Annotated in this window: 99 protein-coding genes and 1 riboswitch (1 of these 100 running past the window's edge); of the genes, 28 read left to right on the top strand and 71 right to left on the bottom strand. The window is 47.1% G+C overall.

Annotated elements, in window-relative coordinates; translation table 11 throughout:
* From AC1DLM_RS07060 to coxB, 19 genes are all read right to left on the bottom strand, one after another.
* A protein-coding gene (locus AC1DLM_RS07060) for a right-handed parallel beta-helix repeat-containing protein (protein ID WP_477569529.1) crosses the window boundary here: on the bottom strand, nucleotides 1-773 show its 5' portion. The gene continues 955 nt to the left of window position 1, outside the view; the window shows 773 of its 1,728 coding nt (coding positions 1-773); the start codon lies at nucleotides 771-773; its stop codon lies beyond the left edge, outside the window.
* Nucleotides 774-777: 4 nt separating this feature from the next.
* On the bottom strand, nucleotides 778-4,566 hold the full coding sequence (locus AC1DLM_RS07055) for a hypothetical protein (RefSeq protein ID WP_477569528.1): 3,789 nt from the start codon (nucleotides 4,564-4,566) through the stop codon (nucleotides 778-780).
* 15 nt (nucleotides 4,567-4,581) lie between these two features.
* Nucleotides 4,582-6,813 (bottom strand): right-handed parallel beta-helix repeat-containing protein, encoded by a 2,232-nt coding sequence (locus AC1DLM_RS07050; protein WP_477569527.1) that lies wholly within the window; start codon nucleotides 6,811-6,813, stop codon nucleotides 4,582-4,584.
* 119 nt (nucleotides 6,814-6,932) lie between these two features.
* A complete protein-coding gene (locus tag AC1DLM_RS07045) occupies nucleotides 6,933-7,814 on the bottom strand; it encodes a carbohydrate ABC transporter permease (protein WP_441988238.1) in 882 nt (293 codons plus the stop codon).
* Between the two features lie 13 nt (nucleotides 7,815-7,827).
* Nucleotides 7,828-8,799: an ABC transporter permease gene (locus tag AC1DLM_RS07040; protein ID WP_441988237.1), complete on the bottom strand. Its 972-nt coding sequence runs from the start codon at nucleotides 8,797-8,799 to the stop codon at nucleotides 7,828-7,830.
* A gap of 292 nt (nucleotides 8,800-9,091) precedes the next feature.
* A complete protein-coding gene (locus AC1DLM_RS07035; RefSeq protein WP_477569526.1) occupies nucleotides 9,092-9,220 on the bottom strand; it encodes a helix-turn-helix domain-containing protein in 129 nt (42 codons plus the stop codon).
* A 173-nt stretch (nucleotides 9,221-9,393) separates the two neighbouring features.
* Nucleotides 9,394-10,677 carry an ABC transporter permease gene (locus AC1DLM_RS07030; protein ID WP_477569525.1) on the bottom strand — a complete coding sequence of 428 codons (1,284 nt, stop codon included), beginning with the start codon at nucleotides 10,675-10,677 and terminating at the stop codon, nucleotides 9,394-9,396.
* The gene (locus AC1DLM_RS07025) at nucleotides 10,670-11,575 is read right to left on the bottom strand and encodes an ABC transporter ATP-binding protein (RefSeq protein WP_477569524.1); all 906 of its coding nucleotides are present in this window, start codon (nucleotides 11,573-11,575) and stop codon (nucleotides 10,670-10,672) included. The genes AC1DLM_RS07030 and AC1DLM_RS07025 overlap by 8 nt, the downstream gene beginning before the upstream one ends.
* Before the next feature lie 105 nt (nucleotides 11,576-11,680).
* Nucleotides 11,681-13,306, bottom strand: coding sequence for an extracellular solute-binding protein (locus AC1DLM_RS07020; RefSeq protein ID WP_477569523.1), 1,626 nt, complete (start codon nucleotides 13,304-13,306; stop codon nucleotides 11,681-11,683).
* A gap of 37 nt (nucleotides 13,307-13,343) precedes the next feature.
* On the bottom strand, nucleotides 13,344-15,704 hold the full coding sequence (locus AC1DLM_RS07015; protein ID WP_477569522.1) for a helix-turn-helix domain-containing protein: 2,361 nt from the start codon (nucleotides 15,702-15,704) through the stop codon (nucleotides 13,344-13,346).
* A 146-nt stretch (nucleotides 15,705-15,850) separates the two neighbouring features.
* A complete protein-coding gene (locus tag AC1DLM_RS07010; protein WP_477569521.1) occupies nucleotides 15,851-16,732 on the bottom strand; it encodes a carbohydrate ABC transporter permease in 882 nt (293 codons plus the stop codon).
* Between the two features lie 10 nt (nucleotides 16,733-16,742).
* Nucleotides 16,743-17,699 carry an ABC transporter permease gene (locus AC1DLM_RS07005; RefSeq protein ID WP_477569520.1) on the bottom strand — a complete coding sequence of 319 codons (957 nt, stop codon included), beginning with the start codon at nucleotides 17,697-17,699 and terminating at the stop codon, nucleotides 16,743-16,745.
* A gap of 80 nt (nucleotides 17,700-17,779) precedes the next feature.
* Entirely contained in the window at nucleotides 17,780-19,399 is a 1,620-nt protein-coding gene (locus AC1DLM_RS07000) for an extracellular solute-binding protein (protein ID WP_441988230.1), read from the bottom strand.
* Between the two features lie 229 nt (nucleotides 19,400-19,628).
* Nucleotides 19,629-20,084: a DUF420 domain-containing protein gene (locus AC1DLM_RS06995; protein ID WP_171632365.1), complete on the bottom strand. Its 456-nt coding sequence runs from the start codon at nucleotides 20,082-20,084 to the stop codon at nucleotides 19,629-19,631.
* A 16-nt stretch (nucleotides 20,085-20,100) separates the two neighbouring features.
* Nucleotides 20,101-20,958, bottom strand: a complete 858-nt coding sequence (locus AC1DLM_RS06990; protein ID WP_441988229.1) for a cytochrome c oxidase assembly protein — start codon at nucleotides 20,956-20,958, stop codon at nucleotides 20,101-20,103.
* 98 nt (nucleotides 20,959-21,056) lie between these two features.
* The gene (locus AC1DLM_RS06985) at nucleotides 21,057-21,374 is read right to left on the bottom strand and encodes a cytochrome C oxidase subunit IV family protein (protein ID WP_441988228.1); all 318 of its coding nucleotides are present in this window, start codon (nucleotides 21,372-21,374) and stop codon (nucleotides 21,057-21,059) included.
* Nucleotides 21,375-21,989, bottom strand: a complete 615-nt coding sequence (locus AC1DLM_RS06980) for a cytochrome (ubi)quinol oxidase subunit III (RefSeq protein WP_056608276.1) — start codon at nucleotides 21,987-21,989, stop codon at nucleotides 21,375-21,377.
* Entirely contained in the window at nucleotides 21,986-23,860 is a 1,875-nt protein-coding gene (ctaD, locus tag AC1DLM_RS06975) for a cytochrome c oxidase subunit I (RefSeq protein WP_477569519.1), read from the bottom strand. The genes AC1DLM_RS06980 and ctaD overlap by 4 nt, the downstream gene beginning before the upstream one ends.
* Nucleotides 23,861-23,887: 27 nt before the next feature.
* Nucleotides 23,888-24,904 carry a cytochrome c oxidase subunit II gene (gene coxB, locus AC1DLM_RS06970; RefSeq protein WP_477569518.1) on the bottom strand — a complete coding sequence of 339 codons (1,017 nt, stop codon included), beginning with the start codon at nucleotides 24,902-24,904 and terminating at the stop codon, nucleotides 23,888-23,890.
* Between the two features lie 279 nt (nucleotides 24,905-25,183).
* On the opposite strand from coxB, the gene AC1DLM_RS06965 reads away from it, so the two are divergent.
* From AC1DLM_RS06965 to AC1DLM_RS06950, 4 genes are all read left to right on the top strand, one after another.
* Nucleotides 25,184-25,879, top strand: coding sequence for a YhcN/YlaJ family sporulation lipoprotein (locus tag AC1DLM_RS06965; protein ID WP_477569517.1), 696 nt, complete (start codon nucleotides 25,184-25,186; stop codon nucleotides 25,877-25,879).
* Nucleotides 25,880-26,089: 210 nt separating this feature from the next.
* Nucleotides 26,090-28,126, top strand: a complete 2,037-nt coding sequence (locus AC1DLM_RS06960; RefSeq protein WP_477569516.1) for a DEAD/DEAH box helicase — start codon at nucleotides 26,090-26,092, stop codon at nucleotides 28,124-28,126.
* 153 nt (nucleotides 28,127-28,279) lie between these two features.
* On the top strand, nucleotides 28,280-28,867 hold the full coding sequence (locus tag AC1DLM_RS06955) for a guanylate kinase (RefSeq protein ID WP_477569515.1): 588 nt from the start codon (nucleotides 28,280-28,282) through the stop codon (nucleotides 28,865-28,867).
* Between the two features lie 290 nt (nucleotides 28,868-29,157).
* Complete coding sequence (locus AC1DLM_RS06950) at nucleotides 29,158-30,297, top strand: conserved virulence factor C family protein (RefSeq protein WP_441988222.1); 1,140 nt, start codon at nucleotides 29,158-29,160, stop codon at nucleotides 30,295-30,297.
* Nucleotides 30,298-30,387: 90 nt separating this feature from the next.
* Here AC1DLM_RS06950 and AC1DLM_RS06945 read toward each other — a convergent pair whose 3' ends face one another.
* Nucleotides 30,388-31,635 carry a M48 family metallopeptidase gene (locus tag AC1DLM_RS06945; RefSeq protein WP_441988221.1) on the bottom strand — a complete coding sequence of 416 codons (1,248 nt, stop codon included), beginning with the start codon at nucleotides 31,633-31,635 and terminating at the stop codon, nucleotides 30,388-30,390.
* Nucleotides 31,636-31,825: 190 nt separating this feature from the next.
* On the opposite strand from AC1DLM_RS06945, the gene AC1DLM_RS06940 reads away from it, so the two are divergent.
* On the top strand, nucleotides 31,826-32,668 hold the full coding sequence (locus tag AC1DLM_RS06940) for a C39 family peptidase (RefSeq protein ID WP_441988220.1): 843 nt from the start codon (nucleotides 31,826-31,828) through the stop codon (nucleotides 32,666-32,668).
* A 650-nt stretch (nucleotides 32,669-33,318) separates the two neighbouring features.
* On the opposite strand, the gene infC is transcribed toward AC1DLM_RS06940, so the two are convergent.
* On the bottom strand, nucleotides 33,319-33,804 hold the full coding sequence (gene infC, locus AC1DLM_RS06935) for a translation initiation factor IF-3 (protein ID WP_477569603.1): 486 nt from the start codon (nucleotides 33,802-33,804) through the stop codon (nucleotides 33,319-33,321).
* A gap of 117 nt (nucleotides 33,805-33,921) precedes the next feature.
* Here infC and AC1DLM_RS06930 point away from each other — a divergent pair, with 117 nt between their 5' ends.
* Nucleotides 33,922-34,230 carry a hypothetical protein gene (locus AC1DLM_RS06930; protein ID WP_056608254.1) on the top strand — a complete coding sequence of 103 codons (309 nt, stop codon included), beginning with the start codon at nucleotides 33,922-33,924 and terminating at the stop codon, nucleotides 34,228-34,230.
* Nucleotides 34,231-34,260: 30 nt separating this feature from the next.
* Here AC1DLM_RS06930 and AC1DLM_RS06925 read toward each other — a convergent pair whose 3' ends face one another.
* The 4 genes from AC1DLM_RS06925 to AC1DLM_RS06910 all read right to left on the bottom strand — a co-directional run bounded on the left by AC1DLM_RS06925 (nucleotide 34,261) and on the right by AC1DLM_RS06910 (nucleotide 37,534).
* Nucleotides 34,261-35,292: an LLM class flavin-dependent oxidoreductase gene (locus tag AC1DLM_RS06925; RefSeq protein WP_477569514.1), complete on the bottom strand. Its 1,032-nt coding sequence runs from the start codon at nucleotides 35,290-35,292 to the stop codon at nucleotides 34,261-34,263.
* 132 nt (nucleotides 35,293-35,424) lie between these two features.
* Nucleotides 35,425-36,084, bottom strand: a complete 660-nt coding sequence (locus AC1DLM_RS06920) for a class I SAM-dependent methyltransferase (protein WP_477569513.1) — start codon at nucleotides 36,082-36,084, stop codon at nucleotides 35,425-35,427.
* A gap of 40 nt (nucleotides 36,085-36,124) precedes the next feature.
* Complete coding sequence (locus AC1DLM_RS06915) at nucleotides 36,125-36,793, bottom strand: phosphatase PAP2 family protein (protein ID WP_477569512.1); 669 nt, start codon at nucleotides 36,791-36,793, stop codon at nucleotides 36,125-36,127.
* Between the two features lie 75 nt (nucleotides 36,794-36,868).
* Nucleotides 36,869-37,534 carry a TVP38/TMEM64 family protein gene (locus tag AC1DLM_RS06910; RefSeq protein ID WP_477569511.1) on the bottom strand — a complete coding sequence of 222 codons (666 nt, stop codon included), beginning with the start codon at nucleotides 37,532-37,534 and terminating at the stop codon, nucleotides 36,869-36,871.
* Nucleotides 37,535-38,216: 682 nt separating this feature from the next.
* Between AC1DLM_RS06910 and AC1DLM_RS06905 the strand changes: the two genes are divergently transcribed.
* Both AC1DLM_RS06905 and AC1DLM_RS06900 read left to right on the top strand, forming a co-directional pair.
* The gene (locus AC1DLM_RS06905; protein ID WP_477569510.1) at nucleotides 38,217-39,647 is read left to right on the top strand and encodes an FAD-binding protein; all 1,431 of its coding nucleotides are present in this window, start codon (nucleotides 38,217-38,219) and stop codon (nucleotides 39,645-39,647) included.
* A gap of 1 nt (nucleotide 39,648) precedes the next feature.
* On the top strand, nucleotides 39,649-40,212 hold the full coding sequence (locus AC1DLM_RS06900) for an MFS transporter (RefSeq protein WP_441988214.1): 564 nt from the start codon (nucleotides 39,649-39,651) through the stop codon (nucleotides 40,210-40,212).
* Between the two features lie 150 nt (nucleotides 40,213-40,362).
* Here AC1DLM_RS06900 and AC1DLM_RS06895 read toward each other — a convergent pair whose 3' ends face one another.
* Nucleotides 40,363-40,905: a hypothetical protein gene (locus AC1DLM_RS06895; protein WP_441988213.1), complete on the bottom strand. Its 543-nt coding sequence runs from the start codon at nucleotides 40,903-40,905 to the stop codon at nucleotides 40,363-40,365.
* 402 nt (nucleotides 40,906-41,307) lie between these two features.
* Here AC1DLM_RS06895 and AC1DLM_RS06890 point away from each other — a divergent pair, with 402 nt between their 5' ends.
* The 6 genes from AC1DLM_RS06890 (at nucleotide 41,308) to AC1DLM_RS06865 (ending at nucleotide 47,379) form a co-directional block, all read left to right on the top strand.
* Nucleotides 41,308-42,333 (top strand): BMP family lipoprotein, encoded by a 1,026-nt coding sequence (locus AC1DLM_RS06890; protein ID WP_441988212.1) that lies wholly within the window; start codon nucleotides 41,308-41,310, stop codon nucleotides 42,331-42,333.
* A 94-nt stretch (nucleotides 42,334-42,427) separates the two neighbouring features.
* Nucleotides 42,428-43,927 carry an ABC transporter ATP-binding protein gene (locus AC1DLM_RS06885; protein WP_441988211.1) on the top strand — a complete coding sequence of 500 codons (1,500 nt, stop codon included), beginning with the start codon at nucleotides 42,428-42,430 and terminating at the stop codon, nucleotides 43,925-43,927.
* The gene (locus AC1DLM_RS06880) at nucleotides 43,920-44,987 is read left to right on the top strand and encodes an ABC transporter permease (RefSeq protein WP_441988210.1); all 1,068 of its coding nucleotides are present in this window, start codon (nucleotides 43,920-43,922) and stop codon (nucleotides 44,985-44,987) included. The genes AC1DLM_RS06885 and AC1DLM_RS06880 overlap by 8 nt, the downstream gene beginning before the upstream one ends.
* The gene (locus tag AC1DLM_RS06875; RefSeq protein WP_441988209.1) at nucleotides 44,971-45,894 is read left to right on the top strand and encodes an ABC transporter permease; all 924 of its coding nucleotides are present in this window, start codon (nucleotides 44,971-44,973) and stop codon (nucleotides 45,892-45,894) included. Before AC1DLM_RS06880 ends, AC1DLM_RS06875 begins: the two co-directional genes overlap by 17 nt.
* Nucleotides 45,895-45,968: 74 nt before the next feature.
* Entirely contained in the window at nucleotides 45,969-46,646 is a 678-nt protein-coding gene (locus tag AC1DLM_RS06870; RefSeq protein WP_441988208.1) for a sulfite oxidase-like oxidoreductase, read from the top strand.
* 1 nt (nucleotide 46,647) lies between these two features.
* Nucleotides 46,648-47,379 (top strand): nucleoside phosphorylase, encoded by a 732-nt coding sequence (locus tag AC1DLM_RS06865; RefSeq protein WP_441988207.1) that lies wholly within the window; start codon nucleotides 46,648-46,650, stop codon nucleotides 47,377-47,379.
* 479 nt (nucleotides 47,380-47,858) lie between these two features.
* On the opposite strand, the gene AC1DLM_RS06860 is transcribed toward AC1DLM_RS06865, so the two are convergent.
* The gene (locus AC1DLM_RS06860; RefSeq protein ID WP_441988206.1) at nucleotides 47,859-48,710 is read right to left on the bottom strand and encodes a sugar phosphate isomerase/epimerase family protein; all 852 of its coding nucleotides are present in this window, start codon (nucleotides 48,708-48,710) and stop codon (nucleotides 47,859-47,861) included.
* Between the two features lie 182 nt (nucleotides 48,711-48,892).
* Between AC1DLM_RS06860 and AC1DLM_RS06855 the strand changes: the two genes are divergently transcribed.
* Both AC1DLM_RS06855 and AC1DLM_RS06850 read left to right on the top strand, forming a co-directional pair.
* Nucleotides 48,893-49,744, top strand: a complete 852-nt coding sequence (locus tag AC1DLM_RS06855) for a helix-turn-helix domain-containing protein (protein ID WP_441988205.1) — start codon at nucleotides 48,893-48,895, stop codon at nucleotides 49,742-49,744.
* 52 nt (nucleotides 49,745-49,796) lie between these two features.
* Nucleotides 49,797-50,186, top strand: a complete 390-nt coding sequence (locus AC1DLM_RS06850; RefSeq protein WP_477569509.1) for an MmcQ/YjbR family DNA-binding protein — start codon at nucleotides 49,797-49,799, stop codon at nucleotides 50,184-50,186.
* A gap of 72 nt (nucleotides 50,187-50,258) precedes the next feature.
* Here AC1DLM_RS06850 and AC1DLM_RS06845 read toward each other — a convergent pair whose 3' ends face one another.
* The 8 genes from AC1DLM_RS06845 to AC1DLM_RS06810 form a co-directional block, all read right to left on the bottom strand.
* On the bottom strand, nucleotides 50,259-51,374 hold the full coding sequence (locus AC1DLM_RS06845; protein ID WP_171632293.1) for an aminopeptidase: 1,116 nt from the start codon (nucleotides 51,372-51,374) through the stop codon (nucleotides 50,259-50,261).
* Nucleotides 51,375-51,377: 3 nt separating this feature from the next.
* Entirely contained in the window at nucleotides 51,378-51,989 is a 612-nt protein-coding gene (locus AC1DLM_RS06840) for an ArsR/SmtB family transcription factor (protein ID WP_056608195.1), read from the bottom strand.
* Nucleotides 51,990-53,170: 1,181 nt separating this feature from the next.
* Entirely contained in the window at nucleotides 53,171-53,830 is a 660-nt protein-coding gene (thiE, locus tag AC1DLM_RS06835; RefSeq protein WP_477569508.1) for a thiamine phosphate synthase, read from the bottom strand.
* On the bottom strand, nucleotides 53,827-54,669 hold the full coding sequence (gene thiD, locus AC1DLM_RS06830) for a bifunctional hydroxymethylpyrimidine kinase/phosphomethylpyrimidine kinase (RefSeq protein WP_441988202.1): 843 nt from the start codon (nucleotides 54,667-54,669) through the stop codon (nucleotides 53,827-53,829). Before thiD ends, thiE begins: the two co-directional genes overlap by 4 nt.
* A gap of 320 nt (nucleotides 54,670-54,989) precedes the next feature.
* Nucleotides 54,990-55,757, bottom strand: coding sequence for a thiazole synthase (locus AC1DLM_RS06825; protein WP_056608186.1), 768 nt, complete (start codon nucleotides 55,755-55,757; stop codon nucleotides 54,990-54,992).
* Nucleotides 55,758-55,761: 4 nt separating this feature from the next.
* Complete coding sequence (gene thiS / locus AC1DLM_RS06820) at nucleotides 55,762-55,965, bottom strand: sulfur carrier protein ThiS (protein ID WP_056608183.1); 204 nt, start codon at nucleotides 55,963-55,965, stop codon at nucleotides 55,762-55,764.
* Nucleotides 55,949-57,172 carry a glycine oxidase ThiO gene (gene thiO / locus AC1DLM_RS06815; RefSeq protein ID WP_477569507.1) on the bottom strand — a complete coding sequence of 408 codons (1,224 nt, stop codon included), beginning with the start codon at nucleotides 57,170-57,172 and terminating at the stop codon, nucleotides 55,949-55,951. The genes thiS and thiO overlap by 17 nt, the downstream gene beginning before the upstream one ends.
* A 15-nt stretch (nucleotides 57,173-57,187) precedes the next feature.
* Nucleotides 57,188-57,793: a thiamine phosphate synthase gene (locus tag AC1DLM_RS06810; RefSeq protein ID WP_441988200.1), complete on the bottom strand. Its 606-nt coding sequence runs from the start codon at nucleotides 57,791-57,793 to the stop codon at nucleotides 57,188-57,190.
* Between the two features lie 141 nt (nucleotides 57,794-57,934).
* Nucleotides 57,935-58,033, bottom strand: a riboswitch (TPP riboswitch).
* Between the two features lie 181 nt (nucleotides 58,034-58,214).
* On the opposite strand from AC1DLM_RS06810, the gene hflK reads away from it, so the two are divergent.
* Both hflK and hflC read left to right on the top strand, forming a co-directional pair.
* A complete protein-coding gene (gene hflK / locus AC1DLM_RS06805; RefSeq protein ID WP_441988199.1) occupies nucleotides 58,215-59,222 on the top strand; it encodes an FtsH protease activity modulator HflK in 1,008 nt (335 codons plus the stop codon).
* Nucleotides 59,219-60,091 carry a protease modulator HflC gene (gene hflC, locus AC1DLM_RS06800; RefSeq protein WP_477569506.1) on the top strand — a complete coding sequence of 291 codons (873 nt, stop codon included), beginning with the start codon at nucleotides 59,219-59,221 and terminating at the stop codon, nucleotides 60,089-60,091. Before hflK ends, hflC begins: the two co-directional genes overlap by 4 nt.
* 61 nt (nucleotides 60,092-60,152) lie before the next feature.
* On the opposite strand, the gene AC1DLM_RS06795 is transcribed toward hflC, so the two are convergent.
* Nucleotides 60,153-60,914 carry an MBL fold metallo-hydrolase gene (locus AC1DLM_RS06795; protein ID WP_477569505.1) on the bottom strand — a complete coding sequence of 254 codons (762 nt, stop codon included), beginning with the start codon at nucleotides 60,912-60,914 and terminating at the stop codon, nucleotides 60,153-60,155.
* Nucleotides 60,915-61,040: 126 nt separating this feature from the next.
* Between AC1DLM_RS06795 and AC1DLM_RS06790 the strand changes: the two genes are divergently transcribed.
* Complete coding sequence (locus tag AC1DLM_RS06790; protein WP_171632277.1) at nucleotides 61,041-61,472, top strand: Lrp/AsnC family transcriptional regulator; 432 nt, start codon at nucleotides 61,041-61,043, stop codon at nucleotides 61,470-61,472.
* A 42-nt stretch (nucleotides 61,473-61,514) separates the two neighbouring features.
* Nucleotides 61,515-62,498, top strand: coding sequence for a bile acid:sodium symporter family protein (locus AC1DLM_RS06785; protein WP_477569504.1), 984 nt, complete (start codon nucleotides 61,515-61,517; stop codon nucleotides 62,496-62,498).
* Between the two features lie 42 nt (nucleotides 62,499-62,540).
* Here the strand turns inward: AC1DLM_RS06785 and AC1DLM_RS06780 are convergent, their stop codons facing one another.
* The gene (locus AC1DLM_RS06780; RefSeq protein ID WP_441988195.1) at nucleotides 62,541-63,179 is read right to left on the bottom strand and encodes an SdpI family protein; all 639 of its coding nucleotides are present in this window, start codon (nucleotides 63,177-63,179) and stop codon (nucleotides 62,541-62,543) included.
* Nucleotides 63,176-63,454 carry an autorepressor SdpR family transcription factor gene (locus tag AC1DLM_RS06775; protein WP_441988194.1) on the bottom strand — a complete coding sequence of 93 codons (279 nt, stop codon included), beginning with the start codon at nucleotides 63,452-63,454 and terminating at the stop codon, nucleotides 63,176-63,178. Before AC1DLM_RS06775 ends, AC1DLM_RS06780 begins: the two co-directional genes overlap by 4 nt.
* Nucleotides 63,455-63,624: 170 nt before the next feature.
* On the opposite strand from AC1DLM_RS06775, the gene AC1DLM_RS06770 reads away from it, so the two are divergent.
* Both AC1DLM_RS06770 and AC1DLM_RS06765 read left to right on the top strand, forming a co-directional pair.
* Nucleotides 63,625-64,965, top strand: coding sequence for an MFS transporter (locus tag AC1DLM_RS06770; protein ID WP_477569503.1), 1,341 nt, complete (start codon nucleotides 63,625-63,627; stop codon nucleotides 64,963-64,965).
* Between the two features lie 502 nt (nucleotides 64,966-65,467).
* Nucleotides 65,468-67,468: a hypothetical protein gene (locus AC1DLM_RS06765; protein ID WP_477569502.1), complete on the top strand. Its 2,001-nt coding sequence runs from the start codon at nucleotides 65,468-65,470 to the stop codon at nucleotides 67,466-67,468.
* Nucleotides 67,469-67,515: 47 nt separating this feature from the next.
* On the opposite strand, the gene AC1DLM_RS06760 is transcribed toward AC1DLM_RS06765, so the two are convergent.
* From AC1DLM_RS06760 to AC1DLM_RS06740, 5 genes are all read right to left on the bottom strand, one after another.
* Nucleotides 67,516-68,058, bottom strand: coding sequence for a GNAT family N-acetyltransferase (locus AC1DLM_RS06760; RefSeq protein ID WP_477569501.1), 543 nt, complete (start codon nucleotides 68,056-68,058; stop codon nucleotides 67,516-67,518).
* A 25-nt stretch (nucleotides 68,059-68,083) separates the two neighbouring features.
* A complete protein-coding gene (locus AC1DLM_RS06755) occupies nucleotides 68,084-69,172 on the bottom strand; it encodes a low temperature requirement protein A (protein ID WP_477569602.1) in 1,089 nt (362 codons plus the stop codon).
* Between the two features lie 69 nt (nucleotides 69,173-69,241).
* Complete coding sequence (locus AC1DLM_RS06750) at nucleotides 69,242-69,769, bottom strand: P-loop nucleotide/nucleoside kinase family protein (protein ID WP_477569500.1); 528 nt, start codon at nucleotides 69,767-69,769, stop codon at nucleotides 69,242-69,244.
* A 461-nt stretch (nucleotides 69,770-70,230) separates the two neighbouring features.
* Complete coding sequence (locus AC1DLM_RS06745) at nucleotides 70,231-71,415, bottom strand: ATP-binding protein (RefSeq protein WP_477569499.1); 1,185 nt, start codon at nucleotides 71,413-71,415, stop codon at nucleotides 70,231-70,233.
* 142 nt (nucleotides 71,416-71,557) lie between these two features.
* On the bottom strand, nucleotides 71,558-71,983 hold the full coding sequence (locus AC1DLM_RS06740) for a GTP pyrophosphokinase (protein WP_441988187.1): 426 nt from the start codon (nucleotides 71,981-71,983) through the stop codon (nucleotides 71,558-71,560).
* Between the two features lie 126 nt (nucleotides 71,984-72,109).
* Between AC1DLM_RS06740 and AC1DLM_RS06735 the strand changes: the two genes are divergently transcribed.
* Together AC1DLM_RS06735 and AC1DLM_RS06730 are read left to right on the top strand one after the other, a co-directional pair.
* The gene (locus AC1DLM_RS06735) at nucleotides 72,110-72,988 is read left to right on the top strand and encodes a pentapeptide repeat-containing protein (RefSeq protein WP_477569498.1); all 879 of its coding nucleotides are present in this window, start codon (nucleotides 72,110-72,112) and stop codon (nucleotides 72,986-72,988) included.
* Nucleotides 72,989-73,400: 412 nt separating this feature from the next.
* Entirely contained in the window at nucleotides 73,401-74,138 is a 738-nt protein-coding gene (locus AC1DLM_RS06730; RefSeq protein ID WP_477569497.1) for a hypothetical protein, read from the top strand.
* A 74-nt stretch (nucleotides 74,139-74,212) separates the two neighbouring features.
* Here the strand turns inward: AC1DLM_RS06730 and AC1DLM_RS06725 are convergent, their stop codons facing one another.
* From AC1DLM_RS06725 to AC1DLM_RS06680, 10 genes are all read right to left on the bottom strand, one after another.
* Nucleotides 74,213-74,734: a YbjN domain-containing protein gene (locus AC1DLM_RS06725; protein WP_477569496.1), complete on the bottom strand. Its 522-nt coding sequence runs from the start codon at nucleotides 74,732-74,734 to the stop codon at nucleotides 74,213-74,215.
* Between the two features lie 14 nt (nucleotides 74,735-74,748).
* Nucleotides 74,749-76,782, bottom strand: a complete 2,034-nt coding sequence (locus tag AC1DLM_RS06720) for a hypothetical protein (protein ID WP_477569495.1) — start codon at nucleotides 76,780-76,782, stop codon at nucleotides 74,749-74,751.
* A 43-nt stretch (nucleotides 76,783-76,825) separates the two neighbouring features.
* Nucleotides 76,826-77,788: an eCIS core domain-containing protein gene (locus AC1DLM_RS06715; protein WP_477569494.1), complete on the bottom strand. Its 963-nt coding sequence runs from the start codon at nucleotides 77,786-77,788 to the stop codon at nucleotides 76,826-76,828.
* A gap of 130 nt (nucleotides 77,789-77,918) precedes the next feature.
* Nucleotides 77,919-79,331 carry a PP2C family protein-serine/threonine phosphatase gene (locus AC1DLM_RS06710; protein ID WP_477569493.1) on the bottom strand — a complete coding sequence of 471 codons (1,413 nt, stop codon included), beginning with the start codon at nucleotides 79,329-79,331 and terminating at the stop codon, nucleotides 77,919-77,921.
* A 39-nt stretch (nucleotides 79,332-79,370) separates the two neighbouring features.
* The gene (locus AC1DLM_RS06705; protein ID WP_441988180.1) at nucleotides 79,371-79,706 is read right to left on the bottom strand and encodes an STAS domain-containing protein; all 336 of its coding nucleotides are present in this window, start codon (nucleotides 79,704-79,706) and stop codon (nucleotides 79,371-79,373) included.
* Nucleotides 79,703-80,140: an ATP-binding protein gene (locus AC1DLM_RS06700; protein WP_441988179.1), complete on the bottom strand. Its 438-nt coding sequence runs from the start codon at nucleotides 80,138-80,140 to the stop codon at nucleotides 79,703-79,705. Before AC1DLM_RS06700 ends, AC1DLM_RS06705 begins: the two co-directional genes overlap by 4 nt.
* Nucleotides 80,141-80,152: 12 nt before the next feature.
* Nucleotides 80,153-83,215, bottom strand: coding sequence for an MFS transporter (locus AC1DLM_RS06695; RefSeq protein WP_441988178.1), 3,063 nt, complete (start codon nucleotides 83,213-83,215; stop codon nucleotides 80,153-80,155).
* A gap of 30 nt (nucleotides 83,216-83,245) precedes the next feature.
* Nucleotides 83,246-83,749: a GNAT family N-acetyltransferase gene (locus tag AC1DLM_RS06690; protein WP_441988177.1), complete on the bottom strand. Its 504-nt coding sequence runs from the start codon at nucleotides 83,747-83,749 to the stop codon at nucleotides 83,246-83,248.
* A 15-nt stretch (nucleotides 83,750-83,764) separates the two neighbouring features.
* A complete protein-coding gene (locus AC1DLM_RS06685; RefSeq protein WP_477569492.1) occupies nucleotides 83,765-86,533 on the bottom strand; it encodes an adenylate/guanylate cyclase domain-containing protein in 2,769 nt (922 codons plus the stop codon).
* 17 nt (nucleotides 86,534-86,550) lie between these two features.
* Nucleotides 86,551-89,991 (bottom strand): stalk domain-containing protein, encoded by a 3,441-nt coding sequence (locus tag AC1DLM_RS06680; protein WP_441988413.1) that lies wholly within the window; start codon nucleotides 89,989-89,991, stop codon nucleotides 86,551-86,553.
* 224 nt (nucleotides 89,992-90,215) lie between these two features.
* Between AC1DLM_RS06680 and AC1DLM_RS06675 the strand changes: the two genes are divergently transcribed.
* From AC1DLM_RS06675 to AC1DLM_RS06665, 3 genes are read left to right on the top strand one after another with little or no spacing between them, the layout of a single operon-like run.
* Nucleotides 90,216-90,602 (top strand): DUF4280 domain-containing protein, encoded by a 387-nt coding sequence (locus tag AC1DLM_RS06675; protein WP_441988175.1) that lies wholly within the window; start codon nucleotides 90,216-90,218, stop codon nucleotides 90,600-90,602.
* Nucleotides 90,603-90,641: 39 nt separating this feature from the next.
* Nucleotides 90,642-92,288 carry a hypothetical protein gene (locus AC1DLM_RS06670; protein ID WP_477569491.1) on the top strand — a complete coding sequence of 549 codons (1,647 nt, stop codon included), beginning with the start codon at nucleotides 90,642-90,644 and terminating at the stop codon, nucleotides 92,286-92,288.
* A gap of 35 nt (nucleotides 92,289-92,323) precedes the next feature.
* On the top strand, nucleotides 92,324-92,632 hold the full coding sequence (locus AC1DLM_RS06665; protein ID WP_477569490.1) for a hypothetical protein: 309 nt from the start codon (nucleotides 92,324-92,326) through the stop codon (nucleotides 92,630-92,632).
* A gap of 266 nt (nucleotides 92,633-92,898) precedes the next feature.
* Here the strand turns inward: AC1DLM_RS06665 and AC1DLM_RS06660 are convergent, their stop codons facing one another.
* Nucleotides 92,899-93,549, bottom strand: coding sequence for a response regulator transcription factor (locus AC1DLM_RS06660; protein ID WP_477569489.1), 651 nt, complete (start codon nucleotides 93,547-93,549; stop codon nucleotides 92,899-92,901).
* A 37-nt stretch (nucleotides 93,550-93,586) separates the two neighbouring features.
* Complete coding sequence (locus AC1DLM_RS06655) at nucleotides 93,587-95,746, bottom strand: sensor histidine kinase (protein WP_477569488.1); 2,160 nt, start codon at nucleotides 95,744-95,746, stop codon at nucleotides 93,587-93,589.
* Between the two features lie 231 nt (nucleotides 95,747-95,977).
* Between AC1DLM_RS06655 and AC1DLM_RS06650 the strand changes: the two genes are divergently transcribed.
* A complete protein-coding gene (locus tag AC1DLM_RS06650) occupies nucleotides 95,978-96,574 on the top strand; it encodes a hypothetical protein (protein WP_477569487.1) in 597 nt (198 codons plus the stop codon).
* Nucleotides 96,575-96,716: 142 nt separating this feature from the next.
* On the opposite strand, the gene AC1DLM_RS06645 is transcribed toward AC1DLM_RS06650, so the two are convergent.
* The 16 genes from AC1DLM_RS06645 to AC1DLM_RS06570 form a co-directional block, all read right to left on the bottom strand.
* Entirely contained in the window at nucleotides 96,717-98,486 is a 1,770-nt protein-coding gene (locus AC1DLM_RS06645; RefSeq protein ID WP_477569486.1) for a stalk domain-containing protein, read from the bottom strand.
* Between the two features lie 244 nt (nucleotides 98,487-98,730).
* Entirely contained in the window at nucleotides 98,731-99,555 is an 825-nt protein-coding gene (locus AC1DLM_RS06640; RefSeq protein ID WP_477569485.1) for a tetratricopeptide repeat protein, read from the bottom strand.
* Between the two features lie 134 nt (nucleotides 99,556-99,689).
* The gene (locus tag AC1DLM_RS06635) at nucleotides 99,690-100,877 is read right to left on the bottom strand and encodes an anhydro-N-acetylmuramic acid kinase (RefSeq protein WP_477569484.1); all 1,188 of its coding nucleotides are present in this window, start codon (nucleotides 100,875-100,877) and stop codon (nucleotides 99,690-99,692) included.
* Between the two features lie 288 nt (nucleotides 100,878-101,165).
* On the bottom strand, nucleotides 101,166-102,236 hold the full coding sequence (locus AC1DLM_RS06630) for a serine hydrolase domain-containing protein (protein WP_477569483.1): 1,071 nt from the start codon (nucleotides 102,234-102,236) through the stop codon (nucleotides 101,166-101,168).
* Nucleotides 102,237-102,648: 412 nt separating this feature from the next.
* On the bottom strand, nucleotides 102,649-104,271 hold the full coding sequence (gene nagZ / locus AC1DLM_RS06625) for a beta-N-acetylhexosaminidase (protein WP_477569482.1): 1,623 nt from the start codon (nucleotides 104,269-104,271) through the stop codon (nucleotides 102,649-102,651).
* A 25-nt stretch (nucleotides 104,272-104,296) separates the two neighbouring features.
* The gene (locus AC1DLM_RS06620) at nucleotides 104,297-105,211 is read right to left on the bottom strand and encodes an N-acetylglucosamine kinase (RefSeq protein ID WP_477569481.1); all 915 of its coding nucleotides are present in this window, start codon (nucleotides 105,209-105,211) and stop codon (nucleotides 104,297-104,299) included.
* 34 nt (nucleotides 105,212-105,245) lie between these two features.
* On the bottom strand, nucleotides 105,246-106,385 hold the full coding sequence (locus AC1DLM_RS06615) for an exo-beta-N-acetylmuramidase NamZ family protein (RefSeq protein ID WP_477569480.1): 1,140 nt from the start codon (nucleotides 106,383-106,385) through the stop codon (nucleotides 105,246-105,248).
* A gap of 103 nt (nucleotides 106,386-106,488) precedes the next feature.
* Complete coding sequence (locus AC1DLM_RS06610) at nucleotides 106,489-107,193, bottom strand: PIG-L deacetylase family protein (protein WP_477569479.1); 705 nt, start codon at nucleotides 107,191-107,193, stop codon at nucleotides 106,489-106,491.
* Nucleotides 107,193-108,161, bottom strand: a complete 969-nt coding sequence (locus AC1DLM_RS06605; RefSeq protein WP_477569478.1) for a GNAT family N-acetyltransferase — start codon at nucleotides 108,159-108,161, stop codon at nucleotides 107,193-107,195. The genes AC1DLM_RS06610 and AC1DLM_RS06605 overlap by 1 nt, the downstream gene beginning before the upstream one ends.
* A gap of 30 nt (nucleotides 108,162-108,191) precedes the next feature.
* The gene (locus AC1DLM_RS06600) at nucleotides 108,192-109,052 is read right to left on the bottom strand and encodes a carbohydrate ABC transporter permease (RefSeq protein WP_477569477.1); all 861 of its coding nucleotides are present in this window, start codon (nucleotides 109,050-109,052) and stop codon (nucleotides 108,192-108,194) included.
* Between the two features lie 17 nt (nucleotides 109,053-109,069).
* Nucleotides 109,070-109,972: a carbohydrate ABC transporter permease gene (locus AC1DLM_RS06595; RefSeq protein WP_441988160.1), complete on the bottom strand. Its 903-nt coding sequence runs from the start codon at nucleotides 109,970-109,972 to the stop codon at nucleotides 109,070-109,072.
* Nucleotides 109,973-110,062: 90 nt separating this feature from the next.
* Complete coding sequence (locus AC1DLM_RS06590) at nucleotides 110,063-111,499, bottom strand: ABC transporter substrate-binding protein (RefSeq protein ID WP_477569476.1); 1,437 nt, start codon at nucleotides 111,497-111,499, stop codon at nucleotides 110,063-110,065.
* Between the two features lie 70 nt (nucleotides 111,500-111,569).
* Complete coding sequence (gene murQ, locus AC1DLM_RS06585; protein ID WP_477569475.1) at nucleotides 111,570-112,484, bottom strand: N-acetylmuramic acid 6-phosphate etherase; 915 nt, start codon at nucleotides 112,482-112,484, stop codon at nucleotides 111,570-111,572.
* Between the two features lie 178 nt (nucleotides 112,485-112,662).
* Entirely contained in the window at nucleotides 112,663-113,529 is an 867-nt protein-coding gene (locus AC1DLM_RS06580; protein WP_171632211.1) for a MurR/RpiR family transcriptional regulator, read from the bottom strand.
* An 836-nt stretch (nucleotides 113,530-114,365) separates the two neighbouring features.
* Nucleotides 114,366-114,659, bottom strand: a complete 294-nt coding sequence (locus tag AC1DLM_RS06575; protein WP_477569474.1) for a hypothetical protein — start codon at nucleotides 114,657-114,659, stop codon at nucleotides 114,366-114,368.
* 299 nt (nucleotides 114,660-114,958) lie between these two features.
* A partial coding sequence (locus AC1DLM_RS06570; protein WP_477569473.1) for a hypothetical protein occupies nucleotides 114,959-115,343 on the bottom strand: 385 nt, incomplete at its 5' end.

The following is a 115,343-nucleotide window of genomic DNA, read 5'->3' as shown; positions in this document are numbered from 1 at the left end:
ATATGCGTACACTTCTGTGCAATGAGTCCCATCCCCGGGGCATGATGGACATGGATCGATTCCAGGCTGAGCTGTTCCCCGCCATCGATAAAAAAAGCCGGGTCCTCTCTTCTGCCGAACCGCATGACGATAACGTTTCCAGCTTGCGGCAGCTTGATGTTGTCACCACGATACTTGATCACGCCCGCTGCTGCTTCCTCGACGCGCACTTTGCGGTAAGCGCCCCAGCTCAGCCTGTCGCCGCTTTGATAGGCAGGCGCCTTTGTCTGCTTGTCGAATTCGTTCAGTCCCCATACCTTTTCCAGTTTCCCGCCATACTCGAACCACACGGCGTTTCCCTCAACTTTATAGTAGGCACCTTCGGGCAGTTGGATATCGAACGATTCAGCGTCTATACGGCAGACCGTTCCTTGGGCAAACATCGGCTTCTCCCAATCGATCACGAGGTTGCGAATCGTTGTATGACTGCAGTCTTCCATAACAAACGGAATCATCGGACCATGGAAAATAAATTCTGAGCCTTGTCCGTCAATCGTAAACCCGTTTCTGCCGGTCAAAAGAAAGGCTATGCGCCGCAATCCGTCCTGATCGTGATTAGAAATAAACAGATGCTTCTCTATTGCTCTATCGGGCCAAAAATGATAGACGCCCTGCGGAAACACGAGCTTAGCGCCATCGATTTCTTTACATGATTCTAGCGCCGATCGTACGGCCAGTGTGTTGTCAAATCCTTGTTCCGGCTTCACCCCAAACAGCTCCGCGCGAACAATCATATGGTTATCCCCCTTGTGCCTGTCTGGCGTCATAAACTAGCAAGCTCTCGCCCAACCCGTTCCAACAGCTGACGGCATAAGTCGGCGAATGGCACGACTCTCCATCCAATTGATGACGATAGAAGGTATCCTCGCCCTCCCAAAGCAAGCGGAAATCATCCTCGTCCTTAAACCGGACATATAGCTTGTACCCTTCAACCCCGAGCATTTGTCCCCAAGCAAGCTCTACCGCATTTCCGGAGTCTCTTCGGACTCGCAGCCCTTGCGGGACCGATGGCGGCAAGTCACTGTAATAAACAGGGTAATCGGCGGACGGCTCACTTTCACTTAACCCGGTAAGAGCTGTAATCCGGACATGATGTTTCCGATGTCCGTCCGCATGCAGACGGTACTTCAAGTCATTTGTCATACCGGCCACTGTCCATCGCTCCCCATGATCGGAGCTCGTTTCAACGCGGTAGCATACCTCCCCAGTCGATCTCTTCCAATGAATGACCGCACCGCCTGCAACCTGTACCGCTTTCCTGACCTCAGGAGCCATCGGAGCAGGAGCTTCTGACCATTCGAGGACATAGGACCCTTTCGCTTCGATTGGGACGATGATTTGCAAGCCGTCGCGTTCATCGATTTGAACCGGTACGGCCGTTCCATTTATGTACATGCCGATCTCGCCGCCCGCCAGATCGATCGTTGCAAGCGAATCGGCATGAATACGAATCGTCAAGGTGATGGGACCGTTTGTTTGACAGCGGCCTATGAAACGCCCTGCCAAATCGAAGGTTGCTTGAACCGCTCCTTCCGCTTCTCCATCGACGGATATACTGAACGGTCCACAGCAAATGTAACTGCCGGCAAGGATCGCTAACGTAACTCCCTCCGCCCGTCTTCTGATCCAGCCCGCCCGGCCTTCAAAGGCGCTCTCCGCTTCCTCCCAGCGGAACGGCTTCTGTCTGCGGAATATCATATCGTTGCCATTTGGCGTCATGATCGAGCATCCGTAACCTGTATGCTGGGGCTTAACCGATTTGTACGGCGTAATGACCGTCATGAAGTCTCCTGTACCGTCCAGCCACATTCCCCTGGTCATGCCAGTGGCTAACTCCGTTCTTTTCGTTATGTTCCCGTAAACGGGATGAATGTGCGGGAACGTCTCCTCCTTATGCACAAACCATGAGAACCTCCGATAGACGGAGGAATTGAACACCGCATCATAAACGACGATGTAATCGGTGCCGACCATCATGACGCTTCTGCTCGCATACTCGGGCCAAGCGTACGCATCTTCCTTCGCCGAAACGATTTCCGCGAACGAAACGGCGCCTAAGTCGACGAGAGGACGATGAAGACTGTTCGGTCCGATCGACCGGTACGCTCCCTTTTTAAAAATACCGAAATTCGTACATAAATCGGTGTCGGCCAATCGGTCATCCCCTACGTCCTCATGACCGTTATGGCTGAACGCCTTCCCTCCGGCATAGTAATACAGCACGCCGCAACCACCTTGACCGCTTATCCCCCAGCGATAATTATAGCCCTTATCCAGCTGCTGCAGCATGACGAACGCCTCCTCCGGGGTGCTGACTCCCGCTCTGAGCACGATACCGTATCCGGTATATTTACAGCTTGTCAACCTCGGCTTCGTGCCCCTATTCGGTGAATACCGCTTCTGCATAAACTTCCATGCGGAAGCTGGAGAGGCCTCAAAGTCGGAATCATCTGGTGAGGTTGCCCATAGAATGGCTTCCGCCGTCATCGGATCGTACTGTATCAGTTCATGACCGAGCTGACGGAAACTCCAAGGTGGCACTCTGCGCCTCGCATGGGCGCCTTGCGGAAGCAGCAATCTTGCCTGCTGCTCAACCCCTGCCTGCAAATCTATGGAAGGACTCGCCAAGCTGTTCAGAATCCAGCGCGCTAGCTTCGGCATCTCCTCGGTCAGTAGGTGGTTGTCTCCGGTATAATAATATTTCAGCATATGGGCGGTCTTCATCACCGGCTTCAAGAAAGCCCAAACATAGCAAGCAACGTTCTCCGTCCACCTTCCGCCMCTAGCATCGATCTGTTCTTGATCGGACCGCGTATGAACCCGCATGTTCCATTCAAGCGACCGGTCGAACTGCTCGACCCATTCCCGAGCACAAGGATGCTCGGGAAAGAACACCGCCATCAGCGCTGGAACCCCTCTGACATCGGACAAAAAATTAGGGTGTCCGCTGAGCATCGTTTGTAGCGGCATGTAATCCTCCGATGCGTGCAAATACGCCATCAGCAAATACATGCCCGTAATCCTTCGCCGTTCATCCCCTGTCATATGTTCCCTAAGACGGTGATAGGCGTCGATCCATTCATCATAAATGGCTCGTGTTGGTACCGGAGAGAAGCCTTGATCCTGACGAGGACCATACAACGCGAGTCCGTTTACAAGTTCGGTATTCCGAAGCATGCTGTCCAGCTCGGCTACCGTAGCGATTGTTCCCGTCTCGAACATAGGCTCCGGATAAGCTCCGTCATCCGGATACGTGAGCACCCAATCTTTGATTTTATCCAGACTGAGAAGGCTGTACCACTGCTGCAGCCAAAGTGTATGCGAGCTCGGCCCTCTCGGACATGCCTGCCCGCGGTCGGCCGCTTCTCTCCATATTCGATCAAGCCGCTCGACTTCTGCAATATCTTTCCGATGGTCGTAACAGCAAACCGCAGTGGATCTGCTGCCGTTTCGGATCGGATACTTCCAGCTTAGCCGTTTGTCCTTATAATGGTACTGAACGGCCAAACGTTTGCCGGAGCTCCATATGCTGTATTGTCCGTCGTTCCATCTCTCCGGATTTCGAATATAAATACCGACGCTGTCCATCGCACCGTTATCCCAGAAAGTCGCCATGTTCAAGCGTTCGAACCCTTGCCACGGTTCATAAGGAAGTAGGCAGAACGGCAGCTTCGAGTCGCCGGAGGCGTGCACCCGCAATTCAATGTGCGTGTCTGTCACCTGCCTGTCGATTTCCTCGAAAGGATATCGCTGGAAGCCTTCGAGCCTGTCATTCCTATTGAAAGGTCGGTTGGGCGCATATCGGTGAGTAGGATGGAAATGTATCCATTCCGTACACAGATGAACATCATCCTCGTCGCTGAAACCGTCCATCTGTTCGTCCACTTCTACGAAATCCATCCCGCTTATCATCTTCAAGGTTATGACGTAGGCTGCTTCATCCACCAGACACGTTATTTGGGCGACAACCTGAAGCGGGCCGTTCTCGACGATGGCGCATCTCATGCTGGCCTTCGATCCGTTGTTATAAAGGTAGGAAACTCCCTGCCATACGCCGCTTCTTCCAATCTGGTAAACGAGCATTCGTTCGGACAGGCTTGTGGATTGACTTAACGCATCACAAGGAATTGCTAGCTGTATTCGTCCGTTGTCGATGATCCACAAGTCGTTCTCCAGGGTGCACTGCACCCTGGCATTCCTAATTTCGTCTCCTTGGTCCCGCTGCGCCGCTTCTCGCTCTTCGGCTACCGACAGCTGGTAGGCGCGTCTCCCGGCCGAAGGCAGATCGGTCATAAAACGGAGCATAACTTCCGCTCCGCCMTGGGATAAATCTGGAGGCGACAGCTGAAACATAACGTTATGACCGGTATCCATGTCGGTTAACCGCAGCGTTGACGGGTCCAACCCAGAAGTAAGAATCAAAGGATAGCTGACTAGCGTCGTCGGCCATTCGAAGTACGGATGACCCAGCACATCTTCGAGTAGGATGGTCAGCGGATTTCCGTTAAATGTTAAAGTCGTCATCATGTTCTCCTTTGATCGCTATGCTTTTGCTTCCCACAATATTGGGGTATTCACTAATGGAGCTGCGGAGCATCGTATCGTAAAATGCGTAGTTGTCATGTCCGAAATCCAAACATACCCCATATTGCCGAGAGGAGTCGGGGAGACGTATGCCGGCAATTCGCCAAGGCCGTGCGCGACGATGACGGAATCCGTCAATCCGCTTATCGTAGCCGTTCCGTGCTTGATTTGGCCAATATATCCGAACGGGGACCATACGCCAGGGGTGCCGCCTGAGACACAGACATGGCCAATGGGCTTCCCTTTTCCAATGTCTTTACTCCAAATAATGGACATCGGTGTATAAGTTCCTACCGTTGGAACCGTAGTACCGTAACGTTGGAGAGCTCCCGCCAGCGTAAAGTCGCTGCTAATTTTCCCCGCTCCGCTCGCCGTCACCACCGTCTCGTATGTAATCTTCTCCACGGCGTTCKGGCAATCGTAGCTGTTGTTCATAATGTACACGTTGCCTGTCGGATTGCTTCTAAATCGGATCGCGCATAAGCTTGAGCCCGTTTTGATCGAATTGCTGCTAATAATGCCCGATCCGTTGCTGATCCCGATTTGGCCGTTCGTATCTTCGAACGTGTTCCCTGTAAATACGAAAGAATCGATTAACTTAATAGAGTTGGACGCTGCATCGGAAGTTGTAAATCCGCCTTGGATAAAGCGATTGCCGGACACCGTACAATTACTGGCCTGTAGGAGAACCTTGCAATCGCTTACCATATTGCCGGAGACGGCGGCATTCGAAGCCGCTATGCCCGGGTAATGCGAAACTGCATGCATAACCCCTCTGACATGATTTCCTGTGATGGACACCTTTTCCACGACAGCCTGGTTAGTGAGAAACTGTATGCCCTCCCCGTCCGATACGTTCTCGACCGTGTTCCCCGTAATCGAGCTTTCCCCTCCCGGATTATGAGTAGGATTGTTGCCGGTGGAATTGTCCATCCGGATCCCGGCGGTTCTGACATTCTTAATCACATTCCCGGAAATGGTAAAATTCGTAATGCTGGCGAGCGCGATACCGTATCGCAGGTTTTTAAGTGTATTGCCGCTAATGACCATATTATGGAGGTTGCTTGCAGCAGTTCCCGACACTTCATCATTGGAATTGATCCCGCCGCCGATTGAATTGGAGAGACCGAACGTACTCACGCCGTCGTACAGGAAGTTGCCGACGACTTCGCCATTATACATGCCCTCCGGGCTGCCGGCGTGTTTGAGCAAAATACCGTCGCCGTTATGGTCATGGATCCGGTTGTTGGCTACGCGCCAATTCCAGCTCCCTCCAATCCTTATTCCTTCTTCGCCCAAATAATAAACGTCATTGCCTTCTACCGTGAAATTGTTGCAGTGAGTGATATTCATAGCGTCCGTACGATAAGACACATCCAAAGATGACAGTTTGAATTTGCTCGAATCCCGGACATTTAGCCCATGTGCTTGCTTGGAAAACAACTTCGTCGTTTTCGAGCTGGATATTTTCAGGTTTTCCACGAAGAATTCGGTGCAATTAAGGAAAGTAAGTACCGTAACGGTATCTGACGTGTTGTCTAGAAAAAGTTCCGCTTTCGTACCAAGTAAGCTCACTTTTTGTCCTGTTAGTGTAAACCCGTCCGTGATCCGGTATTTCCCATTGGGGAAATAGACGACGCCTCCGCCCGGAAAAGAGGATGAAACGTATGCTATCGTTCCGCGGATCGCCTCCGTATCGTCGGTCGTTCCGTCTCCCTTCGCGCCGAACCACCGGACATCGATCGTATCGTCCACCATCAACCGTTTGAACCGGGTACCGGACGCCGCTACGACAATCGTTCCCGTATTGTCAGCCGACGTGGTGTCGGCCAAATCGACACGAAAATGACCCTCTTTTCCTTCATCCCGTACAAAATAGAGAAACTCTGGGTCGGGACTGGTATTGGCCCGGATTTCGGCAATCGTAGTCGACACAACCAGATCCGCCGCTTTTAGGATCGGCACCTTCCCCTTGCCGTTAAGATCTCCATACACGGATTCGGTAACCGATCCTCCCTCTTTCCCGAAGACAGTTGACGACACTTGKAGCATGCTGCCCGCTGCTATCGCTGCGCCAGCCATGCCAAAGGCAGTCAACAGTTTTCTACGGCTTACTTTGACGTCCGTCTCCCCCGGCTGATCCTGGTCCAAACTTTTTTGTGCGTCCTGCTCCATCTTTTCATTTGGCATATTGATTCCTCCTTCATAATTGGGATAAACAAGGAATTTCGCTCACAACTTTGCATCATCCATTCTGCATGATAGTCCTTCCATTCCCCCTTTCGGCAAATTCACTGCGGCCGAACCTTCTACCCTTTGATCGACCCGATCATGACGCCTTTGACGAAATATTTTTGTAAAAACGGGTAGACGACTAACATCGGAACCACCATAGCTATGACGCCTGCCGATTGTATCGACTGTGGAGTGACGGACTCCATCATGTCATCGCTCAAACGTCCTTCCGTAACCTGTTGGGCCAACTGGTTGTTCATGATCATTTGCTGCACCAACACAGTCAAATTATGCTTTTCGGAGGAGTTGATATAAATCATGACGCTAAAAAACGAATTCCAATGGCCGACGGCGGAGAACAAGATGAGCGTGGCTATCACAGGCATCGACAGAGGCAGCATGATTTGCATAATCAAGCGGGTTTCACTGCATCCATCGATCCGCGCTGCGTCCTCCAGCTCGCCCGGAATATTCTCGAAAAAGGTTTTCAGGACAAGCAAATGGTACACCCCGACAAGACCGGGTATCCATAAAGCGCCGTATGTGTTCACCAGTCCCAAGCTCTTGACCAGCAGATAGCTTGGAATGAGTCCGGCGGAGAATAACATAGTGAAGAGAATCATTAAGGTTAAAGGTTTCCGGTAGTAAAAATAAGTGCGTGATAGCGGGTAAGCCGCAAGAATGGTGAATACCAAATTCAGTATCGTTCCGACGACGGTAATCTCGACGCTATTTTTAAACGCATGCACGATTCTCGTTCCCTCGATTAGTAGCTTATACGAATCCAGGGTGAAACCGACCGGCCACAACCCGACAAATCCGGAGAGGACGGCATGCTCCGAGCTTAAGGAGAGCGATAGGATATGGATAATCGGCAGGATACAGCTGATACCGAATATACCGAGCAGCACATAGTTAAAGCCATAAAAGATTTTTTCGCCGAATGTAGGCTTCATGTCGATTCTCCTTTTACCAGAGTCCCTGGTCGAATTTACGGGCAATTTTGTTCGTGACTAGCACAAGAACCAGCCCGACTGAAGAGGTGAAAAATCCTAGAGCTGTCGTTAAACTGAATTGGCCGCGCCCGAGACCGACTTCATAACTCCACACGCTGATGACATTAGAAATATCGCTAACCATCGGATTTTTGAGCACATATATTTGATCGAATCCGACATCCATCACATTCTCCATCGAGAGGATCAGCATAAGAATAATGACCGGCGTAATGCCCGGCAGCGTAATATGCCAGATTTGTCTCAACTTATTGGCACCGTCCATACTCGACGATTCGTACAAGCTCGGATCGATATTGGCGAGCGCCGCCAAATAGATGATTGCCCCGAATCCAACTCCCCTCCAAATCCCCGAACCGAGATAAATGCTGAGCCAGGACGACTTATTATACAGAAACTGTATCTTTTCCCAGCCCAATGCACTAATTAGTTTATTGATAATCCCCTGTTCCTGAGCGAAGATCAGGACGATGAACGAGCCAACGATGACCCAGTTCAAAAAATGCGGCAAATAAACGAGTGTCTGGATGACACGCTTATAGAACATGCGCCTGATTTCGTTCAGCAGGATCGCCAAAATAATCGGAAAGGGAAACGAGACCACGATGGTCAGCACGCTTATAAAAAACGTGTTCTTGATAATGGTAAGCATCATCGGACTGTTAAATAGTAGCCGGAAGTTGTCCAAGCCCGTCCAAGGGCTGTGAAGAATACCGTCCGCTAAGTTGTAGTTCTTGAAGGCAATAATCAGTCCCCCCATCGGGATGTATTTGAAAGTGATGAAGTAAACCAAAATCGGTGCAAACATGATCATAAGGGGGACGTTCATGTTGAAGCGTCGTCGCCTTCGGAGTCTTTCCTCCTTTGTACGAACCGCAGCAGCTTGCTGATATATTGCTTTTTTTGTTTCCATGTGAGGCTTCATCTGCTTTTCTCCTTATCCGCAAATTATGAAAGTTTTTCTAGCTCTAATTCAAACGGAACGCGGGAGGAAATGCCATACACAAGTTTCTCTTCGGTATACGATTATCCAGTTACAGCACTGCTTGGGCGAAATTGTATATAGCCGATTTTCGCATATAAGAAGTTGACCTTCTTTAAAATGTGAATGTGGGGGACGTGACAAACCAGCCCTGAAATCTTTTCACGGAAAATAGCATGCTTAATCAATGAATGATTTCACTGATTAAGCATGCTTTCCCAATTACCGCTCACTATTATTTTTTCAAATATTGCCCAGGAGTCGTACCGACCTTTTTCTTAAACGTATTGAAGAAATAATTGTAAAAGCCGCATAAACGGGCAATTTCTTTAATATCGAATTGACTCAATTTTTCATCAAACATGATCCTGCTCTTTCCGTACGGCACGGTAGGACACAGCAAAGAAGATAGATGTATCAACGGATTGATTCATCTATCTTCTTTATTTAGTCTCAAACATATACCCAAATTTGTTTCATTTATCGACCAAATCAGTCTCACTTATAACCGTTACTCACAATTTTGAATTCTCATCCCTACCGATACGCCCGCATCGCTTTGCGCAGCTCCGTAAGCGTAGGCCGCTTGCCGTACATCAGCACGCCAGTACGGTAAATCTTCGCCGCAAGCCAAGCCATCGCGCCGATCGACGCCAACTGAATCGCAATCGAGATCGCGATTTGCCAGAATGGCGGCGTACTCATCCCAATCCGCAGGAACATGATGAGCGGTGAGAAGAAAGGCACGAAGGACATCGTGACTACGAAGCCCGCATTCGGCTGATTCAGCCCGAAGATCGCAATCATGAAGGCCGCTACAATGACGAGGGTAACTGGCATAATCGCTTGCCCCACATCCTCTGTTCGACTCACAATCGAACCTACAGCTGCGAAAACCGTGGCATAGATGAAGAAGCCGAGCAAATAAAAGATCAAAAAGTACACGATGAGCGATAGCTGCAAATCATGCCAACTTAAATGCAGATCAGCGATCATAGAAGAGCTGCCACTCAAGCTTAGATTAACGGCTCCGACCGCAATCAACAGCCCAATTTGCGTTAACGCAAGCAAGCAAATCCCAATAATTTTGCCAAACATCTGCTTAAGCGGTGAGACACTTGTTATAAGCAATTCCATGACACGCGTGCTCTTCTCCGCTGTAATTTCTGTAGCTACCAAGTTTCCGAAGCCAATTACGCCCATATATAAGAGGAATAACATAACATACACGAGCGCATAGGAAATCGCAATTTGCGACTCCGTTTTACCTGCCGCTGCTTGATCTGATGTTGAAATTTGCACGGTCTCCAGGGATACTGGCGTTTGAAGATCCGTTTTTACGGCATCTGACAGACCCGCACCTTGCAAGACGATATCCGTTTTGATGAGGTGAAGCGTCGTTTGGAGCTTATTCTTCAATGAAAACTCCATAGTACCTTTGGATTTATAGATCATCTTAGGAAATCCGCCTTGCTTCGCATCGGCAATCTCCAAGAAGCCTTTAATCTTTTTATCCGCGATTTGCTGCTTCCCGTAGGCTTCATTCGCTGCTGTGCTGCCTCCATCCGGCAGTGGCACAATGAGAATATCAGGTTTTGATTGATTATTGTAAAAGGCGGTCAGTTTGCCAGCTACGCTAGTTTGACCTGTACCGAAAACGCCAATTTTGGTAGGTTCATCTGAAGATAATTGACTGATAATGGCGGGAAGATGAAACAGGACAGATAAGACAATCATCAATATCAGCGTCATAATGCGGAAGGATTTCATGCGAAAACGCGTCATATAGGTAAATTTGATCACCGTTAAAATCCTATTCATGGCTGTTCCCCACCTTTTGGATAAATATTTCATTCAGGGTTGGCTCCATGATTTGAAACCGCTGAACAGATGACCGTTCCATAGCAAATTGAAGAATGCTCTGTGCTGCTTCTGGATGCGCGATACGAAGCTCGTATCCGTTATGTCCTTTGTTCACCGAGGTCACGCCTGGAAGTTCCTCCAACCCAATTAAGCTCGTCTCTGTCTCGAGAATGACTCTCTCCTTCGGAAAGCTCGCCTTAATATCCTTCAGACTGCCTTGAAGAATGGTGTTCGAGCGATGCAAGATGCAGATATTCTCACAGAGCTCCTCCACATGATCCATCCGATGGCTGGAAAATAAAATCGTTTTCCCCTCGTCGCGCAGGCTTTTCACCGTTTTCTTCAGTAGTTCTACATTCACTGGATCGAGTCCACTGAAAGCTTCATCCAGAATGAGGATATCGGGATTGTGAATAACCGCGGCAATAAATTGAATCTTCTGCTGGTTCCCTTTGGACAACTCCTCAACCTTACGGTTGTAATAATCCGGAACTTCGAACCGTTCCAACCACATCTTCAAACTGCGATCTGCTTCACTACGTTTCATTCCCCGAAGCTCCGCTAAGTAAACGATTTGCTCACTTATTTTCACTTTGGGATACAGGCCACGCTCTTCAGGCAAATAGCCCATTAGGCTTCGTAGTTCTTCCCGATACCCCTGCCCGTTCCACCGAATATTTCCTTCATCTGGATATATAAGTCCGAGTACCATTCGCATTGTTGTCGTTTTGCCGGCCCCATTGGCGCCTAACAAGCCATAAATTTCTCCCTGCTTCACTTGCAGTTCGATGCGATTCACGGCGGTTTTATCCCCGTACTGCTTCGATACGTCTTGTACAATCAAAGGGTATGTCATCACTTGAGCCTGCCTTCCCTCACGAAATTGCTTACGTACACTATTTTACATGAAAATGGAAAAACAATGAATTTTTCTTCACATGAACAAAAAAAAGAGAAGCCCTCAACGCTTCTCATACCGATTTAACGCTAACTTCTGGATCTCAATCGCTCGATTAATTTTGGACGCTTTCATCTTACTAACGTAGCTATCGAACGCATCAAGCGGCTCGACACCGAGAATAATCTTCAGAGACATCTCATCGACGAGTGTCATCACATCCATCATAATCGAAGAAAATTCAGCACTCTCAAGCTCCGTCTTCGGAATTTGCGGTAACGTGTACGATTCAACTTGCGTATCCGCCCAGATGCCAATAGCTTTCCTTTGCTCTGGCAAGGTATAATATTGCTCCCCATACCGAGCATCCTGCACAAACGGCCCAAAATAGCTTGCTCTCGTATACATCGACAAAGCTTGCGAAGGTGCCAGCTTGTCTGGATTCCGCAGGATCCAATCCGTATAGGTCGGATAGCCGTCTTTCAGCGTGTAGCTCGTTCCTTCAATCCCGAAATTAAAGAGCATATGACCTTCGTCGCTATAGCCGTAATCCAGCAGCTTGGCAGCCTCTGACGCATGTTTACTAATACTTGAAATAGCTACTCCACCGGTACCGACATAAGCGTAGCTCTTCTGCCCGAATTTAGGCTTCTCCCCTTTATGCAAGACGGGGTAAGGGGCTGCAGCAAACAAAGCGGATTTGTTTTTCTCCTCGACAATCGGCTGCCATTTCCCAATACCTGCCCCCGCATTCCAAATCGTTGCTCCGCTTCGCCCCGTTACCATATTGGAGTCCATCGTTTTAGTATCCACGGAAGCGATATTCTTATCAATTAATCCTTCCTCATACCACCCTCGGAACGTAGCTAAGAAATCTCGGTAGCCTTTCTCCATCGGACCATACTTAACCTCACCATGATCTTGATAGAAGCCTTTGCGAATCCCATAAGCGCCTACAAAAGCACCGCCCTCAATCCCGAACAGCGGATTCGGCACGCCTAGAAATGTCAACGGAGCAGCAATTCCCTTTTTCTCTTTGAACGCCTTGAGCACCGTATGCCATTCCTCTATCGTGGTTGGGATCTCTAACCCGAGCTCGTTAAGCAAATCCTGACGGATGATGGGCCCTTGATAAGTACGAAGCTTATCGTCACCACGGATAAAAGGGAAAACGTAATAGCTGCCGTCATCGGTTCGAATTTGCTTGTCGATTTCGGGATGTTCCTTTAAGTACTGCTTCAGATTAGGCGCATACTTATCAATGACCTCGTTCAGTCTCAAAATATAACCATCTTTGATCGCCTTTTCAGGCCCGCCAGGGAAGCTGTCCCACTCGTACTCCATCATATCAGGCAAGTCGCCAGAGGCTAATAGGACATTCATCGCTTCCTTAGCCTGATTGGCTGACGGCTGTATGAAGGAAAGCTGAACACCAGTTCGCTTCTGCCATTCTTGAAAAAAAGGAATATCCTTGAATTTCGCTTTCACACTCGCGGCATTCCCATTCAACTCTGACCAATAGCTCATTTTCGTTGCTGCTGGCTGAGACTGCTCCTTATCCTTAATCGTAGCTGTAGGCTGCCCTGACGGTGTCGTAAGCGTCGTTGGGCTCTCAGAAGAGCATGCCGTCAGCCCAAGGGTGATTATACCTAGAAGTAATAGCAACTTACTGCCAGCTCGTCTGCTCATTCTGTTCCCCTCCCCGCATCTGATCGTTCGATCCTCATCAGTTCATTTCCTTATATTTCCCAGGTGTTATTCCCTCGTATTTCTTGAAAACACGAATAAATGTCGCTACTTCATTATAACCAACTAACCGCGCGATCTCCGAGATTGAATCTTGTTTATAGCTGATCATCTTCTTCGCTTGTTGAATGCGGTATTTCGTGATGTAGTCGAGTAAACCCTCACCTGTCTGATCCTTGAATAATTTAGATACGTAGCTGCCTCTTAATGCAAAGTTTTCACCAATCGTATTCACATTCAGATTAGCATCTTGATATTGTTCCTCGATGAATTGCATTACTTTCGCGATTAGTTCACGCAATGTTTCCGTGCGTTCCTTCGTCTGGTTCGCTTCTATCTTGGAAGCGGCAAACGCACATACCTCTCTAAGCAACAGCTGCAGCTCTTGCTGCATTTCTAGAATGGTGTCGCAGGCAATGATTGAATCCATCCATAACGGGTTATCCCCTAACCAAGGCTGCGTAGTCCCGTCTCCTAGCTCATTCATCGCTTTCACCATCGTGCCGACAAGATTGAAGATGAGACATCTGGCCAAAGTAAGCGACACCAGCGGCTTATCGAAATTAAGCTCCATGATTTCGTTCATGCTAGCCGAGGCTTGCTCAATATCTCCAGTTTTGATGAGATTAATAATTTGCTGCTCCACTTGGAGCGGATAATAGTAACCCAGCTGCAGCTTATCAGCCGTATCGATTCGGATCTCATCGTAGGTGATGATCTCTCTCTTCCCTCTAACCATCTTATATTCCATCGCGTCCAAAGCTTCACTATAAGCCTCGGCAACGCCAACTAAAGAAGTGTGAACACCGCTGATGGAGATCGTTAAATCCATATGGAACCGCGTCAAGAACCGCTGTGCCTCAGCGGCAATCCAATCCAGATCAAGCTTCCGCTCTGCCGCATCCGTTTCTGCAAAGTTCACCAAACAAACCATCATATCATCGATTTCAGCCACATACCCCGCATGCTGGCGATGACCGACGAGCTCTTCAACAACATTCGTGATAATGAACTGCATCAATTTTCTGCGTTCACTGATGTCCATACCTGGCAAATTCTTAGATATACTATCGGAATTCTCAACCGCAAACAGAATTACAGCGAAATGATTCGAAATCAAATCCATATGAAAGGTTTTGAACGCTTCCTCGTACGAAACGAGCGACTCAATTCTCCCTTTCAACAGTCGATTTAACATATTTGAACGAAGCACGTGATGGTGAGATTGCAGCTGCATCGCGATTTGATCCTTCTCATTCCGCGTATGCGAGATCACTTTCTGAATGAAATGCAGTTCATTTCCATCAGCACGTTCTTCGAAGGCATTTTTATCCGAAATCGATTGAACCAAACGTTGGATCGGTGAGTAGTTACGGCGCAGAAAGAACCAAGTTAGCACCGCTGCACCAAATAAACTGATCAGTATGCTGATGTAAGTAAACTTGCGGACATACTCCGCTTTTTCCCAATAAATGCTACTTGGAATGATCAGAACATATTTCAAATCAGAAACAGCCGATTGAATATAGAAAAGCTCTGATTCTCCATCCTGCGAAGGTTTATACGTCACCGTATCCTCATCCTGCAATTGCTCCAAAATGAGATTCTTATTCATCGTCACAGGGACATTGGAGAGTAGAACTTGATTGTCATGATTAAGGATGACGATTTGCCCACCGCTAAACCCTGAAATGCTTTCGATTGCCTTCTCGAACCGTTCCCTATCCGCCATCACAACGACAGTACCTGTCTGCTTACCATTCAGATCTTTGGGCAAGTGTGTGATGTACGCGATGGAGGAGGCAGACGGACCTGCATCTACACGCGGAAGGATAAGAAATTGGTTATTCGTAGCTTGGTGGATCGTATCCAGCCATTGCTCGTATCGGAGGGTACCCGTATTGTGAATCGTATCAAACGCTGTGTGCAAATCTCGCATATTTCCTGGACGGAGAATCGAAGCCTCCTGATCCCAAGTCACATAGAATTCGTCGATCGTCGCATATGAGGTTTGGTACATCCGAAACTCTTTCACGAGCTGAAAAGCCAGATATTGATCATCATTGGTTCGTACATTGGTGTACATCAGACTTTGAAGCTTAGCATTCCAAGTAATTTCCATATTCAGCCGTTTCATCAAATCGAACTGCGTATCGATCGTGTAACGGACTTGTTTCAGCAATGAATCATTCGCACGGTGAATTTCACTTTTTAATGCATGACTAGATTGCGAGTAAATGAGGATGCTCATCAGCATAGGCACGAATAATACGGCACTATACGATAACAACCATGTAAATACAATACTTTTTCTTTTGGGCCAAAAAAATCGAAGCTTCACATGGATCTCCTCCCACTGCGCACCTTGAAAATTCCTCTGAAGGGATTGTCTCCTTCACACTATTATACCTCTGTTCGCAAGGGGAGGAATGTCCAAAATGACAAATCCAATTGATAAAAACGCTACTAGATCTCTATTTCCATGGTCTATCCCTTCAGGGAACCTACCATTACCCCTTTGACAAAGAAACGTTGTACAAATGGATAGACACATAGTATTGGCAATGTCGCCACGACGATCGTCGCATATTTGATGGTTTCCCCGATCTGGAAACGATCGCCCGCATCGGCTCCGACGGACATGCCATCTGTTGAATTGGATATTAAAATTTCCCTGAGAACGAGTTGCAACGGGAAGAGGTCTCGATTTTTAATAAAGATCGAAGCATAGAACCAACCATTCCATTTATCAACGGCATAGTACAGAATCATGACGGCAATGACGGGCATGGACAACGGGATGATGATTCGGAACAAAATCGTAAAGTGATTAGCCCCATCGATTTTGGCCGACTCCTCTAAGCTGTCTGGTATCGCCATAAATGCTGTTCGCATAATAATCAAATTAAATGTGGAGATGGAGAAGGGAATAATCGTCGCCCATAGGGTGTCGAGCAAGCCTACATTTTTGACGATCAAATAGAGCGGGATTAATCCACCATGAAAGAACATTGTGATTACGATAATGATCATAAATGCCTTATTCCAGATCACATTTTTACGAGAGAGCACGTATGCGCCTAACGCTGTCATCAGGAGATTGACAATAACACCAGCGACCACAATAAACATAGTGTTTCGGTAACCAATGAGAATTCCGKGGTTCTTCATAACCCCTTTATAGGCTTCCCAACTAAAGCCAAGTGATTTATATAAAATGCCTTTGTGCGCAACTAATTCACTCGCATTACTGAACGAAGCAAATAGAACGTAAAGCAAAGGGTACAACGTAACCACAACAAGTAGGGTCAAAATCAAATGTATAGCAACATCGAATAGTCTTTCTACGAAACTTGGTCCTTTTCTCATCAACATCACCTCACCATAAGCTGCTTTCATTTACTTTACGACTAATGTAATTCGCTGTAATGAGCAGGATTAGATTGATAACAGAATTAAATAAGCCAACAGCTGAGCTGTAGCTCCATCCGAACTCAAGCAACCCTTTGCGATAGACGAAAGAGGAAATAACGTCCGCCGTTTCATAACTGACCGGATTATAGAGCAGAATGATTTTCTCAAAGCCCACGTTCAACAAATTACCCATACGTAAAATAAACATAATCGCAATCGTCGGCATGATACCCGGCAATGTGATATACATCATCTGTTTCCAGCGACTTGCGCCATCCATGCGTGCAGCTTCATACTGTTCCGTATCAATGCTCATTAACGCCGCAATATAAATAATAGATTCCCATCCAATTCGTTGCCAAATCTCGGATAAAATGTAGATCGGTCGGAACAACTCTGCTTTCTGCAGCATCGCTTGCCCATCATATCCGAAAGACATCGCGATATTGTTAATGACACCATCCGCATTCGTAAAGTCCGTAATAATCCCGCAAATAACGACTAGCGATATGAAATAAGGCATATACGTAATCGTTTGTGCGACTCGCTTAAAAGTCTTACTTCGCACCTCATTAATCAAAAGCGCCAAAATAATCGGAGCAGGAAACTCAAATATTAAGGAGTACAAGCTGATAACCAGCGTATTTTTCAGTATGCGCCAAAAGTAAAAAGAGCTGAAAAAATCATGAAAATGCTTAAAACCTACCCAATCACTTCCTAGAATTCCCTTCATAGGTGAATACTCTTTGAAGGCAATTAAGGCTCCATACATCGGTGCATAATGGAAAATCAAGTAATATGCGAGCACGGGTACCATCATGAGGTACAAGTACTTGTTGGCTATAAAATCACGGATATATCGATTGGTCCCCGTTCGTTGCTTCGTGAGCGTTACGCTTTCCAGTGGCTGTGTATTCGCCATCTCCATCCTCACCCTCTCACCAGTTTACTTGTAAAGGAGGGAGATCTTAGATCCCCCCACCTCTTCCTGCTTAACGAAACTTATCGCTTGTTATAGCGATCAAGTGCTGCTTGTTGAATCTCGATAGCGCGGCTTAAATTCAAGGACTTCATTTTATCCACATACTTCTCAAAGCCATCTACAGGCTCGTTGCCCAAAATGATTTTCAGCGTCATTTCATCCACCAACGTATTCATATCGCCCATGATTTTCGCGTATTCGGAGCTTTCTTCCGGAGTAGGCGTAAGCGGCGGCAAGCTGTATTTGGCTGTATCGGTTTTCTTCCACACATTGATAGCATCGCGTTGGGTCGGCAGTACAAAGAATTGCTCTGCATAACGCTTGTCTTGGATAAATGGACCGTTGTAGCTGCCGCGAATGTACATGGACATCGCTTGTGCAGGAGCTAGCTTATCTGGATTTTTCATCAGTAAGTCCGTATATTTCGGATAGCCATCCACCATCGAGTAGCTGACACCTTCTGTTCCGAAGTTGAAGAACATGTGACCAGCTTCACTGTAACCATAATCCAGCATCCTAACTGCTAATTCTGGATTCTTGGACTTCGCCGTTACCGCGACAATGCCTCCAGAGGAATACGGGTTATCCTTTTGACCAAATTTCGGCGTATCGCCTTTCTTAAGTACCGGATATGGCGCTGCTACCAGCTGTGCTTTAGGATCTTTGGCTTGGATTAGTGGCTGCCATTTGCCGATTCCGCCGCCTGCGTTACCAATACTTGCCCCTGTCGCTCCCGTTGCAAAGCTGCCATCCAAGGCTTTCGTATCCACCGTAGCGATGTTCTTATCTAGCAAGCCATCTTGAAACCATTGGTGGAACGTCTTCAAGTACTCTTTGAAGCCGCTTTCCGACGGTCCGAATTTGATTTTCCCATTCTCCAAATAGAATCCACGATTCACGCCAAATGCGCCTAAGAATGCACCATTGTACGATTCATTGAAAAATCTTGGTTTGCTGATAAAGGATAATGGCGCGGCTGCACCTTTCTTTTCTTTAAAAGCTTTCAAAGTCGTTGTCCAGTCATCAATCGTTTCAGGTACAGGAAGTCCTAACTCATCCAACCAGTCTTTACGAATCATCGGGCCTTGAAAAACCTGTAGATACTCATCTCCACGAATGAAAGGGAACGCATAGTAGCTGCCGTTATCCGTTTTCACCATCTTGTCGACGTCTGGATGCTCTTTGAGATATTTCTTCAGGTTGGGCGCGTATTTATCAATCAGATCATTCAATTTCAAAATGTAACCATCTTTAATGGCTTTCTCAGGTCCACCTGGGAAATCACTCAAGAAGTTGTATTCGATCATATCTGGCAAATCGCCGGATGCAAGCATCACGTTTAGCGCTTCTTTGGCTTGTCCTGTCGGAGGCGCTAAGAATTTAAGCGGAACTCCCGTTTTTTTCTGCCACTCTTGGAAAAAGGGGACATCGGCATGTGTTGTTTTCACACCTGTTAAGTTCCCATTCAACTCACCCCAGTAGGTCAGTGTTTTATCCGTTGTCATCGGATATGTAGTCGCTGTTGTTGTTGCTGGTGATTGTGACTCACTCGTTGTCGTCGTTGTTTCCGTTTTCGAGGAACAGGCAATCGCTGTCCCCATCATCATGACAATCATGGTTGAAGCTAAAATTTTCTTCATTCATTGACCCTCCACTACATGTTATGGTGAGATGCATCTCTTCCTTAAGCGTAGGGGATTCCATCGGATTAACCTATGAGCAATATGAAGAATGACATGGTCATTTCGTCATGTCGAATTGTTGATTTCCGCAATCCAATGGACGAAATCACAAAATCAGCCCTCTTATAGACAAAAAAATAGCACGGAATGATGATATTTCACATCATTCCGCGCTATATGTAACCTTTTACAAACCGAAAATGGCATCAATAACTGGCTTCGTTGTTCCGCCTGGATACAAGACATACAACAAGACATAAACCATAACGCCTGTTGGCGCTGTTAGCAGCCATACAATCGCCGCAACTTTACCGATTTTCTTATGTTTGAGGAATTTCTTTTTGTAAGCGAACCATAGTGTAACGAGGCCAAGAACGCCTCCGATAGTAGCCAAAGTAATATGGAAGAACAAGAACAAATGATAAGGCAACTTTAAGCTCTCCGGCCCGCCGAACGCCGTGTTTCCTTCAAATAAGGTACGGGACATGTAGATAATGAAAAAGGCTAAAGCGAAAATCGCGCCTAGAACCATCAGCTTTTCATGCGTATCCCGGTTTCCTTTGACGATATGATACCATCCGAATCCAACAAAAATGGCACTAATCACAATAAACATCGTAGAAATCGTGGGTAATATGTGCATCTTTCTAATCCTCTCTCTAAGCGCGATTCCAGTTCCCGCCTTGATTATTCAAGCTATCTTGTGATGGAATAGGATCCAATTCATCCTCATCCTTGCGCTCTCGGCGATACCAGCGGAAGAAAATATAAGCTAATGTAGCACCATAGATAATCTCTTGCAAGATCTTCATGATGACACCACCGAGCTGTTGATCATCGAGCGGTGACAAATGAGCAAAAGGAACAGTGACGTTGTTATACATATCGTAGATAATTGAATCCGCAAAAATGATAAGCGCACATGCGGGTGTCAACAACACACCATTTCCGAAAATATACGCCATCTTCTTCAAATCGTTCAAGCGATTCATCTCAGGAAGCGGACAAAATACTGGAAACCACATAATAAAGGCCGTCACTAAGAGCAACGTATGATAAGCAAGAAGCGGTACATCATTCTTCATCAAGTAATCCATAATAAACGGCATATGGTAGATGGAGAATAGCATATTGAACATGAACAATGCGATCAGAGGCCGAGTAAAGAAGGAAAATAGACCGCGAAATACGGTATTTTTCATGCAAGAACGAACTAACCAAGCCGGTGTTCCTAGCCAAATGAAGATCGGTACAATCAAGTAAAGAATCGTTTGTTGCAGCATGTGTATACTGAACAAGTAATGATGCCCTATGTAGTTTATTGGACTTCCTTGCCCAATATAGAATAAGACTAACCCCGCGTAGAAGAGTAGCTGCTGTGAGATCGAAATTGGCTCTGATTTCGCAGCGCTCCCATTTCCCTTCACGACAAAGCGACCATAACTATATCCGATTACAATGACGATCAACAATAAAACAGGATTCCACAAATCAAAAAATCCACCAATCTGACTCATACCTGCATCTTTCTCCTTTCAAGCTGACTATATCCGAATAACTCCCTTTAAACAAAGAGGAGGCACTTTGTCTAGACAAAGTTGCCTCTTCTTCCTTTTTACCACCAAACCCAATATACGGCCATGAATACGCCAGTAAGAGCAACGAACGCTCCTGCAAAGATAAAGATTAGAGGGAACAAATGTCCTCTCTCTTTGGCATGCATCCAGAAAAGCAACTGAACGAGTGCCTGCACGATCCCGAGGGATACGATGAAAATTAAGATAAACGAACGATCCAAATCTCCGTAGAGTACGACAGCGAATGCCAACATCGTGAGTAGAATCGAGATAATGTAAGTCAAATAGTGATTTACAGGTGAATCGTGTTTAACCCGCTTGCTAGGTGCGTGTGTATCATGAGAATTGCTGCTCATTTAGTGACCCACCTTCCCCATCAGATAAACAACTGTGAAGATAAATACCCAGACTAAGTCGATAAAGTGCCAGTACAGGGATGCGACATAAAACTTAGGTGCCGTAACGACTGTAAGACCTTTCTTAAGTCCTTGGAAAATCAACAGTGTGATCCAGCAAACACCGAATGCTACGTGAGCACCGTGGAAACCAACCAACGTATAGAACGAGGTGGAGAAAGCACTTGTTGTAAACTTGTGTCCTTCATGCACATACTCGTAAAACTCGTAGATCTCCATTCCTAAGAACGAAAGACCGAACAAAACAGTTACTGCTAACCAAGCTAGCAATTGACCTACTTTTTGACGGTGCATCGCAATAATTGCGAATACACTCGTCAAGCTGCTCGTTAAGAGAATAAACGTTGACCAACCAACTGTTTTGAGCTTGAAAAGCTCTTCAGCTGTTGGGCCATCCGGAACTGAGTTCCGAAGGGCAATGTAAGTTGCGAATAAGCAACCGAATAACACAACCTCTGCGCCAAGGAAAAGCCAGAAGCCAAGAACTTTATTTTTCCCTTCGAGGGTAGCCGTTTCCGGATTAGCAGGCAGTGCGCCCGTGTGATGACTACTCATGCCTTTACCCCCTTATGATCGTCTTCAAGTTCTTCTGGTTCAATATGCCAACCGTGGTCGTCATATACGGAACGCAAGAACATGGCAATGAAAGTAACTACGATACCTGCACCAGCTACATAGAAGTTTTTGTACATAAAACCAAAACCAGCGATGAATAAACCAACAGACATCACAAGCGGTAAGATCGATGCCGAAGGCATGTGGATCGAACCAATTGGCTCAGCTGGTGTCATTTGCTTGTTACCAGCCATTTTTTCTTTCCAGAAAGCATCTAAACCGCGAACAAGCGGAGTTTGTTTGAAGTTATACTCAGGTGCAGGTGATGGAATTGTCCACTCCAAGGAGCGTCCATCCCACGGATCTGCAGGAGCTGTCATTGGTTTTCTTGCTGTAGTGATAATATTGATGAGGAACACCAACGTACCAATACCCATCAAGAACGCACCAACCGTTGAAACTAAGTTACCGACTTCGAGATCGTATCCTGGTTGATACGTAAAGACGCGTCGCGGCATACCCATTAATCCCAAGAAATGCTGCGGGAAGAATGTCAAATGGAAACCGATGAAGAATAACCAGAAATGCAATTTACCTAAGCCTTCACTTAGCATACGACCGAACATTTTCGGCCACCAGTAGTAAAGACCTGCGAACAAACCAAGCACTAGACCACCAACGATAACATAGTGGAAATGCGCTACTACGAAATACGTATCGTGATATTGGAAGTCAGCTGCTGGAATAGCAAGCATAACCCCTGTAGTTCCACCCATAACGAATGTTGGAATAAACGCTGTTGCGAAGATATTCGCTGTTGTGAAGCGGATTTGCCCACCCCAAAGTGTGAACAACCAGTTGAAGATTTTCACACCTGTTGGAACAGCAATCGCCATTGTAGCAATCGCGAAGATCGAGTTCGCTACGGGGCCTAGACCTGCTGTAAACATATGGTGAACCCAAACCATGAAGCCTAAGAAACCAATTAGCACTGTTGCAAATACCATGGAGCTGTATCCGAACAGACGTTTTTTCGAAAAAGTAGAAACGATCTCAGAAATAATACCGAAAGCTGGAAGAATCAAAATGTAAACTTCGGGATGCCCGAAAATCCAGAACAAGTGTTCCMAAAGTACGTTGTTACCGCCTCTGGCTGCATCGAAGAATGCACCACCGAAGATGCGGTCAAACATTAGCTCAACCAATCCAACCGTGATTGCAGGGAAAGCAAGAACGATCAAACCTGAAGTTACAAAAGCAGACCAAGTAAACATTGGCAAACGCATGTATGTAAGCCCAGGAGCACGCATGTTGATAATCGTTACGAGGAAGTTAATCCCCCCGATTAGCGTACCAATACCTGCAATTTGTAAACCAAGAACGTAGAAGTCCGTTCCTTGCAAGTTGCCTTCAAGAGTTGCCCCCCAGTTTGAATCGGTGATCGAGGATAAAGGTGCGTATCCTGTCCAACCCGCATCTGGAGCTCCACCTAAGAACCAACTAGTGTTCATTAGCACGCCGCCGGCGAAGAATAACCAGAAACCAAGCGAGTTAACGAATGGGAACGCAACGTCCCTTGCACCAATTTGTAGAGGAACGATGGCATTCATGAAAGCGAAGATGACCGGCATTGCCGCAAAGAAAATCATCGTTGTTCCGTGCATCGTTGTTAATTGGTTAAATGAATCTCCAACAAAAATATGTTGATCTGGATAAGCGAGTTGTATCCGAATTAAGATCGCTTCTAGTCCCCCTACGAGGAAGAAGAAGCCGCCCGCTAGTAAATACAGGATACCGATTTTCTTATGATCGACGGTTGTAAGCCAATCCATAAGCCCGGTATGTTTTTTTACTGGATGAGAGTGAGCCAACGTATGAACCTCCTTTACATCAAGAGTTTATTTCAATGTTTGTAAGTACGTAACAATATCTTTAATTTGATTGTCATCTAATTTACCGTTTGCTTCTTTACCGAAAGCTGGCATTTTGTTACCCGGTTTCAGTTCTTGCGGATTATGTATCCACGATGCTAAGTTCTCAGGTGTCTTCTCTAAGATACCTGCAAGAGTGTCGCGATCTGCGAAGCCTTTAAGGTTAGGAGCAACCCCAGGGCCGCTTGCATTAACAGCATGACAAGACATACAGTTTTCTTTGAATAGCTCTTCACCTTTTTGAGCAGATGCTGGCACGGTAGAAGGTGCTTTCATTTTCGCAACCCAAGCATTAAAGTCTGCTTCAGACTTAGCCGCAACGGTAAAGTTCATCAAAGCATGGGAAGCTCCGCAAAGCTCTGTACATCTACCTTGGAACGTTGCAATTTCATCCGCTTGCAAGTAAAGCGTATTACGGATACCTGGGTTCGTATCGACTTTACCACCAAGAGATGGTACCCAGAAAGCATGGGATACGTCTGCTGAAACGACATCAAAGGCAATGATTTTATCCTTAGGAATCACCAGCTGTTGAGCAGTTGCGATACCAAGGTCTGGATATTCAAACTGCCACCAGAACTGATGTGCAGTGACTTTCACATGGATAGCGTCTTTGTTCTTGTTGTAATTCTCGGAGTGTTTGAACGTGTAAGATACTGTTGGCACCGCAAGTACTAACAGCAAGAGAATTGGAATTACCGTCCAGATAATCTCCAAAACATGACTTCCTTCGACTTGTTTCGGAATACTTTCGTCGCCTTTACGCTTGCGAAAGCGAATTAAAACGTACACATAAATCGCAAATACGACAATTACGACAAAAATCATGATAAAGAGACTTAATTTCATTAAATAAAGCTGCTCCGTCGCCACAGGACCTTTTGGCACTAAAGCAGATAAGGTTGGGTCTCCGCACCCAGTTAGCATGAGCGTCATCACCGCTAGAAGGGGTAGCAGACGCCAGAACTTTTTCAATTGACTCATTGTATCAACCCCACTTTTAAAACAATATTTTTACCACGAAGGCCATGCCCATGTCAATTCACTTTAATAACTATAAATTCGTGAAAACTTTTTGTCAATCGCTGTAGGAGAGTTCACAAATTGTTCTTAAACAGCGTCTGTAGCGATATATTTCCCTTCATGGTTATTTCCATACACCCACCTCTTTATGCATAAATGCCTTTATTTGTGAAGACGAATAATTAGACAGAAACATCTCATCCTATAGACATCAAATCGCTTTTAGGAGGTCTGTAAATTATGTTCAGGAAGTTAGGTTTTCCGATTTGTGGAATCATATTCCTCCTGCTTACATTATCCGCATGTGGCTCTAGCGGAAAAGAGTACAGAGGCAATCCAAATAACTCTACTAGCTCGAATTTTGGCGCAAATGTCAAAAAGGGAGACGCGATGGACCGTGCCTATCAAGTACAACAACTCTCCGGCCCAGTCACACATAACAATACCAAGTTGGAATACAGTCAATACCTATCGGATCAACTGCATACCATGGACGGCGTAAATACGGCCTTAGTGATGATTACAAATCAGAATGCGTATGTTGCCTTAATGATGGATAGCAGTGCAGTTGGCACGAAGGGTTTGACAAAAGAGACGAATAATCAAGGAACGCAAAAGGGTTTTTACAATGGTAATAATCCCTATGACGATTCCCTACCGTCTAATGATTTAAATAAAGGTTACAATAGCTATGAAACAGCTGTGCATCATGATTTACTTTCTCATCCGTTTAAACAAGCTATTGCTGAGAAGCTTCGCGTTCTTAAACCCGATCTGATGGATGTCTATATTTCGGCAAATCGAGATTTCCTTAATAAAATGAATAACTACGCACAGGAAAGTTGGAAAGGTCATTCACTTATGCCTCTTCTAACCGACTTCAATCAGACGGTGACACGTGTGTTTGGAACGGCACAATCGCTACCTCAGGACTAGATTAATTAGGGCTGGCCTCCTAGAAGAAGCTCTACTTCTCATAGGAGGTCTTACTACGCCTTTTGGAGCACAACCAGCATGTAAAACTTCTATTAATAAAGTAGTTTATTTCTGCTTGTGGGTCGGCTCCTGTTTTCATTTGTCTTTCATTCCTGTACAATGAGGGAATCGTCTTTACTAAGAAGGAAAAAGGGAGCTGGCCAATTACCCATGTCAAATGGATTTGCCTCATTAGGTATTAGAGAACAATTAGTTCAAGTTTTGCAAAATCAAGGTGTCGTAGAACCGACCCCGATTCAACGAGAAGCGATTCCAGTATTGTTAAAAGGTTCGGACGTTATCGCACAAGCTCAAACAGGTACAGGTAAAACCCTTGCCTTTGTACTTCCTATATTAGAAACAATTGATGTAGAAAGCTCGGATGTTCAAGCGCTTATTCTTACTCCTACCCGTGAATTAGCGATTCAAATCAGCAATGAGTTGAAAACCCTTGTCCCGATCACAGGTGCGAAGGTTCTAGCTGCCTACGGCGGGCAAGATGTAGAAAAACAGCTTAGAAAGCTTCAAGGCAACATACATATAGTAGTAGGAACACCGGGGAGATTGCTTGATCATCTTCGCCGCGGTTCTATCAACTTCTATAAATTGAAAATACTCGTTTTAGATGAAGCAGATCAAATGTTGCACATGGGCTTCTTGCATGAAGTCAAGGATATCATTGCGCAAACGTCTCCCTATCGCCAAACGTTGCTCTTCTCTGCGACTATGCCCGAACAGGTCATCAATCTGTCTAAGGCTTATATGAAGGAAGCAAAAGAAATAAAAATTCAAAGTAAACAAGTCACTTTGACTGAGATTCAGCAGGTGCTAGTCCCTACGACTGATCGTGATAAACAAGACGCTCTTATTGCAGCAATTAAACAATATAGGCCTTATCTTGCGATGATTTTCTGTCGGACCAAAGCCAAAGCGATTGCGCTCAATGAAACGCTGCAAGAAATCGGTTTAATGTCCGATGAGCTGCATGGTGACTTGTCTCAAGCGAAACGTGAGCAAGTGATGAAGCGTTTCAGAGAAGGCCGGATCGAGCTCTTAGTCGCTACGGATATCGCAGCTCGTGGTTTAGATGTGGAAGGCGTAACGCATATCTTCAACTACGATGTACCTCAAGATGCCGAAAGCTACATTCATCGGATTGGTAGAACGGGGCGTGCCGGTGAGTCAGGCGTTGCTGTGACTTTCGCAACGCAAAGAGATATGCCAACGATCGAGCTTATCGAAAAAGGTATCAAAATGTCATTGCGCGGTGCTGATGGACAGCAAAGACGTGTTGTTCGTTCCCAAACAGATGATTACATCGAGCAAGAAGGCAGAGGGTCTGCACGCAAAGGCGGAGTCGGTGCTTCCTCACGCGGTGGCAGACGCAATGACCGCACTGGTTCGCCAGAACAACGCAGCGGTGGACGTGCGGGAAGACCTGGAGCACGTGAGCTGCGTGGCGATCGCGCTAACGTTCAGTACGGTGGCGAGCGGAAAACAGGTTTTGGTTCCAAAGGCGACAAATTCGGCTCACGCGGAGGTTCAGCTGGTGCTGGGCGTTCAGGCGAAAGACCGGCTAAAGTGAACTCGGAACGTAGCCCGAATACGTGGGGACGTGCAACCGTTGTTCACGAATCGCCAACTACGAATTCGGCTCCAGCTCGCGGAGCGAACATTGGCGCTGCCAAAGCACGCGTAACCGGTTCCTACAACGGTGGCGGTGAAGGTACAGAGCGCAAGCGTTCCGCTCCACATGGCGATAAGTCCTACTCGCCATACAACAAGTACGCCGGCGCAGGTCGTGATGACGCCGCTAGTGCGTCTCGCACGCTTCGCGGCGGCAAGGGCCGTGGCGACGGATCAGCACGCGGTGCTGCTCCTCGCGGTGAGGGCTTCGGCGCTCGCACAGGCGGCGCTCCTCGCGGTGAGGGCTCCGGCGCTCGCACAGGTGGCGCTCCGCGCGGCGAGGGCTTCGGCGCTCGCACGAGCGGCGCTCCTCGCGGTGAGGGCTTCGGCGCTCGCACGAGCGGCGCTCCTCGCGGACGGAGTGATGAGCGTGGTGCGCGCAGCGCAGCACCTCGTGGCGACAGCTTCGGCTCACGCGGCGGTGCACCGCGCGGCGACAGACCAAGCGGCCCACGCGGTGGGCAAGGCGGCGCTCGTGGAGGTGCACCAAGAGGCACTCGCGGCGGCGGCAGCAAACGCTAGGCTTATGAAGCGATTTCATCCAAGTCTTTACCGATGAAGCCTTACGATGTAAGATATAGGTATGGTTTATTCAGTTTCTATTTCATAAAAATCGTTTCAACCCGTGCTCGCACGTAGGATTTACCCCCCATCCAATCAAAGGAGGTATGTTCCATGTACGCATTAAAGGATAAGGAAATGATTTTTGTATTCACTGGCCCACACGGGGCAGGCCGAAAAACCGTTGCGGAAATGTCCGGCTCCACGCTGGGGATGAAACAAGTGATTTCGTACACCACACGACCTCCGAAAGCAACAGAGGAAGATGGTCAAGATTATCATTTCATCTCACCCGCTCAATTTGTGCAAGCACAAGCTGGCGGCGAATTCATTGAAGTTAGTACTGTGAATGACCATCTCTATGGAATCAAAAACTCCGATATTGAGTTTATGTTCCAGCAAAGCGGCAGCATCTACTTGATCTTGAACCGCTTCGGTGCCGAAACGCTCAAAAAGCTATATGGCGACCGCGTTGTCCAAATCTTCATTTATGCCCAGCGAGACACACTTGAAGAGCGGATGAAAGAAAGCGGAGATTCCGAAGAAATCGCCTCCAAATATTTGTCAGACTACGAAAATGAATTAGCCTACCGTGACCAATGTGATCATGTTTTTGAAAATGTGGACTTGGCTCATACGGTATTTGATCTTACCAAAACTTTKGATCACTATTTGAATCGTAATCTGGTTGATTTAGACTAGAAGCACGTGTTCAAAAAGTCCGGTTTTCAGCACCGAGAAGATTGAAAGAAGCTAGGAAATGAGGAGCGGAGCGTAGTGAAAGCTACGTGAGCACCGGAATTTCCGGGTGAATTCAATATTCGACGTCGAATTCGCTTCTTGAACCTACTTCGTGATCAAAAGTGGATTTTTTGAACTACCTCTAGAACTAGCTGCCGAAATAAGGCCTGGACGGTCCCCCGTCCGGGCCTTTTCATCTAACGAATGAACGGCTTCGTAAATGGTCCGTTCCTACCAAGGAGTTGAACAATATGAAAATCATATCCATCGAACCTACACCCAGCCCCAACTCCATGAAACTCAATATGGATGAGTCCTTACCTGCTGGTGTGCGTGAAACGTATACGAAAAAGAATCTGACAGGCGCTCCTTCAGAAGTGCAAAAATTGCTTGCTGTACCTGGCGTTATCAGCATATTCCATGCAGCCGACTTCATCGCGGTAGACCGTAGCTCGAAGGGTGACTGGCAGTTCATCCTGGCGCAGGCGCGCGAGATCTATGGCGAAGCGCAGCCAACGGCTGGCGCTGGCTTGCCAGCCGAGCAGCCTGCTTCTGACGCCGCCTTTGGCGAGGCGCAAGTGCTCGTGCAGATGTTTCGCGGTATTCCGCTCCAGGTGAGGGTACGCGCAGGCTCAGAAGAAGCGCGCGTCGCTATGCCGGAGCGCTTCACGCAAGCCGCGGTGCGCGCAGGTACGGCTTCGCCGAACCTGATCAAAGAGCGGAAGCTCGAGGAGCTCGGCGTCCGCTACGGCGAGCTTGGGGACATCGCGGGCGAAGTCGTCCAGGAACTGGACGCTTCTTACGACGATGCCCGCGTCGAAGAACTGGTCTCCCGCGCGATGCAGGAGACCACGGATGCCCCTGTGGAGGAGGCTGCCACAGGGGATCTAGTCGCAGCCGAGGAGCAGCTGCGACACAGCGATTGGAAGCTGCGCTACGCCGCGCTTCAGAAGATCCAGCCGTCGCTTGAGACGCTGCCGCTTCTCGTCCATGCCTTGGAGGACGAGAACACGTCGCTTCGGCGACTGGCCACGGTGTACCTCGGGGATATCAAGGAACCCGAGGTACTGCCCTATCTGTATCGCGCCCTCGAGGACGATACAGCTTCTGTGCGTCGGACGGCAGGCGATACGCTGTCCGATCTTGGCGACCCCGCCGCCATCCCGGCGATGGCCAAGGCACTGAAAGACCGTAACAAGCTTGTCCGTTGGCGCGCGGCCCGCTTCCTTTATGAAGTCGGGGACGACTCCGTGCTTCCTGACTTAAAGCAAGCGGCAGACGATCCCGAATTCGAGGTGCGGATGCAGGTTAAGATTGCCCTCGAGCGTATCGAAGGCGGTCATGCCGCTGAAGGATCTGTTTGGCAGCAAATGACACGCAGAAATGAGTAGCCGAGTAATCATAAAAGCACGAATGTCCTCTTCCCCAAGCGKGGAGATTGACATTCGTGCTTTTTTTTGGATTTTGCCTAGTAAACTTTCCTACTTCTTAAACCGCTCAAAATACACAATTCTCTCCTCAATCGTCGGATGAGAGCCGCGGAACCACTGCACCAGTTTAGGCTGAGTAACGGGACTGAGATTTTCTTTGGCGATATGCTGAAACGCGCGAATTGCTGCATCCCCATCCCCCGTCATCTGCATCGCATAGATGTCTGCTCGATGCTCGATCACCCTTGAGAACGCATTCTGAGCTGGTGATGACAGGAAGCTCATCAGCGAGATGAGCAGAAGAAGAATTGGTAGTGCGGCTAGATCTCTTTCCCCTCGCATGCCCCAAAGTGATCCCCAGCGTTTTAAGATTAGCCGGTACGCATGGAAAGCCAACCAGAAGCCAACTAAACTGAGTGCAACACCATAGGCTATTCCCCAATAAATATGACGTTCTACGTAATGTCCCATCTCGTGCGCCATCACCGTCAAGATTTCATCTGGCTGCAATTTATTCAAAATGGTATCCCACAGCACAATGCGCGCGTTCCCGCCGATCCCATTGACATAAGCGTTAATGGCATTCGTCCGCTCCGACATGTTAACCTCGTAAACCTGATCGGTCGGTATATGTGATTTGGCTGCAAGATCAAGAATTTGCGTTTTCAATTCTTGATTTTGAAGTGGTTGGAACTGATTGAACAACGGGTCCAGTACCACAGGCTGAATAAACGTGACGAATAAGATTAATGGAATTGAAATTAACCACAACCATACCCACCACCGCTTAGGGCTCCACTTACTGATCCATCTGAAAATCCCTACCATGATTATCGTGCCTACGATATCTATGAGAAATGTCTTTACATAATCCTTTAGGAAAATGATAGGCGTCTCATTGGATATACCGTAGGCTTGGTCGATTTTGAATAGAAACACATCGATGGGAAGAAATAGCACGTCCATGACGAGGGTAAAAAGCACCACAAAAAGGAACATTTGCAGGAAAGAAGCTCGGAATACTTTCTCCGCGAGTTGACGGAAGCTGACAGCTATGCCGAATAAAGCCACGGTCACACCCATTTGCAGGGGAGCGCTTAAAAAGAAGGTTAACGAATGAATCCTTGAAAGTGTCTCTGCTTTGGCAATTTCTGCATGGGTCATAAACGTATTCGGATCCGCCACAGAACCAACTAACGCCATAGGGATTTGAAATAAATCCCCTTTTAAGAAATATAAAATCACGATAACGGCATAACAAGCAAAAGCAACTGTACTCCACAAATAGAAACGTTTCATCCCATGCCTCCACGTTCATCTTGATAGGCTCATCTTAGAAAGAGATTATTAGTTTGGATAAGCTTGTTTACTTAGTCTATGCGAGCAAGGCAGGAGCGTATGTGTCTCAAGGCATATTTTGGATATCATGTCTTGCATTCTCCATCTTCCCATGATGTAATGAGAACATTGACAGGAACGGACGTGCTACATGAAGAATTTGAAATTGCTCACATTGCTAGTGCTGGCTTTGTCCAGCTTTACAGTTATTCTACTTATAAAATCAAATTCCCCCGATGCGAAACAACTCCTCACGCTATCTAGTCCTAAGGGAAAAGTTGCAGATCAGCATCTTGCAGGGGAAACCGCAACGAAAATTCCTTCACCCATTGAAGCTGTCGTAGCCGAGGCGGAATCCACAACTAACCAGACATCCACTGATGAAGCCCCTACGCTCACTAAGCATCATGTTCAAATACAATCGGTTCCCGCGCTCTCACAGCTTCCTGAGCTGCCAAATGGTTGTGAAGCTGTCGCTGCGACCATGCTGCTGAATTGGGCCGGACTGCCGATAACGAAGGAAGAAGTGGCTCATGCTCTGCCAACGGGAGATATGCCCTATGAGAATGAGTTTGGTGCTTTTGTTGGCGCAAATCCCAAAGATGTTTTCGTTGGCGATCCTTTTGATATCGGCTATGGGATTTATCATACCCCAGTCGCTAAATTGATGAACCAATGGTTACCTGGTCACGTTCGTGATCTGACAGGAACCTCCTTCGAGGATTTGCTTGGCGTCATTGCCAAAGGCAACCCTGCCATGATTTGGGCAACTGAGCATATGGACAGCCCTTATTTCGACTTGGAGTGGGAGGATGAGACGGGTGAGCTTGTCCCGTGGTATCAGCCAGAGCATGCCCTACTACTAACTGGCTGGGATGATGATTATGCTTATTTGAACGACCCGATGACGGGTGAACAAGAAGCCTATCCACTCGCTTCCTTCAAGGAAGCATGGGAGTTCATGGGTTCGCAGGCCATCACGATTATTGGATGAGTTTGTGGCATTCACTTTAATCTTCTGGGGACTCTAGTACTGTCAAAAATGCAAAAGAGCACCTTTGAAATAAGTTCCCCCTCCGTAATTGGAAATTGATGCAAATAGGCATCAATTTAGAGCGGTTTGAGGAAATTATCTTGAAATTCGTTAAAAAGGTTGCCTATTTGCACGCATTTTCCAATTTCGACCATAAATTAGTAGAAAAGGTTGTATTTTTGCACTTTTGAGGAAAAGGGAGAGTACGTGGAGTTCCTGGAGTTGCATGAGTAGCATTAGTTTTTGTGTTGCTGAGTTGCTCGGGTAGCTGCAGTTGCTTGAATAGCTCGAGTAGTTTGAGTAGCTTGGGTGCTTGAGTAGCTTGAGTAGCTGCAGTTGCTTGGATAGCTCGAGTAGTTTGAGTAGCTTGGGTACTGGAGTAGCTTGAGTAGCTGGAGTAGTTTGAGTAGTTTGAGTAGCTGGAGTAGCTGGAGTAGTTTGGGTAGCTTGGGTGCTGGAGTTGCATGGTAGCTCAAATTGCTAGACTAGTATGACTAGCTTCTGTAGCCCAGTTAATTTCAACAGCATCGAAAGCAATTTACTCGCTTACTTCGTTCCCACCACCACCACCACAAAAGCATGGACATCCCCGAAGGGTTGTCCATGCTTTTTCACAAGGGATCCAGCTGAACAGCAGCTTGCTTGCCACTCAGTTGAATGCCGGTATGCTTCTTGCCGTGGGAGCCAAGCTCCTTGACCAGCGTTTCCAGCAATTCCTTGGCTTTCGCGCCTTCCTTGCCGGAGATCTTAACGACCAGCAGGACGGCGTCCCCGCCCTTCAAAATGCGCTCAGCTTGCTGACGCTTCGTCTCGAGATCGTGATCCTCGATATTGGCCGTCAAGCGAAACTCCTTGACTTTCGGGCCCTGCTCTTGCTTACGGGCTTGCTGCTTTTCTTGCAGTGCCTCCTGTTTGGCTGCGCCTGCTCCAATCAGCTTACAAGGAGGCGGGCTGCTCATGAGCGAGGTGCAGACGAGGTCTACCTTTAACTTTTTGGCAAGAGCAAGCGCATCTTTCGTGGACATTACACCTAAATCCTCACCCTGCAGCCCCGTTACCTGGACTTCGGAAGCTTTGATTTTCTCATTCTTAATAATCATTGTGAATACACCTAATCTTTCGCTATAATGAACCCATCCACCCGTAGGTGGATAGAGGTTGGCCTAATTATTACGCGTGTTGCAATCGTTGTATAAGGAGCTGTCTGTTACCCGATGAATAATAAACAATTAGAAGAACAAATGATCGAAAATTACAAACGTGAAGAGCATATGATGATTTTGGTTTTTGCACAGTGGTGTATTAACCATGGTCTGGACCCCGCAGCACTTTATCATAGCGCGTATCCAGACCAACCGAATAATGAAGCGCTTGAGAAAGCTCTTGAACTAACGGTGCCGAAAGAGGAAGCCGGCGAAGTGCCGGATGACACGTTGCTTGGCGTGCTTTCCCTCTTTGGCAATGAAGAGCTGGCGTTCATTGTGACGCAAGAAATCGATAAACGGCCGAAGCGCACGCGCTAGACGATTTCTCATTCGTCTGGCCTTGGCCTCTTAGATCACGTAACTATGCTGATGGCTGAGTTCAAAAGCTTCCGCCAACAACTCCACGGTGCGCAGTCTCGTTTCCACTTGGTGTCCACCTGCAACGACCATCACTTCGTCGACACCATAGCTTTCGGCTAGACGCAGGATTTGTTCCCTGACCTGGTCAGGATTTCCCACGATCATCCGTGAGCGATTGTCTCTCACACGGGTTTGATCCCAATCGGAATACGTATATTCCGCAGCTTCCTTCGGCGATTTCACTCCGGTGAACTCGCCTTTTTCCATTTGCAGAATACGCAAATCAACTGAAGTCGCAAGCTCCTCTGCCTCCGCTGTCGTTTCGGCGCACAGCACATAAATACAGACCGTCGCCTGCGGCACGACATTGAGAGCGGACGGTTGGAACGAGCTGCGGTAGCTTCGCACCGCATGCTGACCTCCCGCGCCGTTGATGAAGTGCGCGAAGCAGAAGGCTGCGCCTGCCTGCGACGCATACACCCCGCTCTGCCCGGTGGAGCCGAGCAGCCACACCTGGGGCATCGAAGCCACCAAAGGGGTGGCACGGATGCCCTCGAACACATGCCCAGGTTCCACCGAGTCGGTGAGGAACCGCAGCAAATCCGTGACTTGCGCAGGGAACCGCTCAAGTCCCTCGAACAGATCGGCGCTGACGCCACGCAGCGCCTTGGCCGTATGCGGCGTGCCGCCGGGTGCACGCCCGATACCAAGGTCGATGCGCCCTGGATAGAGCGCCTCGAGCATACGGAAGTTCTCAGCGACCTTGTAGGCGCTGTAGTGAGGAAGCAGCACGCCGCCTGAGCCAAGCCGTATGCGGCTTGTGCGAGCAGCAAGCGTGGATATGAGCACCTCTGGAGAAGAACCTGCAAGCCCTGCTGAATTATGGTGCTCTGACACCCAGAATCGGGTGTAGCCTAGTCGATCAGCGACCTGCGCTAACGCAATCGTTTGTTGTAATGCCTCACTATGGGTAAAGCCGGATGATACCGGTGACTGATCAAGAATACTTAGCTTTAGCATGGTCATCCCTTCTTTCTTAGTCTTCTACTGATGATGACAATCATAATTATACAACGCTCGGCTCACAAAAGAAAAAAGGACAAACCGATGTGGCGTTGTCCTTTGAGGTGTGTAATTACCGTAGTCGTTATTTTAGAGGTTTATTTTTTCAAGTACAAATCGAATACACCATAAGTCCCTGCCATAATAGTCAGATGTAATCGCATTATCAGGTTTCGTAAAGTCATGATCTCCGACCAATTGCAACCCCGAAGCCGCAATCAAACTTAGAAAGCTTTCAACATCTACATCCGGATAATCAACGGTAATAATCAATTTGCCGTCATCTTTCAAAACCCGCTTAAACTCTTGCAGGGAACGAAGCTGCACCTCTGTGTCTTCGATGTGCTCCATGACAGAAATACAGAAGGCTACATCGAACTTAGCATCTTCATAAGGCAAATTTGAAATGTCAGAAACAGCGAATTTAGGAATACTTAAAATAGGCAGGTTAATTTGATCTATATTCTCTTTCCCAATATAATATTCCAGCTCTTTGATAATTTCGTTTGAATCTAATATACGTTCATCCATGTCGCAAGCGTACACTTCTTTACACTTGTCCGCTAAATAATACTTAAAGGGATGACCTAATCCACATGCAGCATCTAGAACAATATCACTTTTTTCAACAAAATKGGAAGCCCAAATGTACTCATAATGTCTACTCCACCAATGATCAGGCAACCGATAAAAGATGTCTTGATTCTTGGTATCCTCATAAGTAAAAAAGCGAGATGTATCTATAGCCATGCACATTCCCCCGTATATCATTTATATATAATGTTATTTATTACATATTCTCCGAGAATGTGGATTTCCCTTTCTGCGTGGGTGTCATGACTCTCCTGCGTCTAATTGTGCGAATTGCGTACATACAGCCGATAAGCCCGAGACCACCAGCTGAGTAGCCAGCCAGTACATCACTTGGATAATGCACACCGAGGTAAATACGACTAAGCCCAATACACAGAATGACTAAAACAGCAACTGGTGGTATCAGCCAAGCCGCTCTCCATGTTTGTCGCACATTCACCCATAATAAGTAGGCAAGCAAACCGTAGAAGAGTATGGAGACCATCGCGTGACCGCTAGGAAAACTGAAACTATCCACCTCCACTAGCCATCGCTCAGCAGATGGACGATCACGTTTAATGAGATCTTTCAACCCCGAATTTAGCAGCCATGCACCTAGCACGCCAACGAATAGAACAAGGGTTTCCCACTTATGCTTGAATTTAAAATACAACAGTCCTGCAACTATAAAAAAGAGAATAAATTCCGTGGATCCGCTTCCCATAAATGTGAAAAATTTTGCAACAGGCGTCCATGTATCACCTCTTTGATCTTGAATGTAACCGCCTACATGTTGATCAAAAGCTTGTAACCATTTCGCCGAAATACTCTGCGACAACACAATGAAAATAAGGAGCAGAGCACCTGCTCCCCCTGTTCTCCACATTCCATGACTTACTCCTACTTTCCCCTTCATCTGTTTCATGCCCTCCCACGGCGAATCGTCTATGCTTACCTATTCTTACGCTGCTTGGCGCACTTTGCGCCCTTGTCTTCTCTTAATAATCAGTGGAACGATAGCAAAAACCGCATACATCGCTACGGCTCCGAGAAACTTCCATGACCAGATATCATTTAAGGAAGCACCAAAAACGTTATACACAATCGCTCCCGGAATAATGCCGATGAATGTAGCCCACGTATAGTCCCAGAAACGGATCTTCGATAAGCCAGCGCCATAGCTGATCCCATCGAATGGAAAAAAAGGCATAAGTCGCATATACAGCACCACCATGAAGCCTTTTTCCTCCGCTTTTTGATCAAAAGATAGCAGCTTAGGGCTTCGTAATATGCGTTGAAAGCTGCCGCGGCCCCATTTGCGTGTAATGTAAAAAGACAGCAAGGCCCCTGCACCTGCACCAATAATATCGTAGATAGTCCCCCACAAGGCGCCAAATACATAGCCCCCATAGAGAGTCAAAGGTGTTGCCGGGAACAAAACCAACGGCCTGAGCGTATACGCCAGGATATACAACAGACCCCCAAGCGGGCCCAAATCACGAAGCCATCTCGTGACCCAATTCAGATCTACATGTTCCCATACACCTGCCCATTTCAATACGAGTAGTCCCAGAATAGCAACAACAAACCAACTAATTAGCAACCAAAGCGGCTTTGAACGCGCCATKGCTCGCCTCCTTCATACTCCTGATTCCCAAAACTTGCAGGCGGAACTTTCCTCCATCTTACACAAATATGCTAGTCGATATCAACTTGACTGATGGTCATATGTTCCCTTCCGTTTTAAGACAGTTTTTAGACACGCCACGCATACCTCGTTCCCTTTCGATGCCTCGTCAGACACCTTATGATCACGTAATTCTTTATTCCTCAGAAGCCTCGATAATTCAGAAGAATAAGCAAATTAAGCTTGCTTATTCTTCCGATATTCGCCAACCCCCACATTTTTCCCGCCATCAATTAATCAATTGAGCTAAAGTTAAAAACCAAATAAACAATAAGCACTACCTGCAAGGCACCAACGAATAGGTTTAACGTTAGCGCCAATTTGGCATATCTGCTTTTTAAACTACTTACACTTAAACAAACTCCTATTATGAAAAAAATCATGCCTAATAAATTAGATAATAAGAAAAAAGAAATAAACGATAATCCCGCTGTTCCAATTGCTAGTTTGACTCGTATACTCAGGACAAGCACCTCCCATGTTGCATTGCTGAAGTAATCTTATTTCAATTGACACATCGAAAGGTAGGAATTTACACTATAAGAATATATTAGGACTTCTTTTTCAAAGGAGTCAGCCTCCGCAACCATTTGCCATGTCCAACAAGTTGGGAGAAACGCATATGAAGAAGATTGTCGTTCTACTTCTATTAACTGCGCTATGCCTCTGGCAGTATGCAAGGACCTTAGTCGGTGGTGAGGATCCCTTCTTGCGATCGGATTACAGTAAGCTTCGACCTGTGAAGATTGAGAGGGTTATTCCAACTCAGGAAATAAAGCAGCTTCAAGAGATTGTAAGAGAGGCACGGGAGAAAGAGCTCAAGATCTCAATTGCCGGCCAACGTCACAGCCAAGGCGGGCATACATACTACAAGGACGGCATTGTGCTGGATATGACCCCATTTAATAAAGTCCTCACCTTTGACGAGAAKGCCAAGACAATTACCGTTCAGTCTGGTGCCACATGGGCAGATGTACAGAAGTATATCAATCCGTATGGGCTTGCGGTGAAGACCATGCAGTCGCAAAATATTTTTACCATCGGAGGCTCGATCTCCGTCAATGCACATGGCCGTGACATTCGGAATGGCTCACTTATTAGTTCAGTCGAATCCTTCCGGCTATTGGGGGCGGATGGCCAAATAAGAAATGTTTCACGATTTGAAAATACGGAGCTATTCCCGTTGGCGTTAGGTGGATACGGCCTATTCGGTGTCATCTTGGATGTAACTTTATCGCTTACAGATGACGAAGTGTACGAGATGACAAGTGAAACAATGACGACAGAAGCCTATTCGGACTACTTCCTTAACCAGGTTAAGCAAAATCCCAACATCCACATGCATCTCGCACGTATTTCTGTCGCGCCGGACACCTTCTTAACGGAAATGTATGCTACAAATTACAGAGCTCGACCTGATCTTCCTCTTACTGATTATAATAAGTTAAAGCTGAATGACAGCTATGTGCTGCCTTTGAAAATTCTATTTGGAGTCAATCGATCCTTTGATTGGGGGAAGAATGCCTTTTGGAACTTACAGCGGTATTTCCTTATCGGTCACAGCACAATCCTAACTCGTAACAACGCTATGCGATCCGAATCTGATTTTATGGATTATAGCTCGGATACCAAAAATGATCTTCTCCAAGAATTCTTTGTTCCCGTAGAACATTTCAGTGACTTTATTAACGGCATAAAGCCTATCCTCCAAGAAGAACAATTAAACCTATTAAATATTACGGTTCGATACGTCAATCAGGATGAGGAAGCGGCGCTTTCGTATGCGAAAAGTGACATGTTCGCCCTCGTTTGTCTGTTCAATACCCCGCTAAGTGAAGCGGCGCAAGCTCTTATGACCCATGGAATCCGGCGGATTAACGATGAATTAATTCCATTAAACGGATCCTATTATTTGCCTTATGCCCCCTTCCCTTCGGTCGATCAGTTCCGGGCGGTATATCCAAAAGCGGAAACCTTCTTCCAGGCCAAAGACAAGTGGGACCCACAGCATCTTTTCATGAACCAATTCTATGACGATTATAGGGGGCACTAGAATGAATGTGCGTATGCTCATCAAATCCCAAAGCTTAGCAACATTGGCGGCGGGGATGATATATCCCTATTACTTGTTGTTTCTGAAAAATCTCGGCAGTACGTATTCCGCATATGGCCTCGCTTTTGCCATATTCACAATAAGCTCGGCAGCATCCGCCATTTGGCTGGGCAAGCTCATAGACCGCTCCTCGAAAAAGCTCATGGCCGGAAGCTCCCTGGGCATGATGGCGGCGATGCTCATTTTCCCTTGGATTCCTTCTTACGGCATCGTCTTGCTTCTCCAAGCTTTCATGGGTGTATGTAATGCCATGCAGAAAATGAGCGAGCGGGGATTGCTTGCTGATGGGACTAAGCCGGGAAAACGCGGCGGTACGCTTGGCAATTACCACTTTTGGACATCCGTAGCATCTGGATTTGCTGTCCTTATAGGCGGTTATATCATTGACTGGCTAACGATTGATGTCTTGTTTTACGTGAGTGCGTTCATTTACGGAGGGAGTGCGTGGATGACACTTCGAATGCGTGAAGAAACGATGGAGAGTAACAACCACACGCAACAATAACTGGAAAACCTCCCGTTATTTTTCCTATTTCAGCTGGATTTAGAAGAATAACTGGAAAATAGGTAGGCAATTTTTGAGTTTTTAGTGTTTCTGAAGTTATCGGATGGAAATAACTGCATGCTTTCCATTTATCTCTCTAAAATTGGGGATTTACGCGGAATTACCTGTATGTTTTCCCGTTATTTTGTACGTCTTGAAATCCGTGATATTCCCACGAACAGGTGTATTCTCAGGTGTAATGTAGTCAGTTTTTATGACTCCCCCTGTCGAATTTAAATACACAGCACGAATGTTGACACCATATGTGTTGTTATCGCCTGTCAACACTTGTGTCTTGAATTTGGCCGACATCCGATACTCTTGGTTAGGTATGACAGGAATATTGCCTTGGTTCACTGTCAGTCGGCTTTTGTTCGGAGCAGGCGAGCTGATTTTCAATGATCTTAAGCCATCGGGATGATAAATCGTATCTACCGTCACGATCGGAGCGACAGTCGTAACCGTCGTATCCACCCATATGCCCCATTTGTCCGCTGTTCTCGTCGTCCATCCCGGCTGTACGGTCGGCGTCAAATTCTCGAACGAGCCATTCTGGATCACGTTCACCTCTTCCGCCTGGCCCACAGCCGGGCTTACAGCTCCCAAACCTAGAGGCAGCAATAAGCTCGTTAGCATAACCATGATCAATGCCAAGCTCCCTCTCCTTTTTCCACGCATCAATGAATCACCCTCTTCTCCAAATTTAGCGCATGTTTAAGCGCTTACACTTATACTAATGTCTCACGCTTATCCTGCCTATATCTCGTTCTACTGGGTGATAAACATTTCTTCATTTGGCGAGTAACCGATGTTCAGCTACACTATCCATGATTCAGATTTCTGACTTTCACCAATAACAACTGGTATTTAATTGAAATAGATGGATTGTGCCCGTACATTTTAGTATAATAACCGTTAGGCTTTCGACTTTGTAGAATTTTGGGTGATTTTGTCGAATTGGAAAATAACCCCTTTGACTATATCCGAGTTTTTTAGTAGGATATAGTCATGTCATTGGTTAATTCATACATAAATAGATTAGGGGAGAGATACATCATGAAAAAAGTTATATTTTCCGTTCTTGCCGCAACTGTCTTACTAACGGGTTGTGGGGCTGCCAAAACAGACACAGCATCACCTGCAGCATCCGGTGCACCAGCCGCTAAATCAGATAAAAAGATTATCCTTATAACGCCTGAGAAAATCGGTGTTAACCCATTCTTCACACAAATGGATGAGGGTGTTAAGAAAGCTAGCAAAGAATTTGGTGTTACCGTTAAGACGGTAGAATCCGCAGATGCAAGCGCGATTGAGCAAAACCTGCGCGCAGCCATTGCTGATAATTATGATCTAATCATTACAAGCTCCTTCACAGCTGAGGATGCACTTAAAAAAGTAGCAACTGAGAATCCGAAGAAATCCTTCGCGATTATTGATACCGTTGTTGATCTTCCGAATGTTCGCAGCGTTGTTTTCCGTGAACATGAAGCAGCTTACTTGCTTGGAGCAGCAGCTGGTCTTTCTACGAAGAAAAACATTGTAGGTATGGTTGCAGCCGTTGATATCCCACTTATCAAGAAATACACAGTTGGTTTCCAAGAGGGCTTGAAAGCAACGAATCCGAATGCCAAGTTCATCGTTAACTATGTAGGCAGCTTCACGGATCCAGCGAAAGCGAAAGAATTGGCACTAACACAATTCTCGCAAGGCGCAGACTTCATCGCAGGCGCATCCGCAGTAGGCGATCTTGGTGTATTTGAAGCAGCGAAAGAAAAAGGCTTCTATACTTCCGGACAAGACATTGACCGTACGTTAACAGATCCACAGCACATCGTACTTTCCCAATTGAAAGGTACAGATGCTGTTGCTTACCAAACTGTGAAAGATTTCGTAAATGGCACGTTCAAATTCGGCGCTGTTGACTACGGCTTGAAAGAAGATGGCGTTGGTCTTACATTCGTTACAAGAGAAACAACTTCAGCACTAAGTCCATTTGTTGGACAAGATGTTGTAACGAAGGTTAAAGCTATCCGTGATGATATCGTTTCTGGTAAAGTAAAAGTAGAAAATCCAGTAAAATAATTGGTATCATAATCGCATATATGTTTGACTTGGAGACTGTTTACGGAGACGTAAGCAGTTTCCTCATGTCTAGGTAGAGGAGCGAAAAACCGTTATGCTGCTTCAAATGCGTCAAATCACGAAAACTTATGGCAATTTAACAGCGAATTCCAGCGTTGATTTCTCACTGCGTCAAGGTGAAATTCATGCATTAGTGGGAGAAAACGGCGCTGGAAAGACCACCTTAATGCGCATTTTGTACGGCATGGAGCAGCCTTCGGCTGGAAATATTCTTTTGAACGGCAACGAAGTAACTTTCAGCAATCCCACAGATGCCATTCGACATGGTATTGGGATGGTGCACCAGCACTTTATGCTATTCCCTTCGTTTACTGTGGCTGAAAATATCGTGATTGGCAACGAGCCCAAAGCCGGTCTGACATTTGACCGTAAAGAAGCCATCACACAAATCGAAGAGCTGTGCGCCAAGTATCGCCTCCCTATTGATCCGCGTAGGAAAGTCGCTGATTGCCCACTAGGTTTGCAGCAACGCGTTGAGATCTTGAAGGTGTTATATCAAGGTGCAGACATCATTATCTTGGACGAGCCCACGGGTGTGCTCACGCCGCTGGAAGCCAAAGAACTTCTTGTCATTATGAAAAGCCTAGCCAATCTGGGCAAAAGCTTCATCATCATCACGCATAAGCTCCATGAAGTTATGGAAGTTGCCGACCGCGTTACCGTGCTTCGCGATGGCAAAATGACAGGTACCGTGGATGCAAATGCCACGAACATTGAAGAGCTTTCCAAGCTCATGGTTGGCAGAGATTTGAAGCAGCTTAAGAAACGCGCTCTAACTGTCGGTCAAACCGTCCTTCAAGTTCAAGATGTTTCCATTCTTGGAGATAAAGGAAAGCCAGTGCTCGATCGTGTCAATTTACAGGTGAAAGCTGGAGAAATCGTTGGTATTGCTGGTATTTCAGGCAATGGCCAGTCGGAATTGATTCAAGCTATCTCTGGCCTTCAGACGATTGATCAAGGAGACATTCAATTATTAGGTAAGCCTGTTCGAGGACGCTCCGTTCGTGAAATTAGGGAAATTGGACTTTCTCATGTACCAGAGGATCGGTATCAATGGGGAGCAGCCAAAGAAGGAACTGTGTTAGAGAATGGCACCATGGGTCACCATAAAACCAAAAGCCGCTCTGGCCTCCTACAAGGCAAAGAACTCCGCAACATGATTAGCGGCTTCATCCAGCAATTTCAGATTAAAGCGGGATCTCAAGATGCCAAAGTGAAGTTTCTATCCGGCGGTAACTTGCAGAAGCTTATCGTAGCGAGGGAACTTGCACAGAAGCAGCCCTTCTTAATTGCCGCTGAGCCGACTCGTGGTGTAGATATTGGCGCCATGGAATTGATTCATGAAGAACTGCTTCGTAAACGGGATGAACAAGGTGCTATATTACTAGTCTCCTCGGAATTAACAGAGATCCTGCAGTTGTCTGATCGTATTTTGGTTATGTACGAGGGACGAATCGTGGGCGAATTGTCCGCGGCAGATGCAACCGAGGAGCAAATCAGCTTATGGATGGCAGGGGGAACTTCCAATGCTTAAAAGACTATTCAACCTAAGCGCTTGGATTCAGCCGCTGATTGCCATCATCATTGGGTTGCTCGGTGGTGCCATTGCCATTATGCTGATTGGCGGGTCCGTCGTTGAAACTTACACAGAGATGTGGAAAGGTGCCTTCGGCAACTTCTTCTATTTCACGAATACGTTAACACGCGCCACGCCACTCATTCTTGTTGGGTTAGGTGTATCGATCGCGTTTCGTGCTGGATTTTTCAATATGGGGTCAGAAGGCCAAATGATTCTTGGCGCTTTATCCAGCGCCATGGTTGCTCTGTACCTGCCTGGGCCTCCGTTGTTTAAATTGCTCGCCGCGATGCTTAGCGGCATCTTGGCAGGCGGAATTTGGTCAGTCTTCGCTGGCTGGCTGGATGCTAAATTCCGAATGAATTTGATCATCACAACACTGTTGCTTAACTATATAGCTGCTCTATTCGCAGGATATTTGGTGGCGTATCCGCTCAAAGATAAATCCGGCTCAGCTGCGCTAGCCCAAACGATGATGATCGATAAAGGTGTATGGCTGCCCAAATTGTTTCAAGGCATGAGCATCCATGGCGGCTTTATCATTGCCCTTGCACTCGCCATACTTCTGTTTCTATTCATTAAATATACCGTAGCTGGTTATGAGGTTCGCATGCTGGGCTATAATCCACTGTTTGCAGCATATGGCGGGGTAAATAGACGGAAAGTTATGCTGACGAGTATGTTTGCCAGCGGCGGTTTCGCAGGACTCGCCGGCGCCGTTGAGGTGCTCGGCATGCAATATCGGTATACCGATGGCATGATTTCGAATCCAGGCTATGCATGGTCAGGCATCATGGCGACCTTGCTTTCAGGAGCGCATCCTTTAGGCACAGCACTTGCGTCCATTCTGCTTGCTGCCTTGCAAACCGGGGGCATGGGTGTTGAACGCAATACAGATATTCCGCTGCAGATATCCAGTGTTATTCAATCGTTGCTCATTCTCTTTGTAACAGCCAAAATCAGCTTTACTCTATGGAAACGCCGGAAAGGAGGCAAGGGCGATGCAGCATCTTCTTGATGTATCTTTATTTAACTCCATGATTCGCATGGTCGCTCCGATTCTTCTTGCAGCACTAGGCGGAGCTATCTGCTCGCGAGTCGGCTTGTTTAATGTCGGTTTGGAAGGGTTCGTCCTCGTCGGTGCCTTCTCCGCGATTGTTGGTAATTACTACACGGGCAACGTATTCCTAGCTGTGCTCATCGCCATAGCCGTGACCATGCTGTTTTCGTTGATTTTTGCTTATATGAGTATCCATTTACAGGCGAATGTCATCGTTGTCGGGATTTCATTCAACTTCCTTGCCTTAGGCTTGACGGCATTTTGTTTGAAGGCTATTTTCAACGTAAAAGGCGCTTATTATGATAAAAATATGATCGGACTGCCGAAGTGGGACATCCCCCTCATTCAAGACATCCCTGTCCTTGGCGGGATTATTTCCGGGCATTCCCCTCTTGTCTATCTTGCTTTTGCACTTGTCTTCGCCCTTCAGTATTTGCTATTCAAATCCGTCCTTGGCTTCCGCATGATTGCTGTCGGTGAAAACCCAGTTGCCGCCAAGAGCATCGGCATTAAAGTCAATCGGATGCAATATATCGCGGTGCTCATCTGCGGAGTCCTTTGCGGACTCGCTGGCGCGCAGCTCTCTCTCGGACAGGTGACCATGTTCACCGAAGGCATGACGGCTGGCCGCGGCTTCATCGCGCTCGTTGCAACCATGCTGGGGCAAGCCAATCCGATTGGCGTCATGGCGTCCAGCTTACTGTTTGGCTTAATGGATGCGTTCAGTATCCGATTACAGGGCTTCTCATTACCAACCCATTTCACACAAATGCTGCCTTATATCGTGACCTTACTTGCGATGCTGTTTTTCCGTAAAAGCAACTACTTGGCGGATGCACAGAAAGCGAATGGCAGTTCGCGTTGAGAAATTAGCAAGATATGCTTAGGAACGCTTACGAAGTGAGTTTTCCTAAAGGAAAACTTTTAGGAGGATGGCAGATGCATAAAGACACCAAAGCGGAGCGCATCAAACGCATGCAAATCCCCGCTGTAGACGTTCCACCAGAGCTTGCTGGTCGGATTCCACCTGGTCAAGTCGTGACGGACCGTTTTCCTATTTTACATGAAGGAGAAGTCCCCAAATATGATATGACAGCGTGGTCGCTGCGCGTTTTTGGAGAAGTAGCCGAAGAGAAAACATTCAACTATGACGACATATTGACATTACCACACACACAAATCCAGTGTGATATTCACTGTGTGACCCGTTGGTCCAAGCTGGATACCGTATGGGAAGGTGTGCGCTTCCGAGATTTCCTTCAACTGATCGATGTAAAACCCGAGGGAAAATATGTCATGATCCATGCGGATAATGACTATGAAACGAATGTGCCACTCGCTGATCTCATGGGAGATGATATCTTGCTGGCAACGACTTTCGATGGCAAGCCACTCACACTTAAGCATGGTTGGCCGCTTCGTCTCGTTGTTCCGCATTTGTATTTCTGGAAAAGTGCCAAGTGGATTCGCGGAATCGAGTTCATGGCGGAAGATCGCGAAGGCTTCTGGGAACGCAATGGCTTTCATAACGTCGCAGATCCGTTCGAAGAACAGCGCTTCTCCGGCGAAGCCATTCCAATCCCCGAAGATGAGTGGGTCAGAAAGGAGTTTGATTAAGTTGCTTTTATCCATCTTACAAGTCAATACGGAAGACTTATCTCCCTATGCTATCGTGTGCGGTGATCCGTTCCGAGCAGAGGCTATTTCCCGCAAGCTAGACAATGCACGTGAGCTTTCCTTCAGCCGAGAATATCGAACTTTCGTAGGCGAAAAGGATGGCGTTCCCATCACTGTCGTGAGTCATGGTGTCGGGTCGCCAGGAGCGGCAGTTTGCTTCGAGGAGCTCATCAAAGGCGGCGTAACGACGCTGATTCGCGTTGGAACCGCTGGATCTTACTCCGCCGACGTCCCCCCAGGAAGTCTCGTTGTAAGCACAGCCGCGGTACGTGAAGAAGGCTTAACTCGCCAGTTAGTTCCTCACGGCTTCCCCGCTGTAGCTGATCACGCTGTTACTCGAGCGCTGTATGAAGCGGCTTCTGAAACGGACGGCCTCGTGAAGCAAGGAATTACAGTAACCTTGGATGCTTTCTTCCAAGGAGTCGAGGAATTCCCTCACCGTAAATACAAGCAAGCTGGCGCTTTGGCCGTTGAGATGGAAATTGCCGCCCTCTATGTGATTGCTTCGCTGCGTGGTGTGCGCGCTGGCGCCATTGTTGCCTTGGACGGTTATGCAGATGCCGATCTGCGGGAAGTGTACAACCCGCATACAGATGTCGTTTCTGGCGCCATTGAGCGGGAAATTGATGCTGCGATTCGTGCGATTGTGAAGTTACATACAGAAGACAACTAACGCTATATTAGTAAGCCCGTCAGGAAATTCCTGACGGGCTTTTATAGAGATGCAGCACTTAAGACTATACCTAACGAAATTTGCTCGACCTCCCGTTACCCAACCTACATATCACCTGCCAACTCTCCTTCCCGCTCTCCCACTACCCAACCTCCCCCTGCAAAAGTGCAAAAGTACATCTTTCCACCATTTCTCCACTCTTCAACTGAAATGCGTGCGAATAGGCATCAATTTTACTGTTACCCAGCGTTTTCTCGCCAATTCACTCCAAAAGGTTGCACTTTCGCACTTATTCTTCCGCATTTACTCCTTGCCCTCAAAAAGGATGCTCTTTTGCATCTTTGAACACAGTACTCCCCACAGCAACACACTAAAACCCCGTCGTTGTGCCCCTCACTCATATCAACTAACTAAAAAAAACCTCCACCTCCACTTTTCAGTGGATTTGAAGGTTTTTCACTTATCTTATTTCATTTAAATTACGCTAACCATTGCTTCACTTTCGCTGAGAAGTTATTCAGCATCTCTTGTGAACCGAATTGGCCGCTGAAATCTTCAATACCAAGGTAACCATCGTAGCCAACTGCTTTCAAATCACCCAGCACTTGCTTCCAGTTCACGATACCCTCATCAATCGGTGTCCATCCGCTTTTCCAAAGCTTAATACCATCTTGCTCTTCACCTGAAAGTGTCCATGCCGCATTCTTAACATGCACATGTGCAAGGTAAGGTCCTAGCAATTCAAGACCCATACGGTGGTTCTCGAAGCCTTCATGCACCATGTTGCCCGCATCGTGAAGCACACCAATGTTCTCCGGTTTGAAACCAGATACGAGTCTATGCGCCAGACCAGCGCTCGCAGTGATCGTATTGTGATGCGTCTCCACCAAACCTTTAACGCCGTACTGCTGGGAAAGTTCTTGGACATGGTGAAGGTAGTCCACTGCTTTAGCAAACAAATCATTGTAGTTTTTGCTTTTATCGTAACCAGGTACGCCAACACGGATGAATGGCACGCCCATTTTTTGAGCTGCTTTAAACACATGCTCCGTTTCAGCAACATTGCAGTCATTCAAATAAGGTGTAATGCTCAGGTTCACAAGGTTCTCGTTCAGAGCTGCTTGCTTGAAGCGGTCTAGTTCTGCATCTGAAGCAGCCGGGTCAATGGAGCACAGATTGTTTCTCCAGAACGATGGCGTCTCTCCCACTGCGTCCGCAGGGATATCTTTGAAGCGCCACTCAATGCCAGTGATACCAGCAGCGGCAGCAGCTTTAGCAAGCTCTTCAGGTGTAAAGTCTGGTGTAGCGACAGTAAATACGGATAATTTCATATATAAGCCTCCTAAAAGTTTTTCGCTAGAAAAACTAGCATCGTAACATAAGCTTAGGTATTAGCAAGATCCCATTGCATGTTTATCTCTCCTATATTTTGCAGTATAATAAAAACGTATTCATTGCATTAATTGGGCAAAAGTTTGCTAATATTGACTCCAATCACAGAGGAGATCTTCACATGCAGGAAATGTACAAAAATCTCGATCGGCTGTTGACTTTCCGACACGCTGTAACTCATAATCCATTACCGTTGGACTTTCACCAGCATCAGGACCAATATGAAATCTATTTCTTCCTTACCGGCGATGTCCATTATTTCATTGAAAAGCAAGTGTATCCCCTACAGTACGGCGACCTGCTGATCATGCACAGCAATGAGCTTCATCGGCCTAATTTCCAATCGAAGAAACAACGCTACGAGAACGTGGTCATTCATTTCAATCCAGCGCTGCTGCAACATGTTAATTCTCATCAGTTCGACTTGTTGAACTGCTTCAATAATCGTGTTTTTGGTGAGCAAAATCGTATGAGACTGACGCCGCCGCAAATTGACGACATCATGAAACTTTATGATCGTATGGAAATGCATCGCCGCCCGCAAGCACTGCCAGGTTCAGAAATCCTATATTTTGCAACCTTTATTGAGCTGCTCGTTTTTATTAATCGAATCTTCCAGAATCAAGGGAAACAAGAAGAACAGGTCATGATGCCAGACAAGCTCTCCTCTCTCTTCACCTACATTGATGAAAATTTAGATCAGGACCTGTCGCTCGAGATACTCGAACAAGTCGTCTTCATGAATCGCTCCTACCTTTGCCGACTTTTCAAAAAGCATACAGGAAGCACCATTCACGAGCATATCCTGTTCAAGCGTATCGCCAGGGCCAAACATTTGCTGCGCGAAGGCTCCACCGTCACCGACACGTGCCAGCTTGCTGGCTTCAACGATTATTCAAACTTCATTCGGACTTTTAAAAAGGCCGTCGGCCTCCCCCCTCGTCAATACCAATCGCAGCAACGACGAGTGTAATAAGCAGCTGCTTGTCTTGGAAAATCCAATCCATACTTAGGAGTTGACCTTTGTGTCCCACAGTCCAATTGCATCCCCGCAAGGACTGGCGCTGGTTGCCAGAATCCGCGATTTTTGCACAAAACTGCCGGAAGTAGCAGAAAAGGTTGATGGCTTTGGCCACACCACCTTTCGTGTCAAAGACAAACCTTTTATTTTTATAGGTGATAGGGATACGCAAGTATCCACCTCGCTCAAAACGAACCTTACTACACAAGAGTTCCTCCTAGGCCAAGACAGCACAGCTTATACGAAGACGCCTTATATCGGCCAGCATGGCTGGGTTAGTATTATGAATATTGATCTTGTGCCATGGGCAGAGATCGAGGATTTGATCGTAGAAGGCTACGCAAGAACGGCACCTAAGAAGCTTGTCCAACAGTTGAAAGCCACCATGTCATAATCCCGTTGTTTATTACAAAAAAAGGTTGCCCAGGTCTCAAAGACTTGGGCAACCTTTTTAGTTATGCAGAACCTATTTCAGGTTCTCTGGATTTAATACAAGAAGCTCAGGCAATACGAAGATACCGTCTTTACGGATCAACACATCGTCAAACCAAATTTCGCCGCCACCATACTCAGGACGTTGGATATTCACCATATCCCAGTGCAACGAAGATTTGTTACCGTTGTAGGCATCATCATAACAATTGCCAGGGGTGAAGTGGAAGCTGCCGTCGATTTTCTCATCGAACAGAATATCTTTCATCGGGTGCTGAATATAAGGATTCACGCCGATCGCGAACTCACCTACATAGCGCGCACCTTCATCCATGTCGAAAATTTCATTGATACGATCCGTGTCATTCGCAGTCGCTTTGACGATTTTACCATTTTCGAAATGAAGCACCACATTCTCGAAAATAAAGCCATCATGCGGTGAAGGTGTGTTATATGAAATAACACCGTTTACCGAATCACGGACTGGTGCGGAGTACACTTCGCCATCTGGAATGTTCAGTTCGCCGTCGCATTTCACGCCGCCAATGCCTTTGATCGAGAACGTCAAGTCCGTACCTGGACCAACAAGACGTACTTTGTCTGTGCGATCCATAAGCTCTTTTAACGGATCCATCGCTTTGGACATTTTACCATAATCCATCGTACATACATTGAAATAGAAATCCTCGAACGCATCCGTACTCATACTCGCAAGCTGAGCCATCGAAGACGTTGGGTAGCGAAGAACAACCCATCTTGTATCCTTGATGCGAACATCGAAATGTACCTGTTGATAGTACACGGAATTGTACAACTTCATCCGATCAGCCGGAATATCCGACAGTTCATAAATGTTCGCGCCGCCGCGTACACCGATGTAACCGTTCATTTGTTTCATTTGGAAGGCATCTGCATCTGCCCATGTTTGCATTTGAGCTTCCGTACCGTTCATAACCAGCTCACGAATCACAGCATGATCGCGCAAGTTAACAAAAGGATGTGCACCCGCGGCATGAACCTTTTTGACGATTTCTTTCACAAGGGCAGAATCAATCCCATAAGCTTCAATTAAAATATTTTCACCTGGCTGTGCCTTAACTGAATAATTCACCAATACATCAGCAAGCTTAGTTAATCTAGGATCCAGCATGTGTTATCTCTCCTCTTCATTGGCGGGTTCGATGGGGTCAAAGCCTCTTTCATGTGTCTGAAAGCCGACCGTCGTCAAATAGAACCATTCCCCATTCTCCTCTTGCTCGGCATCTAGTTCATAAATAAGCGCACGGAATTTCCTCAACCATTCGGCATATTTCGCTTTACTCATTTTGACTTCAACCTGCGTCATGATAATCGGCCACTGGGATCGGTCTGGCGATGGAATTTGAAACGCCTCTTCAGGGGCATTAATCGCTCTGTTTCTAGCATGTCCAAGTACACTTAATGTACGTTCTCGGTAATAATTTTCTACCTCCGAAACATACGGGAGCAAGTTCTCTCCAGGCACAAAACCACGTGCTACGGCACGATAAAATTTTTGCACAATGCCATTCTTAAGCTCCGTACGAACAACGCAAATCAAATTATGACGTTCAAGCTCATTCAAATGATAATGCACCTTGGCACGCGCCATCCCTAACAACTTAGCCAACTGCTGACCTGTATAAGCTTTCTCTATGAGATATAGCAGTACTCTAGCGCGAAGTGGATCACTAATTGTTTTGAGTTGTTCGAGTTCTTCAATGATATAAACAGGCTGCAGTTTCATCGTGGATCCGACCTCCCTCTCCAGTACCAAGATTAACGAATGTACCCATGCTAGAACGAGTTTTACCTCGAAAAAGCCTTGCTACAAGCGCCTCTTGGTCTTCTTATAATCTCTTAAAGAGATTAATTAAACGACGGTCAAATCTTTTTAACCGTATCATAATGCTAAACAGAATCTATGTCAATTGCGGTTTCAGACTACCTAATAATTCAGTACGAGGCCTTTTTTCATGCGACATTTCACCGCTTTAAAGGATTACCGAAATTAAGCTTTCTACTATGGTAGCAAAAAGGGACGTTTCTGTCACCATTAAAGGTAGAAACGTCACCAATAAATTACCGAGCTAGGCTGTATGGCTCCATTCAATGGAGCTCTCTCATCTACGATTGTTTAAAACTAGTAATTTCAGGTGTACTTCAGATGACAGATAATGATTATTGTCAGTTGTTATTCATTAACCTGAGGCGGGAATGCGCTGTTCCACTATCAATTACTTAAACCGAATTCTTCGGCTAACAGAAAATGATTTTTGTCATTTGATAGCGCTGTGGTGGCGGAAGATGCAAATGAGGACCCGGAGGGCTACTCTATCAAATGCTCATAACCAGAAATTTCGAATTACAAAAAATGATTTTTGTCAGTTGTTACTCTTTAACCTGAGGCGGGGGTGCATTGTTCAACTTTCAATTATTTAAACCGAGTTCTTCGGCTAACAGAAAATGATTTTTGTCATTTGATAGCGCTATGGTCGCGGAAGGTACGTATAAGGACTCGGAGGGCTACTCTATTAAATGCTCATAACCAGCAATTTCGAATTACAAAAAATGATTTTTGTCAGTTGTTATTCATTGGCCTGAGGCGGGGATGCATTGTTCAACTTTCAATTATTTAAACCGAGTTCTTCAACTAACAGAAAATGATTTTTGTCAGTTGTTAGCGCGCTTTGGTGAATGAAGATATGAATGAGGGCCTGGAAGGCTACTCTATCAAATGCCCAGCAATTTCGAATTACAAAAAATGATTTTTGTCATTTGTTATTTGTTATTCATTAGCCTGAGGCGGGGGTGCATTGTTCAACTTCCAATTATTTAAACCGAGTTTTTCAACTAACAGAAAATGATTTTTGTCATTTGATAGCGCTGTGGTGGCGGAAGATGCAAATGAGGACCCGGAGGGCTGCGCTACGGGAAAAACAGCGTGCGCAACGCCGCTGCAGCTTCGCGCGGTGAGCGAGCACCCGCGATGGCGCTCACCACTGCCACGCCGTCCGCGCCTGCGCGGATGACGGCGCCTGCATTCGTGGCATCGATTCCCCCGATGCCCACAAGCGGCAGCTGGATGCCGCCTGCGCGCATCCGCGCTAGTACGGCAGGCCCCTGGACCTCACGCGCATCGAGCTTCGTGCGCGTGGCGTACTGGGGGCCTACACCAAGATAGTCGGCGCCTTCGGCCAGCGCCGACTGGGCTTCGCCCAGATCGTGGGCCGAGACGCCCACGATCATATTCGGCAGCCGCTCGCGCACCGCGGCGGCTGGGGCATCCTCTTGGCCGATGTGGATACCATCGGCCTCAAGCTCTAGAGCGAGCCGTTCATCATCGTTCACGATGAACGGGATCCCGCGCTGCGCGCAAAGGCGGCGCAGCCGTGCGCCCAGCGCGAGCAGCTCCGGCCCCTGCAGGGCGCCGGGGCCCTTCTCGCGCAGCTGAAACATCGTGATGCCGCCGTCGATGGCGGCTTCCAGCACTTCATACGGGTCAGCCCCGCCACAATTCGGGCTGCCCATCACCAAATACAAACGCAGAGCTTTACGCAGCTCTCCAGCACTCAACACGACACTCATCGCACACCTCGCATGGCCGTATCATTGGAATCAGCAGCTCGAACACCCTGCTGATACGCCCAATGATTCGTCGGTCCATGCCCGCTGCCGATATGTAAAGGCTCCGAAATCGCAGCGTGGATGAAGTTCTTCGCCAGCTGCAAAGACGCCTTAGTCGTAAGTCCCTGCGCCAACCCCGAGGTCAAAGCAGCTGCAAATGTGCAGCCTGTTCCATGCGTATGCTGTGTAACTAATCTTTTGGAGGTGAACTCCGTAAAGGAAACGCCATCATACAGCAAATCCGTCGCCTGCTCCGTATTCACTTCATGGCCGCCTTTGATCATCACATGCTTGCAGCCGTATGCATGAATTCGCAAAGCCGCTTTCTGCCGAGAGTCCCTGTCCGTAATCAATATCCCGCTAAGCGCCTCCGCTTCAGGAATATTCGGCGTCACCACATCAGCTAGGGGCAGCAAGGAATGAATCATCGCGTCAATCGCCTCTTGCTGCAAGAGCGAAGCTCCGCCCTTGGCGATCATCACCGGGTCTACAACGATTTGCTCCCATGCATACTTCTTAATCGCCGCCGCTACGATGCGAATAATTTCTCCGCTAAACAGCATTCCTGTTTTGAGTGCATCAGGTCGCAAATCTTCACCAATAGATGCCAGTTGGCGTTCGATTGCCTCTGCGCTTATTGGGTAAACCCCTTGCACACCTAGTGTATTCTGTGCGGTAACAGCCGTAATCACGGACATTCCGTACACGCCGAGTTCTTGAAATGTCTTCAAATCTGCCTGAATGCCCGCTCCACCGCCACTGTCCGAGCCGGCAATCGTCAATGCTTTGTAAATCGCCACGATACTCCCCCCTACTTACATTTTGCAACTATTTGTGCTAACGGTCACGACAGACGCTATTGTCGCCTATTTCACTATCTCCATAATCTAACGGACACGGCAGTCGTTATCGCAGCTGAATTTTCCAAATGAGCAAGAAAATCGACTGAATAACGACCTCTGTGTCCGTTAGCTTTTTAAAACTTCATCTATACACGAAATAACGGTTCCTGTGTCCGTTAGCCAAGGGAAGACCAAGACCAAGACCAAGACCAAGACCAAGACCAAGACCAGACCAGACCAGACCAGACCAAAACCAAAGCCAAAGCCAAAACCTAGAACTACACCCGGCTCAACCCATCCATCGGACTGCTCGCCGATGCATATCGCTTCTTCGGAATGCGCCCCGCTTCAAAGCCCGCACGTCCCGCTTCGATCGCGAGTTTCATGGCATAAGCCATTTTGACGGGATCCTTCGCTCCAGATACTGCTGTGTTCAGCAGCACACCGTCTGCTCCCATTTCCATCGCCAACGATGCATCAGAAGGCGCACCAATCCCTGCGTCCACGATGACCGGAACTGTCGCCTGCTCGATGATAAAGCTCAGATTCAACGGGTTAATGATTCCCTGCCCCGTGCCAATCGGTGATGCACCAGGCATAATCGCGTGTACGCCAAGTGCTTGCAAACGTTTGGCTAATAACACATCATCCGATGTATAAGGAAGTACGATAAATCCTTCCTCCAGCAGCATTTCCGACGCTTTCAGCGTTTCCACAGGATCGGGCAGCAGCGTCATTTCATCCCCAATAACTTCGACTTTGATCATGTCGCACAGGCCAGAAGCCTTAGCTAAACGTGCGATGCGGACGGCTTCTTCGGCTGTTTTGGCACCGGCTGTATTCGGCAGCAACGTGAAATTCGACGTGTCCAACATGGACAAGAAATTCGGCTGACTCGCCTCAAAAATGTTCATCCGACGAACGGCAAACGTCAGAATTTGGGACTCACTAATATCCACCGCTTGTTTTTGAATCTGAAAATCAGGAAACTTCCCCGTACCTAGCAACAGACGTGAACGAAACTCATATGGACCGATTTTTAACATATCTTTATCCTCCTCCAACGAAATGAACGATCTCAATTTTGTGACCTTCCGCAAGCTCAGCACCAGCGTGATCCTCTTTATGTAAAATGGCTGCGTTATGCTCAACCACGAGCATTTTGTCGCTTAGGTCGAAATGCGCAAGCAGCTCCACAACGGTCCTAATCGTATCGGGTACGTCAACCTGCTGACCATTAATGTGCAGTTTCAATGCTTATCAATTCCTTTCCTGTAGCTGAAAATATGTCTTGACCCTGCTGACTCACTCGCGTGGTCTTTGGCGAAAAATCCGGGCTGAAGGCATCCAGCCAAGGGGCTATCGCACTATTCCCTTGGTCTCCTCCGCCATCTCCGCCCAAAATCCAATCCGCCATCACCCTCCCGGTGATCGGGCTCAGCAGAATCCCGTTGCGGTAATGACCGCACGCTGTATACAAGCCCTCCACCGTCGGTACTTTGCCGATGTAGGGCAGCCCGTCGGCTGTCTGCGGGCGCAGCCCCGACCAAGCCTTCTCCCACTCTGCATCGCCGAGGGCGGGCATCAGCCCCCTCGCGCGATCCATCAGCTCGGCTAAGCCCGAGAGCGATACCTTGCGGTCATAGCTGTGCGGCACGACCGTCGCGCCGACCACCAGCCGTCCGCCGGCTTTCGGAACGATATAGCACCCTGGCGAGAACAGGGTTTTCTTCAGGAGCGGCTTCGGCGTCCTAACGGAGAAGCACTCGCCTTTCACGGGATACATCGGCAAGTCGATGCCGATGCCCGCTAGCAGCTGACCGCTCCACGTGCCTGCGGCGACGACCACGTGGTCGCTGTAGAGCGGACCAGCGGCCGTCAGCACKCCGATGACGCGCTCCTGCGCGGTCAGCAGCCCTTGCACCTGGGCGAACGGTTGCACCTTCGCCCCAAGCACCTGCGCCGCCTGCGCGAATGCCGCCGCCAGCAACGGAGCATCGACCTGCCCATCTTCGGGCAGGTACAGGGCTCCGCGCGTGGCTGCGCTCAGCGCGGGCTCTATAGCCGTGGCTTCAGCTGCGCTGAGCCACTGGGCTTTCTCGCCCGCGGCGCGCTGGAGCTTCTCCCGCGCGCGCAGCTCCTCCTCTTGAACGTCGCTGAGCGCGACGTTCAGCAAGCCCTCACGGACGAGACCGATGTCGATGCCCGTGAGTTCTCGAAGTTCCCCGCTCAGCTCGGGGAACATGGCACGGCTTTGGCGCGCCCATTGGAACAGGGCGCCGGTGTTTTCCATCTCGGACTGCGCACCGAGCATGCCTGCTGCCGCAGCAGAAGCTTCGGTGCTGAGTTGGCTGCGCTCTAGCAGTGTGACGAACTGCCCTCTTTTAGCCAAGTAATATGCGATGGATGTACCGATAACACCACCGCCAACGATGATGACATGGGATCTTGCTGCTGACATTTCGCTCACCTCTATTTAATGAAGCTCATCATGATAGGCCAGAACGGCTCCAAGGGGATCCGCTGCTTCCCATATTCCGCTCATCACCGCGATGCCGGATGCTCCTGCATCCAGAACGGACTTTACCCTTGCAGGTGTCATCCCGCCTATCGCAATCACCGGAATATTAACGTGATGAACTAATTGTCTTAACTGCTCCAAGCCCCTAGGCGGCACGCCCTGCTTAGAGTTGGTCGCAAAAATATGACCGAACATAAGATAATCAGCCCCTTCTTTTTCACGCCACATCGCCTCGTCTGCCTGATGCACAGAGACTCCGATGCGCTGTATCCCACGGCAAAACTCATCCTGAATAACAAGCGATGGCGTCGAGCCTGGAAGCTGAAGCCCCCCTGTTTGCAAGGCTAGAGCGATAGAGGGAAACCCGTTGACGTACAGTCTTTTGGCAGGAACCCCTTGCTCCAATAAGTACTGAACGCCGATAAACACTTCGTCCAAGGACTTCGTTTTCTCGCGAATATGAATCGCTGTGACATACGGGTGAATCTGCGCCGCAATCTTGGCGATCTCGGACCATGTATGCTTCCCGCCCGATATGACATGCAACTCTTTCTCCGACACCTACGGCCCACTTCCTCTCCACCAAACACCACTTGTCTTTACAGCACTATTCATCCCGACTTAGTAAGTAACACAAAAAAACCACTTTCCTCAGGAAAGTGGTTGTAGGCTGCCTCATCATAAACAGATATAAAATCGGCTCCAAAGCTCGTTCCACTTTCMTCCGCTGGCATAAACCAGATCAGGTTCAAAGGGTTCAGTCTACACTGTCTCAGCCTCTCGGCGCCCCTAGGGATTCATTCGTATGCAATTACTAAACATCATAGCATGACAGCCAACTCTTGGAAATAACAATTTTCCATTCATCTTACAGTCGACCTAGTCTTTCTCAGCTTGCTGAGAATTACGTCTCCTTATTGAAACCATTTCCAAAACTTCCCGTATAGAATATCAGTAAATCTTATATTAAGGGGTGTTTGCCATGGAACCATTTGTACTGCCAGAACCCGATCGACGAAGACCCTCTTCCCTTCCGCCAGGTTTGATGACCAAAATTGTTATCGGCCTTGTTATCGTTCTCGTCCTTATTTTTGGATCGTCCACCTTCTACACGGTACAGGAGCATGAGAAGGCGGCTATTTTAACATTAGGCAAATATACGACAGAGAAGGAAGCTGGGCTTCACTTTAAACTCCCTTTTCCTATTCAACAGGTGATTGTACTTCCTGCCAAAAAGACGCAACGGATCCAAATCGGCTTCCGTGAAGTAGGTGGCAAAATCACTCCCGTAGAAGAAGAAGCGATGATGATCACGGGGGATGAAAATATTTTATCCGCTGATGCCGTGGTGGAATGGAATATCAGTGACATGCGGAACTACTTGTACAATATTGATAATGCAGAACTATTCCTACGTAACTCGGCGAGTGCAGCGATTCGTTCCGTTATCGGCGCTACGGCGCTAGACTTTGCCATTACAGAAGGAAAAACCGAGGTCCAAGGCAAGGTCAAAGAACGATTGATTGAGATGCAGACGAAGTATCAAACGGGTATTCATATTGTCGATTTGAAATTCCAAGATATCGAGCCGCCAGCTGGCGATGTACAGAATGCTTTTAAAGATGTAACCAATGCGCGTGAAGAGAAAAATACGAAGATTAACGTGGCGACGAAATACGAAAATGATATCCTTCCAAGGGAGCGCGGTAACGCTCAAGCACTGCTTGAGAATGCAGAAGCTCAGAAGAAATCACGGATTTTGAATGCGCAGGGGGATGTGGCGAAGTTCAATGCCCTGTATGCGGAGTATGCCAATAATAAATCAGTAACAGAGAGCAGACTTATCATCGAGACGTTAGAAAAAATATTGCCGAATGCCAAAATTTTCATCAGCGACAGCACGGGCGAAACGGTCAAATATTTACCAATTAATGAGCTGTTGCGCACACCTGCTGCTGCAACTGGTACGACTGGAGGGACTGCGAAATGACCTTACAAAGCAAATGGATTATGAGATCCATCCTTGGTATCGTTGTCGTCATTTTGTTCCTGATTTCCATCTTTATTGTCAAAGAAGGCCAATACCGCGTCGTTCTCAAATTCGGAGAAGCCGTTCGTATCCAAACAGAACCTGGTATTCATTTTAAAATTCCATTCATTGAATCGGTTCGTACGCTTCCCAAATATCAGATGGTGTATGATAGCAAGCCTACTTCCATTTTGACCAAAGATAAAAAGCCGATCGAAGTTGATAACTATACGGTATGGCGCATTGATGATGCTCAGCAATTCTTGCGTACGATTCAATCGATCACTGGTGKGGAAGAGCGTATTGATGCCGCAGTGTACAACACCGTTAGACGGAAGTTATCGGAGATTAATTACAGCGATATCATTAGCGAAAACACCCAACGTGGTAACTTGAACGACGAGATTACGAAGGAAGTTTCCGAGTTAATGGAGCGCGATAACTACGGGATCCAAATCGTCGATGTGCGCATCAAACGCACGGATCTGCCGGATTCCAACAAGCAAAGCGTATATAAACGGATGATTTCTGACCGCCAATCTATTGCGGCGAAGTACTTGTCCGAGGGCGATGAGGAGTCCAAGAAAATCACCTCCAAAGCCGACAGACAGGCGAGTGAATTGATCGCGCAAGCGCAAGCAGATGCGAAGAAAATCGTGGCTGAAGGCGAGCAAGAAGCAGCTAAAATTTACAACTCCGCTTACGGCCAAGACCCTGCCTTCTACAATTTCTATCGTACGCTGGATAGTTACTTGGTGTCATTTAAAGGGGAACCGGTCATCATGCTGCCTATCGATTCGCCGTACACGAAAATTCTACTTGGTAAATAATATTGGTGAACGCCGTAAAGCATACACATCCTAGGATGTGTATGCTTTTTACTTTATTTCTCTAGCTGCGGAACTTGGTCACCCACTCCCCATCCGCCGGAATCACAACCTGCTCCAACAACCCTTCCACTACCAATCTCCCCCGCAAATCCGCTCGCGTCACATGACAGTGATTGATCGCATCCATGTGCAYGGCGACGATTTTCGTGAATGGTGCGTATCGGCATAGGCTTACCACGTCGTTCGCATCCATGGTGATGGGATCCCCCACTTCGAACTGTGCACCGCCTGCATTAACGACCGTCCAATCTGGCAGATGCGTCTCCAACGCTTGCTGTACGTCGTCACACCAAATCGTATCTCCCGCGAGATATAGGGTCGGCTCGTTCTCCGCTTTGAACACAAAGCCTGAAACCTGTCCCATCATCTTCCCAATCTCCCCAGTCCCATGCTGTCCACCTGTTCGGAACAAAGTTACTCCCTGTACTGTAAGTGACTCCTGAATGGCCGTTACCGACGTAAACCCTGCAGCCGTAAACGCTCCTTCATCCCCTGGTTGGCACAAGACAGGCGTTGTTTTCGGCAGTGCTTCCGCAGCTGGTCCATCCCAATGATCTCCATGCAGATGGGTCACGATAATCACGTCTGGCTGACCGATTTCCGCTATTGGAAATGGCAGAGGCACAAGTGGATTCCGTCTAGGATTGGCGGTATTCACAATCGGCGGATTGACCCCTGCGTCACTAAACATCGGATCTATTAGACATGTTATTCCAGCGTATTCCAGCCAAAGTGTGGCATGGCGAATCAATTGAAGCTTCATTTTCAAAGCACCTCTTATCTTCTAATTGTTGTTCTGCTACAATTGTAAAATAATTGGCGCATAACCCATACCATCTGCTGAAAAGAATAACCGATTTTCCATTTCATTGTGAAAGGAATTCAACAAGTGCTAAGCAACCCACCGATCGATGAGATCGATTTACGTATCTTACAGCATTTACTGCAAGATGCCACTCAGTCGCACAAAGCCATTGGTCAACAGGTACATCTAACTGGCCAAGCGGTCGGCGCACGTATACGTAAGCTCCAAGATCTCGGTATCATTACGGGTTACACCGTGAACTGGAATCCCGAGAAAATCGGGCAGGTCGTGCATGCGTTTATCGTTGTTTTTATGAAATCTAACACTGCTCATCAAGCTTTCCTCACATATATTCAACATCAAGAAAGTGTTGTAGAGACGCACCGTGTCAGCGGCGAAGGCTGCTACTGGATGCGAGTTCGCGTTCATACGCCACTTGAACTAAATGCATTTCTGGATGAGCTTCTCATCTATGGCAATTACAAAGTCAGTCTTTCCATCGGTCAAGTCAAATAGCAGCCTGCGCTTCAAGCTGGCCACGAAAGGATGTTCACCTAGATGCTGCCTCAGTTAAACCGTCAGTTAGAAAAGATTTTACCGCTAATCACACCCATTAGTGTTCTTATCGGGGTTCTACTCGGAAGTCACTTATCAGGATTTACTTATTTGTCGCCGTGGTTGTTTGCTTTCATGACTTTTTCGGGGAGTATCGCTTCGAGCTTCAAAGAGTTCATCAAGGTCGTCGTTCAACCACTGCCGCTTCTCACGACTTTGTTCATTTTGCATGTCGGGATGCCGCTGATCGCACTCGGACTGGGTCATGCTGTCTATAGTCACGAACCTCTGACGATTACGGGACTTATTTTGGCCGCAGCCATTCCAACAGGGATTACAAGCTTCGTGTGGGTAGCCATTTATCGAGGCAATATTGTATTAACGTTGTCGATCATCCTAATGGATACGATCCTTTCCCCCTTCGTCGTGCCGTATACGCTCTCTGTATTGGTTGGTACCAAAGTGCAGCTCGATACGTTTGCGATGATGAAAGGCTTGTTCTTCATGATCGTCGTTCCTTCTCTCATTGGGATGGGGCTGAATCAATGGACGCGGGGGAAAATTAAGGAGCAATGGGGAGGCCGTTTAGGTCCTTTTTCGAAAATATTCATKGGCGTCGTCGTTGCCATTAACAGCTCCGTCATCGCTCCGTATTTGCGTGACTTCAACGCAAAACTGCTCGGTTTGGCAGGCTTTGTCCTTGTCGTGGCCTCACTTGGCTACATGATCGGTTGGCTTGTCGCTAGATTGTTCCGCTGGGAACAAGATGTCGTGGTTGCCCTTACTTTTAACAGTGGTATGCGTAATATTAGTGCGGGCGCGGTACTCGCTGTAGCTTATTTCCCGCCACCCGTGGCGATCCCAGTTGTGCTTGGCATGCTGTTCCAGCAATCCCTTGCTTCCCTCTTCGGCTTTCTGCTGAATCGGAAATATGCCTTGAAAAGTGATACGCAAAGCTTACATGTTAATGGTGTTAAACAGATGTGAAAAAGACTGCTCAGCAATCGCTGGCAGTCTAAACGCTCCACCTTATTTCGAAAGGCGAGTAAACATCACATACGAATAAATAATCGGAATGAAGGAACTAATGACGATAGCGGCTATAAATATGCCGATTGCAATTGAACTCGTTAAAAACGCTGCAATGAAGGCAACAATGCCGCCAATCATCATCAGCGGACCTCCCAAACGATGTGTCTTTCTCCAAATTTCTTCGTTAGCGAGTGTCCATGGTGTCCGTATGCCGAACGTAAAGTTGGGCTTCACTTGTGTTAAAAAGTTCCCCATCACAGCAAACAGCACGCCCAGCAATATCATCGTTATTTTCTTAAAGTCCAGGCTGTAGCCCAAGTTAAAGACAATGATCGCCCAACCTACGATAGCTAAAAGAATCGTAACCCCGAACCGCGTCACCTCAAATGCTGCAGGAAATTTCTCGAAATTTGCTTTCTTCGGATCAATCGCTCTCATAGCCCGCATGAACAGCGGCAGCAGACCCAGCAGTACTAGCATGAGTAGCGACATTTCTTTGCTCATCGTCCCGTTCACTTCATTATTGACGCCAAAATGGCTCGCCATCGTGTCCGGAAGACGGTTATACAGAATGAAGCCCCCGATCGCTGGTGAAAGGCTAATCACAAGTAACAAAATCTCCTTCCATTTTTTCATGACGATTCCTCCTCATCTTTTTTGTTAAGTATGTTAAACATCCATCCGATGACGTCTTCAACAACCGTGGTGTGCAAGGTATACATGATATGTTGTCCCTGACGTTCATCCATCACCAATCCAGCCTGTTTAAGCAGGTTCAAATGATGCGATATGCTCGGCTTACTAATCTTGAAATGATCAGCAATATCGCCAGCATTCATACTCTTTTCTCGCAGCAGTTGCAAAATTTCACGACGAGTCGGGTCCGCCAGCGCTTTAAATGCCTCATTCAAATGGAAGTTCCTCCTTATTTAGATATTTATCTAAATGTATAATGAAATAATACCTCCTTTTTCTCCTCCTGTCAATTGGCATGTGCCTTCCTCTGTTTTGGCTATTAGGCGATGTAGGTTTATAATAGAAAAATCATACTTAACTTCACGCATCAGACAGGATGGTTCACATGAACGATAAAATTGTAATGCCCGTTTGGACAATCGGCTTGTTCATTGTGGTTATGAATACGACGATGTTCAACGTCTCGATTCCCAGTATTATTCAAGATCTTAATATCACGGCAGATCTCGGTTCTTGGGTCATCTCCAGCTATTCCATTGGCTATGCCTTATCTACGGTTATATACAGTAGACTCTCCGATGTGGTTCAGATTCGTAAACTGCTCACGGTAGGGCTTATTGTGCTCGGACTTTCCTCGGTGTTCGGACTGTTCGCAACGGAGTTCCACACACTGCTGGCGGCGCGTATTCTCCAATCCGCAGGCGCAGGAGTGATGGCTGGACTTGGATTGGTTCTCGCCAGTCGCTACATCCCGATTGAACGAAGAGGCTCAGCCATTGCAATGATCTCCGCTGGGAGCGCGATGGCCTTCGGACTCGGCCCGATCGTTGGCGGATTAATAAGTGAATACTTTGGCTGGAATGGGTTGTTCGCCATTACTTGCCTTGTTCTAGTCATTCTTCCCGTTCTCTTGCGCTTGCTTCCCAAAGAACAGCCTGTGCCGTTCCGATTTGACCTGCTAGGGGCGCTATTGACAGTCATCAATGCCGCGACCTTGCTACTCGCGGTCACACAAATTTCTGGCGTGTGGCTTGCCATTAGTGCCATTTCCTTCGGCATACATGTGTGGCATCTACGGCGATCAAGCGACACGTTCATTAATCCTGTATTGCTAGCGAATCCAGCGTTTCGGAAGCTTGTCGTCATTGGGTTCTGCATCTTGGTCCTGAACCTTGGGAATTTATTTCTAATGCCACTCGTTCTGGCCAAAGTGTTCCATCAATCCGCCATGACCATCGGTTTAACGATTGCGCCAGGAGCGATTCTGTCGGCGTTCTTAACCCGCTTCGTCGGCCGCTGGATTGATCGGTTCGGCAATCTGCGTTTTCTGCTCATCGGCCATGGAGTTTTATCGTTGGTGATGATCGCATTCTCGATATGGCTTGGTGCTTCACCGCTTGTCGTCATGATCGGTTATCTTTGTTTCTCTCCTGCTTTTTCCGCGACAATCGCATCGTTAAATAACGAGACTTCACGCATCTTGCCGAAGCATTTAATCGGCTCGGGCATGGGACTTATGCAGCTGATCCAGTTTTTTGGAGGATCCATGTCTGTCGCGATATGCGGTATTCTACTGGAGATCCAGCGGAATACGTCGCTTTTACTTTCGTACAAGCATGTGTATGGATTGTTAATTGTGGTTGGGCTTTGTTCACTGGGGATGCTGCTGTGGTATGGGCTGTCGAGGATACGGACGGGTGCCGAGGATGGCTCAGCGGCCAACTAGCGAGGGATACATGTTCCGTACATGGAGACAATACCGCCCAAGTATCGATCTAATCACAGTAGTCGTCTACCCTCGAAGGACTTGCACGCTATTACCTGGAAAATATACATCTATTTATGCTTAATTCCTTCGAAAACTTGATTTAACTGTAAATTATGTAGTTAAATTCCCTTCTTTTGGGCCGTATTAGGTAAAAATCTTATTATTACATGTAGGTTTTCCATCTATTCTGCGTTTGGTCGAACAATCGCGAAATTTAACTGTAGATTTTCCATCTAAATTCTCTGCCCCGTTGAGTAAAGGCACCTTCATTCCATTTTGGGAGTGATGGTGCCTTTTTGAGCGCGATGCTCGGAAGCAATCCTGCCCTCTTGATTGATCTCATGTACATAAATCTCAAATAACATTTCCACACACTTTTTTGGCCCTTTCGCACAACTTATTATCCATTTTATAGTAGAACATACTAGGTGATTGAAATAACCGACTAAGGAAGTGACAGATGATGTGGAAAAGGACAATAGCACTAGGGATAGTCGCTATAGGTTTGCAAGTCAGTCTTGGGGCTTCTGCAGGAAACGCTTATGAATATGAAGATACACCAACGGAAGTCGCGGACGGGATCCATATCCCCAGAGAGCTAACCCTGCTTGAGGACATTCCCTATTATGTGATTCCGAATGCCCTGTTGAACAAAGCGGAAGGGTCCCTCTCCCCACAAACGGTTAAGGTCATTGAAGCCGAAAACCACTGGTCAGGAGCTTGGAACTGGTGGAAAATTCATACCGACGCTGGGGATCGATGGATTAAAACCGCTCCTTGGCAATTCGATACCCCGCCGCCAACGACAATCGATTTGATGACCGAGACTCCTCTATATGCGAAGCCTTCGGAAAACAGCAAGCCGACAGCGGCCCTTTCACCACAAGAAGTCCAAGTGGTCGACGCAGAAAAAGGTTGGTTCAGGAATAGCTCTGGAACAGGCGAAGTATACAATCCAAAAAAGTGGCTTAAAATCCACACAACTTGGCTGGGAGATCAATGGGTTCATTTAAATCTAGATGGGATCGGTAATTTTTATCCGGCAGATCAAATGAGTTATTTTTCAAATTATTACTATAATTTTAAGCCTCAATTCGATTATCAAACTTATCGAACAGATGGAACTCTTTCGAAGCAGTTTGCGCATGTGACCGGTAAATTCCGCACTTTTCTCGGCACCTATTATCAAATTGAAACAGCTGATGGTGTGAAATGGACATCTGGTGGCGGACAACCGATCATAGCTGAAACCAAGATCATTAAACGAACAAAGCCAAGTGCGTTGTATACGTATCCCTCCTCCCAGTATGAGGATGAGCCTAAGCTCATTCTTACAGGTGACTTGCCTTACTTTGAGAAGACGTATAACGAGTACATCACGAATTATGGCTATGACGGTGATTGGTATCACATTCGTACCGCGCAGGGTGAAGGTTGGTTTAATCCTACATTTGCCGAGCCTGAGGATGCAGTCGCTGAGACCGCAACGATACAACTTAACTCTCCTGTCACGGCGCTTTTTCGGTATCCAAATACAGGAATTATCCTCAATCATGGACAGATTGGCCCACAAACTCTCCATCCAATAGCTGCTTGGACGGACCCGAATGGAATCCGTTGGTTCCAGATTAACTCTTTCGTAGGTAAATCTTGGATTCGTCTTGATCCCTTTCAAGATAGGGTGATCCTGAAGGACCGCGAATCCGATATGTTAATCCAGAGTGATAGCTCCTATCAAGGAGGTTTCAATCAAAATGAGAACGGTGCCTATACCGACGGCAATGTATCCGTCGGATACGACGACAAGCAAGGTGAACCCTACTTAGATACTGCCTATCTAGCGCGTTTGTATCAATTCGCTCTATCAGGTCCAGACGTTACAGGCTGGTGGACGTTAAAGAGCGATTCCGGCTATGCTTTTCAAATTAAAGCAGGCGATCTTCAGGCTAGAACCCTCTGGGACGGTAAACTAGCTAAACAATTGAAACTATCGTCTGCACCTGATTCCTCTAGTGATCAAGTCCCGCCATTCCTCAGTCTGACCGATATAAGGACTTTGTTTGGAGCTGCCACAAGCGTTAACATCGGTTATAAGGATAGCAAGGTTATCACATTGAGCGCTCAGCAGTACAAGATTAATAACTTACAACTGCCACCTGTTGCTGCTGATCATCCTTTGCATTTGTCAGGGCTTATCTATGAAAATCGGTATGTAGAGTTCAATAGCCTCGCTCCTGGCTTACAAATCACAGTGAAGAACCGAGATTTGGGCCAAACATCCACAACCGAACAAGTTGCCGCGATGAAACTACTTTATGATTTAGGTTATAGTAGTCGGCTTTATGACATTTCAATGGATCACCCACTTCAGCCAGGAATGAATCATCTAACCATTCGTTTCCAAGTTGGCGAACGAATTATTTTGCAGCGTGATTGGGATATCATGAATAATACGAAATAGCCCTATGTACAAGAAAGCAGGTTGCCGAGGCAACCTGCTTTTTTCAATTAACCTTGCCTCCACTCACGCTTTAGCATGCCATACACAATGAGGTCGATGTAATGATCATTTAGCCATGCAGCATCGCGAATCTGCCCTTCTCTCGTAAACCCTAATTTCTCGGGAATGGCTCGGCTTTTGAAGTTGCTATCCCCACATCTGATTTCAACTCGGTTTAAGCCCAGTTCGTTAAACGAATAGTCCACAAGCCATTGGCAGGCACGGGTCATAATGCCATATCCTTGAAAGCCTTCTCCTAACCAGTAACCCAGACTAGCGCTATGATTAGTCCAATTGATCGGGTGAAATCCGATGCAGCCAGCAAACTCTCCTTTGAACCAAATGCCAGCATTGAAGCCATTATTAGATGCCTCTTGATTCTGACAGTGCTGGATAAAAGCTCTTGAATGATCGCTATTCCGTGTTGCATCTACCCATGGCAACCATTCTCTCAAGTAGTCACGACAGCTGTCTGTTAATGCAAATATGGCTTCAGCATCCTTTGGTTCGAGTGATTTAAGTGTAAGATCAGCATCCAGTTCAATGCGCATATCTTCTTCCCCTCCAAGTGATTTCTCAAGTCGTTCCCTTCGCGTAAACAGCAAAAAATAACATCATCTCTCCGATGATTACGTAATTCGGCATTTCGAACATCAGATCCAACCCGAGAGATACAGCAAGTACTCCTAGAAATAGGGCTAAATGCACAATCTTTAATCGTTGATGTGCATGTCTATATTTATGGAAGACTAGCGATGTTGAGAAAAAGTACAGAAGGACAGAGCCGAAAATAAAGCTTAACATAAACCCATAGTTCAATTGCTCCAAGAATAACAGCTGGATCGATGCGGCAATCATGCACAAGGATAAATAGATAAATAAATGTCCATAGATGATCGTCTGACCTGCCGTTTCTAAGGCTTTGTTCACTTTCTTCTCGACATTCTCAAAGTATTGCCACCACATCGCAATAATGAGCAGAAAGGTGAGCGATGCGAAAAGGATGGATCGCCATGTCCAATCACTCGACTGTAAAACAGTCAGTATGCTTATAACCGATTCCCCAAGCAGAATCAGCGTAAATAAGGAGAAACGCTCTAGTAAATGGTGCGTATTAATCGGGCTTCTCACCAAATATTTTCGACCTAGTAAGGGGAGCAAAATATCCACCATAATGCCCGCATACAACACCGCATAGCGAATCCATKAGTCAAAAAACAGGGAGAGTGCCGATATGGCCAATCCGATCCAAAAACGGCTGCCTAAATAACGTGCAGTGATCTGTCGATGATCTTCTTCTTTTTTATGTACAGCCAAGTATTGAATCGCCGTCATTGCTCGCAAACCTAAGTAACCAATGAGAAATGGCACAAAATACTGATCAAAGTCGACGGACAGGCTAGCCGTCATAATTAACACGAAAAATAATTGCAGTATAAGAAAAACACGATGCGACGTACTGTCCCGTCCAAACCGATTTACAAATAGGGACTGCCCTACCCATGCCCACCAAATCGGAATAAAGATAAGAAGGAATTTGCTTAAATACTCCAGTGGGATCGTTCCGTGATGCACATGCAGCAGGACGTGGCTTGCTTTGGAAACAGCTGCTACAAAAAGCAGGTCATAGAATAGCTCAAGCCAAGTTACCTTTTTCTCGACCATTGCTTTGATGTGATGCAGCCCTGTTGCGGGATTGTTCATTATTGGGCTCCTTTGCTCATTTCCTCGTCATTACGATTTCAACCTATATCTGTCGTTACTCCGAATGTCATCTACGATCTCATTCAAGTTCTCAATTTGGTGTAAGCTCGTATCCAGGAAATGTATCAACTCTAATCCAGCGTTCTCAAATTCATCGATGAGAATTAGGCAACGTTCACCCATTTGATGCTGCGGTAATCTCGTTTGATCCCTTTGCAGAAGCGTCGCTTTGTCTGTCCACAATACAACGTAAACAACATTAGTATTTAATGCTATTAATTGCTTGTGAAGCCACTTTGCCTCTTCAGGAAATGTCACATAATCGACGACCACATCTACACCATGTGTAATAAAATTAGACGTAAGCCGCCAAATGTTTTGCCAAATAAGTGATAACTCGGACCGACTTTCCCATGGCTTCTCCCGACCATTCACGTGCATATGACTGACAGCATCACCAGAAATATATGCGGAGTTTGGCAAAGCTTTGGCCAACGCACGTGAAGTCGTAGATTTCCCCACCCCTGCTGGTCCAGATACCAGATAGACAGTTTGCATGGTTAACACCCCTTTTGCAAGCATTATGAGTTTCTCGTTCTCCCTTAAAAAATGCCATCTCCACGTATTCGTGATGAAAATGGATAATCCTGTAGCTCCAGAGTAGAGTTTAACTGTATAACCTACAGCTAATTTCCTCGAATCCAACTGATTATCGGAATTTGATGGAAAATATGTAGCTATTTTATAACAATTATGGACAATCGGTCATTTAGATGGAGAAAACCCAGTTAATTGCTCGATATGAAAAAGCCACGCCCTGTGAGGACGCAGCTTAGCTGCACAATCTTATTTTCGATAGGACGTCGCACCTGCATCCAATAGCGCTTGAAACGTGCGCGGGTAGGGCCAACGTTCTTTTTTAGATACATCACTAATCTGCTTTACTTCTGCAATACTCATCGTCGGCGCTCCTTCCAAGGATAACTGGCCTCCCCTAATTATATCTCATAGAGCTGCCATCAACCATTGTCGTTCCTCCGCCCCACAGCGTGGATCAGGTGCGCAAGCACTTTCTTCTGTTCCGGATTCAATCGTGCGAACACCTTGGGTTCCGCATGGCATAACTCACGAATCGCAGCTTCGAGCTCATCCCGACGGTTCGCCGCCTCTGGATCACCAGTGAACGTCGGAAACGCCTTCGCTTCCGCGAATTCTTTGATGACAGCATCGGATAATTTCCGCAGATAGGGCTCCCTTTTCTCACTAATGAACGTGCCCAGCTCATCCAATAAGAATTGAAAAGCATCACTTTTGCGACTCGCACCGAATGTAAACGACTGCTGCCCGCTTAGATCCTCACTACTAAAATCAAACTGATCAAATAGCTTACTCTGAATGTAGACACTATGGTAAAAAGAATCTCCCTTATTGTTAAACGTTGTGGGTTGTTTATGCTGCTCTTTCAACTTCGAGTCGATAAAATACAGCTTCGAATATTCATGATTCATGCGATCTTCCCAACGAATGTACGTGATTCCAAATTTCGTCTGCGACATCGGATGTACGAATGTGAAGGTTTCCTTCTCCGCAATCAAGCAAGCATAGTCCAGCGGCTCACCATCAATACGAATCGTGTAAGGCTTGTCCGCGTGCAGTTCTAAGAACCATCCGAATTCTCTGCTCAAAAATGCCAGAAAATCCTGGGCCACGAACTCCTTGATGATATTGTTAAACGTGACGGTCGTCCCTCTGTCCTTATCCGTTAGATCAGGCTTGGTCACATGATAGGCATCCAATTGTTTCGCTTGAATATGAATCTTATACGTATTTTTGAGCAGGAGACCATCCTCGTACGTGGTTTGCCAAATCGCTTCCGAAGCAAAATGATGAAAGGTTAAGCGACCTATCCCATTTTTCCCATGCATGGCCGAAGTCGTTCTCCCCCGTTTATCAGGATCCACACTCTTCTCAGATTCATAGAACGGCGTAAACTTTCCTTCTAAATCTTTCAGCTTAATGCCATAGCCGTTGTCTGCAATTACGATTTGATCCACACCGTCTAGTATGTTTTTATGAAGGGTGATGTCTACCGCCGTAGCCTCAGCGTCGAAACCGTTCCAAATATATTCGGCAATAGCTTGCAAATAATCAAACTTACGAAGCGCTTTTTCGATACCTTTTGAGGATATTTTTATGTTGTTCATGGCGATCATCCCTTTCTTCATTTATTTTGTATAGTCAGCCTGTACGCATACACTTATCATATTGCAAAAAGCTCATTTCGTATGTCGATTGATGTCCTCTCTCTTCAAGTCTTTTTCGACAAAAAAAACTGACACCCAGGTGTCAGCTTCCATATTTCAATTCAGCTATCGCTTTTTTGTACTTATCGATTCGTTCATAGTCTTGTCTGGTAGGCTGTTCAATTCTACCGAGGTCACAATTATCTTCTAAGTCCAGAAGCTTCACAACCGTCGCTAATGGGTTTACTTTGATTCTCTTGATAAATCCTTCATACGTTTCATCCGGCCCTCTAGTAAGGCAATCTAGCGCTTCAAGGATAGGTAGACTAAAGCCTTCTTTTTTCAAATCAAATAGGGTAAAATCCGAATCCTCCACAACATCATGTAAAACAGCAACGATGGATTCTTCCGTTGATTTGGCCCTGCTAGCCAAACGAATGGGGTGTAAAATGTAGGGGCTGCCCCCTTTGTCTACCTGACCATCATGGGCCTTTGCTGCGATTAAAATGGCTTTCGTTAATGTGCTCATGGATGTCACCTCTCACCTTGTTCGTGAAATAGCTTTTTCACCAGTTATAGCATAAGTCCCTGTTTTTGCATATGGCTGTTGCATTGTATAATGTAAAAAAATAACGAAACAAGGAGAACCTCATTGATGCTAGAGAATGATAACTTTTCAAAACTATCAACGGCTAGTAAACGCCTACATATGCAAGGAGATTGCGAGAATTGCTTTGGTTTATGTTGTGTAGCGCTGCCCTACGCTGCTTCAACGGATTTCGCCAATAATAAGGATGCTGGACAGCCCTGTACGAACCTGCAATCCGACTTTCGTTGTGGTGTTCATACCCAGCTTCGTCAGATTGGCTTTCGAGGATGTACTGTATATGACTGCTTCGGTGCGGGACAGAAAGTTTCGCAGAGCACCTTCGGTGGTACAGATTGGCGTAAAGCTCCTGACACCGCGAAGCAAATGTTTGAGGTATTCCCTTTGATGCGCCAGCTTCATGAGCTGCTCTGGTATTTGACGGATGCCTTAACCTTGTCATCGACTGATGAGATTCATGGGGAACTGAGCGCCTTGCTCGCTGAAACGGAACGCCTCACGAACCTCGATCCCGATAGCCTGACCACGCTGGACGTTGCTGCACATCGAACAGCCGTGAATGTGTTGCTCCTTCAAGTTAGTGAGCGCGTGCGCGAAGCGGCACTCCAAGAGCTCACAAGCTCCAAGACCAAAGGCCGCCGCAAAGCTTATGGCAGAGGAGCGGATCTGATTGGTGCGAATTTGAAAGGTGCTGATCTCCGGGCCAGCAATCTACGAGGCGCCTATTTAATAGCAGCTGATCTGCGAAATGCCGATCTGCGCAAAGCAGATCTCATCGGTGCTGATCTCCGGGACACCGACCTTCGCGGGGCGGATTTGAGCGATAGTCTGTTTCTTACTCAATTTCAAGTGAATGCCGCCAAAGGCGATAAGCACACGAAGCTGCCTGCGTACTTAACACGCCCTGCACACTTTAGCAGCGAGTAGCTACAAGGTGTGGGGAGCGTCCTGTGGAGTTAGATGGAAAAACTCCATGTAATTTTGCGATTTTAAGCGCATATTGGAGAATAACTGGATTTTTTGAAGCTAATTCAAGCTACATTTACATAAATGGACGAAAACGAAGGAATAAACTACAGGTTTTCCATCTAATCCTTCCTACTGGTTGGAATGGTGAAATTTAACTGTATTTTTTACAGTTATCTTCCCTTAAGACTTTTACTATCCAAATATGTTGCTCAGAGATCTTTGACCATTCGCCAAACAGTATTCGCCGCCCCCCTCATGTTATATTAAACACTAATTTTAAGCTGGCTTTCAGCATTTATTCGCTTTTCTTTCATAATGCCATCGTACAATGACAACGTAGACAAAACTAATAGGAGTGATACATACACGTATGAGTATTAAAAAATTAGCAGGCATATGCATCCTGATCCCCATTCTTCTAGCTGGATGCGGGAATCAATCTGACACTCAAACCGCTGCAGCCAGCACCACTCAGCCTGGGCAGCAAACGGAGAAGGCCGCAGGGAATGGGAATGGCCAACAGAATAACCAACAAAATCGCCCTGCGATGGATCCAGCACAGAGACAGCTTTTTAGTACGTTTCAAATGCTGAGCATGATKGATAAATCCGATGGATTGACCATCACGAAGGAGCAAGCGCAAGCCATGCTGCCTGTCGCTCAGGATATCGTCACGAAGAATGAGCTCAGCGACGACAATAAAACCAAGCTGCTGGCCAATTTGACAGATGCTCAGAAGACCTTCCTAACGGATGCAGAAACACGCATGAGTAATCGTGGTAACGGTGGCAACGGAGGGCCGAACGGACAAGGTAATGCCGGGCAAAACGGCCAGGGACAAGGCAATCGAAATGGTGGATCCGGCAGCGATGCAGGCAAAGCTCAAACGCCTAATGCTTCAGCTACGCCTAAAGCAAACGCCACGGATGGGGCTGGAAGTGGCCAGCAAGCCGGAGGACAAAAACCGAATGGTTCAGGCGAGCGTGGTAACGCTGGTGGCGGAGGACAAAACGGTGGCGGCTTCGGTGGAGGTAATCGTCCTGCAGGCGGTCAAATGGGAGATGCAGGCAAGCAGTTTATTGAACTCTTGCAAAACAAGGTGAAATAAGTCGAATATTTCCGAGGAAATGATAAAGCCTCCAACACCACAACGAGTGGGTTTGGAGGCTTTATCGCATTTCCTTATGATCTTAACGCTTGAATGACTTGCTCTGCCTTCGCTTCACCGCTGGCAACCTGCTCAATATGGTTTGCAAACATATCACACATGTATACGAACAGGGTAAGAATCTCTAACACTTCATCACTATCAAACGTACGCGAAGCGGATAGGCTATAGACATAACGATAGTGGATCTCGCCTTCCTCATTCACGCCAAAGTGACCAATTGGCAAGCGTGTATTGATTTCGAGCAAGAGCGCGGCTACATCTTCACGGGCATCTGCTTGCAGATGAAACGGCAGTGTACTGTAGATCTGTAGAAGTTGAATCGCGACAATATCCTCATCATTTAACGGTAAAAAGCTAAAGTGAAGAAAACGATCCCTTCCTTGGCTATCCTCTTGAAATCCAGCCATTAGCACATGCAGCGGGATTGCCTCGGATTTCTCTAATAAATTCGTGGCGAGCTCTGCTTCATCCAAAATCTCTTTCAATTGCCCTAATTGCGCCAAATGACGCGCATGTACAAGCTCAGTCAACATATCGGTTCAATCTCCTATTCTCTCTTGCTCATTGCTTCAACAATGGCGCCCTTCAGCTTAGCTGGGTCGCTCTCGAACTGATACAGAGCTTGAATGCTGATGCCAGCTGCCTCTACAAAGCTCTCTACTTGTCTGTAACGCGCGACGACTGCCGCATCCGTCTCAACATAGACAGGTAGCTTACTAAACATATCGAAGATAAGATCTGTGTCATGCGCACGTTTTTCCAGCTTCTTCTCGGTTGATTTATCCGCGTTGAAGACTGCCTTAGTAATTCCCCATGCGCCTGCTTTCGATGCGCGGTCACGTCCTGCTTGCTTCAAGGATCTGGCAATTGGCATAGCTGCACCAATACCTGTGGCAACGATTTTCAGCGGTGTGCCTACTTGCGCACCTACCCCAGTAAGTGTCGCGATATCGGCAGCGATCTTCGTAAGCTCAAGCCCGATTTGAATAGCGCCTCGGTCAGTCCGCTTCACGTTAATATTTTTCATTTCTTTCGCTAATTCATATTGGGCGATTTCATCGAGTTGCTGATTGGCTGCTGCTACTTTCGCTGGATCACCTGACGCAATATCAGCATTCAACTGTGCCTTTTTCGTAGCTAGCTTCGCTTTGTCGACACCAGCATTTCGCGTGTACCAACGTTTTTCTTTGAGAATATCGGCATTCCCAGCTTTACCTTTGAAATCACGTTTCATCGTCGTCATCGCAYTGCGATTTAAGCCCGCTTTGATCACATCAACCGTTTTGATAGCAATTTTCACACCGCTTACGGCAATGCTGACGCCTGGTATAACAGCTGTCAAGCTAGCTGTGCTTGTCTCCATGATCTCCATGATGCCTTTCGCCACTTTGATACCCGATTGTGCAGCTTGGATCGCATTACTAATGATCTCAAACGTCCCTCTTGCTTTCTCACCTTTATCGAGCCCGCCATTTTCGGAGGCCTTACTGTACATATCATAAATGCCTTTAACGGCCATAATCGTATTTTTGACTGCGGAGATCGCTTCCGCTACGGTGCCCGTATAATCACTGACGGAGGAAGAACCACCGACCCCTTTGTCTTTCCCCGTTGATTTGGCTGCTTTATCGACTAGACCAGCCGAGCCGCTGACCATTTTACCGGTTGATTCGATCATAGAAGATCCTGTACCTGCATATTGCCAACGTTTGTTATGCCCCGTCCGGTTCGCATCACCAGAAACAGAGAGCGTTTCTCTTATGGCACTCATGATCTGGAAAGGCCCGCTTACAAGATCTGCGGTAGATGCTACTGCGCCCATCGTAGCTGACTGCTGTGCAGTCCCAGCATCCTTCGTCTTATCGTATGACTCTTTCAAATCATCGGAACGTTTGCCGAAGCTGTCGGAGAACGTTCCGCCAACCCCAGCTGTCATGTCTGCATTATCCTTGGTATCGTCGCCAGTAGGATGCATGGTAGAGGCAGAAGGTACCGTTGGCACAAACACAGTTGGAGCTGGTGTCTGAACAGTTCCCGTTTGTGTTGGAGCTGGCGTCTGAACAGTCCMTGTTTGTGTTGGTGCTGGTGTCTGAACAGTTCCTGTTTGTGTTGGTGCTGGCGTCTGAACAGTCCCTGTTTGTGTTGGAGCTGGCGTCTGAACAGTCCCTGTTTGTGTTGGTGCTGGTGTCTGAACAGTTCCTGTTTGTGTTGGTGCTGGTGTCTGAACAATCCCTGTTTGTGTTGGTGCTGGCGTCTGAACAGTCCCTGTTTGTGTTGGTGCTGGCGTTTGTACTGTAGGCAATGGCGGTGTGCCAGTCCCTGCCCTGCGGCGGTGGAAGGCTACTGGCGGTAGCACGGTGGGCACTGGCGTTTGAGATTGATTTGGATTTCGCTGAATAACCTGATTCGCGTAAGCTTGTGTAGCACGGTTACCAACCGTACGCTGCATCTGCATAAAGATGTTTGTCCCCATAGGTGACATTTGTGCGGCACTCGTACTTGTCGGGCCCGATAGCGATGGCTGCTGTTGCTGATGCGAGGGGCTCACTGGTTTGGTTAGACCTTGTTTTCCTTGGGGCATCTCTACCTAGCTCCTTCATGGTATAAATTCTTATTTGCTTGCTTTACTTACCGCCTCGTTGTTGAACAACATGCGTTAATTCATGACCAAGCAGTTCTTGCCCCTCGCGTGAATCTGGATTGTATCGGCCTTCCCTGAAGAACACATCATTTCCCGTAGCAAAAGCTTCTGCACCTAAAGATCGATTAATCTTCGATGACTCTGAATCATTATGTATATTTACGTTGCTGAAATCGGTCTTGAACGCTGATTCCATCTTCGCTTGAATGCTTGAATCCATTTTGCTGCCGCTGCCTTGTTTCGCCTTAATCTGCGATTCAATCCCTTCACCAGCCTCAAAACCGCCTTCGGACGATGGCTTCATCTGCAGTTCCTCATCCTCTGACTCCCCGCCCTCTGAACGTTGGATCGACTCCGATGATGGCTTCATCTGCAGCTCTTCATCCTCCGACTCCCCGCCCTCTGAGCGCTGAATCGTCTCTGATGATGGCTTCATCTGCAACTCCTCATCCTCCGACTCCCCGCCCTCTGAGCGCTGAATCGACTCTGATGATGGCTTCGTCTGCAACTCCTCATCCTCTGACTCCCCGCCCTCTGAACGCTGGATCGACTCCGATGATGGCTTCATCTGCAACTCCTCATCCTCTGACTCCCCGCCCTCTGAACGCTGGACCGACTCCGATGATGGCTTCATCTGCAATTCCTCATCCTCGGATTCCCCGCCCTCTGAGCGTTGAACATCTGGTTTAGAAGTGCCGCCACTCTCCGAAGCAGCAATATGATCCGCTGCTTGTTTCCCCATTTGATCTGCTTCTTGCTCGTACGCATCACCAGCTGGACCAACCGTCATTTTGGTCTGAATATTCAACATATTGCCTACAGCGCGATTGCCGATAGCGCGTTGAATGTTCATCAGATCGGATGAGGCAGAAGTGTTTGTTTTATTACTTTTCTGATTCGTATGCAAAGAAGAATCTGGTTGCCGGTTAATATGGGATTTTTGCATGGCATAACCCTCCTAGCGAGCTTTTGATGGAAGCATTCGTTCAACCCTGATTTGCACTTCTATATGTCCGTCCCTTTTGTTCAAGAAGTCTGTCAATTAACTATATCACAACGCTATGAAGCGGAGTTTACTATTTGATCGAATTGCGATCTATAATGAGCACAGCGATATCATCCGATTGCACAGCACCATCTGCAAACAGATCTACATCCTGCACCATTTGACTAAGCAATTGCTCAGGCTTACTTGCCTGCTCCCTAACCAATACTTCCTTCAGGCGGACAAAACCATATTGGTTCTGAAGTTGGTCTTCAGCCTCCGTAATACCGTCCGTGTACACGATAATGCGGTCTCCTAGATCTAACATGACCTCATTATCCATATATAGCATGTCGTCCATAACACCAAGAGGAAGTCCCTTTTTCCCTTTCAAAAGCTCCACTTCACCGTTAGCCTTCACGATATATGGAGGGCAATGACCGCCATCACTATATAGAAGCTGACCTGTCGCTATGTTTAACACGCCGCAGAAAATTGTCGCAAACATGGTCGAATCATCCTTATACAGCTCTTGATTGACAGCCGTCAGCAACTCACCTGGCGTCAATTCCACGGACATCTTTCCTTTGAGCAGCGTCATGGTTACCGCCATGAATAGAGCGGCTGGAATTCCTTTGTCAGACACATCACCCAGCACGAAAAACAAACGATTCTCGTCGATACGAAAATAATCATAGAAGTCACCGCCTACTTCACGCGCGGGTCGAATCGTCGCCTGAGCCTCTGCTTGGGCACTAGTAAGCCCCTCAGCATCCTCGCCACGACTCTGTAGACTTATGCTCTTCCGAGGGAGAAAACCCATCTGAATATCCGCTGCGATGCGCAGTTCACTTTCCATGCGTTCCTTAGCTGCCGTCGTAACTTTCAATGCATGTACCGACTTCTCGAGCGCATCGTACAGCATAGCATTTTCTAGCGAAGCTGCTGTTGGCGAAGCGATCGATTCCAGCAACTGCAAGTCTCGATCCGTGAACGGTGCATCGCCACGTTTGTTCAACACCTGCAATACGCCAATGATCTTCCCTTTGCTGACGAGAGGAACACAGAGCATGTTGCGGGTTGGATAATCGACGCGCTTCGCGACCTTTGACGACCAGCGTTCATCTCGCGCAGCATCGTCAATCTTGACCGACTTTCCTGTCTGTGCGACCCAGCCTGCGATACCTTCGCCGATCTTGAGCCGGATTTCACGCACCTCATCACCTTTGGCTCCAAGTGCAAGATCGAAAAACAGTTCGCCCTTCTCCTCATCGACCAAAATAACGGACGAAGCCTCCGCGTTCATGATGCGGGAGGAGGTTTCCATGATTTTGACAAGCAAATCCTGTTTGCGAATCGTCGAGTTCACTTCCAGGCTTACATCAAAAAGCTGCATCGTCCGCTCCAGCTCCAGCTCTGCTACTCGCCGCTTTCGATTCCCAAACTGCAACTGGATGACAGCCACAAGACACAGGATAACAAGCACACCTACGACTATCTCCATCCAGCTCAGCTCCTTTGTTGCATGTCATGTAATTAGCCTTTATTTAATGGCATTAACCGCTTCATCTTCCGTCTCATACAGTTTGAAAATGCTGCTAAAGCCCGACATATCAAAAACTTCCTTCACTTGCTCATTCATACGAGCCAGCGCTAGCTTGCCCTGAATGACTTTGACCATTTTGGCAGCGGATAGCAAGCTTCGTAGTCCTGCACTACTGACATAATCCAGTCCTTGCAGATTAAATACGAACTTGCCATTACCTTGCTCCACTAGTTTAGCGAACGCAGATTCCAAACTTGCGGATGTATTCCCATCCAATCTGCCCTGTAAGCTCACTAGCACAATGTCACCTTGCACTTGCTCGGTAATAGTCATGAAACACCCTCCTCTTGGATCCGATTTTTTCTCATTAGCAGCACATTCTCCTCATTCAAACGCTCATACCGAAGTTCATCCATCACTTGCCGGACAAAGTGGATACCAAGTCCCCCGATCCCGCGCTCTTCGATGCTCTGGTCGGTGCGGGGACTGGATTTGAGCAGTGGATTAAAAGGAATTCCCTGATCGCTCAGACAAAGCTCCCAACCATCAGGGGTTTGCCCAACATCAAGGCGAATCGTATGCATCCCATTTTGAGCCGATGGGTAGCCGTATAGAATAATGTTTGTTACGAGCTCATCGCAGACCAAATTGATTTGAAACAGAGACTTCTCATCCATGCCGAAGGACCCTGATAAGCCTTGGATAAAGGCTTGTAGACGCTCTAGTTCTTGTAACTCGTTGCGCAATACGATGGACTCAATGCCCAAGGGCGATCACTCCTACGACATTTTCAACAGCATGTTTTCAAGCAATCGTACTCTTGCACTTGATGCGTGAAGCATCCCGATCCCGATCTCCGGATATAACCTCACTAAGCGAGACAAGCTCTCCCCTTGCAAAGTAAGGACACGTACCTCATCAAAAATGACCTGTGCGGTAACAGATGAAGGTGAGCCATCTAACGCAGTCGTTTCGCCAACCGCTTGCTTAGGTCCCAAAACCCCGATCGTCGATGTCTCTCCAACACCGGTCTCATTGCTTAATTCAACATGTCCCTCAATAAGGAGATACATAGCAGCGTTCGATTCTCCCCGCCGCAATAAGTAGGTTAAATCCTCGTGCACTTCTTCCGTCGCAATACCCGCAATTAATCCTAATTCATCGACCGACAAATCCGCGAATAAGCTGACTTGCTTCAAGAAAATTACTTTATCCAGCATCGTTAAAAATTTACGTTCTTCTTTCATATCTGCACGCTCCAATGCGCTTAGTGCGTAGATGGAAATATCCTTGAGCCAGCTATCTGACCATGTTGTCGCCTCTTGAACCAATTGAAGCGGTTGTAATTCCTCCATGACATCCGTAACGCCTTGTTGCTTCAACTGGTCTAACAACGCATAGGCCAATTTACGATCGCCGAGCCCCTCCGCAAGGATCTCTAACCCGTTCTCACGAAGTTCGATATTCTCGTCTTGAATGGCTTCACGCAGCGTCATTATGATTCGCTCATCGACGAGCTTAGCCATGACTGCCCATGCTCCGTCAATGAGTGCCTCATGCAGCTCTCCACATCGTTCCTTCGCCAATTCCGCTAGGCCCGTCAGGCCAAGTTTCTCTAGCGCAGCAGGCAATGCACGTTCTTGGGTTGATGCTTGCAGACGCTGCGCACATAATTGGGCGAGCTCTGAATGAAGTCTGCCTTCATCCAATAGCTCAGCAAGTGTGGTTACAACCGCATTCCAAATGAATGGATTCGGATGCTGACTATATGCCATCAAGATCGGCAGTGCTTTATCACCCATATCCACAAAAGCTTGCAGAATGGCTTTGCGCAGCTCTTGATCTGCCATGGATACCATACTCAGCATCATGGGGATGCTTTCCACATGCTGAAGCTTACCGATACAATGCGCAGCTGCTACCTTCACGGCAGGACGCTCCTCATCGAGTAACGAAACGACCCAATCAGCATACGTATTCAGTTTCAGATCAGCTACGGTATGGCAGCCATAGACGGCCCATTCGCCGCCGGTATCTAGCATTTTGATAATGGCTTCGTCGCAAGCCGCGTAGCTTTCTTCGCTTTCTAGGGCATACAAAGCTTTGACGCCTTCATGCACAACCTTCGGATGCGTATCCAATAGCTTCACACGGATAAAGAAATGGGACTGACTTTTCAGATGCGAAGCTTTTGAAATCAACTTCACGCACTCAGCACGAACCTCAGGATCCTCATCCTCCAAGAAGGACGCGACTTGCACGAGGTCCTGAATGGTGGCACCCTGCAAGTTCATCGCACGTAATACCGCGATGCGAATCCGCGAGCTCTCTTCCCCAATCATTTGGATCAAATGCGGCAAGAACGCAGAATCTTTGGCTTTACCAATAATTTCTAGAGCTAATTCTCGCACGTAATCATTCGGATGCTTCAGATAGGCTAGAATAGCCGATAATGCCTTAGAGCTGCGAATGCCCCCGATAAAAGAGCTCGCAATTTCTGATAAATCCCCATGTAGGGATTGAACGCTTTTGACCAATTCACGAATATACAAATTCCTGCCGAACCACGCTACAACGACTAGAATCCCTGCAATCACCATGCCTAGCCAAGCCAGAGGCGACAATTGAAGAAGACCAAACGAGTACAGCATAGAGAAGAGCGAGCCAATAAGTATACCGCCAGAAGCTGCAACACCTTGCGCGAAATAACGATAGCCATCCCGTTTGGAGATTGGCATCATTTTGAAGAAAAGCTGATAACAAGGCTCTGCAATGTAGTACAGCAAAATATAAAACACCGCATACGACCCGGAAACCATGACCAATCCGAGCGATTGATTCATGAATAACGCTGTGAGGCCAAAGCCGCCGAAGAAGATGATCGTGATGCCTAATAATATATTACTGGCGCCTAACCAGTTCATTAAGCGCGTAGATACTGTTTGTAGCAATAAGCAGAACGTAAATTGAATCGCTGTGATTAAGCCATAAAACGAGGTCAAATCTCCCTCATTAGAGAACTTATATTCAGCAGCCGTGAAATATTGATACTCCATCATAAAATAAACAGCCGGCATCAGTGTCATTAGAGCAACCGCACACAGGAGGAAGGGATTTCGCAGCATCTGCTTCGCATAGTAGCCGGAAGTTGGCTGTTTCTCTTCGTTATCAGTGCGGGAGACGGGCTGGGCCTTATTCAGTCTCTTATCTTCCTTCAGGGTTAGCGGAACTAAATACCGCATGAGTGCCCTGCGAAAGAAGACGAAGCCGAACACCATGAGAATTGGGGCGAGAGCATACACAGCTTCTGTGCCAAGCAGTTTACCAAGCTGATGGGCCAACAAGCCTGCGGTAATGCCACCCGTCGTTGTAGCAGCGATGAATACGGGCATAAGTCGCTTCGCCTGTTGGGTAGGACACAAGTCAAACGCTGTACTCCACAGGAGCAAAGTTAGCTGCCTTACGACAAAGTTAGAAGAGAGAAACAGAATTGGATAGTAGTAGCGATAGTCGATACCGCCGAGCTTAAATCCCAGGAGCACAACACCGTTCAGGAAGAGAAGTCCCATCATAATAAGATAGAGTGTCGTCATCATCTTAGCCTTCGGCAGCCGGTTCGCCAGTTTGGCTAGGAGCCATCCTTCGAGCGGCATGATAGCAGCTTCAACCATATAAATATAGGGCAAATATTGCACGCCGAAGCGCTGATTAAAAAGTGCCATGAACGCCGTGTAATTTAAGGATTCCGCAATTCCGCTAAAGTAAAAGATCGGCAGCATCATCCAAAGTTTACGACTGTCTTCTGTGCGCAGCCCTATCCACCCTTTTAAGGTTCCTTGCATATCATCAGGTCCAATCTATTAGTCTATCTGTCAAGGGGACAGTGGTTTATAAAACGCGAGTCTAGCTTCACCTTCATAATAATAATTGGGATACGTACCAATGAGATCGAATCCATTAGCTTTGAACATCTTTTGAATGGGGATATATTCCGGCAAATCACATGTGTACGTTAAAATGTAACGTCCTTCTGCCGAACGGGCAAACGTTTCTAGGGCCTGAAATAACACCTTGGCAAATCCATGTCGTCGATATTCTCGGTGAACAGCTAAGTAATCCCAGAGGAATCCGCCGGATTGATGCTCATTTTCTTTGCAGCTCGTCACGGCGATAATGTCCCCCGTCTCATTCTCTATATACCAATGCCGGTGATTGCGCTGCGTTAAACTAAGCATTGGCGCATGACGGAAATGATCCAACTCACCTGGTGTATGACGTTGATCGTCGAAAGAAACAGGTGATAAGTAGAAATCTGTAATCCGTAACGCATCTTTCTCATTGGTCAATTCATGCACAGTCCAATTACTTACTTGCATCTCACAAACACCTCATTAAGAAACAGATAATGTACCATTCCATTCACCAGTCGTACCTTTTTGGAAATATTCATCACACATATAGAAATACAATTGGGCTGCCTTATCTTGACGATTCTGTTTAATAACCATCAAGAACGCTTCACGTGCATCATAGAAACGTCCCACCTGATAATACGTAACTGCTTGCTCGAACAAGGCTTTCGTCTTCTCTTTCAGAGCACGAATCGTCTCTGCATCACCTTGATAAACATCGAACAAGTGAAGAGGCTCTTTCACACCATCCACTTGGATCAAACCAAGATCTCGATAGAGGAAGTCCTTAGGCTTTTCCAAGGTCTTGACTACGGAATCCGTTATCAGAATGGATGATCCTAGCGGCTCCGTCATCTTCTCCAACATGGTCGCTAGATTAACTCCGTCAGAGATAACATTGCCTTCCAATCGCTGTTCCTCCCCAATAATGCCTAGGCGAAGAGGTCCTTTATGTAGACCGATTCCGAAATCAAGCGGTGAATAACCTACACTCATTCTATGCGAGTTGTAGATATCTAGCTCCTTCCGCATCTCCACACAAGCGAGCAGCGCTTCATCTGTCTGATTCGGGAATAAAGCCATAAAACCTGCGCCCAAATACTTATTCATAAGCCCTTCATGCTTGCGGACATACGGACCGAATCGTTTGAGGAACGAATTGACGAAGTTGAAATTTTCTTCTGGCGACAACCTTTTAGATAATTGGTAAAATCCTCGGATGTTAAAAATGAGAATGGACATGTGCTGTTCCACTTGATCCCCAAGCTCGACATCTAGAATGCTCTCTTTGTTCAAGAAGCGCAGAAACTGCTGAGGGACGAATCGATAGTAGGATTGACTGAAATTCTCAACCTTGGTGATATAATCTCGAATCCGCGCAGCCATGATGTTCACACTGTCGCCCAGGTCCGACACTTCATCCCGTGTATTAATTCTAACCACAGTATCCCAGTTCCCTTTGGCAATTTCACCGACACTGTTGCGAAGCTTCCAAATGGAAGATAGAAGAACATACGTCATGAGCACAAGCACAAGCAGCAAACCTATCGAGATAAAAGCGATATTGCGAATAATCGAATTTAGAACCGACTGGCGATGCTTCAGCAAGCCGTCTAAGTTCTTACTCGTTTCGAAAACACCGACAATTTTACCAGAGGAGTTAAAAATAGGTGCAATGGCATAGCGCCATTCTCCAGAGAAATCCTCCCATTGTCCTGTTGCCGTCTTACCTTCCAGCACGACTTGTTGATTCTCTGGCGTTTGTTGGAAAGGATTAAACATATGCATGCCATCATCGTCTTCGAGAATGCGATAAATGACGCCATTTTCATATTTGTATACAGCTTTATAAAAGCCTTGATTATCGTCCCGCGCATTATTCTCAAAAACAGATTGAATCTTCTTACGGAAAGATTGATACGTAGTACCACCATAATCCAAAGGGGATGTGAGGCTTTCCAATTTGTCGCCATCAACCAGGTTTTGCCCGTTTTTGGCAAGTAAGATCAGCTCACTAAACGTCTCTTCTTCCATTTTCTTAGAGAAACTGTTGTAAATGACKGTAGAGAGAAGAATCATCGAGAAAGCAATGACAGGAATAAGAATGAAGATTTGCTTCATCATAAGCGGCAAGCGTCTTTTCAGTAKGTTAACGAAGATGATTTTGATCGCATAAAGCACCAGTAGAATGAATGCTACAGCAATCGACCAAACCAGAATGGCATGATTTTGATCAGACCGACTAAATTGTGCTTCTATTAAGGAAGGTGTGATCGTACCATCGGGAAGTCGGCGATTAATTTGAGCTGACTCTACGATAATAAGACTGCCATCAGGACCAATACTGCTCGTAGTCGCGTCAAAAGCAAGCTCCACGCCACTTGCTTTGGCCTTCTCGTCGTTAACAATTCCCTCTAATACATAAGGTTGTTTCGGATCCAGCCTTGTAATCATACGCGAGTTAAAGTCAATGAAAATCAACCGTCCCTGATGGTCCAGGTGGAAGCTCTCCGGGAAATTGCGTCGTGTGCGATCTATCCCAGGCAGCGGATAAACCAACTCGGAGTTCCCCTCGTTAATAGCTCGATAAATTTCACCACTACGCGTGGAGTAGTAAATTTCACCCGGTTTAAATCCATCTGCTTCGGACACATATTTGTTAGCTGGAAGCGTAATCGAATACGTTAGCTTTGGCTCCGTGGTTGTCGTGTTGCCAACAGGTGTTTCGTATAAGGATAATTTCTTCACTTCATCATTGAAAAAATACACCATACCCTCATGCACTTGCACATTGCGCAAGGAGCCAAGTCGGTATCTCTTCGTCTGCGCATCCCCATATTCCTGAGTGAATAGGCTGCGATCAAATTCACCGTTTGGTTTATAGCGCACTATTTGTTCGGATTTAACTGCAATCCCATAAGGATCTAATAACGTACGAATCGTATATAAATAGCCCTGATCATCGACAGCCATATCGTTAAAACGATACACTTCACCATTCTTCCCCGTTTCACTCGTAATGGAGAACTGAAGAATACCTTGGGCATCCAGTTTATGTATCGTTTTCTTGGCATTATCGATGACGAATAAGTTATTTTGCGAGTCTGAGATGGCCTTCGATAATCCGTCGAATGGCATGCTCTTTTTCCATGGCCACAGCTGGATGCTATCTTGGTGTGTGCCTAGGTAAGTACCTGCAGCACCCAGTAGCAGCAAGACGAGCAGCAATGCCGCAATCGATTTCTTCATCGTTGTGTAATCTCCTCTTAATTTGTAATCTGAATGATTTGCATGGCTGCGTTCCAGTCGACACCTAAGCCTAAGGACTCAGAAATGAATCTTAATGGCACATAAGTCCTATCATCTAGCAGCAAGGATGGTCCATCGATCACGATAGGTTGTCCATCTATGTAAGCCGTAACTTGATTAATAGAGCTTGTAATAGTTGTATATTCCGTGCTTACCGTGACTGTAAAGCTCTCCGGGTCCCAATCTACCGCCGCTCCAAATGATTCGGAAACAGATCTAATAGGTAAATAGGCTTGTCCATTTATTATAACAGGCGGAGCGGTAAATTTGATAGAAATATTGGAAGAAAGCACGTTTTCTGCCGAAAGAGGCTGAATCGTGACAGGAACCTCAGCAAGGCCAGCAGAAGCAGGGATCGAAGTCATGCTCGCTAAGCTATCGGCGACTGCTGCAAGTTCCTGCAGCTCCTCCGGAGCGTACTTCAACTTCTCCTGGAGCTGCAGCTCGCCCAGCAGCTTCTCTATCTGCTGTTCCAGCTTCGCTTGTACGACCTCGTTTGCTGGCAGCTCCGCCAGCAAAGCCTGTACCGCGTCCAGCTTCGCGAACAGCGCGGCCTTCTGCGTCGACAGCTTCGCTGCGTCGACGGCCTCGATCGAGCGGGTCAGCGTCGCCACCCGCTCCGTGTCCTGCTGCGCCTGCGCTGCGCTCAGCGCAGCCTGCAGTTTCTGCTTCGCTGCTGCGAGCGAAGCCAGACCCTCGGATGCGCCCGACCCCGCATCCGCGAGCTGCGCCTGCGTCGCGAGAAGCTGCTGCAGCAAGGCTGCAGCGGCTTCCGGCTCGCCGGCGGCGAGGGCTTGCTTCAGCTTCTGCTGCTGGAGCGCGGCTTCGGAGGCCAGCTGATCCTCGCTGGCCGCTTGACCTGGGGGGGCAGGGTTACCGTTGCCGCCACTGCCTGTAGAGCCATCGCCCGGCTCGGCCGGCGATGCTTCCTCGGACAGCGCTGCGATCAGCGCGTCCGGGTTGTTCACGAGCGCCATCTGCGCGAGTGCGGCTTTGGTATCGCCTTTGAGCAGCGCCTCCAGCATGCCGAGCTGGGCCTGCGCGTCCTTGATCTGCACCGCGAGATCTGCGATGTCGTTCAGCTTCATGGCGGCAACTGCGGCAGTTTTGGCCGTTTCTAGTTTCACAATGTCTTGCTTTAACGTATCTATCTTTCCTTGAAGCTGCTCAGGTGTCTCAAGGGAAGCAATCGTGCCTGGCTCCTTGATTTCAACGGTCACTTTGATTGCATCCACGGCTTTTTGAGAAAGAATGGCGGAGCTTGGTGGATCTGTTAATGCATTAGGATCTAGCACATCATCCATACCTACCCAAGGAGCGCCTGGCGCATCCGCTTGATACACCATCCCTTGTCCCGAAGACGCCATTGTAGCGGTAGCCGCATTAAAAGCCTCAGGCGTCAAAGCTTCTAGCTTCACTTTGTACGAGCCGATAATGACCGTCCCTAAGCCTTCGTTCTCACCGTTAGTGTCTACACCCTGCCCAGCATTCTCAGCGTTGTCATCTGTTCCGTTGTCACCGTCACCGTTCCCAGTGCCAGCTTGTCCATTTGCAGAGCCATCTCCACCGCCAGCACCATTGTCGCCACTGGTACCTGTCGTTCCTTTGCCACCATTATTCCCATTGTTTCCAGTACTGCCATCACTTCCAGCTTGTCCATCCGTGCCCACGCTTCCATCCGCACCAGCAATCCCGTTTGCGTCTCCCGATGTCCCGCCGTTCTCAGCGCTAGCAGCAACTAACTGCCCTGTGCTGCCTTTTCCATCAAGTGGCAGCGTCTGAATGACTTTCCCTTTGTTATAGAGAACAACCTTAAGTTGATCAATTTGACTGAATTTTAGTGTTAAATTCCGTACCGGTTTATTGATCTTCGTCCGCTTCCCAACACGTTTACCGTCTTTGGTAAATACGGCGAAGTCCGTTGCACCCAGTTTTTTGCTTACACTTATACTGAAATCGCTAAGCAGCTGTCCAACCGCTGGTTTCAGCTTCCAAGTACCCAATGGCGCTTTGGGTTTCTGCGGTTTCATCGGCGACAAGCCATCATCAAGATCACGATACGGCAGTATACCTTCGCGAATCGTATTATTCACAGCTCCGCCTGTTCCTTGATTGAGCTTGCCAAGCGCCATTTTATACGCTATTTGTGCTGCCACGATTTGTTGATCCGCCTGATCAACCGCATCTTTAAAAGCTTGCAGCTCCTCAGACTTCATCAGGCTTAACTTCAGCTTTTGGTTCGCCTTCGCTAAATTGGTTACCGCATTATCCTTATCACGCAACGCTTGCGCATAAGCTTCTTCCGCACCTTTAGCTTCCAAGAAAGATTGCCGTACAGCTGCAATTACAGCATTTCGGCTTTCTTTTTCCTGCAGCTGCGCCTTGTTCTGCTCCATAGTTGCAAGTGGTAAAGCATTCGTCAGGTCATCCAAATAGCGCAGTCCATCAAATTCACCTTGCAGCAGCGACTTCGGAATGGGAATGAACCCGAGCAGCATAAAAAAGCCCTGCCAATCCTCTTTCACTCGCCCAAGTGTTTCATCATAGCTTGCTTGAAATAGCTCCATATCGATCTCTTGCTCTTTAAATAAGCCATCCATCACCCTCATGCGTGCCGGGCCAAATTTATTGCTATATAAATTACGAGTCGTGTTCAGCTTTTCATCCGCCAAACGACGAGCCTCCGTATCTCTTAATAGGCTTAATGTTGTCTTCTGCCCCATAGCTAGATAGGAAGGCAGCATTTTCTCATTCAAATCCGCGTAATCCGGCTGAAACGAAAGCTCCACTTTATTTTCCATATCAAGCTGCAGTAATTTACCTAGTGCCAAACGACTAGATTTCGCTGTCAATTGCGCTTGTTTGTAGTCCGATGCCGCCTTCTCTAGCGCTTTGTCCACTTTGTCCTGTTCAGCCGCATCGGCGAGACCGAATTTCCGCTTTTTAAGAACCGTGTCGATGGATGTTTTCGCTTCCTCAACTTTCTTACGAGAGCGCTCCTCGGCCACCGCATCTTGATAGGCAGTTAAATAGCTTTTCTCGATCTCATATCGCGCTGAATCCCCTTGCTGCCGCAAGGTTTCCTGGGCCAAATACAACTGCGATCTGGCATCTGGCACCTTCATCCGCGTACCAATATCCTGGCTTAAATTATGGGGCCTGGCGAATAATCCGGCAGCTTTGGCTTCCTCATTGTTAACCGTATGCTGCGCTTGTTCCAGCTCGATTCTTTTCTTCAAGACATCCGTTCTGGCATCGCGCAGCTGAGGACTCTTCTGAAGCCCTTGTTTAATCGCATCCTGCATGGTCAAAGCCTTTACCCCAGCAGCTTCCACCCGTGCACTTGCCGTCAGGATCGAGGATGTCGCAAGTAGACTTACGAGCCCTATTTTCACCATATTCAAACCATTCAGAACAAACCCCTCCGCTCACGTACTTCTCTCTCTTTATAGTACAATATCTCTACCACTCTCGCATCCATTCTTTGGAGAAAAACAGCGAAATCTAGCGAATATAGGATTAGATTGCCGCATATAACCTTTTCTAGTAGTATAAAAGAAAGATGAAAGCATATTTTGCCGAATTATTGCACGGGAAATAATTTCAAGGAAGGGGCTTGCAGATGGGGAATATCGTATGCGGTGGCGCTATGCTGCAATGCACATTCGGTGCTGCACCTAGCTCGTTAATGGTGCTCCCTGCGAATATGGTCATGACCGCGATGCCTATTGCCAATATCATGGATAATAAGCCCATGGTGAATATACTGCCGTTTGGGATGTGCAACTCCCCATCCAATCCGATGGTGGCAGCGGCAACCGCTGCGGCTTTTGGCGTTTTGACCCCGATGCCCTGCATCCCTGTCACTGCAGCCCCTTGGGCACCCGGAGCGCCTACCGTCCTTGTCGCGAATATGCCCGCGCTTAACAATAGCTCCAAATGCATGTGTAACTGGGGCGGTGTTATTTCCGTTGGGCAGCCTGGTCAGATGACGATTCAGGTCCCATAAATTCTTCTTTTTTTACAATTGAAACAAGGAGTGAGAGCATTGGAGCCGATTAAAACGATTGAGAAAGTGCTAAAGCCTATCGTAGCACCTTTCATCGGACATATTATGAAGGCCATCCTGACCGTAGGAAGGCTGCCTAAGCTAGCGATTATTAAATTTCAGCAAATGATGCGAACCATGTTGCAAACGCGTGAATCCTCTTTAAAAAACTACGTTTTGATCGGCTCCTACTACATCTCCAAGAGACTGCTTATTTTCATCCTATTGTTCATCCTTGTTCTCATTTTCTTCATTTTTATTCGACCACCTAAGATCGTTAATAAATGGTTCAACCGCGTGCCTGTACTTCAGGAAAACACAGCTAAGTTGGGCAGCTTTTCGGGTAATGGTAAAGTCGTTGTCGATCCGAAAAAAGATAAAAAAGAAGCTCGCTATGTCGGCGATCTGGTTGATGGTCTTTATTCTGGTAAAGGTAAGCTGTACCATGACAACGGCATCCTCGCATACGAGGGTGATTATGAAAAAGGTCTCAAAAATGGGAACGGCGCTCTCTATGATGAACAAGGACACCTGATTTACAAAGGCGCCTTCACGGCGGATGTCTATAATGGCGCTGGCGCCTTGTACGATGAGAAGCAGCGAGTCATCTATACAGGCGAGTTTCAAAATGGCAAATTCGGCGGGGCTGGCAAGTTGTTTGTACCTAGCGGTGACTTGCTTTATGAAGGAGCCTTCAATGGCGGCATGTATAATGGCGCTGGCAAGCTCTTTTCCTCGGGAGGAATCATCCAGTACGAGGGAGAATTCTCCGCAAGTTTGTACAATGGGGCAGGCAAGCTTTTTGATGCGAAGGGCATTCTCATGTACGAAGGCGGCTTCAAAAATGGCAGCTACTCCGGCGAGGGCACGGAATTCTACCCTAGCGGCATGATGAAGTATAAAGGTCAATTTCTTGTAGGTTTATATAACGGCGAGGGCACCTCCTTTGATGAAAAAGGCGTACCGCGCCTCAAAGGCGCGTTCCAGAGCGGCGCCCTGACCGGCGCCGGGGAAGCGTATGACGAGTTAGGCAAACTCGTCTACAAAGGGGATTTCAAGGCGAGCGTCTATGACGGCCTTGGCACGGTGTTTGACACAGACGGCGCGCCGCTACTGCGGAGCTTCTGGGCAGGCGGCGCAGTCAGCCTGCAGGGCTTCATCGGTTTGTCCAGCAAGAAAGTCGAAGACTTGCTGGGCAAACCGGCGGAAGTGACGCTGCAGGATGACAGCGTCATGCTCGCGGGCCAGGAGGCGGCGGTCGCAGACGCCTCCGATGTTGCTTCGCCGCCTGCCGATGCGGCAGGCGCGGGGGCTAGCGCGGCAGCAGGGGTGAAGCTGCTGCTGAGCTACCCGGCCTACCAGTTGTCGCTGCTGGTAGAGCCGTCGAAGACCAACCCGAAGGAAGCGGTGGTCACGTCCCTTAGTATTTGGGGCTCGAAGCCTCTAGCGCTGCTGCAGCCAGGCATCGAGACGTTCAAGAAGCTGAACGAGCCGAACGATGCAGGCTACAGCGTCATGGAGCTTGAAGTAGGCGCCGGTGCTGGTGCTTACAAGAACAGTTACTTTAAGGGTGATTGTCTATTCACACTCACCCATTTCAATAGAACCAAAGAAGCTCACCTGTTGCAGGTGAGCTCAACGAAATAACCGACTACGCCGTCTTCTTAGGACGAGTGCATTTATTGGAAAACAGGGTGCTGGTGGTCCTGGTTGTACTGGTTGTACTGGTGGTCCTGGTTGTACTGGTTGTACTGGTTGTACTGGTTGTACTGGTTGTACTGGTTGTACTGGTTGTGCTGGTGGTCCTGGTGGTCCTGGTTGTACTGGTTTTACCGCTGGTAGAGTTGGGAGTGGTAGATTTGGAGGAACGCGCACGCTACAGATTTGCATTAACCGGAAAAAATACAGCTATTAACGCGAAGTTTCTTCGAAAACTCGATTTAACTGGAAAATATGTTGTTAAAACTACCTCTTTTGTTCCACTTGACTAAATTGTATGAATTTAACTGTATGTTTTCCATCTATTGCGCGTTTGATTGGAAAATCTCGAAATATAACTGTATAAAATCCATCTATTTGCCTGGAGCACACGGTTCGGAGGTACTTTACGGGTGATCAGGGTTCTGAGACGGCAGATTTAGGCGACTTCGCTCAAGAGGTTGTTGATTTTGGGTAATTTGACTGCTGAGACGAGTGCGTTTATCAAGGCTCGACCAAATAAAAGCCTCTGGCCATGATTTCCGTGGCCGAGGCTTCTTTAATTCGATGAACCCTCCCGAAATTCTTGCAGGATTCTGCTGGCTTCATTGCGGTCCACGACCTGCAGCTTATTCAATATCGTCGAAACGTAGTTGGCCACAGTTTTGGCGCTGATCGCTAAACGTGCGCCGATCTGGGCATTGGTGTGACCTTCAGCAATCCGCTCCAAAATCTCCATTTCACGTTTGGACAGTTCAGATAGTGCCGGATGTTCCGAGGGATTGAGTGTTCTCGGTTCCGAGAAGAAATACATCATGCGTGCCGCAATATCGGAGCTGAAGACAGCACCGCCATTGCCAACCATGCGGACAGACTGAAGCAACTCGATTTCGTCAGCGTCTTTGAGCACATAGCCTTTGGCTCCAACACGCATGGCGGTAAAGACCGATTGATCGTCACGGAACATGGTGAGTATTAGCACATGGATGTGCGGATATTTCTCTTTAACTAACCGGGTGGCTTCAATCCCATTGAGCCCTGGCATTCGAATGTCCATTAATATCAAATCAGGCTGACATTGTTCCACGAGCCCCAAAACTTCTTCTCCAGATGCCGCTTCTCCCACGACGATCAAATCTTCCGTGGTTTGAAGCAAATTTCGGACACCGCTTCGAAATATCGGATGATCATCTGCAATCATTATTCTCATCGTCTGTCATTCTCCTCTACACCGATTTAAACTACGTTCAAGACAAGGGAATGACCGCCAAAACCCTGGTCCCTCCGCCTGCAGGCCGATCAATGTTGCAGTGCCCCCCTAATTCAGCCGCCCTTTCCCGCATTGAAACCAGCCCAATCCCGCTCTTCCCCTCAGCAACTGGATGAACTGACAAAGGAGCAAAGTCTGCTCCATTATCTCTAATTTCCACCTGAAGCTGACCGGTTTCGGACAATTCCAGCCTTACCGTACAGGAGGTAGCTTTGGTATGTTTCACGACATTAACTAGAGCTTCCGTGGCAATTCGATACACCGCTACTTCAACAGCAGCTGGGAGTACAGGCAGCGGCCCAGGTGCATACAATTGAATGTCCAGCACCTCAGTGCCCTTCTCCCCGGCAAGCAATACCGCAGGCTTGGATAGGAGGGTAATCCGTTCCTGTATAGCCCCGATTAGCCCAAGTTCATCCAGTGTTGGAGGGCGCAGGTCATGAACCAGTGTGCGAATTTCCTCCACCGTTGAGCGAATGACTTTGCGCAACTCCCCCAGCATTTCAATCGCTACTTTAGGCTGTTTCTCGACATAAATCTGAGCAGTCGCCGCATTCAGCGCAAGGGCAGCCAGCTTAGGTGCCAAATCATCATGCAAATTATTACGAATGTACAGGCGCTCTTCTTCTCGCGCTAGCACCAGCTTTTCCCTTGACTCTTGCAGGTCCTGTGCCAGCAGCTTCATCCCCTGCGTCATATGCCAATTCTCCACAATGGGGCCAGCTTGCCTGAGGAGAACATCCAAAAATTTGTTATCTTCCGCCGTAAATCCTTCCCCCGCTGATCGGCTGGCTATGTGCAGGGTTCCCATTTCTTTGCCGCGAAGAATAATTGGCAAGACATGTTGTTCATAAAGTAGGCTGCCTGCCGAAGCAACTAGTGTCGTCTGTCCGCCGATACCGGTATAAATGGCCGTATAGGGAATTCGCAGCGCATCCTTCACCGTTCTTACAACAGCATGCAACATAGCATCAGAATCCTGAGGTTGAATCAACTGATTGCCTAGCTCAAGCAGCACCGCATAAGGATCGTCGTGGCGGCCCTTCATTAGCCGATTTATTTGCCGCTGCAACCATTCTTTTAGAGGTGCGAAAGCTGCCGCCACAATCGCGGTTGCCAGTAACGAAGCGACATAATGATCCCCAGTTTGAAATACTCGGCTTAAATAAAAAACAATCACTGTATAAATAAGCACGATGCAAACTGATAACGATCCATACACCAGGGTCCGTTTGACTAGCGGATCAATATTCCACAGTCTTTGCCGCAGCACGGCGAACATTAATGTAATGGGAATAGCCGTAAGGGAGGCATTCAATACGCCGTTCAAATATACATACGTCATTGCTGTTCCATCATTAAGACTAGGATCAAACAACGCACTCATGCCAATGAATCCAACAATGCCAATGGAAGCTCCATAAACAACCCATTTCGTCTGTTGCCGCTCGGCAGCAGTAGCCCTATTTCGAAACCGATATACTTGGGAATAGATCAAAATTAGTGTGGATGAGCCATACCAGAGAAACTGGAACATGGCCGGGATATGAAACTTTTCCCACATCTCCCCTTCATAAACGAGCGTCATCACATCCACGATCATAATCAGCACAAAAACGAAGCGCGACCATTTGGGCACAAATTTGCCATTTGGAAATAGTAAGAGAAATAAGGATAAGGAAACCCAACTTAGCATGGAAATACCTAAGAACCAATAATGGGCAAAACCAGCTCCTTCGGATGCCGCCATGACTAACGACGGAAACGTTGATCCGAAAGACACCATTGCGACGACTGCCACCAGCCCCATCGGTTCACGGAATCCTTTCCAAAGCACGATCGCCGATGTCATATAAAAAACGAATGTAAACACAACATCAATGAGTACGAATAACAGTCCAAATTGCTCCAAGCTAAACCCATTTGCCGGTAAAGGCATGGCAGGAACGAGATTACCGCAGCCATGCAGGATACATTTTCCTACCAGTACTTTGTAGTACTGTGGAATCAAACTTACATATAGCGCAGCTGTCAGTAGACTGAAGCTGAGTACAAAAAGCTGTGCAATCCGCATCACCCACAACACTTGCGGCTTGTTAACAGCTTCTGGACCTCCTGCTCTGCTCAGATTTAACATTCATCTCACCCGCCATTCTTTCTTCATGAATCTTTGCCTGTTTGTATTATAGCTTGCTGGAACGTTAGCTGAATATGGCTATTGATCATTTTCCCGACTCGGACCTCCGATTCCCAATTCGCACCCGCGAATATTCCCAAAAACCAGGAACGCAATGCTCTATTCTCCGTGATTTCCCTTCCAGTAATCTAAAGTATGAGCAACACACTTAACAATTGGAGGATGAGTAAAATGACAGAGCAAAAAGTTATCAAATGGCTAGGCATGATTTGTATTTTAGCAGGAATTGCAAGAATGGGGATGACCCCTGCCTCGCTAATTTGGGGAACGGATAGCACGCAAGAATTGACGACAGGATTAATAGCTTGCATCCTCATGTCTGTCGGATCTATCGCTTTTTACCAGGTACAATCCCGTGAAACAGGGGTCACCGGTTTTATCACGATCCTCGCCATCATCATTGGAAATATACTAACAACTGCGATGTTGTGGTCCCAATTTGCTGCTGGCGGCGCAGATGCGGTCCAACCGGAAGGGTTGCTGGTTAACATTTCACGAATGTTCGGTATGATTGGTTTCCTTGGAGGTACTTTGGTGTTCATGATCCTAACTTTCTTGGCAAAAGTTTTTCCTCGTTGGGTACCTGCGCTCATGCTGATTATGATTCTCGCAATGTTTTTGCCGATTGCCGATAATAAATATTTTGCTTTCTTCTGGGGATTGTCGTACGTAGGCATGGGGTACTGCATTTGGACTAAAAAGTTGATGAACGCTGCGTTATCCGCATCCCAACTCTCCTATGATCGAGACAAATTAATATCAGGGTAACCTTATAGGTGATATGGTCGTGAAACACACAGACCGCTCTCTCTCCAGCAGGAGAAGGGCGGTCTTCTTCTTTCCACCTTCTTGTTCTCCCACCCAACAGAAAACCGCCTTAACCTCGGAGTTAAGACGGTTGGATTTATCTCTATAGAGAAACTTCAAGCTCACTCATATATGTGCTGGATACTCCGTCAGACGGACCAAATTCGAATTCCGTAGACTCGGCAAATTGGCCAGTATAATTGATTCTAATCAGCATCGGCATCGGAGCATGACCTTCAGGCACCCATCTGGCTGTAGCCTTATAGCGGCCGATAGGTATATTGTCGATTCCAGCTCCTCCGGCAATAGGACCTCCACGTTTAATGATTGTTTGTCCTGGGCTTCCGTCAAGTAGCGGACCAGTCGGTGTAAGTGTCAATTCTAGATCGTTCATATTGAACTCTGGCAAGGTATCGTCGAAATTCTTGAAGTTCGGATAGACATACATCTGACCATTAAAATTAGACCAAGTAAAATTACGGACAGCTCCCTTGCTTCCTGAGACAGGAAGATCACCGTCGGCTTCTAACTGAAACATATACGTTTTACCATTAAATTGCTTCTTTACATGAGCCCCCATATGATAGGTTGTAGACATTTTCGGCAGCTCGATTAGATAGTGCCCTGTTTCATCGGTGACTCCTAGGATGTTGCTGTCATACATAAACGTGTTATCTGCAAAGACACTGACTTCTGGAATCGGTTGGCCGCTCGGGTTTCGGACATATCCTTTGACAACATAGGGTTCAACCTCCTCTTTGACAGGGTCGGACGGTGTTGCAGGCGACGGAGTCGGTACAGGATTTGAGACGATGTTCGGCTCGTCAATCTGGATTGTGGTTATGCTCCCGTTTCTGGAGTAAGTGACTTTATAACCTATGCTCTCCGCTACAAAACGTAAAGGGACTAGCGTATTTCCGTTCACAATCTGTGCAGGTACCTCCATGCTAACTTCATTTCCATTCACTTTTGCGATGGTGCTGTTGATCGTTAATTCGATGGTAAGTCCGTTCTTTGTTCCGATTGCCTGTTGGCTATCTCCCGAATCAATCCATTTTACCTTAAAGCCTAGCGTTTCAAATAATTTACGAAAAGGAACTAACGTTGAACCGTCTTTGATGACGGGACTGACCTCACTAAATGTCAACTCTTGCCCTTTAAAAAACACACGGATTATCACACTCTCTGCTGGTGCTGGAGAAGGTGTCGGAGAAGGTATAGGTGATGGTGATGGTGATGGTGATGGTGATGGTGATGGCGATGGCGCCGTTGGCGATGGCGATGTGCCGCCAGTGGTCATTGATTTTTTATATTTAATTGGTTTTGAAGCAACCGTTCCTTGCGGCGTCTCGATTTCCAGCACATAATACTGCGTCTCTTTGATCGTGCCGTTATCGCTTGCGTATAAATTAAAGGTCAGCTCACCTTCGAATTCCCCCACAGGCTCTCTAACATCTTTGCGAAATCCAGGGTTCACAATTACCGTTTCATGCGTTGTGCCTGTTGAGGTTATAATCGTCTTATCCTGAACAATACCAAGCAGCCAGCCAGTCGTTACCCGGTTCGTTCTCCACACGCCTTGAGAATTATCCTTGCCATAATCATCGGTTGAACGCAGTACAACGCTATTGATGACCGTTTTCTTTGCCAAATTCAACTGCAACTTGAAGTGACCGTCCTTCTTGCCTTCCGGTGTAAAATCTACGGAACCGACGACATCAGCCCCTGTATCAAGCAAGCTGAATTCCTTGATTTGTACACCTTCAGGTGTCGTCTCACCAAACGCCCCTACCATTGCTCCAAACGAGAGGCTTCCCGCCAATAATAGAGAAAGTGCTGCCGTTTGTTTGAAACTGCTTAATTTTACCTTCATGTGTTCAGTCTCCTTTTCTTAACTTTTAATGTAGATGAAACAGAGTGAATCCTTTCATTTCCTACATTTTACATCGGGAACATTCCCGTTATCATGAGGCACAGCCAGGAAGTGATTGGGAACATTTAGGTTGAAATTGGGAAGCGCTGGGAACAAAGCTAAAAAAACAAGCCTCTAGAATCGCTTCTAAGGCTCGTTTCGTGTTTAGGGAGACCTACTTGAACCCCCCAAATTCATTTATTTTTCACTGCACAACTGATTCATCCCCTAACTCACTTGCGAATAAGGTAATATCCTCTTTCGTCAAAGGAGTAACGAGCGCAAGTTCCTTCCCAAGCGCTGTTTCAATCTGTTCCCGAGCCGCTTGCGTTCGACCGAGTTTTTGAAGCGTTCGCGCATAGAAATAATAGGACTCCGCGTGCTTAGGCGTTTTGGCGATCACCTTGGTATACATCTCATCCGCCTCATTCAGACGACCGAGCATATAATAGTTTTGCGCTAAGTTATCCATAATGGTGATATCGCTGTCATTGTAGGCGTAGGCTTCGAGGTTATAAGTAAGTGCCTCTTCCAAGTCTCCCTGCAAAATTTGAAAATAACCATAATTCCCATAGACCAGTGTGTTTTTGACCTCGTTTGCTAGTTCTTGCAACATGCTCAAAGCCTCGTCCCGCTTGTTCTTCAACCAGTACACCGTGGCCACATTGAGCTTCGCTTGTATGCGAATATCTGAAGCTTTCGCTGATTGAAGGACCTCTTCAAACATTTGCTCAGCCTTGGTAAGATCACCTGTCTTCATTAACAAATAACCATATCCAATCTGATGTTTTGGCAGAAAGGCTTTCGAGACATACGCTTTTTCCATCCAAATCAACGCTTGCTCACGATCACCCTTCATATAGGCCAGATTGCCCCTCTGAGCGTACATAGCAGATCGGTTCACATAAACAAAATAACCTAGGATGACCACGATTGCAGCTACCCCAATTAACCAGTTAACCTGAAACGCCATAACAATTAAGACAATTACAACGATAAGCTTAAGAATACTTTTAAGGATTGGCGGCATGCAAACTTCTCTCCTTTACAAACGCTAGTAAGTTGTAAACATTGTACCAAAAAAGTAGACACTTCTCCTAAACAAAAATAAGACCGAATGACCATCTGTTACATAGATGGCTTCGGTCTGATACAAGGTAGAACCTATGGCAGAGCTAATTTCCCCAAGATCGTCGGTCTTTCTGCTCCCGTCGCCGCTGGAACGTTGTTCGGCTCTCCTTGGATGAATGCATTGCCGAGCAGTGCAAACAGAATCGCTTCCTTGGCATCTGCTGAAATACCAAGTTCATCTGACGTAAGAATGGTTTGCTCAGGCAGTAAATCTGCCAGCATCCGAAGCAGCGTGCGATTATGCGCACCGCCGCCACTCACGATCACTTCCGCAATGCTACACTGTGGCAAAATGTATGCCTGATACCCGCGTGCAATCGTATGCGCGGTAAAAGCCGTCGCTGTCGCCACGATATCCTCGTGCGAAAGCCCCTGCTCCAGAGCAGAAACCAGCCATGCCGAGGCATAGGCTTTCCCGAACATTTCACGGCCCGTCGTCTTCGGAGGCGGTTCTTGGAAATACGGATGTGCGAGCATGTCCGCTAGCAATCCATTATGTACCTTGCCTTTGGCAGCCCAATCGCCATTGGCATCGTACGAAAGCTTCCCTTTGGATAGCTCATACACAACCTGATCCATCACCATATTCCCCGGGCCGGTATCAAAAGCAATCATACCGCCATCCGCACTATCGGCCGGAAGAGCCGTGCAGTTGCCAATTCCGCCTATGTTTTGAAGGATTCGGCCCTTATCCGCATCTCTGAACATGAGATCGTCGCCATAAGGTACAAGCGGTGCGCCTTGCCCGCCAACAGCTATATCCGCTGTCCTAAAATCACCAACGACAGGTTTGCCTGTTCGTTTGGCAATGACGGACAAATCCCCGATTTGCAGCGTTGATTTGGGAAGAAAACGGTCCGCTTCATCCGCTACTGGGATGTGCCAGATCGTCTGCCCATGCGTCGAAATCAGATCGATGTCGTCCATGCGCATGTTTGCTGCTTGGGCCGTTTGGATTACGGCATCTGCGAAACGCTCTGCTATAGCGAAGTTCATGCCACACACTTGCGCAACATCGGAATGCTCGATCGTGCATAATCGCTTAAGCTTTTCTCGCGTCTCCTCATCAAAAGGCAGACTCTCAAAGTGAAGCAGCTTAATGTTCGTCTCTACGCCTCGCCCCTCTATGTGGACAATGGCTACATCAATGCCATCCAGGGAGGTGCCAGACATGAGCCCCGCAATGGTTAGGGAAGCTTTATTCAAAAGTGTACGCAACATGATAACTCATCTCCATTCTTTCATTTTTGCTGAAATAAGATCAAACGGATTAGAAAGGGAAAGTAGATGTCCTAAATTGGCCGAAATCGGACAAAACGATACCTAAGGGGAACGTAGAGGCACTATCGGGTCGATTTTCGTGCGTTATGACGGTTTTCAACAAAATAGGATACTGTAGTTCCCTCTCGATGACGATTTTATCTATTCCCTCCAAGATAGAGCATTCTAGTTCCCTGTCCATGGCCTGGGGGGGGGCTTATGGGTTAATACCTTTTATTTTCAACAAATCTATTGGGATTGCGAGAGTATGAGATTGTGCAGCCTTGGCCGAATTTGTAAAATGTGTTCCGTTCGACCGAAATGAACCCGATTGGTAAGAAAAATGACTTGCAGATCCTGCTCAGGCTCGAACAACAGGCTTGTACCTGTAAAACCAGTATGTCCGAAAGAATGCTCGGAGGCATAGTCACCGCTAAATAAGAAGCTCCTCGGATTTCTAAGCAACCAACCCAGCCCCCGAAACTCTTGGTCATACGGTGTAAAGTTACGGGATGACAACTCGATAGCTGCCCTGGAAATAATTCTTCGTCCMTTAAAAACGCCCTTCTGCCGGATCATTTCAGCATAATTCGCTACATCGTGAACCGTCGAGAATAACCCCGCATGACCGCTTATACCGTGCATGAGCTCTGCTTTTTCATCGTGAACAATGCCTGCCTTGTACGCTTGACGCTGTTCCGAAAACTCGGTAACCGCATAACGCGTTTCCGCGAAGGTTGGGCAGAACCCCGTTTCCGCCATCTCCAGCGGTTCAAAAATCTCCCGTTTGAGATAGGTGTCGAACGCTTCACCAGTCACAGATTCAATGATCAGATAGAGCAAAATAAGGCCAATGTCACTATACACAACCTTGATTCCTGGGGGATGGAGCGGCCGTTCGTTTAAGATCAGATCCACCAGCTCGTCCCTGGACAGATGCATGAGTCCTCTCATACCTGGGATATCCGCCCTAAGCCCTGAGGAATGTGTTAGCAGATGAACAATCCGGATGGGTTCTTCCTGAAAGAAGCGAAATTGTGGTAAAAAACTCCCAATCGGATCAGCCAAAGTAAGTTTCCCTTGATCCATCAACTGAAGCACAGCAGGCAGCGTTGCAACTACTTTGGTCAGTGAAGCCAAATCAAAAACCGTATCCACGCTCATCGGAGCAGCTTCCGGATACATCACTCGGCTCCCATAGGCTTGCTTCACTACTTCTTTCCCTCTTTGGGCGATGTAAAGGACTGCTCCAGGTAGATGACCTGCGGCAATTTCTTGTTCGATGAAGTTGCTTATCTTAGCGATATCCCAATTGGACATAACGACTGTGCTCCTTCAGTTTTATTGCTTTGAATCCGGAAGTGAGATAGTCGATATAATCGACTATCTCGCTACAATAGCAGCTATGCACGGGAGTTAGTCGAAATATTCAACTATCAAGACTCCAAAAGTCCATTCTGCGCTCCCGCAAGTCGATAAATCGACTTACTGACCCCCACTAGCCTAATAGTCCGAAATTGCCAAATTAATCTAATTAAAGCTACCATTAAATCTTATTTAGTCCTAAATAACCCAATTAAATCGACCAAAACAAGTCACATGCCAGATAAATGGTTAAATAATTCGGCAAAACCGGACTAATGGTCTTTCTACATACGTAATCCTCAATTTAAGTCGGAGAAATCGGACTAAACGCAGCAGCTTCTGGAAAAAAATAGACTTGCAACTTCCGTCACTGAACGCTCTCCCATCTCCAGCCCGCTGGATAGTCAGAACCAAGCGACACCGGCAAACGCCCTTGCGGTGTCACCATTCCGAGCAGCGCACGCGCCGTACTTTGCAGCGCCAGCGGCCGGCTTTCGTAAGCCGCGACGAACGTCGACACGTCCGGGAACTCCAGCAGGTCGTACGGCACGCGCAGCGCGACAACGACCAGCGGCTTGCCGAGCGCTTGCAGTTCGCGCACCAGCGCGACCTGCGCAGGATGGAATCGGGCGTTGTACGTCCCGATGACGATCTGCTCCGCGGCCGCCGCTTCCGCTAGCACCGCTGCGCGGCGCTCGTTCACCTCCGCAAGCGGGAGCACGCGGTCGAGCACGTCCAAGCCGTGCTCGGCCAGCGCAGCGCCCAAGCTTGCGACGCCCGCATAGGCTTCGTCGACGCCCGACGAAACCGCCGCGGCCACGGTGACCGCGAGCGTCCGCACGCGCGGCAGCGGCAATAGCCCCTGCTCGTCCTTGACGAGCGTGATGCTCGCCTCGCTGAGGCGCTTGGCAACCGCGCAATGGGCCGCGGTCCCGACCTCAAGAGCAGCCTCATCATGAGGCTGCTCAGCTAGAACCCCGCGCCGCGCTTTCAGCGCCAGCAAGCGCCGTACCGAAGCATCGATATGCGCTTCGTCAATGCGCCCTTCGCGCACCGCTTGCTCGATCGCCGCAATGGCGCCGACCTGCAGATCTTGACGGTGGCTGATCAACACCAGATCAGCACCTGCTTCAACTGCCATGACAGCAGCGGCAACCGTACCATAATGCTCGGAGATCGCGTGCATCTCCATGCAATCGGTCATGATGACGCCGTCATACCCAAGCTCCTCACGAAGCAGTCCCGTGAGAACTGTTTTCGAAAGTGTAACCGGCAGTTTCTTAGTCTCTAAAGCTGGGAAATAAATATGCGAGGACATAATCGCATCTACTCCACCCTCAATCGCTTCTATGAAAGGTATAAGCTCCACCGCACGAATTCGCTCTTCATCATGTGTAATCGTTGGCAAATCCAGATGGGAATCGGTATTCGTGTCCCCATGTCCAGGAAAATGCTTAGCGGTTGCCACGACGTTCGCATCTTGGAAGCCCCGTATAGCCGCTCGGCCATACTGAGCGACTTTCTCCGGCGATTCKCCGAATGAGCGTACGCCAATTACCGGATTATCCGGGTTGTTGTTCACATCCAGATCCGGTGCAAAGTTCAGATTGATACCGAGCGAACGCAGCTCTTTACCCGAAATAAAGGACGCATCATACGTTCCCTCTGGACCTGCATCTCCGGCAGCCAACGCCATAGACCCTGGCATTAGAGCAACCCCCTCGGTAATGCGAGCTACCATGCCGCCCTCTTGATCAATAGAAATCCAGAGCGGCAACGTTCCGTTACGCTCCGCAATTTCCTGCAAACGGCCGGATAACTCAGCAATCTGCTCCGTATTCTGTACATTCCGTGCAAAATAAATAACACCGCCGATGCGCTGTTCCACGATTAGTGTTTCCAGCGATTCTGACGGTTCCGTACCTTCAAATCCGCAAAGAATCATCTGTCCGATTTTCTCCTGCAGCGACATCTCATGAATTTCTCTCATCTTTACTACCATCCTCGTCACATAATCACTGCAAACGGTTCAGCGCCATGAGCGCAGCACCGCTAGCGGCATCTCTCTTCGGTGTTATACAGGTCATAGCTGGATAACGTTCTTTGAGCCCATTAATAAAAGCTGTCTGAATGAAGCTATTCTTAAGCAGCGCACTCCCAGCCATCGCAAGATCGCCTTCTTGCATCGAAAGTTTTTCCGCAACGGGTACAACCAGTTCGAGCAACGAATGAGCACTTTTGTCAGCAATAGCCAATGCCGCTTCATCCCCAAGCTCGCATGCTAGGGATAAAATAGGTGCAAGCGCAGCGATATCCTTCTTATTGGTCTGTTTGTCATAGACAAACCCGATGATTTGCCCAATCGATGTCATGCCCAATTGCTCAAACACCATTCCTGTAATGACCGTCGCAGGCAATCGTCCATCATGAGCCCGTACAACGACAGAAAGCAGATCTCTACCTATACTGTAGCCACTGCCCTCATCATCAATGAGGTAGCCATAGCCGCCAGCGCGGTGTGTGTCACCAGCTTCATTTTTGCCATAACAAATTGAACCTGTCCCTGCGATCAAAATGATCCCGAGCTCCTTGTTATGCGCACCGCACAGCGCAGTATCTTGATCGCCGGTAATGAACAGTGGCCCCTTATATCCACACGCCCGAACACTGGATTCCAAACGAGTCGTGACCGTTGGATTGCTGATGCCAGCCGCCCCAATGCACACTTGCGCGCAATGATGAAGTCCACCGCATACACGATCAATTTCCCTAAAAATCTCCGCCAGACTAGCTTGCACACTCGCCTCATCCTGGCCATTATAGTTAATCGCTCCCGATGTAAATGTGTGAACCTCGAGACCGCTCTCGTCGACGATGGTTACTGCGGTTTTGGTGCCTCCGCCATCTAGTCCTACTGCATATCTCTTCATATATAACGTCACCTCCTATTGCCTCTAATGCTCTCTAATACAGATGATAGGGCTGCTTTCTGCGAGCAAATTCACGGCTCTCCTCGCGGAATTGTTCCAACATAGCCGGAACGTCAACACCAGTCTCACGGTAGTGGCTGCCGCCGCCCAACAAATCAATGAATGGTCGTGAACCCTCTTTAAATGGTGGTAAAAATGAAAATTGCTCATAATTTTTCTGAATCGTGTACATCAACGTAACGCCTATATCGATGGGACGAACCGCACGGTTGTCGAGGACATGAATTTGCACGCCTGCGCATTGTTCCCCCTGAAACTTAGAAAAAGTCGGTTTAAAATAAACAGGACGGAACACAACACCTGGCAGCTTTTTCCCATTCATTTCATCCGCTAACTGTTGTGCATCAATGAACGGAGCACCTACGATCTCAAACGGAACTGTCGTTCCTCTGCCTTCCGATAGGTTCGTTCCTTCTATAATACAAGTGCCGGGATACAGCACCGCTGTTTCAAATCGAGGAATGCCAATGGAAGGCATAATCCAAGGACGTCCTGTGTCCGAGAACAGCATGTTTCGCTCCCAACCTTCACAGCGCACGACATGCAGTTTGCCATGCCACCCCTTTTCATCGTTCGCCATCATAGCGACCTCTCCGGGCGTCAATCCGTAGCGCACACTGAGCGGATAGTTGCCGACAAAGGATTCGAAGCCGCTTTTGAGCACATTGCCTTCTACCGTTACCCCATCCAGCGGATTAATTCGGTCCAGAACGACAAATTCTTTGCCCGCCGACGCACAATCTTCCAACGCATAAAGCATCGTATACAGGAAAGTATAGTAACGGGTCCCTACATCTTGAATATCGTAGACGATCATATCGACCTCATCCAACATTTCCTGAGTCAGACGTTTGGAATCTTTCCGGTACAAGCTATAGACGGGAACTCCCGTCAACGGGTCCAAATACGTATCGACCAGCGCACCTGCTGCTAGATCCCCACGAACACCGTGCTCTGGCGAAAACAAAGCCACCAGGTTGAACTTCTCATGAAAGATTTGTATCGTCGATACAAAATCCTTGTTTAATCCAGTAGGTGCTGTAATCAGCCCTACCCGTTTACCTTTGAACAAGTGATCATACTTATCTATACAATCGATACCATTTAAGATCATCGCTGCCTCCCCAAACTCGCCTTGATTTTAAAATGACTGCAACAAGCTTAAGCCTCGTTACAGTCATTTGGTATTTTTTGCTATATAGTTTTATAATTCAATTTTATAATTCCGATTGACGAATACGCATTGTTTCTTCAGGAACCATGAACGTCTGCGCATATTCTTTTCTCGCTTCAAGACCACGTACACGCATCAGATGCTTGTAGTATTCCAAGTATTGGAACGATTTGCTGCCTGTCACGAACCAATGGGTCGAAACCGCCTTCACCCATAGATCAAACGCCTCTTTCTGGAAATCGACATAGACGTAAGGAACGTAGTCAACAGCATCCTCCCAGTTCTCAGCGTAATACAATTTAGCTGCAAAATGAGCTGGCTTCTCTCTCTCGAACGAGGCTAGCCCTGCGAAAAAGCGCGCATCATTCACAATACGGTGAGTCGTCATATGATCCTTATGCATGCTGTTTTTAAAATGCGTAATAATTACGTTCGGCTTCACTTCGCGAATCACATCGCATACGCGATAGCGCATTTCTTCGTTATCTTGCAGTTCACCGTCCGGAATGTCAAAAACGATGGAATCCCCGCCTAACATCTCAGCAAAGGTTTTAGCCTCATTCACTTTTTGTGCACGATATTCCTTCATGTCTTGTCCAGCAGGAACGCCACGTTCCCCAGCAGTTAACGCTAAAGTAACAATTCGATCACCCTTCAGAGAGTGGTGGGCTAATACACCGCCTGCCGTTAGTTCCGCATCTCCGACGTGACCTCCGATAGCTAGAATGGTCATTTTTGGCTCGCTCATTATGCAAACTCCCTTCTCATGACAGCAAATAGTTTCACAGTTTGAAAACCTGCTCGTTCATAAATCCGGATGGCTGGGTTCGATATACCTGTAAATAGCGACATATATTCGGTCCCCATTTCCTGAAACGCTTCACATAGCTTGTAAAATAAAAGACTGCCTAAACCATGACCCTCGTGCTCAGGAAGCACACCGATACCGGCAAAATAGCCTCGCCCATTCGCTTGACGAATGACCGGTCCTGCGAAGCCAATGGTCTTGCCTTGATAGGCAGCGATGACAACGGGCACGCCATTTGCCGTGGATGCGCCGATCTCCTTTTGCCACAATGGATTCCCAAAGCCCTCCAGCATGTCTTCCACACCAACGTGCTTACCCGGGTCAAACGTTTCAATCGTGTACCCTTGAGCGCTCGCTTTGGTTTCTTTCACGCTAAATTCCTCTGGCATCGCAAACGCTGACAAAAGGAGATACATGGCGCATTGCTTCGCACGTTCGGCATAGCCTGCACCAAGCAAAAACGTATATAACTTACTATCCACTGGTACACCCGGGGCATTATTGTGCTCATGCTGATGTGTATCCGGGATATACCATGGCAATAACATCGGATTGAAAAAGAGGATATCGGCTTGCTTTTTACCTAACTGTTTAAAGCGGTCTTCCAAAGCAGTTAATAGCATTAAATAGTTATCATCGGTATCAAAACCGCTTGCTAAGACGATACACGTGATATATCCAGCAACATCGCCAAGCGGAAGATCATCCCCCGTACATCCACAGGCAAAACCGACGACCTTATCATTGGCTAGTAGAAGAAATGTGCCGTCTTTATCAAAATAACGATTTCCCGTGAAGATCTGCTCAAAGCTTTGATCTGTAAGCTCCTTATAGCCATCCTTCATCGCGGCATCATTCCATAACGCGATGACGGCGTGCCGATAGGAAGCATCCCATGTTATCAACATGCTGCAGCTGCCTCCTTTTGACCCGACTGATTAACCCTTCACTGCACCTACAGTTACGCCTTCCAAGAAGTACTTTTGTAGGCTAAAGAACAGAATAAACATCGGTAATGCTGAGATTGTTGCCCCAGCCATCATTGGCGCGATATAGGTTGTGTTGGCAAAACGGAAGTTTTTGAGACCAACCTGAATCGTCTGCATTTCCATCGTATTCGTAACGAGAAGCGGCCAGAAGAAGGTGTTCCAGCTATCCATAAAGGTCAGAATTGCCATAACTGCCATAACCGTTTTGGATAGTGGCAAAATGATACGAATATAAATTTGGAACTGGCTGCATCCTTCGATTTTGGCACTTTCCATAATCTCGTTCGGGATACTGCTCATGAATTGCTTCGCCAAGAAAATGTTATACACGGTTACTAGCCCCGGCATAATCAACGCACTGTACGTATCTTGTAAATTAAATACATTCACAACCAGAATGTACAAAGGAACTTGTGTAACTTGATAAGGAATCATCATGGACATCAGCAACAGTCCGAACAGGAAGCCTCTACCCTTGAAGCGAAGCTTCGAGAAAGCATACCCCGCCATACTGGCAAAAATCACGTTTGAGACCGTTACCGTTGCAGCCACGATAAGTGAATTCAATAACCACCGATAGGAATACTCACTGTAGTCAAAGAAAAACTTAAAGGAAGCAAAGGAAACTTTGGTCGGGAAAATGGAATAACTCACCGCACCAGCTTCTACAGGATCTCCGAGTGCAGAAATGAACATAAAGTAAATCGGGAAAATCGTCGCCAGAGCAAAAAGAAGAAGGGCGATAAAAATGATGGAGTTACGCATTGTTTTTACTTTTGGATTGCCTGCATGATTGCTATATAAAGACATTTTTTATCTCCCCTTTCCTAGTACTCGACGTCTTTCCCCGCGTATTTAAATTGAATAACCGATATTACTGCTATGATGACGGCTAGAATCAGAGATTGTGCCGCTGCTTTGCCAAATTCAAAATACGTAAATGCATTGTTGAAGATGAGTAACCCCACCATCGTCGTTGCATTGTTAGGTCCACCACCTGTCATCAGGTAAGCGTTCTGGAACACCTGGAAGGAACCGATCACACCAGTTACTAGCAGGAATAAGGTTGCTGGTTTAAGACTTGGAACGACGATGTGCCAAAGTTTTTGGAGAAAATTCGCTCCATCAATCTCAGCCGCTTCATAATACGTATCATCAATTCCGAGCAAGCCGGCCAAATAAATAATGATACTGGTACCATGACTGGACATCCACGACATGAATACCAATGAAAACATAGCTGTTTTACTAGAACCCAGCCAGTTCTGATTCTCAAAGCCAAAGAAATGAATAAGTTGATTTAAAATTCCACCCTCTAAAGGATCGAAAATCCATAGCCATACAACGGATAAAGCAACACCTGAAGCTACAACAGGTAAATAGTAAATACCTTTAAAAAAGGACTGTGTTTTCTTTCTAAGCGGCAAAATCAAGACTGCAATCGCCATGGAGAGAAACAGGTTAACCGGCACAGTCAATACGGTATACACAAGCGTATTTTTCATGGCTTGCCAGAATAGGCCATCCTTAAGTGAGCTTGCATAGTTATCAAAGCCGACATAAGTGGAGCCTAGTGGTTTATACTTTTGCAAACTAATGATAAATGCACTTACGACCGGGTAGGCTGTAAACATGGCAAACACAAGTAAGGACACAGCAATAAAGATATATCCCCAGGCGCCATCTCCCTTAATTCTTTTTCGCTTTATCGACTTCGCCATTACTGCCATACGATTCAACCCTCTTTTCACAACTTGCTTAAAATGATTCGGATAGTCGTGCAATGTTCTGCCCGACTATCCGAGGATTATACCCTATTCTTAGTCTTTAACGATTCCGTCCGCACCGAAGGCAGCAATGGCAGCAGCTTTAACAGCTTCATACATCGCTTCAGGTGTAACTTCACCTGCAATTAGACCTTGGAATTTAGGAACGATCACTTCTGTTTCTAGCTTGATCGCTTTAGCAGACAATTCAGATGGAATGTCAGAGCGAGCTGGTGTTGCATTTTTAAGCATATTATCAACAGCTGCAACGTTGTCAGGGTTTCTTTCAATCTTCATGTTGGCTGCTTCTTTTTTAGCGCTTTGTGTAATGTGTGCGGCGAACAAATCGTTGTTCGTCGTTGCTGCAACCTTACCGCTAGCTAGGAAGTAAGCGGCTTTTACGACGTTTGCTTTGTGTTCTGCAGTTGGTTCTTTTTTACCACGGAACGTCATGTAACCATCAACAACTGTAGCAGCCGAAGGTTTCGCACCTTGGAACGTTGGCGCTGGCAATACGATGTAGTCAACTGGGATACTGTCTTTTACTGCGGAACCGTCAGCAGCTTTAATCTTCGCGTTATTCGTTTTTGCAGAGTTCTCGAATGTAGCAAGACCTTTACCTGTGATCATCGTTTGTCCTGTTAAGAACATGTTCCAACGTTTACCTGCATCTACAGAGCTAAGCTCTTTCGGCATGGAACCATCGTCGATCAATGCACGAAGATCTTTCAGCAAGCCTAAGTAGTTTTTGCTAGTATACGCATATTTCAAGTCTTTATTAAACGCATGCGGCATGCCTGCATTTTTGGCCATAATCCCTAGGTAATCCACAGCGGCAACGCCTTTTACCGCGAATACGAAGCCATATCTTGTTTTACCATTCTCAGTAACTACGCCTTTTTTGATCGCTTGACGGAATTCATCGTACGTCCAACCGTTTGTCTGTACTTTTTTCCAATCAATGCCGGCCTTCTCTAAGAACTCTTTGTTACCGCCAAGTGCATGAACTTCCATATAAGCTGGGAAGCCGTACAAGCCTTTGCCGTTCTTCATATATTCAAGTGGAGCTTTATCGTAATCACTAATCATTTCAGGCGTTGCTGTACTTGTAATATCCATCAACAAACCTTGCTCGATGTACTTCGGAATGCCGTCAGATCCACCAAAAGCGATATCCGGCGGGCTACCTGCATTCACTTGTGTATCTAGCTTTTGTTTGACATCTTCCCAGCTAGCTGGTTCGATTTTCAACGTAAGATTCGGATATAGCGCCGTGAAATCTTTGGAAATTTGCTCGAAATTCTTCTGATAGTTCGGTGAAACCGGAGGAAGCAAAGCTGTGATCGTGTCTTTCGCAGTACTGGCCGTAGCTGCAGGAGCTGTTGAACCTGCTGGTGTAGTCGTTTCTTTCGTACCAGAATTACCACCACAGGCTGTTAGAGCCATTGTTAAAGCTACGACAGAAGCTAATACGGGCATTTTTCTTTTCATGAAAAACAAACCTCCTAGGTTAGGGATCCTTGATTGTAGCTCAAGTCTCTCCTTTTTTGTTTTAAAATGATCAAACCACTTTTTGAAAGGTACGTATGGCTCTCTTCAAACTACCCTCACACTGCTCTAACGCGTCGATCGCTTCCTTCACTTCCATGCCGGTTTTAATCATCATAATGGCAAGTTTACAGTTCATGGACGCTTTCTCAAGATGAGCAATCGCTGTGGATTCATCCACCCCAGTCGCAATCCGAATAATGCGAACGGAACGATCGTACAACTTGATATTACTAGCCTTCATGTCAACCATGAGATTGTTATACGTCTTTCCAAGCTTAACCATTGTTCCCGTAGTCAGCATGTTAAGAACCAGCTTCTGTGCTGTACCCGCCTTCAGACGAGTAGATCCCATAATTACTTCCGGCCCAACCACTGGCGCGATGCATACATCCGTAACAGCTACTAATTTGGAATTCTTGTTATTCACGACACCAATCGTTGCAGCACCAATTTCTTTCGCTTTCTTCAAGCAAGCAATAACGAATTGTGCACTTCCGCTAGCCGTAATCCCAATTACCGCATCCTTCGCTGTTACTCCGCATCGTTCAATGAGGGCGACCCCCTCCTCAGCGTTGTCTTCAAAACCTTCCACTGCGGTTCGTAGTGCTCCATCGCCACCGGCGATATGACCTTGCACCAACATTGGATCAATGCCAAAGGTTGGAGGACATTCAGAGGCGTCAAGCACACCGAGTCTGCCAGAAGAACCAGCTCCTACGTAGAGCATCCTGCCACCGTTTCTGAGAACTTGATGCAAGATATCAACCGCTTTCACAATCTGCGATATCTCGGCTCCGACTGCTGCTGGAACCAATGCATCCTGTTCATTCATCATCTGGAGCATTTGCTCTGTTGAACATTCGTCAATTGTCTGTGTCTTCTCATTAATCTCTTCCGTAGTTAAACCCGATAGATACTCATCCATAGCTGCTGTCCTCCTGCCTGCTGTACTCTTTACTGGTCTAATATTAACGAAAAATTTCACATTGGTCAATACTTTTTGAAATTTTATTTTAATATAAAATAAATAACTGAATTTTTATTTCTTAAATTTCGACAAAAAAACGACGTCTGCCAAGACATCGTTAGTGTTTTCGATCCGCTTATTTTCTATGCTTACTGCTGGCAATAATGTCGTGTGTTTTGGACAAATACTTCTTCACATGCTTATATTCGCTGCTCGCTACCCCTGCAAAAAGAATATCAATCACCGTCAACATCGCAATGCGCGAGCCCATAGCTCCGCTTCGAATCGTGATCTCAGGTGTCGAAATACTAAGCACGATATTCGCATTATCCGCTAAGGCGCTTTTATTATACTTGGTAATGGCAATGATTGTGGCGCCATTCTTCTTGGCGATTTCTAGCGTATCTAGAATTTCAATCGTGCTGCCCGAATTGGAAATGAAGATCGCGACGTCACCTTTTCCAAGCAACGTGGCTGCCGTTAGTTGACTATGGCCATCCGTGTAGGTGTGGCACATCTTGTTGATGCGTGAGAATTTCTGCTCAGCATCCATCCCAACTAGACCAGAGGCACCGATCCCGAAGAAAACAATACGATTGCATGCCACTAACACTTTGACCGCGCGGGCAATTTCATTTCGATCAATGACGCTGAGTGTGTCTTCTATGGATTTGCTATTATTATGCGAAATGTTAGAGATAATCGTTGATAGATCATCACCTGGTTGGATATCTGTGTATTGGTCCTTCTGCTCCTCATCCATCGACCCCAGCGAAGCTGAAATGCTTACGATAAAGTTGCGATAGCCCTTATATCCCATCGTTTTGCAGAAGCGCAGTACAGAAGCATCACTTGTTTTCGTAGATTGCGCGAGACTCTTAATCGAGAGATGCGGGATCTCGTCCACATTATCTAATATATACTCAGCTACTAACTTCTCCACGGGAGTTAGGCTGTCTTTCATATCGCGAATTTTGATCAAAATATTATCATTTATTGACATATAGTTTCCCTACTCACCATAGATTATCCCAGCTGAAATCACCTTCATCATACGGATTATTAGGCGAAAACACAAGATGCTTTTGTAAGTTATTTGTAAAATTTAATAGCATTATTGAAATTTAATTTCATAAAAATTAATAAAAAAGAAATTAATTTGCAGTATGTAGAGCTGCCATTCTTAGCGTGATGCTTTACTAGCAGCGAGATTTAGTTGTTTGGAATTGGTGGATACACTGAGGAGGATTCAGTGAAAATCGTTATTTGCGCGCATGATAGACAGTTAGTTCACACGGGTGAATGTTGCGGTCGAAAGAACAGCAAAAAACATGTTCAAGCGCTTCTTCTCGAGCGGGTTTCTTTGTTTTGCGCGGTGCGCTCTCCATGCAGAAATATTTGATCCAAGACCGTCTTTTGATCTTACATATTTTACCATAATGTCCCCCTGCTGAAATCCTCCCAGGGCAACCGCCGCCTGTTAACTTACTTCCTCCACCAAAGGACGGTCTTGTATGAAATAACTGGATTTTATGTTGTTACCCCACCCGAATTGGCTGACTTTGGAGGATTAGCTGGATTTACAAATTTAATTTGGTGCATTTTCACCAGATGAGCATGTACTTTTAGCAAACTGCTCTCTCCATACAACTATCTTTCACTGTTTTTCATCATTTCCCCCTTTCCTAGAGCCTACTTCAATATAGCTATATCCCCTGCGTGCTTCAACGCAATCCTGCCATTTAGTTTAATCATTTCGAGCAGTATTACGAATAATTAGTTTAGGTGTATTTGAAGTTGAGTACCAATCAAAATGAGAATGCCCACTAAATGAAATCGCTAAATGTGCACAGGAGTGGGGCAACAATTCAAGTCATAATCTTGAGGCATTAATGTCTCCCATTTATCCCAAAACGCCTCGTTTTCGCTGGTTTCAATTAATTTCTCCTTCAGCTTAGTGTGTTTAATAGCCAGTTTCATTTCCTTAATAAGCTTTCGGTTTATCTTCAAAAGTATGACCGGCTGAGGCGGGGAATCCCCCGGTTTTTCGGCTGAATTGGCGGTTAAGTTCAGCAATGTTTCAGCTGCAGAGCTGAATATTGGATTTATTTTCCATTTAATACAAAAACGCAAACGGGGCCACTCCATCCGTTAATTCATTACGAATGGAATGGCCCCAGTAGCTTAAGCCTGCTATTACAACGCTTCGGTAGCTGTTAAAAGATCCTGCTTTACCATTCTTGAACTCGTATGCTCTGAGTAGTAGAGTAACCATTTCCTCGGCGAGATTGGCGCCTTCGGATCAAATATCGTTACAAATTTGCCTTGCACAACGCCAGCCTTTACGGCAACGGATACCGCATCCCCATACCAGTCGCTGGACTAGTTACGTTATCATGAATAAGAACTTTCCACCACAACCGAATTAAGAATTAAGTTTCCGAAAGCCAGTTGTCGAGAATCCATCTTGCTACTGCCGCAAGGACTTGAATATCGATTTTGCCGCTATTAAAGATATCGGCAGCTTCGATTTCACTCCAGTTGGCATCAGTTGACTTCGCTCCATAATACTTGGAGATAACGGACAGATCATTGATGGTGACACTCGTCTGACCCTGAACTAGCGTAACAATCTTCGTCAGGAATGTTTGCAGTGCCGTATTCACATCTGTTGTCATCGTGTTTACTTGCGTCTGCGTTGCTGCCGAACTGCTTAATACTGCGTTAGCCCTCGATATAGCCGCCTGCAATTCCGCTCTCGCAGCCGCCGGATATTGACCGACTTTGGTGCCTTCGGTCACTGCATCATACTTGCTT

The sequence above is a fragment of the Paenibacillus sp. 01T442 genome, assembly GCF_056398345.1.
The sequence above is the reverse complement of the archived record's forward strand: the minus strand, read 5'-3'. Positions and strand labels throughout refer to the sequence as shown.

What these genes read in the sequence shown, in the direction of transcription:
- AC1DLM_RS06610 (WP_477569479.1), bottom strand. Translation starts at nt 107,193, where the DNA reads ATGAGCGAGCCAAAAATGACCATTCTAGCTATCGGAGGTCACGTCGGA.
- AC1DLM_RS06780 (WP_441988195.1), bottom strand. Translation starts at nt 63,179, where the DNA reads ATGAAAAAATGGAAGGAGATTTTGTTACTTGTGATTAGCCTTTCACCA.
- AC1DLM_RS06910 (WP_477569511.1), bottom strand. Translation starts at nt 37,534, where the DNA reads ATGGCGCGTTCAAAGCCGCTTTGGTTGCTAATTAGTTGGTTTGTTGTT.
- AC1DLM_RS06995 (WP_171632365.1), bottom strand. Translation starts at nt 20,084, where the DNA reads ATGCACATATTACCCACGATTTCTACGATGTTTATTGTGATTAGTGCC.
- AC1DLM_RS06580 (WP_171632211.1), bottom strand. Translation starts at nt 113,529, where the DNA reads ATGTCAATAAATGATAATATTTTGATCAAAATTCGCGATATGAAAGAC.
- AC1DLM_RS06765 (WP_477569502.1), top strand. Translation starts at nt 65,468, where the DNA reads ATGATGTGGAAAAGGACAATAGCACTAGGGATAGTCGCTATAGGTTTG.
- AC1DLM_RS06930 (WP_056608254.1), top strand. Translation starts at nt 33,922, where the DNA reads ATGAATAATAAACAATTAGAAGAACAAATGATCGAAAATTACAAACGT.
- AC1DLM_RS06715 (WP_477569494.1), bottom strand. Translation starts at nt 77,788, where the DNA reads ATGCAAAAATCCCATATTAACCGGCAACCAGATTCTTCTTTGCATACG.
- hflK (WP_441988199.1), top strand. Translation starts at nt 58,215, where the DNA reads ATGGAACCATTTGTACTGCCAGAACCCGATCGACGAAGACCCTCTTCC.
- AC1DLM_RS06595 (WP_441988160.1), bottom strand. Translation starts at nt 109,972, where the DNA reads ATGGCAGTAATGGCGAAGTCGATAAAGCGAAAAAGAATTAAGGGAGAT.
- AC1DLM_RS06875 (WP_441988209.1), top strand. Translation starts at nt 44,971, where the DNA reads ATGCAGCATCTTCTTGATGTATCTTTATTTAACTCCATGATTCGCATG.
- AC1DLM_RS06960 (WP_477569516.1), top strand. Translation starts at nt 26,090, where the DNA reads ATGTCAAATGGATTTGCCTCATTAGGTATTAGAGAACAATTAGTTCAA.
- AC1DLM_RS06950 (WP_441988222.1), top strand. Translation starts at nt 29,158, where the DNA reads ATGAAAATCATATCCATCGAACCTACACCCAGCCCCAACTCCATGAAA.
- AC1DLM_RS06885 (WP_441988211.1), top strand. Translation starts at nt 42,428, where the DNA reads ATGCTGCTTCAAATGCGTCAAATCACGAAAACTTATGGCAATTTAACA.
- AC1DLM_RS06945 (WP_441988221.1), bottom strand. Translation starts at nt 31,635, where the DNA reads ATGAAACGTTTCTATTTGTGGAGTACAGTTGCTTTTGCTTGTTATGCC.
- AC1DLM_RS06735 (WP_477569498.1), top strand. Translation starts at nt 72,110, where the DNA reads ATGCTAGAGAATGATAACTTTTCAAAACTATCAACGGCTAGTAAACGC.
- AC1DLM_RS06605 (WP_477569478.1), bottom strand. Translation starts at nt 108,161, where the DNA reads ATGTTGATAACATGGGATGCTTCCTATCGGCACGCCGTCATCGCGTTA.
- murQ (WP_477569475.1), bottom strand. Translation starts at nt 112,484, where the DNA reads ATGGATGAGTATCTATCGGGTTTAACTACGGAAGAGATTAATGAGAAG.
- AC1DLM_RS07040 (WP_441988237.1), bottom strand. Translation starts at nt 8,799, where the DNA reads ATGAAGCCTCACATGGAAACAAAAAAAGCAATATATCAGCAAGCTGCT.
- AC1DLM_RS07045 (WP_441988238.1), bottom strand. Translation starts at nt 7,814, where the DNA reads ATGAAGCCTACATTCGGCGAAAAAATCTTTTATGGCTTTAACTATGTG.
- AC1DLM_RS06740 (WP_441988187.1), bottom strand. Translation starts at nt 71,983, where the DNA reads ATGAGCACATTAACGAAAGCCATTTTAATCGCAGCAAAGGCCCATGAT.
- AC1DLM_RS06650 (WP_477569487.1), top strand. Translation starts at nt 95,978, where the DNA reads ATGACAGAGCAAAAAGTTATCAAATGGCTAGGCATGATTTGTATTTTA.
- AC1DLM_RS06635 (WP_477569484.1), bottom strand. Translation starts at nt 100,877, where the DNA reads ATGTTGCGTACACTTTTGAATAAAGCTTCCCTAACCATTGCGGGGCTC.
- coxB (WP_477569518.1), bottom strand. Translation starts at nt 24,904, where the DNA reads ATGAGTCAATTGAAAAAGTTCTGGCGTCTGCTACCCCTTCTAGCGGTG.
- AC1DLM_RS06900 (WP_441988214.1), top strand. Translation starts at nt 39,649, where the DNA reads ATGAATGTGCGTATGCTCATCAAATCCCAAAGCTTAGCAACATTGGCG.
- AC1DLM_RS06890 (WP_441988212.1), top strand. Translation starts at nt 41,308, where the DNA reads ATGAAAAAAGTTATATTTTCCGTTCTTGCCGCAACTGTCTTACTAACG.
- AC1DLM_RS06620 (WP_477569481.1), bottom strand. Translation starts at nt 105,211, where the DNA reads ATGAAGAGATATGCAGTAGGACTAGATGGCGGAGGCACCAAAACCGCA.
- AC1DLM_RS06860 (WP_441988206.1), bottom strand. Translation starts at nt 48,710, where the DNA reads ATGAAATTATCCGTATTTACTGTCGCTACACCAGACTTTACACCTGAA.
- AC1DLM_RS06825 (WP_056608186.1), bottom strand. Translation starts at nt 55,757, where the DNA reads ATGTTAAAAATCGGTCCATATGAGTTTCGTTCACGTCTGTTGCTAGGT.
- AC1DLM_RS06750 (WP_477569500.1), bottom strand. Translation starts at nt 69,769, where the DNA reads ATGCAAACTGTCTATCTGGTATCTGGACCAGCAGGGGTGGGGAAATCT.
- AC1DLM_RS06980 (WP_056608276.1), bottom strand. Translation starts at nt 21,989, where the DNA reads ATGAGTAGTCATCACACGGGCGCACTGCCTGCTAATCCGGAAACGGCT.
- AC1DLM_RS07035 (WP_477569526.1), bottom strand. Translation starts at nt 9,220, where the DNA reads ATGTTTGATGAAAAATTGAGTCAATTCGATATTAAAGAAATTGCCCGT.
- AC1DLM_RS06690 (WP_441988177.1), bottom strand. Translation starts at nt 83,749, where the DNA reads ATGCAAGTAAGTAATTGGACTGTGCATGAATTGACCAATGAGAAAGAT.
- AC1DLM_RS06660 (WP_477569489.1), bottom strand. Translation starts at nt 93,549, where the DNA reads ATGAGAATAATGATTGCAGATGATCATCCGATATTTCGAAGCGGTGTC.
- AC1DLM_RS06680 (WP_441988413.1), bottom strand. Translation starts at nt 89,991, where the DNA reads ATGGTGAAAATAGGGCTCGTAAGTCTACTTGCGACATCCTCGATCCTG.
- AC1DLM_RS06590 (WP_477569476.1), bottom strand. Translation starts at nt 111,499, where the DNA reads ATGAAAAGAAAAATGCCCGTATTAGCTTCTGTCGTAGCTTTAACAATG.
- AC1DLM_RS06645 (WP_477569486.1), bottom strand. Translation starts at nt 98,486, where the DNA reads ATGAAGGTAAAATTAAGCAGTTTCAAACAAACGGCAGCACTTTCTCTA.
- thiE (WP_477569508.1), bottom strand. Translation starts at nt 53,830, where the DNA reads ATGAGTGTCGTGTTGAGTGCTGGAGAGCTGCGTAAAGCTCTGCGTTTG.
- AC1DLM_RS06940 (WP_441988220.1), top strand. Translation starts at nt 31,826, where the DNA reads ATGAAGAATTTGAAATTGCTCACATTGCTAGTGCTGGCTTTGTCCAGC.
- AC1DLM_RS06725 (WP_477569496.1), bottom strand. Translation starts at nt 74,734, where the DNA reads ATGTTGACTGAGCTTGTACATGCGCGTCATTTGGCGCAATTAGGGCAA.
- AC1DLM_RS07030 (WP_477569525.1), bottom strand. Translation starts at nt 10,677, where the DNA reads ATGAATAGGATTTTAACGGTGATCAAATTTACCTATATGACGCGTTTT.
- AC1DLM_RS06855 (WP_441988205.1), top strand. Translation starts at nt 48,893, where the DNA reads ATGCAGGAAATGTACAAAAATCTCGATCGGCTGTTGACTTTCCGACAC.
- AC1DLM_RS06640 (WP_477569485.1), bottom strand. Translation starts at nt 99,555, where the DNA reads ATGCCGCCAATCCTTAAAAGTATTCTTAAGCTTATCGTTGTAATTGTC.
- AC1DLM_RS06770 (WP_477569503.1), top strand. Translation starts at nt 63,625, where the DNA reads ATGAACGATAAAATTGTAATGCCCGTTTGGACAATCGGCTTGTTCATT.
- AC1DLM_RS07005 (WP_477569520.1), bottom strand. Translation starts at nt 17,699, where the DNA reads ATGGCGAATACACAGCCACTGGAAAGCGTAACGCTCACGAAGCAACGA.
- AC1DLM_RS06840 (WP_056608195.1), bottom strand. Translation starts at nt 51,989, where the DNA reads ATGAAACTGCAGCCTGTTTATATCATTGAAGAACTCGAACAACTCAAA.
- AC1DLM_RS07020 (WP_477569523.1), bottom strand. Translation starts at nt 13,306, where the DNA reads ATGAGCAGACGAGCTGGCAGTAAGTTGCTATTACTTCTAGGTATAATC.
- AC1DLM_RS06705 (WP_441988180.1), bottom strand. Translation starts at nt 79,706, where the DNA reads ATGACTATTACCGAGCAAGTGCAAGGTGACATTGTGCTAGTGAGCTTA.
- AC1DLM_RS06675 (WP_441988175.1), top strand. Translation starts at nt 90,216, where the DNA reads ATGGGGAATATCGTATGCGGTGGCGCTATGCTGCAATGCACATTCGGT.
- AC1DLM_RS06870 (WP_441988208.1), top strand. Translation starts at nt 45,969, where the DNA reads ATGCATAAAGACACCAAAGCGGAGCGCATCAAACGCATGCAAATCCCC.
- AC1DLM_RS06695 (WP_441988178.1), bottom strand. Translation starts at nt 83,215, where the DNA reads ATGCAAGGAACCTTAAAAGGGTGGATAGGGCTGCGCACAGAAGACAGT.
- AC1DLM_RS06760 (WP_477569501.1), bottom strand. Translation starts at nt 68,058, where the DNA reads ATGCGCATTGAACTGGATGCTGATCTTACACTTAAATCACTCGAACCA.
- AC1DLM_RS07000 (WP_441988230.1), bottom strand. Translation starts at nt 19,399, where the DNA reads ATGAAGAAAATTTTAGCTTCAACCATGATTGTCATGATGATGGGGACA.
- AC1DLM_RS06985 (WP_441988228.1), bottom strand. Translation starts at nt 21,374, where the DNA reads ATGAGCAGCAATTCTCATGATACACACGCACCTAGCAAGCGGGTTAAA.
- AC1DLM_RS06990 (WP_441988229.1), bottom strand. Translation starts at nt 20,958, where the DNA reads ATGAGTCAGATTGGTGGATTTTTTGATTTGTGGAATCCTGTTTTATTG.
- AC1DLM_RS06655 (WP_477569488.1), bottom strand. Translation starts at nt 95,746, where the DNA reads ATGTTAAATCTGAGCAGAGCAGGAGGTCCAGAAGCTGTTAACAAGCCG.
- AC1DLM_RS06600 (WP_477569477.1), bottom strand. Translation starts at nt 109,052, where the DNA reads ATGTCTTTATATAGCAATCATGCAGGCAATCCAAAAGTAAAAACAATG.
- AC1DLM_RS06915 (WP_477569512.1), bottom strand. Translation starts at nt 36,793, where the DNA reads ATGTGGAGAACAGGGGGAGCAGGTGCTCTGCTCCTTATTTTCATTGTG.
- AC1DLM_RS06745 (WP_477569499.1), bottom strand. Translation starts at nt 71,415, where the DNA reads ATGAACAACATAAAAATATCCTCAAAAGGTATCGAAAAAGCGCTTCGT.
- AC1DLM_RS06925 (WP_477569514.1), bottom strand. Translation starts at nt 35,292, where the DNA reads ATGCTAAAGCTAAGTATTCTTGATCAGTCACCGGTATCATCCGGCTTT.
- AC1DLM_RS06880 (WP_441988210.1), top strand. Translation starts at nt 43,920, where the DNA reads ATGCTTAAAAGACTATTCAACCTAAGCGCTTGGATTCAGCCGCTGATT.
- AC1DLM_RS06845 (WP_171632293.1), bottom strand. Translation starts at nt 51,374, where the DNA reads ATGCTGGATCCTAGATTAACTAAGCTTGCTGATGTATTGGTGAATTAT.
- AC1DLM_RS06965 (WP_477569517.1), top strand. Translation starts at nt 25,184, where the DNA reads ATGTTCAGGAAGTTAGGTTTTCCGATTTGTGGAATCATATTCCTCCTG.
- AC1DLM_RS06710 (WP_477569493.1), bottom strand. Translation starts at nt 79,331, where the DNA reads ATGGAGATAGTCGTAGGTGTGCTTGTTATCCTGTGTCTTGTGGCTGTC.
- AC1DLM_RS06615 (WP_477569480.1), bottom strand. Translation starts at nt 106,385, where the DNA reads ATGATCTTAAATGGTATCGATTGTATAGATAAGTATGATCACTTGTTC.
- AC1DLM_RS07025 (WP_477569524.1), bottom strand. Translation starts at nt 11,575, where the DNA reads ATGACATACCCTTTGATTGTACAAGACGTATCGAAGCAGTACGGGGAT.